Source organism: Collinsella sp. HCP28S3_E12, from assembly GCF_052065595.1.
GTDB lineage: Bacteria > Actinomycetota > Coriobacteriia > Coriobacteriales > Coriobacteriaceae > Collinsella.
The window spans coordinates 1-115,343 of the sequence record NZ_JBQHTS010000002.1; the positions used below are offsets into that span (position 1 = coordinate 1).

The following is a 115,343-nucleotide window of genomic DNA, read 5'->3' on the forward strand; positions in this document are numbered from 1 at the left end:
GAGGAAGGCGAGCAGCCGCTGCTTGGCGGTCGCCAGGCGCGCGGTCGCCCCGTCGTAGGCGCCGGCGAGGTCCCTGATGCCTTCGACCTCGGGGGAGGGGACCCATACGGGGGAGATGTCGTGGGCGAGTATCGCCTTGGCCATCCTGGCGGCGTCGTTCCTGTCGTTCTTGGAGGCCGAGTCGGCGGCCGACCTGGGGATCTTCGAGACCGCGGCGACGACGCACTCGACGCCGAGCCCGGCGAGCTCCCTTTGCGGGGCGAAGCCGAGGTAGCCGCTCTCGTAGGCCGCGAGCGACGGCCCGGGGAACCCATCCATCCACCCGGCGATCTCGCCCCAGGGGTTGCCGGGGAACCTCCTCGTCACGGCCTCGCCGGTGTCCGCGTCGAGGGCGCAGACGGTGGTCGACCTCAGGTGGACGTCCATCCCGAACGCGGTAGAATACTTTGGCATGGGAGCCTCCCAACCTCGTTGCGGCGCGGCTGCGCCTATGGCACTTCAACATCATTGTCGCAGCCCCGACCCGCGGTCACGAGCGGGGGCTCCTATCTTTTTAGTGCCCTCGGATTGGGTCATAGTGTCTGTCGAGCCCCGCCGCGCGCAGGGCCTCCTTCGCAATCTGCCGTATGCTGCGCGTGGACAGCGGCTTCCCATATGTTTTGTTGGAGAGGCTGGCGAACAGCGGCGAGTCCTCCCCGACGACCTCGCGCCCCTCGCACCTGCGCGCTGCCAGGTAGTCGTAAATGGGTCCTAGAGTCGCATCGGTCAGCACCACGAGCGCGTCCTTCTCGACCCTGCCCTTGCCCTGGACGAGCAGAATCGTCTGATCGCCCCTGTTGCGCAAATCACCCAGACGGCCTCGCGTGACCTCCACCGAGCGTAAGCCGACTCTGATGAGCAGGTTCACCAGCGCGAAGTCGCGCTTGGCCTGCAGCGTGTCGCCCTTCAGCACCTGGAGCACACGCTTGGCCTGCGCCGGCGTCAGCGCGTCCTTGCGGTGGATGTTGCCCACTAGCTTGACCGTCTTTATGTCCGCGGCCACGTTCGGGTAGGCTCTCACGGACTCGAGCCATTTGAACAGGCTCTTGACCGCGGTGAGGTAGGTGCTCGCCGTCGAGGGCCGCACCCTCGCCAGCATGTCCTGCTTGTAGGCGAGGATGTCTCCCCTGGCGAGGTCTGTGATCCCTCGCTCCTCCTTCCACGCGAAGAAGCCCCTCAGGGTCCTGCGGTAGGTCTCCTTCGTGGTCTCGGCCAGCTCGGCCTCGACTAAAAAGCGCTCGAGCAGCATCTCGACGTCTGCGCTCAGGGCCACGGGACTCGAGGGCTGCTGCGTCGCTGTTATGAGTTGGTTCTGTGTTTCGTTTCCGTTCCCGGGTATGTTCTGCACATCGTGCACCACCTTCTTAATTATCTTCAATAAAGATAACACGGGAGGGGGCTGCAGTGCCAACCGCCGCCTTCGGCCATGCTCTGGCGGGTTGCGGGAAGGGCAGGCGTTTCTGTGTGATGCTTTCCAGCATCAGGCGCCAGCTAGAGGGAGCAGTGCCACGCAGTCTCTCCGCTCTCAGCACCAATCAGCACTTGGGTGAAGCGACGAGCCAAGGGAAATCACCATGCTATAATCCTAGATATCAATCATCCAGCGGGGCCTTTGGCAAGCGCCGCTTCGAGTTAGGTCAGGTTAGATGAAGAACTAGCGATGCCCGTTTCGGGTACCCCATACGACCATTCTGTACATCCGGTCGCGCTTCAGGGTGCCGCATCGCTTCAGTGCCTTCTCGTTCCGAATCCATACATCGCGTGCCTGGCCCCTGCGCGACCTCCTCTCAAAGGAGCTCGCCATGCAACTGAATCTCACTCACATCAGCTATACCTACCCCGGTACGGCATCGCCAGCCATCGAAGACGTCAGCGCCACGTTCCCGACGGGATGGACGGGCATCATCGGCGACAACGGATGCGGGAAGAGCACGCTCGCCCGTATCGCCGCCCGCGTTATTACACCCGATTCCGGGACGGTGAGCCCGAATCTGTTCGCGTCGTATTGCGAGCAAGACTCGACCCAAGAGCCAGACAAGCTCTTTGATCTCGCATCGGATTGGGGCAAGGAGGCGCAACGGGCAAGGGCGCTGCTCCGCATCGAAGACGACTGGTTCTGGCGCTACGACACGCTCTCGGGCGGTCAGCAGAAGCGGATCCAGATCGCATGCGCCCTCTATGCACAACCGGATGTCCTCATCATGGACGAGCCGACCAACGACCTCGATGCCGCCACGCGCGACATCGTGAAGGAGGCGCTGGCTTCGTTCGGCGGCATCGGCATCCTCATCTCGCACGATAGGGATCTGCTCGACGGCCTTGTGGGCCAGAGCCTCATGTGCGAGGGCGCGCGTTGGACCATGCGCCCCGGCGGGTACTCGAAGGCAAGCGACCAGGCGGCGAGCGAACGCGCCTCTGCGATGAGGGATCGCGAGCAAGCCTCTCGTGAAGCTAAGCGCCTGAAGGCAGAAGCCCAGCGCAGGAGCGAAGAGGCGGCACGTCAGAAGGGCAAGCGAAGCAAGCGCGGCTTGAGCAAAAAAGACAGCGACGCTCGGGAGAAGATCGGACGCGCCATAGTCTCTGGAAAGGACGGCGTTGCAGGGAAGCTCTCGTCCAAAATGAGCGGGCGGCTCGCAAAGGCCGAGGCAGAGCTTTCTGAGAAAACCGTCTCGAAAAGATACGACCATCGTATCGGCGAGTTCGGCGTCGCTGCGCGCTCAAGTTGCGTGGCGCACTTGGAGGCATCGCGACTGTCTGCTGGCGAGTTCTCGATAGATGTGCCGGAGCTCTGGATCTCGCCAACGGATCACGTGGTGTTGACCGGTGCGAACGGAACGGGAAAGAGCCTGGTGGTACGAAGCGTCATCGAATCTGTTCCTGATAATGTCAAAGTTGCGTACGTTCCCCAGGACGTCGGGCCAGAGGAACGCGAGCGAGCACTGAGGCATCTCCGAGACCAGGACCAGGAGACGAAAGGTCGCATCCTCTCCATCGTGGCGCGGTTGAACTCCGACCCTGACAAACTGCTCGATGGCGACGATTTGAGTCCTGGCGAACTCCGCAAACTCATGCTTGCTGAACAGCTTGTTACGAATCCCAACCTCCTCGTACTCGACGAGCCGACGAATCATCTTGATGTGGGTTCTATTGAGGCGCTGCAGGAGATGCTGAGCGGTTTCTCTGGCGCGTTACTGTTGGTTACGCATGATAGACAGCTGTCGGAGGCAGTCACGCAGATTGGCTGGGAAACTATTCAAGGTGAGAGCCTGATGAGATTGCTGGTCGTCTAAACAATGGGTTTTATAAAAGAGCCTTGTCGGGTGGATTTGCAGCTTCAGTTTGCAATTATTGTTTAACTCCGCGTGGGTAGTCGCAAGCGGCTTGCTCGTGACGACAGCGACTATTGCCAAAGGGTGGACGCAAGCGGTTTGCTCGTGATGACAGCGACTATTGTTATCCTGTGGTTGCAAGTGGCTTAAAGGTGATGACAGAGTCGTGGAGTTCGACACCAAGATGAAAGTCCCATCAAAGTCACCGTCAAATATCTAGCACGGACAAACAAATAAGGACTCATAGAAACCCTTGGTCGGTGTGCTAACATGATTACAGTGAGTAAATAAGTCTTCAATAACACTAAGCCATTACATAATAAAACGTGGGTACCATACCGAATGGTTGATGTTCGGGCGGGTGTTTGACGCATGGCGTCGACCCCGCCCGTTTCTATTTTCGATAGGAGTATCCCCCATGATTAAGAATGAGAACGTCGAGGGCGAGCCGGCCTACAACGAGACGTACCGACGCGGCCCCGTGGTTATGCGCGGCCCTATGATTCCTAAGGACAACACCTACGCCAACCTGCTGGCGCCCGAGGACTCGACTGGCTGGTTGCACGCCGACCCGTGGCGTGTGCTGCGCATTCAGGCCGAGTTTGTCGATGGCTTCGGCGCGCTTGCCGAGCTCGGGCCCGCGGTGACCATCTTCGGCAGTGCCCGCACGCCCAAGACCGATCCGCTCTACAAGGCGGCGCGCACGGTCGGCCGCAAGATCGCGCAGCGCGGCGTGGCGGTTATCACCGGCGGTGGTCCTGGCATTATGGAGGCGGCCAACAGGGGAGCGGCGAGCGCCAACGGCAAGTCGGTCGGCTTGGGTATTGAGCTTCCGCACGAGCATGGGCTCAACAAATACGTGAACCTCGGCATGGACTTCCGTTACTTCTTTGTGCGCAAGACCATGTTTGTCAAATACAGCTCGGGCGCCATCGTGTTTCCCGGTGGTTTTGGTACGCTCGACGAGATGTTTGAGGTGCTCACGCTGGTGCAGACGCACAAGGTCAAGCGCATGCCGCTTGTTTTGGTGGGCAGCGAATACTGGCAGGGCCTGTTCGACTGGCTCAACGGCCCGGTGATGGATGCCGGCATGATCAGCCCACTCGATCCAGACCTCGTCCACATCACCGATGACCTCAACGAGGCCGTCGATATTGTCCTGAGCGGGCTGATGTAGGGTAGGTAAAATGGGACGGGGCTAAAAAGACTGGTCTGAAACGTTTGATATCAGTCTTTTTGGCCCCGTCCCAAATGAACTGCTTCCAAGTTGCGGTGGAATAGGGATTGGTTGGCGACGATGCGCTTGGCGCCACGACCCTTTTTGATCGCCTTGATCTCGCCCGATTTCCACTCCGGCGAAACGGCCAGGCGAATATTGAGCATCTGCGTGAGCTGGCCTGCACCTGGTCGAGCAGGTCTTCGCCTTCGATAATCACATGAAGCGGAATCACGTAAATGCCGAGCTCTTGGGCGCGGGCGGGGGAGATGCCCGACGTGGAGTCGGTTATGATGGCAAAAGACATAATTGCACCTTTCGTTGGGGCGTGACGGCGCCGCCTTCTGAGAGCAAAGTGCGACAAGTATAGTAGAGTCGTTCCACATTACTAGGTTCAATTGTTGAATAGTCAACAGTTTGAAGTGTCGGTGTGGAAATCGTCAACTGGGGAAGAGGGATGTCGATGGAGGCTCTGGAGATATGCAAGCGGTCGGTCGTGCTGTTTGATTTTGACGGCACGGTGGCCGATACGGGCCGGGCGGTGATGACCTCGACGCGTAAAACGCTGGCTGCGCGCGGGTTTTCTGAGGCGCAGATGGGTGACCTGCGCCGCATGATCGGGCCTCCGTTGTGGAAGAGCTTCCACGACTTTTACGGCTTCTCGCGCGAGGAGTCGCTTGTGGTGGCCGACGAGTACCGTGCCTTTTTTGATGAGCTGGGACCGGAAGAGTACCCCGTGTTCGATGGAATTCCCGAACTGCTCGATGGCTTGGCCGCCCAGGGGCATCACTTGGCCGTGGCGACGTCGCGCATGGAGGCAAAGTGCATCGACATGGTGGGCGAGCTGGGGCTTTCGCAGTTTGAGGCGGTGGTCGGTATGAATCCGCCGCAGGGGCGCGAGACCAAGGCCGATTCGGTTCGCGATGCCCTGGCGGCGCTCGGCGCGACGGCGGACGATGCCGTGATGATCGGCGACCGCTTTAACGATGTGGAGGGCGCGCACGCAATGGGCGTGCCGTGCATTGGCATCTATTCGGGCGCGGCGGTGCCGGGCGAGCACGAGGCGGCGGGCGCCGATGCAGTGGTGCACTCGGTGGCCGAGCTTGCTAAACTTTTCGCCATCTAATGACGTTATGCGAGGGGCGGGTGTGGCCGTCGCTCATTGGTAAGGAGGTCGTCCATGAATCAGGTGGAACAGAGCGTTACCGAGTATGTCGACGAGATCTGGGAAGATGTCGTTGCCGATATCGAGCAGCTGGTGAGCTATCCGTCCGTGGCCGTTGCTGCCCATGCGGAGCCCGGTGCGCCGTTTGGCCGCCCGGTCCGTGATGCGCTCGATTGTGCGCTCGGCATTGCGCAAAAGCTCGGCTACCAGACGAGCGACGACGAGGGCTATGTGGGCATCGCCGACATTCCCGGCCGCGGCGATAAGCAGCTTGCGACCATCTGCCATGTGGATGTGGTGCCCGCCGGTCCCGGTTGGAACACCGACCCGTTTGCGATGGAGCGCCGCGAGGGCTGGCTGCTCGGTCGTGGCGTGATCGACGACAAAGGCCCGGCCGTGTTGTCGCTCTACGCCGGTGCCTACCTGATCAAGCACGGCATTGTGCCGCGCTATACCTTCCGCGCGCTGCTGGGCTGCGATGAGGAAGTGGGCATGTCCGACGTTCACCATTATCTGGAGAACCACGCAGATCCCGACTTTTTGTTTACGCCCGATGCCGAGTTCCCGGTCTGCAATGCCGAGAAGGGCCAGTTTGGGGCGACGTTTGTGAGCTCCAAGATCGACGGCGGGCGCATCGTATCGTGGAGCGGTGCCGAGGCGAGCAACGCCATTCCGTCGCAGTCTATCTGCGAGCTCGCGATTGCCGCCGATGAGCTGCCGGCGCCCGTTGAGAACGCCGACCGCCTGGAGATCACGGCGCTCGATAACGGGCATGCGCAGATTTTCGCCCACGGTATTGGCGGTCACGCTTCGATGCCCGAGGGAACGATCAATGCCGTCGGCCTCATCGTGGCGTATCTGCGCGAGGCCGAGGACGCGTTTGGTGCACGCGACGAGCGTCTGCTGACGCCCGTCGAGCACGAGTTTGTCAAGTTTCTGACCTTTGTACATGCGGATGCCTATGGCCGCGGCCTGGGTATCGACGCGACGAGCCCGGCGTTTGGCCCGCTCACGTGCAACCCCGGTGTTATCCGTGTGATGGATGGCCATATTGAGCAGGTCATCGACGTACGTTTCCCCGACAGCACGAGCGCCGATACCATCTGCGAGCAGCTCGAGCCGCTCGTGGGCCGCTTTGGCGTGACGTGCCGTGTGGGTCGTGCAAAGGTGCCGTTCTCGGTGTCCGCCGACGATCCGGCCGTGAAGGCGCTTATTGATACCTATAACGAGTTTACGGGCAAGCATGCCGAGCCCTTTGCCATGGGCGGCGGCACGTACGCGCGCAACTTTGCCCGCGCCGTGTCGTTTGGCCCCGAGGAAACCGGCCTGGAGCTGCCCGCATGGGGCGGCCAGATGCACGGCCCCAACGAGTGCGCCAACGAGGAACAGCTCAAGCAGGCGCTCAAGATCTATATTGTTGCGATCCTCCGTTTGAATGAATTAGAGCTTTAAGGTTACGCGGTTTCCTAATCTAAGTTGCGATGGAATAGTTCCTAGAATGGGCCATTTGATGGCCAAGCAGGAACTATTTCACCGCAACTTTGTTTTTATTGGTGTAAAAGGCAGGCCATGCTTGGGGGCGGGTTTGTTATTCGTCTGTAAAGCCGAGTCGCGCTCGCGGTAAGGGTCTATCAAATGCCCGTAAGAATCCGCAGTTGGCGCGGGCACCGCCCGATCGAGGCCGTATCTTTCCAAACAGCAAAGCGGGCAGGGTGCCCGCGAGTCGCATGTATGAAAGGAAGATCATGCTCGATCAGGCTTATTCTCGTCGTCAGTTCCTCGGCCTCGCTGGTGGTCTTGCCAGCTTCGTGGGCCTCGGCCTCGTTGGTTGCGGCGGCGCAGGCGCTTCCAACGCCGCCGACAAGGGCAGCGCCGCTGCCGAGTCCGTCTCCGGCGAGGTGACCTACGACGGCGCCTCCTCGTTCCAAGCTCTCGTCGAGGCCGCTGCCGAGAAGTTCATGGACGCCAACCCGGACGTCTCCGTCTCTGGCTCGGGCAACGGTTCGGGCAAGGGCCTGACCGCCGTTGCCGCCGGTACCGTTACCATCGGTAACTCCGACGTCTTCGCCGAGACCAAGCTCGAGGCCGACCAGGTCAAGAACCTCGTCGACCACGAGGTCGCCGTCGTGGGCATGGGCCCCGTCGTCTCCAAGAACGTGAAGGTCGACGACTTGTCCCTCGAGCAGCTCAAGGGCATCTTCTCCGGCCAGATCACCAACTGGAAGGAGGTCGGCGGCGACGACGCCACCATCGTCGTCCTCAACCGAAAGGCCGGCTCCGGCACCCGCGCCACCTTCGAGGCCGCCGTCTTTGGTGACGAGGCCGTCGACTTTAAGGGCGACGCCGAGCTCGACAAGTCCGGCGACGTCCAGACTCAGATGGCCAGCACCGACAACGCCATCTCCTACCTCGACTTCTCGCACTTCGACGACTCCAAGTTCAACGCTATCAAGGTCGAGGGCGTGGAGCCCAAGAGCGCAAACGTCACTGACGACTCCTTTAAGATCTGGGCGACCGAGCACATGTACTGCGCAAAGGACGCCGACGATGCCACCAAGGCCTTCCTGGAGTTCATGCTTTCCGACGACGTCCAGGGCAAACTTGTCGAGGAACAGGGCTTTATCCCTGTCTCTGCCATGAAGGTCGTCAAGGACGCCAGCGGCAAGGTCTCCGCTAAATAAGTAATCGCCCCGGAAAGGTTTGCAATGGCAAAACAGCTGCCAAAGCGCGACCTTGAGAACGTGGGCCTGGGCGTCACGGGCGCGTGCGTAGCGCTCGTGACGCTTGTCGTTGCCGCGCTCATCTTTATGGTCGCCCAAAAGGGCCTCTCGGCTTTTCTCAAGGACGGCGTTTCGGTCGTCGAGTTCTTTACCGGCACCAAGTGGGACCTGGCCAACACGGCCGAAAACGGCCTGCCCTATACCGGCGCCCTGCCCCTGATCGTCACCTCGTTTGCGGTCATGGTGCTCTCCACGCTTATCGCGCTGCCCATCGCCATCGGCTCTGCTATCTTTGCGGTCGAGATTAGCCCTAAGTTTGGCTCCAAGGTGTTTCAGCCGCTTATTGAGCTTTTGACCGGCATTCCCTCGGTCGTCTTTGGCCTGGTCGGCTTTCACGTGGTCGTCGGTCTTATGAAGAGCGTTTTCCACGTGAGCACGGGCCTGGGCATCTTGCCCGGCGCCATTGTGCTGGCCGTCATGATCTTGCCGACGATGACCACCCTTTCGGTCGATGGCCTGCGTGCTGTGCCCGATAGCTACCGTCAGGGTTCGCTCGCGCTGGGCTACACCCGCTGGCAGACCATCTGGCACGTGGTACTCAAATCCGCCATGCCGTCGCTCATGACCGCGGTCATCCTTGGCATGACCCGCGCCTTTGGCGAGACGCTCGCCGTGCGCATGGTTATCGGCGGCATCGAGGCTATGCCGACGTCGCTGCTGTCGCCGGCCTCCACCATCACCACCACGCTCACCACGTCTATGGCGGTCTATGCCGAGGGCTCGGCCCAAGACGACGTCCTGTGGGCGCTCGGTCTGCTGCTGATGGGCATGAGCCTCATCTTTATCCTGATCATCCACCTTATCGGCCGCAAGGGGGCGAAGGCTCGTGGCTAGCACGCGCATTCATATCGACGAGGCGAGACTCAGGCGCGTCCAAAAGCAGGACCGCATCGCCACGGGCGTGCTGACCGCAATCGTCGCCATCGTCATGCTCATCGTCGTCTCCATGGTGGCCTATATTCTGTTCGAGGGCATCTCGACGCTGTTCCAGCCGGGATTTCTCACGCAGCCCGCGCGCGCCAACGGAACCCAGGGCGGCGTGCTCTATCAGCTGTTCGACTCGTTCTATCTGCTGCTGATCACCTTAAGTATCTCGGTGCCCATCAGCTTGGGCGGCGCGGTTTTCCTGGTTGAGTACGCGCCGGACGGCCCCATCCGCGACATCGCCTCCACCGCCATCGAGACGCTGTCCTCGCTGCCTTCCATCGTCGTCGGCATGTTCGGCTTTCTGGTGTTCTCGGTGCAGCTGGGTTGGAAGTACTCCATCATCTCCGGCGCCGTCGCGCTCACCATGTTCAACATTCCCATCCTGGTGCGCGTGATTCAGCAGGCGCTCGAGGACGTGCCGCAGGCCCAGCGCGATGCGTGCCTGGCCATGGGCCTCACCCGCTGGGAGGCCACGCTGCACATCCTGATCCCCGAGGCCATGCCCGCCATCGTGACCGGTATCGTGCTTTCGGCCGGCCGCGTGTTTGGCGAGGCTGCGGCGCTGCTCTTTACCTCGGGCATGAGTTCGCCGGTGCGTCTGAACTTCTTGAGCTTTAACCTGTCGAGTCCCACTTGCGCCTGGAACGTGTTCCGCCCCGGTGAGTCGCTCGCCGTGCACATCTATAAGATCTACGGCGAGGGCAGCCCCGAGGCACAGCAGATTGTTTGGGGCACCGCGGCACTGCTGATGATCTGCGTGCTGCTGTTTAACGTAGTCGCCCGTATCGTGGGCAAGCAACTGGCAAGGAGGATGACGGCCGAATGAGCGAGATAAATGCAACGCCCGCAACCGAGGCGGCCGCGTCCGAGACCCAGGACTTTTTGTCGAGCGTGGGGGAGAGCGAGAAGCGCGTGCGCGTAAGCGGCAAAGCCGTGAGCGACGAGGTCGTGCTTTCCACCAAGGACGTCAACGTGTACTATGGCGACCACCATGCGCTGCACGATACGTCGCTCGACTTTCACAAGGGCGAGATCACGGCGCTCATCGGGCCTTCGGGCTGCGGTAAGTCGACCTTTTTGCGCAGCCTCAACCTTATGAATCGCGAGATTCGCGGCTGCCGCGTGGAGGGCGAGATCAACTACCGCGGGCGCAACGTGAACACCAAGACCGAGAACACCTACGAGCTGCGTCGCTCCATTGGCATGGTGTTCCAGCAGCCCAACCCCTTTCGCAAGTCCATTCGCGACAACATCACGTTTGCGCCCAAACGCCACGGCATTACTGACCGCGACGAGCTCGATCGCATGGTCGAGGAAAGCCTGCGCGGCGCGGCGCTGTGGGACGAGGTCAAGGACAAGCTCGACAAGAGCGCCTACGCGCTTTCGGGCGGCCAGCAGCAACGCCTGTGCATTGCGCGCACGCTGGCGCTCAATCCCGATGTGATTCTGTTTGACGAGCCCTGCTCGGCGCTCGACCCCATCTCGACGCTGGCAATCGAGGACCTGATGTCATCGATTGTTGCCGATCGCGCCATCGTCATCGTGACGCACAACATGGAGCAGGCGTCGCGCGTGTCCAACCGCACGGCGTTTTTCTACATGGGCGATATGGTCGAGTACGACGAGACCGACGAGATTTTCCAACGGCCCAAGGATAAGCGGCTGAATGATTACCTCACCGGCATGTTCTCCTAGTCCGGGACATGCTTGAGGCCCGCGGCGGCCATGGTTGCCGCGGGACTGATTGGAGAGGCGGGTCATCTCTTGCGGGAGATGGCCCGCCTTTTTGCTCTGCGACCGAAACGACCACCACAAAGGGGACAGGCACCTTCGTGGTGGTTTGGGGTGGGGCTCGCTGCTATCATGGACAACGTTGAATTTCTACGAAGGAGCAGGGCATATGGCGATTCTTTTGGGATGCGATTCCGTCAGCCTAGAGTTTCCCACCAAGCATATTTTCGATAGCGTGACGCTCGGCGTGGACGAGGGTGACCGCATTGGCATCGTCGGTAAAAACGGCGACGGCAAGTCGACGCTGCTGAGCGTGCTCGCCGGTACGCTGGACCCCGACGACGGCCGCGTGACGCATCGCCGCGACACGACGATTGGTTTGCTCGGCCAAAAGGACAACCTGGTCGATACCGACACCGTGCATCATGCCGTCGTCGGCGACACGCCCGAGTACGAATGGGCCTCGAGCCCGCGTACGCGCCAGATTCTGGCTGGCCTTATTAGCGATGTGCCCTGGGAGGGCACGGTGGGCGAGCTTTCGGGCGGCCAGCGCCGTCGTGTGGACCTCGCGCGCCTGCTGATCGGCGACTACGACGTGCTCATGCTCGACGAGCCCACCAACCACCTGGACATGCGCACCATCAATTGGCTCGCGCGTCACTTAAAGGCCCGCTGGCAGCGCGGTCAGGGCGCGATGCTCGTGGTCACGCACGACCGTTGGTTCTTGGACGAGGTCTGTACCAGCATGTGGGAGGTCCACGACGGCCAGGTCGACCCCTTCGAGGGCGGCTACTCCGCGTATATCCTTCAGCGCGTAGAGCGCGACCGCATGGCCGCCGTTACCGAGGAGCGCCGTCGCAACATGGCGCGCAAGGAGCTCGCGTGGCTGAGCCGCGGCGCACAGGCGCGCTCCACCAAGCCCAAGTTTCGTGTGGAGGCCGCTCGCGAGCTCATCGCCGACGTGCCGCCCGTGCGCGACGAGCTGGAGCTCAAGCGCCTGGCGGTGAGTCGCCTGGGCAAGCAGGTTATCGACGTGGTCGACGTGGACGCCGGCTATGCCGATACCGACGGCGCGCCCAAGCAGGTGCTCTCCGACGTGACCTGGCTCATTGGTGCGGGCGACCGCTATGGTCTTTTGGGCGAGAACGGCGCCGGCAAGTCCACACTGCTCGATGTGATTCAGGGCAAGATCGCGCCCCTGCGCGGCCGCGTGAAGATTGGCCAGACGGTGCGCTTTGGCGTGCTGTCGCAGCAGCTCGAGGAGCTCGAGCCCTACATGGGCGACACGATCCGCGAGGTGCTCAGCAACTACAAGAAGTACTACGTTATCGATGGCAAGGAGACCTCGCCCGAGAAGCTCTGCGAGCGTCTGGGCTTTACGACGCAGCAGCTCTGGAGTCGTATCGGCGATCTTTCGGGCGGACAGCGCCGTCGCCTGTCGCTGCTGCTGACGATCCTGGACGAGCCCAATGTGCTCATCCTGGACGAGCCCGGCAACGACCTGGATACCGACATGCTGGCGATTGTCGAGGACCTGCTCGATGGTTGGCCCGGCACGTTGATTCTGGTAACGCATGACCGCTTTTTGATGGAGCGCGTGACCGACCAGCAGTGGGCGCTGCTCGACGGCCACCTGACGCACATGCCCGGCGGCGTCGACCAGTACCTGCGCCTGTGCAATGCCACCGCCGAGGGCGAGCCCGTGGGTGCGCCGAGCGCCAAGACCGGCACGTTCGACACCGGTGCCGCGGCAGCTGCGGCCGAAAAGCCCAAGGCGAGCGGTCAGCCCAATGGCCTTTCCAATGCCGAGCGCCAGAAGCTCCGCCGCGAGGTGAGCTCGCTCGAGCGCAAGATGGAGACGCAGCGCGCTCGCGTGGAGGAGGTCGAGGCCGCGATGGCTCAGGTCGACCCCACCAACTACACGGCGCTGGGCGAGCAGCAGGCAAAGATCGACGAGGCTCACGCCGCTATGGACGAGCTGGAGATGGCGTGGCTCGAGGCGAGCGAGAAGCTCGAGGGCGAGGAGTAGACGAGGATGATCAAAGCCGCATTTTTCGATATCGACGGCACGCTACTGAGCTTTAAGACGCACCGGATTCCGGCGTCGGCGCAGCAAGTGCTCGACAGCTTTCACGAGCAGGGGATCGCGTGCGTGATCGCCACAGGCCGTCCGACCTACCAGATGCCGGATTGGCTGTTCGATCTTGGTTGGGATGCGTACATTACGCTTTCGGGCCAGCACTGTTTTGATGCCGAGGGCGTCTACCGTAGCTGCCCGATTGACCCGGAGGACGTTGCGGTGATTGTGGACCAGGTGGCCGAGGGGCGCTACGACTCGCTGTGCATGCAGGGCGAGAACTCGTTTGTGAACCGCCTGTCCGAGCGCGTGGTGACGGCCGGTAACAACGCGGGAATCGTCTACCACGAGGAGCCGTTTGAGCACGCCTTCGATGCGCCGGTTTACCAGTTTTGCGCCTTTGTGGATCCTGCCGACGAGCATATCGTGACCGACGCCGTGTCGCATTCGCTCACCACGCGCTGGTGCGACCTGTTCTGCGACATTATTCCGGCCAACGGCGGCAAGGACCTGGGTGTGGCGGCGACGCTGGAGCGCCTGGGCATCGACGCGAGCGAGGCGATCGCCTTTGGCGATGGCGAGAACGACCTGTCGATGTTTGCCGCCGTGGGCACGAGCGTGGCCATGGGCAACGCGCAAGACACGGTAAAGGCTGCGGCGAGCTACGTGACGACTGCCGTGGACGACGACGGAATTTACAACGCCGCAAAGCACTTTGGGCTGCTATAGCTGCGGCTCGGCACTTGGGGACGTTCCTTTTCTGCCGGCAGTTGGGGACGCCCCTTGCGCGTTGTGTGCCGCGTCGCCCGGCCGGACAGCCACGCATGCTACAGGTTCTTGACACCCATCGCGCGCATGGCGTTCAGGATGGCGATGATCGCCACGCCCACGTCGCCAAAGACGGCGAGCCACATGTTGGCGATGCCAAGCGCCGCGAGCACCAGAATCAGCAACTTAATGCCCAGTGCAAAGATGATGTTCTGCCGAACAATCGTCATGGTCTTGCGAGCCACGCGGATTGCACGGGAAATGTTGGACGGCTTGTCGTCCATCAGCACAACGTCCGCTGCCTCGATTGCGGCGTCGGAGCCCATGGCGCCCATGGCAATGCCCACATCGGCACGGGTGAGCACGGGCGCATCGTTGATACCGTCGCCCACAAAGGCGAGCTTGCCCTTGCCCGATTCGGTCGCCAGCAATGCCTCGACGCGCTCGACCTTGTCACCTGGCAGAAGCTGCGCGTGGAACTCATCGACTCCCAGCTGATTGGCCACGGCGGCGGCCACTTCCTCGCGGTCTCCCGTGAGCATGACGGTGCGCTTGACGCCGGCGGCGTGCAGCTCGCGAATCGTTTGCTCGGCATCGGCCTTGACGGTGTCGGCAATTACGATGTGACCGGCATAGACGTCATCGACCAGCACATGGAGGATAGTGCCGACGACCTCGCAATCGGGCGCTTCGATGCCGACCGCGGCGAGCATCTTGGCGTTGCCGACGACGACGTGCTTGCCGTCGATGTTCGCCGTCACGCCATGGCCCGCGTCGTTGGTGGAGTCGCATACACGCTTGGGGTCGAGTTGGCCCTGGAAGGCGGCGCGCACCGACTGCGCGATGGGGTGGTCGGAGAACGACTCGGCGAGGGCTGCGACTTCAAGCAGCGATTGCTCGGTATAGCCGCCCTCGGGGTGCACCGCGACGACCGAGAACGTGCCGTTGGTGAGCGTGCCGGTTTTGTCGAAGACGACGGTATCCACATCGGCGAGCGCCTCGAGGTAGTTGGAGCCCTTGATGAGAACTCCCAGCTTGGACGCGCCGCCGATGCCGCCAAAGAAGCTCAGTGGCACGCTAATTACGAGTGCGCACGGACAGCTGACGACGAGGAAGGTCAGGCCGCGTAGGATCCAATCGGACCAAGCACCGGTCACCAGGCCGCCGCCGAGCGCGAGCACCGCTGCCGCGCCGGTGACGGCGGGCGTGTAGACGCGGGCGAACCGTGTGATGAAGTTTTCGGTGCGCGCTTTCTTCTCGCTGGCGTTTTCCACGAGCTCCAGGACGCGCGCGACGGTGGACTCGCCAAAGGGTTTGGTGGTGCGTACGCGGATAAGACCCGTCATGTTGATGCAGCCGCTGATGATATCGTCGCCGGTCTTGGCGGTACGGGGGACCGACTCGCCGGTGAGGGCGGCGGTGTCGAGCTGGGTTACGCCCTCGACGATAACGCCGTCGATGGGCACGCGCTCGCCGGGCTTGATGACAATGACGGTGCCGACGGCGATGTCATCGGGAAAGACCTGCTCGAGCGTGCCGTCAGCCTGCTCAACGTTGGCGTAATCGGGCGCGATGTCCATCATGGCGCTGATCGATTTGCGGCTCTTGCCCACGGCGTATGTCTGGAACAGCTCGCCGACCTGGTAGAACAGCATAACGGCGGCGCCTTCGGCCATGTGCGGGTCGGTATCGGGGAAGAGCACCGTGGCAAACGCGCCGATGGTCGCGACGGCCATGAGGAAACTCTCGTCGAACGCCTTGCCGCGGCGGATGTTGCTGAATGCCTTTTGGAGCACGTCGTAGCCGGCAATCAAAAACGGCACGAGGAACAGCACAAAGCTGGCGTAGATGTTGCCGGGCTCTCCAAATGCGATAGTGAGGGCGCCGAGCTCATCGAGGGCGTACACCACGACAAAAATACCCAGCGCTACCAGGATGCGGTTGCGTTTATGCTCGAGTGACTCTTTTTTCTTGCGCTTCTTCTTTTTCTTCTTGGGGTCGGCGGTGGCCATGACTCGTATCCTCCCATTTGAATGTATGAACACTCGCTCATGTAATTTCGCGAGCAAAGGCCGCGGCAAGCGCGGCCTTGCGTATCAGCGTATGCGCAGGCTAGAGAATGATCTCGCAGTCCGGCTCGGCGTCGGCGGTGAACTCCACGACGCGATCGAGGACCTCGTCGAACTCAGCGTCGTCGGCTTCGAGCGTCAGCTTCTGAGTCATAAAGTTGACCGAAACGGATTTGACGCCCTCGAGCTTGGCGAGTTCGTCCTGAAGCTCACGCGCGCAGTTGGCGCAGTCGATCTCGTCGAGCTTGAACTGCTTTTTCATGATGGGTTCCTTTCCCTGTATTTGCGGCTTGGGTGCAGGCCGCGCTGGTACCGTGGTTGGTCGCTATTCGCAGATGTGGCTCATGCCTTGGTTGAGCATGGTGTAGACATGATCGTCGGCGAGCGAGTAGAGGATGTTGCGCCCGTCGCGCCGGAATTTAACCAGGTGCGACTGTTTGAGCGTGCGCAGCTGGTGCGACACCGCGGACTGCGAAGTCGCAGTCGCTTCGGCGATGTCTGCCACGCAGAGCTCGCGGCCCATGAGAGCGTAGAGGATCTTGATACGCGTGGTGTCGCTGAAAACCTTGAACAAGTCGGCAAGGTCGTACAGCAGCTCCTCGTCGGGAAGGTCCTCGGGCGAGCAAGTGGTGGGGATGTCGGGCACGATGGCGGTGTCGATGTCGGTCCTTATTTCATCGGCGTGTTCGCTCATTGCAATATCCTTTCATATGAACATGTGCTCATATAACTTACTTCCGAGTATATGAGCGCATGTTCATATGTCAATATAATTTGCGAAATTTTTTGCTGTCGATTGGCCCCAGAGGCGGCTAAGGGCATTGGTTGGTGCTGATAAGGCCGCCGATGCCAACGTGGGTATCCTAGCGACGTGCAAAAACGGGAGTTTTCAGCATCGACGAGGGGTTATTTATTGCATGATACGGCGTCGTTTGCCGCCACAGGGCTTTACTGGAGTGCAAATGGCAATAGATATTCCTCAGCTGTTGCCTAACTTACATCGAAAACAGCGGCTTCGGTGCAAAATGGGGCAATTCGGCCGCCCTCGGATACTCGGCTCTGCTGAAAACTCCCGTTTTTGCACGTCGCCGGGATACCCACCTTGTCAGTCCGCCTCTGTTCTGGCCCCGTACACCCTGCCTTCGGGTGTGGAGGTGCTTGTTTGGGCGAACTCCGGGCAATCCAGCTCGATGACTTGCATGTCGTCGATGGCCGGGACATCGTTGATCGTCGGGTCGTCCAGCGAGATGCCCTCGAGCACTGCGCGCTCGAGCTCAAGTGCATTACCCTGCGCTGCGTCTTGACGGAGGAGCTCCTCAATACGCTTCTTTTCCTCGATAAATCTCCTGAGCACAAATTGTCGCAGCTCTTCTTGCTTGATTGCGAAATCTTTGGGCAGGCGCGATGGGCGAATGCCCTCCTTTCGCTGGATTGCCTCCATAATCCTGGCGAAGGCGCTGGCGTGCATAAAGGAATAGCGACTGACGGTAATGATTCCGTAGCCCATGGACGCCAGCGCGTTCTTGCGCTCTTCGTCAATGGCGCGGTCTTCTTCGGCATCGTGCTGAAATCCGTTGTATTCGATGTCGGTTCGGGACCGCTTGAGATATGCATCCATATAGAACTTTTCGCGCCGCGTGAGATTCTTTGCAGCAGCTGTGACCTTTACTTCGTAGTCGGTCTCGATCTCGCTAATGCCAAGACCGCCCTCGCGCCTGGGTAGCGTGAGCATCATGACAAACGCCGTTTCCATCGGCGATCGGCATCCGTCCCGCACGCATTGGATGGCTTTTCGGGCAAGTTCGAGGCCCTTGCAGTCGATGAGGGAGTTAAAGAAATGTTTAAGGCTCGAAGTCGAGGTGAGCGCGAAGCGCTCGGTATAGGATGTCGAGGCATCGTGACCAAGGGAATAGGCTCCACACAGTTCGAAGTAGTACTCCACAAGTTCTCGAAAGGGAAGATAGGTTGCGGCCTGAAGCGCACAGAGTTCGACGCCGACAATATAGATGTCGTCGGCAAGCTTGATAAAGCGCGAGCCCGCGAATCGCTTGGATGATACGTGGCACTTGCAGCCCGTCATGCTGCGCACGTTTGCGCGCTCGAACACCGTTGTATCGAGCGGGGCATCGTTATCCAGTGCGACGTTGTGCCTGGCGAGCCAGTCGGCGGCAGAGTCGAGCAGCTCCTTGCTGGGGCGCGCCCCGTAGATCTTGGCAGGGCTGCAGGGCTCGGTGCCAATTGCGGATACCGAGTATGCGGCTTGGTAGACCGCTTTTGCCGTGTTATGTGAAAGCACGATACTCATACAGATAGCATGGCAGACCAGGCAGCGGGGCTCGCAATGAACGCCAAGGTAAAATGTCGCGGCATAACAAAAGCTGTCCAAGCGCTTGACGCCAATGATGGAGAAAGATGCTATTTGGAGCATTGTCGCAGCTCGCTGGCTACGCAGACCTCCACAACTGATGCTGGTCAGCATCGTTTTGATGCAAAGACGGCGTCAACAAAAATGTGCAATTTGGCTTGAACATGCGCAGATGAAGTTCTTGGTTATGCGGCGGCTAGACATCGGGGGCTGGAGGGCCATGTTGTACGGCGCGAAAAACGGGCCGATATCCGCTTGGACATCGGCCCATTTTTGCGTCGCTTGAGGGGAGCGCCTCCGCGTGTCGCTTTTGCGCGGGGCGCTATGGTCCGGCAAGTGTTGCTCGCGAATGGCGCCTCTGCTTGGCAATCTACTTGGCAAACAGGTTTTTGAGGTTGAACTCGGCCTGCACCGTCCGGAGCATGAGGTCGGTGTCGTCGAGGCCCAGGTGCTGCTCGTTGGCGTCGGGCGCGAGGGTGCCGCGACGGCGTGCCCAGTTCTCGAGTGCGGCGGGCGCGGACTCGCGGGGGAGCGAGCGCACGTCGGCGTCCAGGCTGCGGCAGATCTGGCGCGAGTCGATGACGATAATCTTGCCGGCTCGGCGCGCCTCGGCATAGCCGTCCAGATGGATCTTGAACCAGCTGTCCTCAAAGGCGGCGTTGTGCGCCATGTACGGGTATTTCTTCATGAGCTTGAGCAGCTGCTTTTGCAGCTCCTTGTTCTCGCGGAAGGGCGTTTTGCCGTCGATGTCGTCCCAGGTGATGTGATGGATATTCGACAGCGGCACATCTTCGCCGCGGTAGATATCGGGCAGGCCGCAATAGTGTGCCTCGGCGTCGTGCGGGACGGCGTCGCTGGTGAGCTCCATGATCTCCCAGCCCACGTTGATGATGTAGCCGCGCTCGGGTGCACGGCCGGTGGTCTCGATGTCGATGCCGAGCACCGTGCCCTGGATGGGCTTGCGGGCGTACGCCACGCCGAGCGCGTCGCGGTCGCCGCGGATCTCGCGCATGACGGACGCGGCGGTGCGCTTTTGCATCTTGCCGATGCCGGCGCAGGTATCGGCGACGGACAGACCGCGCGAAAGCGTCACGGGCGTCACGTTGCGCAGGCGCGCCTCGCCAATCTGGTCGCATAGGTCGCGGTTGCGGTCGGCCAGGTCGCGCACGGTGGCAAAGTCGAAGCCAGGGTCGCCCTCGGCGGTAAAGTACTCGGTCTCGAGCACCTTGAGGGCCTCTTCGCCTTTTTGACGCTCGGATTCCATGGCGGCGTGATCGCCATAGATGAACATGGGGATAAACGGCTGGCGCTCGTATTCGAGTGCTTGCGAAACGTTCATATACTGCTCCTTGGACGGGCCGCGTCGTGCGGCTCGGGGTCATTGAGATGTGGCGAGATGATAGTTTACCACAGGCAACTATTGGCATCACGCCTAGGACAACTACAATACCCTAGTTGACCGCTAGGACTTTTACAATGCTGCCGAAAGACACGAAAGGTTCCATCCGTCATGGATTTGCTGATTGATATTTTGCTCGACGCCGGCAAGGACACGCTCTCGCTGGTGCCGTTCTTGTTGGTGACATATCTGGCCCTCGAGACGTTAGAGCATGTGGCGGGCGATCGCGTCAACGGCGCCATCAAGCGTGCCGGCGCCGCTGGTCCCGTGGTTGGCTCGTTGCTGGGCATGGTGCCGCAGTGTGGCTTTTCGGCGATGGCGGCAACGCTGTACGCCGGTCGCGTCGTGACGTTGGGCACCCTGGTGGCGGTGTTTCTCTCGACCTCCGACGAGATGCTGCCACTGCTGCTTGCCGAGCAGGTTCCCGTGCAGACCATGGCGATGCTTTTGGCTTCGAAGGCGCTGATCGCGCTGGTCACGGGCTTTATCGTGGATGCCGCCATTCGCGGCTTGCGTCGCAACGCCCGTGCTCATGCGGCGATCCGCCGTACCGTGTTGGGAACCGCCGCCAATCCGGCGCACGTTAACTGCGCGCATGACGATCACAGCGGCGGTGACATCATCGACGAGGTGGCCGAGGCGGGCGTGAGCGCCGACCACATCCATGAGCTGTGCGAGCGCGATCATTGCGGTTGTGATGAAGACGAGGACGAGCGTGACCACGGACATGGCCACGACCACGGACACGAGGGCGAGCACGAACACCACCACGGTCACTCCCACTCACACAAAGGCGCGCCCGTCCTGTCGATTATCCGCAGCGCGATCTCGCACACCGTGCAGGTTTCGGTATTCATTTTCCTGGTGACGCTGATTCTGGTCGCCGTGCTCGAGACCTTCGGCGAGTCCGCGATCGAGCAGTTCCTGCGCGGCAACGAGACGCTCGCCGTCCTGGGTTCGGCGCTTGTCGGCCTCATTCCCAACTGCTCGGCGAGCGTGGTCATTACGCAGCTGTATCTGGAAGGCGCGCTGCAGCTGGCACCGATGCTCGCCGGCACGCTCATTTCTGCCGGCGTGGGTTACCTGGTGCTGTTCCGCACCAACCGCAGCGCCCGCGAAAACGCGGTGTTCCTGGTCATGATGTACGTCATCGGCGCGGGCTGGGGCCTTATCCTTTCCGCCTTTGGCCTCTAAGTAGATGTTTGAGGTATTCCGTAAAAACTGGGGCATGCCTCAAACATCTACCGCCATGACCGGCGTTGGATGCGCGCCAATCGCCAAAACAAAAAGGTAGATTTTTAGGCATGTCCCAAAAATCTACCTTGGTTAGCGCAGCAGGTCGGTGAGGTTGCGCTTAAAGCGGGCGCGGTCTTCGCTGGTGAAGGCTGCCGGTCCACGGGTGCGACCGCCGGCGCGGCGCACTTTCTTTTCTTCGTGACGAATAAACAGCTGCATATCGATGGTGGCTTTGTCGTACACGCGCCCGCGCACGCCGATGGCGGCGGCATCGCGACCGAGCACCATGCTCGCCAGGCCAATGTCCTGTGTCACGACCACATCGCCTGCCTGCAGACGCTCGATAATGGCAAAGTCGGCGCTATCGGCGCCCACGCTCACGTCGAGCGTTGTGACCCAAAAGCCACGTCGCGCGTGCTCGGCATCGCGCGGGTCGTCACGGCGAATGTGCCGCTCCAGGTTTTGCGTGCTGTTGCCGGCGACCACCACGGCAACACCCGCCCGTCGCGCGCAGTCGATCGACTCACGCGTGACCGGGCAGGCGTCGGCATCAATAAACAGCGTTCGCGGCATCTAGTGCACCAGCTTGCCAAAGCGGATAGCGCGAATAACCAGCGTCACGCCAAACACCAGGAGTGCAGCGCCGGTAAAGATGACGAGCATCTTTGCCGACCACAGCGGATAGATGAACACGAACACGCCGGCGATGATGGAGAGCGCGCCGCTCAGGATGGCGAGGGCACGGTTGGAAGAAAGCTCGGACTCCAGAATCGACATGATGCCCTCGACAATCCAGCCAAAGCCGGCCACGACCACCACAAGCGTGCTGAGCGTCGCGGTCGAAAGTGCCTGGTTGCGCAGGATCACCACGCCGCCCAAGATGATGAGCAGGTTGGCGAGGATGCTCGTGACGCGCCAGCCGGCGGGCAGCAGCGGCTCAAAAATGGCGGTGAACAGCCTGACGCCAGCCGTGATCACAAAGTAGAAGCCCAGTACGGTCGTCAAAAAGACGAGGGTCTTAGCGGGTGCAAACAGCAGCGCGATGCCAGCGATGAGCGCGATGACACCCGTGGCGGCGTAGATCCAGCGCACGGCTTTAATCGCCTTGCCTGCCATGCTTTTCTCGTCAAATCCAAACAGACTCGATTGCTGGTCGTCATTCTTAAAGATGCCCATGAGGCCTCCTTTCCGTGCGGCGTAAGCCGCGATCGTTACAACCAGTATCGCCTAAAGGAGCTGGCGTATGGGCCGGGGAGGGCGAAACGCAACTCAAAGGCCCCGATTTGTTTCCGTTGTTCCCCACGTTGCGATTTTCTATTCAACAGGTGTAGAACATTGCAGCTCTGTTCGTTATTGCCTGCGTTTTAGGTTAGATTTTCCTAAGAACAATTGGCTTTTTGGGGGTCCCTATGAACGAAGCAGTTCCCGCGGTGCCGTCGAGCGCCGAGTCGATGGCAAAGCAGGGTTGCGAAAAGCTTGGCCTGGATGCGTTTGATGCGCTGGTCCGTCGCGCCCGCACATGCCGCCGTTTTGACGAGTCCATGCGCGTGCCGCGCGAGTTTTTGCTCGAGCTGGCAGAGCTGGCGCACCTGGTCCCCTGTGGCGCCAATGCTCAGCGCTTGCGTGTTCATGTGGTGAGCGGTGCCGAGGACTGCGCTCGCGTGTTTGACGAGCTTGCATGGGCCGGGGCGCTCAAGGACTGGCCGGGTCCTGTCGAGGGCGAGCGTCCGACCGGCTACATTGCAATTCTTGCCGAGCGCACCGTTCCCGGCAAGCCCGCCGCGCCTATCACCGAGGTCGACACGGGCATCGCGGCTCAGACGATGATGCTCGCCGCGCGCAGCGCAACGCCCGAGGTGGCGGCTTGCATGTTCAAGGCCTTTACGCCCCGCGCGATCGATGCGATGGGGCTCGATAACGACAAGTACGAGCTCAAGCTGATCATGGCTTTTGGCGTGCCGGCCGAGACCCAGGTTATCGACGCGATCGATTCCAACCCCGACGGTTCTATTAATTACTGGCGCGACGAGGCGCAGGTGCATCACGTGCCCAAGCGTCCGCTTGCCGACGTGCTGGTGTAGTTGCGTCGTTGCGGCGCGATTCGGCGGCAAACCACCACAAAGGTGCCTGTCCCCTTTGTGGTGGTGCGAGGGGAGGGCGTGTGTCCGATCTGTATTTGGTTCGGCATGGGCAGACCGAGCTTAACGTGCAGAACATTTTGCAGGGCTGGCAAGACTCGCCGCTCACGGAGCGCGGGCGCGAGCAGGCACTGGCGACGCGCGCGGCGTTTGAGGCGCGCGGCATCTCCTTTGACCACGCGTATACGTCTCCGTTGGGTCGGGCGCGCCACACGGCCGAGCTGATCGTTGGCGAGGATCTTCCCATAGAGCCGGTCGATGATTTGCGCGAGTGGCGCCTGGGCACGCTGGAGGGCACATCAAATCGCGATATGCCGCCGCAGCCCTGGGGCGATTATCCGGTGGCTTTTGGTGGCGAGTCGGAAGGCGAGCTTCGGGCGCGCATGGTCGCGGCGCTGTCCCGTATTATGGCCCGACCGCAGCACGATCGTGTGCTCGCGGTCTCTCATGGCTCTGCCTGCCAGGAGTTTCTTAGATGCGTGACCGGCGGGGGAGAGCAGCCCGACAACGGTGCCGTGCTTCATTTTGGCTATTGCGACGGGGCGTTTTCGCTCCTTGATTGGTAACGAACGAAAGGACCCCTATGAACAAAGATTTGTATCTGGTCCGTCATGGACAGACAATATTCAACCTTAAACGCATTATTCAGGGATGGAGCGATTCTCCGCTCACGCAGTTGGGCTGCGAGCAGGCGGCGCGTGCCGGTATGTTCTTGCGTGCGCGTGGCGTTGAGCCCGATCACGCCTACACCTCGACGCTGCACCGCACCGAGCAGACTATCGCCAGCCTGTGGCCGGGCCTTGCCTACGAGCGTCTGGATGGCCTGCGCGAGTGGTTCTTTGGCGACTTTGAGGCCGAGCGCGTGATGCTGATGCCCGAGCGTCCGTGGCGTGACTTTTATCGTCAGTTTGGCGGGGAGGGCCAGATGCAGGTACGTGAGCGCATGGTGACGACGTTGACCGATCTTATGCGACGTCCGGACCATTCGTGCGTGCTCGCGGTGAGCCATGCCTCGGCCATCAAGGAGTTTTTGGACCACTCTAGGGGAGCGGCGGCCGACGAGCGCGAGCGCGTGCCGGGCAACTGCTCGGTTCTGCATTTTGCGTTTGACGATGCAACCGATACGTTTGAACTGGTCGAAGTCTTTACGCAGGAGGATTACGCGCGTGAGCTGGGGCTAGAGCCGCTCGTGGCGGCGGCGGGCCCGCGGCGTGGATGACGCTGGCGTTGCGGCGCGGTTTGCCGGCGTAATTGTTTGATGCGAAAGGGGCGGGGATGCATGCGCATGTATCCCCGCCCCTTGCTTGTTGAGCTGACGAGTCTTTGTGCTGGGCGTTTAGGCCCCGTTAGAACCGTGAGATCTGGTGAGTGAGCAGACCCGTCGGAACCTGCGGCGCGCCGCCGCTGACCTGCGCGGCGGGGAACAGCACGGCCACGGTAAAGTTGAACGGCTCTTTGCCCGTGTAGGTGCCGGCTGCGCGGGCCTCGTCTGCCAGGAGCTGCGCCGCCCCTGCCAGCGCGGCAGCGTAGGCGGGGTCGTCGGCCAGTGCCGGCTCCGGTGCCTGATCGAGCATGGCTCGGATGGCGGCAACGGCGTCCTCGCGCTTGACTTCCCATACGCGATGCGTAATGCCTGCGGGATCGGTGACGGCGTAGAGCGATGCGCCCTCTTTTGCGGCGCCCAGGATGATATCCATGACGGGCGACGCCTCGTAGGCGAGCGACACGGGGCGCGGCTGCACCTTGAGCTCGGTGATCGCGCGCGCGGCGCCGAGTGCGTCGACGCTCTCGGCGGCGGCCTCGTCGCTACCCGTCAGCACGTTAACCGGGCAGATCGCCACGACACCCGTTACGCGTCCCGGCTCTCCGGAGCATTCGTACACGTAGTATGGCGCACCCGGATCCTTGAGCATGAGCCCATCGGCAATCGCACCGCGCAGGGCTTCGTTGTTACTCAGAATGCTGTCCATCGCAGGCAGCGCCTCGAGCGCACGGTCCTGAGCCGGGCGGATGCAGGGAAACGGAAGAGCTTTCATGGACAGTCCTAACGCGCGAGTCGGTTTGTTCGCGGCTTATTATGCCCCAACTTGGCTATTCGCGCCCCAGAGCGTGTTGTCGGCGAGCGCGATCAGCACCCGCTGGCAGCGAACGATATCGGCATGGGGCACATGCTCGTTTGGCTTATGCGCGAGCGCGAGCGAGCCTGGGCCATAGCTCATACAGTTGCGGTTACCCGTCTTGCCGGCAATGACGGCAGTGTCGGTGTAGCCGGTAAAGAAGCCGACGGTCGTGTCCGCGCCTGTCACGTCATCGGCGGCACGCTTGAGCGCGGCTAGAAGGGGAGAGACCGGATCGCGCTCGATGGCGGGGCGGTCGCCTGTCACGGTATAGCTTCCATGGCAACCGGGGACTGCGGCTTCGGCGTCGGCGATGGCCTGCTCTACCATGCGCGTCGCGGCGGCCGTATCGGTCGGCGGCGTCAGGCGCATATCGACCCAGACCTTGGCGCGGTCGGGCACGACATAGGGGCGATAGCCGCCCTCGATCTGTCCAAACGTGATGGTCGAAGCCCCCAGCTCCTCATGTGCGGGCAACGCTGCAAACGCATGGCGCAGCGCACAGACGGCCTCGGCCATGGCGGCGACGGCATCCGCTCCCTTCCAGGGCTGGCTCGCATGCGCCGTGACGCCGGTCATCTCGATCTCGAACCATGTGCGACCCTTGTGCGCCACCTGAATCTGTCCGTCGGTGGGCTCGGTGTCCAGCACCCATTCGCGCGAGCCGACCCAGCCGGCATCGATGGCCGCCTCGGAGCCGCGCATAAAGTCCTCTTCGTCAACCGAGCAAATAAGCGAGAAGCCGCGGTGGGGCAGCTCGCCCTCTGCCGCCACGCGCTCGAGTGCGTGGACAAGTGCGGTAATGGCGCAAGCCAGGCCGCCCTTCATGTCGCAGGCGCCGCGGCCATAGAGTTTGTCGTTGCGCACGGTCGCCCCGAGTGGCGGCGTGTCCGCGTTCCAGCCATCTCCTAGGGTGACGGTATCCATATGGCAGATGCAGACGAGTCGCGCCTCGTCGCTCACACCCGGCACGGTGACCATAAGGTTGCGGCGCCCGGGGAGTACTTCGAGCTCTGCAACCTGCACGGCATCGAGCGCAGGACTATCAAGCTGCGCCAGCTGCTGTTCAATGAGCCTCTTAATGAAGTGTTCGATCTCGCCTTCGTAGGCGCCCGGGTCCGAGCTATCAATCTTCACGAGCTCCTGCGTAAGCCCCCAGGCAAAGTTCTCATCAACCATACGAAACCTCACAATCAGTTTGCTTCCAAAACCGATTGTAAGCCACCTGGAAGATTCGCGACGTGTGCGTAGCAGTATTAACCGTTCACAGGCCGAGCCATCGCGTTTGGCGTCCGGGCAGGCTCACAAACGACGCAGTGGGTACGTATCCTTCATGGATGACATGCTGTGCGACATATCTGCCTTTCGGTATCACCGGATACCTCCACAGGTCTTGGCAATAATGCCGGACCTGCCCGATTCTGCGGACGATCCGCGCAGGGAGCATCTTTGTGAGCATCCGCTTGTCAAGTATTTCCTGGGCACTCCGTTACACGTGTTGGCGCAGGGCCTCTGCGGGCGTAAGGGCGGCCGCATTGTCAGGCATGTTTGGAACGGGGAGAGGCCGTTTGGCTCCGTGCGGCAGACAGAGTTTGGCCTCGATGTCGCGTCCCCGCTCTTTACCCTACTGACCCTGGCTTCCTCGGTCTCAAATGAGCGCCTGATCATGTGCATGTATGAGATGTGCGGCACCTTTGCCGTGTGCAAGATTGCGCCTCAGGTAAAGTCGGCACTTGAGCAGGCGTATGGGAGCCGGTGGGGTGACGCACGGTTGGGCTGGGAAAACGTAAAGGATGCCTCGGGGAATCCAACGGACCTGTGGAAACGACCGCCCTTGATTGAGCTCTCTGAACTAACCGAGTACGTCGATAAGATCCAGGGGCTCCGCGGTGCTAAATCGTTCACGCGTGCCGCGAAATGCATTACGGGGGTTGTGGCGTCGCCGCTCGAGGTCCAGGCTTCGATGCTGTTTGGCCTTACGAGGTTGCGCGGCGGCGAAGGGCTGCGCCTTACCAATAACGTTGAGATTCGCATGACGCGCAGCGCCCGCCTGATTTCGGGGCTTGATAGGCGCTACGCCGATATCCTGCTGTCAAATAAGGACGGCAGCAGAGAGTGCCTGGTTGAATGTCAAGGTAAAGCCATTCACGGATCCATAGAATCCAAGATCTCGGACTCCGATCGAACGACGGCCCTTCAAGCGATGGGATATCCTGTCGTTCTGATGACCTATGGTCAGCTGGTCGACTCCGATGCCTTCCGCGTGGTGATGGAACTCATCATGTCCTATCTCGATGTGCCGTTGAAAGACAAGACGCCGCGGCAGCAGGAGCTCGAACGGCGGCTTCGTGAGGAGATTTTTATCGATTGGGCGGGAATGTAGCCGTGCGGGTGGAAAACGGTCGCGCGGACTAGAGTTTTGGTCGCAAAAAGGCTTCAATTTCGCCTTTGGAGGGCCCTAAAAATGCTATCTAGAATAAGTTGTTTCGGAAAATAGACAGTCAACTTACATTCGGCACAGAGAGATCGATTTTTACCTACTAAAGTCCCTGATAAAGCTGTTTATCAGAGCAGGTGCGCTCAGTGATTTAGGCATGACTGTCGATTATCCGAAAAAACTTATTCTGGATAGCATTTTTAAAACCAGCCGGAGCAACGAAATCGGCCCCCGTTTCGCGAAAACGGGGGCCGAATGAGCTTCATTGCCTGTCTGGCAGGCTTGGCGCCGACGCTACTTGATCACGCGTACGCGATACATCGACGGAATCTGCTTGAGCGCCTCGATGGTGCTGCTGTCCAGGTGCTCGTCGGTGTCGAACATGGTGTAGGCGTTCTCGCCGGCAGACTCGTTGGTCATGCGCTGTACGTTGGCGTTGTCCTTGGCCAGGATGGCCGTGATCTGGCCGATCATGTTGGGCACGTTGGCGTGCAGACAGGCGATGCGGCTCGCGGCGCGCGCCTTGCCCATGCTGCAGGCGGGGTAGTTGACGCTGTGCGCGATGTTGCCGTTCTCCAGGTAATCCTTGAGCTCGCTGATGGCCATATCGGCGCAGTTGGCCTCGGCCTCGCCGGTGCCGGCGCCCGAGTGCGTGGTGATAAACGTATTGGGCATCTTGACGGTCTTGGGCGTGGCAAAGTCACAGCTAAACCAGCTCAGCTTGCCCTCGCGCAGGGCGGCGTCAACGGCGTCCTCGTCAATGATGGTCTCGCGCGCGTAGTTGATGAGCACGGCGCCCGGGGCCAGCAGGTCGATCTGCTCGGTACTGATCATGCCGATGGTGTCGGCCTTGCTGGGCACGTGCACGGTGAGGTAGTCGCAGCCGCGGCAGAGGTCCTCGAGCGTGCCCACGCGCTGCACCTCGCGGCTCAGCACCCACGCGTGCTCGACGGAAATGAACGGATCGTAGCCGTAGACGTCCATGCCCAGGTCGACGCAGGCGTTGGCGACCTTGGAACCCACGTTGCCTAGACCGATGACGCCGATGCGCTTGCCCTTGAGCTCGCGGCCCACAAAGGCCTTCTTGGCCTTCTCGGCATCGACCTGAATCTCGGGGTCGTCGGCGTTGTCGCGCACCCAGTTCATCGACTGCACCACGCCGCGGCTCGAAAGCACCAGCATGCCCAGGACGAGCTCCTTGACGGCGTTGCTGTTGGCACCGGGGGAGTTAAAGACGACGACGCCCTTCTTGGCGTACTCCTCGATGGGGATGTTGTTGACGCCGGCGCCGCAGCGGGCGATGGCGCGGATGCCCTCGGGCAGCTCGTAGCCGTGCAGGTCGGTGGAGCGCATCAGGATGGCGTCGGCCTCCTCGGCGGTGCCCACAAACTCGTAGCCCTCGCCAAACTCGACCTTGCCGTCTTTGGTTATGTCGTCGATGGTTTTGATCTTGCGCATGAAAAACTCCTTAGCGGGTTTGTTTATAACAAGTGGTTTGAAGTGGCTGGTCGGCCCGCGGGTTGCGGGCTAGTTAGATCGCGGACTCAAACTATGCTGCGCTTCGAAGTCCTTCATGTACGAGGCCAGTGCCTGCACGTCTTCCATGGTTACGGCGTTGTAGACGCTCGCGCGCATGCCGCCCACCAGGCGATGGCCCTTGACGTTTTGAATCTGGTGCTCGGCCGCGCCTGCGACAAAGGCCGCGTCGAGTTCGGCGTCGCCGGTGCGGAAGGTGACGTTGGCGATGGAGCGGCTGCCGGCCTGCGTGGTGCCATGGAACAGCTCGCTGTGCTCGAGCAGGTCATAGAGCAGGTTGGCCTTGGCCCAGTTGCGCTCGGCCATGGCGGCAAGTCCGCCGGTTTGCTCAACCCAACGGAACACCTTGCCGCACACGTAGATGCCAAAGGTGTTGGGCGTGTTGAGCATGGAGCCCTTGGCGGCTTGGGTTTTAAGGTCCAGGTACTGCGGCGTCTGCGCAAAGGCTGGGCCATCGGCGATGAGGTCGTCGCGCACGATGACCACGGTCACGCCCGCGGCGCCGGCGTTTTTCTGTGCGCCGGCGTAAATGAGCCCGTAGCGCTCAACGTCGAGCGGCTGCGACAGAAAGCAGCTCGAGACATCGGCGACCAGCGGCACATCGCCGCAAGCGGGCAGCTCGTGGTACATGGTGCCAAAGATGGTGTTGTTCTGGCAGATGTAGACGTAGTCGAGCCCGTCGCCCGCGGCCTCGGCGGCAATGCGCGCGTTGATATTGGCCATGGTGGGAATGCGGTCGAAATTGGTGTCCTCGGAGCTCGCGAGCAGCACGGCCTCGCCGTACTTTGCGGCCTCCTTGTACGCCTTGTTGGCGAAGTTGCCGGTCACGACGTAGCCGGCGCGGCCGCGGCGCATGAGGTTCATGGGGATGCCCGCAAACTGCAGCGTGGCGCCGCCCTGCAAAAACAGGACACGGTAGTTGTCGGGGATGCTCAGCAGGCGGCGCAGGGTTGCCTCGGCGTCGTCGATGATCTGCTGGTACATGCTAGATCGATGGCTCATCTCGAGCACGGACATGCCGCAACCGCGGTAGTCCATCATCTCGTCGGCGATCTCGGCGAGCACGCTTGTAGGCAGTGCGGCCGGGCCAGCTGAGAAGTTGTGCACACGTGCCATCTTCTAGTTCCCCTCGTAGTCGTTTGAACGTTCGGGATACTTTAGCACAGTGGAGCGCCAGGCGCGACCGCATCACGGTAAAACTCGACTGCACTGCTATGATTTACAGGATGGTTACATGGGGGGCTACTTGAGTAGTTTGAATCTACTCAAAGGGTTCTTTCGATGGTCCTCGATTGCCAGGATGCTGATGTTTCGCTGCTCAACATCCACGTGGTAGTACACACCGTAGTGCGCGCAAAAGAAGACCCTGCAGTCAATGGGCGGAAAGGCTGCCTGATAGTAGGGGTCGTACTCTTCCCCAAAATAAGGATGCTCGGCTAGAAAGTCGATGAGGTTGCCGATTCTGGCGTAGATTCGCTCCGAAGGAATCTCGGCATAGGCATAGAGTGCCTCGTCAGTCATGACAACATCAAAAGGCTTATCAAGTTCGTCGAGCTCCGAGTAGAACTCGACGTCTGCGTTATCCAATTTCATGGCGAGCCGCCCTGATGCGATCTGCATCTGCCTTGGCCTGTTTCCACGGTCGCACACGACCGTTTACTAAGTCGTCGTAGCCACGCGTGATGGCTCGCTGGATGCGTTCTTCGCGCTCCTGAATGGCGGTTAGTGCGCGCGTCTGCTCGTCATAGGCCTCGGCATCCATGACGACAAGCGATGCCGATCCGTTTTTGGTCAGGTAGACGGGCTCTTTGGTTTGGTGGCAGCTATCCGCTATGGAACCAAAGTTGCGTTGCAGATCGGAAATAGGCTTTACGACAGGCATATGAAACTCCTTACATAGAATCATATGTATAGTTTTATCTTGATTATAGCGTAAAGACAAATGAGGACATGGGCGAGCAACCTTGCTTGTCCCATCTGGTGGCAGAAAGACGTGTATGATGCGCGGCGCGTCCGCGCGACAGGTCCATTTTAATTGCCTTGCTGCCAAGGAAAATGAAAGGGCCTTCAGGCGTGCGCGATTGCCGTTCACCGATTAAAACTACCGCTCATCAGCATATGCACAGTTGATTTATTGCACAACAAAATGTTGCTAAACAAAAACGTTCGCAAGTGGCGTATGAAGTAATCATTGGCATAATTCTTCCTTTTTTCCAATACAGCTAGTGGGTTGTTTGGGGAATATCGGGGGGTCGTTTCTGTATGGACAACAATGCTGTGAGTGCAACAAACATTTCAATGGACGTAAACGCGTACTACGAGTCGCTCATTCTGGATGCGGTCGCGCAGGCCGAAGCCCCACTGCACGAAGCGCTGGTGCGCTCGAGCGTGTATCGCACCATCAATGACTCATACGAACGTGCACTAGCCCAACTAGTTATAGGACGCGAACTTTTATACGCCAACGGCGAGTACAGCATGGCGCCCGGTGCGGCCAAGGAGGTGGCGGAACCCGCAGGGGAGCCGGTGGCTGCTGATGCCATTGAGCTTGAGGCTGTTAAAAGCGAAGGTGACGAGGGCGAAAACACTGGGGACGGGGACGTTGACGGCACCGTTGTTGATGATGAAAACGTTGAGTCTGAAGAGGCTGCGCCTGAGGCCGTTGAGTGCGAGGCCGAAGAGCCCGAAGCCACAGAGCCTGAGACACTTGAGCGCGCGGCGGCGCCGTGGGCCGACGACGCCGATATTGCAGAGCTCGATGCCGTTGAATCCGTTACTCCTGAGGGCCCTGCACCTATGGCTTTTGGTCCCATTTCGTTGCGTGCAGATTCGACCCTTGCGCAGCTGAAGGTTAATGAGCGCAGCTGGCCTATTCCCGTTGCCGTGGGTGTTTCGTATGACAAGAAACCGGCCGACGGTCTGTCTCTCATGGGATACGAGTCGCCGACGGAGCCTGCAGAGGTGGCGGACGAGCAGCAGGAGCCGGCTCAAGTCGAGCAGCAGGAGCCGGTGCAGCCTGAGTGTCCCAGGCTCACGCTGTCTTCCGAGCCGCAGCAGCTGGTTATTTCCTTCTCGGATAGCCTTGAGGCCGAGGCCGCCACCGAGCTCGAGCAGCCCGCGCTTGTGCTCGAGTCTGAACCCGAATCCATTAAAGAGACCGTGACCGTCGCGGACCCCGAAGCCGAGATTGCGCCCATTTCTGAATCCGAACCAGAGCTCGAACTTGAGCCCGGCGTCATGGCTGCATCTAAGTTTGAGCCTTCCGAGGACGCCGTTAAAAAGCTCGAGCGTCCCAAGTACCTGAGCGGTTGGGACGACCCGCGCTGTGTGTTTGATACCGAGACCCAGGTTGCCTTTCTCGACAAGCATGAGATTCACGATGTGTTTTGCCTTGTGCGCAAGTTGGGCAAGGCTGAGGACGAGACCTTACGCATTGCTTTCGAAAAGCATCTTACCGCCTATGCTTTGCCGCTATCTCCGCAGTATCGCGCGCAGGCGCCAGAGCTCGGCAGACTCTCGGGCAATGCGAGGCTGACATTTGACATCTATGGTAATCTGCGCAGCATTGGGCGTGATTACCGTGCCTACGCGAACATTAAAGGACCGATTAGCGAAACACTTAGCACGGTGTATACGAGTGGCGGCGCACCGCTATCGCTGTGGAACCTTTCGATTACTCCGGCAATTCAGCGTAAATTAAAATGGACCCTTAAAATCTACGACCTGCCTACGCTGCTCACCTACAATGCTACGTCGTTACGGAAAAGCGGCCTCACATCTTCTGAGGTTGGTTCGATTATCGATGCTTTAAATGAGTGGCCATCGGGTCGTTTGCAGCTGGGAAAAACCAAAGACGAAATGGAACTTGCCCGTCTGGCTGCAATAGGGGGCTGGTATCCAGCTGCCGGCACGCCGCTCGAGCGCGTCGAGGCAGTTAACCGTCTTGTCAGGGATACCATTAACCGTCTGCAGCGCGAAGGCCTTGCCGTAAACGAGCCTTCGTTCCGTCTACTCTTTTGTACCAGGCTGGCGGGTAGGCTTGCGACGGGCACTAACGAAGAGGACGCTGTCAATTCGGCGCTCACGAGTCTCAAAAGTGAATATCCCGCCTTTAGTGCAGCGGTAAAAACGTTTGAGCGCCTGAACTTTGAGCTGCCCCAGGATCAAGAAGATATTGAGGCCAGCAATACGGAATCTACCTGCGAAAATGCAAATTCGGCAGACGACGTTATTACGTCGGTCGATGAGGTTCAACCGGGCGGCGAGGTGGGTGCTCAGACGGAAGCGCTTGAAGCGCAGTCCGCTCACGAGTCTGAGCAGCCGCCGGTGCAAGATCTTACGCTGGAACAGGCGCTTAAGCTTGCCGTGGGCCAGGACATTGTAAAGTTCAATAGATGGTTCACGGATCTCGCATACCAGGACCGCATCCTGATGGGCTATATGCTCATCGATGACAAGCCGGCTCGCTGGATGGATAACCTTGGTAAGTCTGCTTGGAAAATCCGCGAGCGTTACGATGCCCTTATGGCGGGGCGACCAACGTTTGACGTCGATACATTTGGTCCGCTCTTTCATACGTATAAGCTTTCCGCCAAGGAGTTTTACGGCCTTACGCAAACCGCGCAGCCTGCATTCCTGTATATGAAGCGCGTATACGGACAGGGCACCATTCCGTTTAAATATGCAAGGGTCGATAAGGACCTTGCGCCGTCTGTATGCGATGTGGTTCGCGCGTACCTTGCGAGCATGGAAACCGAAAACGCTGACGAACCGGCCGAGGAGAAGGCCGCGCCGGTGGAGCAGGCTGTCGCGCCGACACCCGAGCCCGAGCCTGCGACCGAGCCCGAGCCCGCGCCGACACCCGAGCCCGAGCCCGCGCCGACACCCGAGCCCGAGCCTGCGACCGAGCCCGAGCCAGACCAGATGCCTGACTCTGCCGCTCCGGAGCCAGCTCCCGCCCCGGCCCCACAACAGCCGGCAAAGCCCTTTACCAGCAAGGTCGAAGACCTCACCGGCAAAGGCCCCATGTCCATCGATGCATGGCTGGCGTTGCTGCCCGCCGACGATGCCGACCTGCTGCGCTGGGTCTTTAGCGACAAGCCCCTTATGGATTACCCTCACAAGCCGGCCGGACTCGGTCCTCTGCGTCGACGTCGTGATGACCTGATCAGCAACCGTCCGCAATTGGACGAGGATCAGTTTAGTTCGTTTTACACGTGTTACGACCTTACCGTGGAGACGTTTTGCGAGATAACACAGGCGTCTCCGATGGCCTTTGGCTATCTGAAGGCCATTAAAGTCTCGAACAGGTTTAGTCTTCGCCGAGCCGCCAATGATCCGACATTGCCGCAGGAGTGGCGTGATAGGATAGCGCAGCTGCACCGCCGTCCTGCCGCGGATACGCTTCGAGCGCCTGTAAACATCGAAAAGGATAACGCCTCTCAGCTCGAGCAGATTGCGCGTAAAAAGCTGGGCAGCTTCTCCACGCGCGGTGCCGCGCTGCGTGCCTTTGCCGAGACCGGAGCTGTTGAGGAATACCACACGCTCAAAGACATCCGCATCAAGTACCAGCGGTTTTTGGATGATAACAAGTGCGGCTTTAAACAGATGTTGATGATGCCTTCCGAAGACACCAAGTGCTTTAACGAATTACGCGGCACCGGAAGTTTTTTGGTGGCGCGTGGCAACAAGATACGCTCCTACAAGGTCGACAGCCGCTTTACGTCCGAGTTGCGTCAGATCCTGACGCTCGCCGCCGGGCGCAATATCGAGTGCGGCGCGGGTCTTATCCTGCGCGAGAACAAGGAGTTGTGCGACCTATACGACGTGCGTGATGACGAGGAGCTCTACGAGATTATCCGCACGTACGTGCGCCCGGATACGGTGCACGGTTTGCGGACGGTTGTGTCCCCCGTGATACGCTTGGGCGAGACGGATCGCAAGCGTCAGATGCTCGATGTACTGCGCGACGCGGGCACCGAGCTGTCGCGCGAGGAGTTTGCCCAGCGCTACGCGGACAAGTACTGCATAGACACGAAGACGGTTCGCAGCAACTACCTGCGCGACATGAACGCATATCTGCGCAACGATCGCTACTCGTATGTCGATGTCGACCTTTCTGCCGAGCAGCAACAATTCATCAAGGACATGGTGCCCGAAGACTACGTATCGCTGCCGTACGTCAGGGCGAGCTTTATTGCTAAGTTTGGCTCCACGTCCGGTCGTCTCATTAACGATCAGACGCTCGCGCCCCTGGGCTTGGAGGTCTCGAGAGACCTGATTGTTAAAAAAGGCGTTGACCTGCGGAAATCGTTTGAAAAACTGCTTATGTCGCGCGATAGCTTTGCCTATGGGGCGCCGGGGTTTGGTGATGAAGTCATTAACCACCATGACTTTAGGCTGGCAATAGCTCAGTTGCTACGCAACTTCACCTTTATCGAGTGTAATCACGGTTCATTTATTTCGCTCAAGCACCTAGAGGAGTCGGTGGGAATTCGACGTACAGACCTAAGCTCGTATGCATATGCCGTTTCTGGTCGTACGGAGTCGGGCGTGCCATTTACAGTGGCAAGCCTGCGCAAGCAGGGCTTTGAGCACAAGCTCGATGCTGTGGCAGAGGAGTGCGGCTTTGACGAGGCGTTTTTCGACTCGATTGTTGTGTACGGGCTGCCGCAAGAACAGATTAGGCGCACCCGCTTAGGCGGCACCTACATGTTCTGCCGAAAGGAAGGGAGTTTCTCCATTGCCGATGCGGTCGAATATGTCGCCAAGCAAAGGGGCCCCATTGGTGTAGACGACCTTATCGATGTGTTCCAGGACGATTACGGTGTGGTCTTTAACGCTTACGACATCATCAGGGCGGTCAAGGACAAAGACCTGTTCTACAACGAGGACCTTGACATGGTCATGCCCAACAAGGAAGCGAATGCAGCTTATCTGCGCGAGCTGTATATCAAAAACAACCAATAGGAGGAGTCAACATGAACCTGCTCGAGATGATCGGCGACGGCGTCAACATTAAGCCGACCGGAGCCAACCACAAGATCGTGATCGACGGCAAGCCCGAGATGTATCCCGTCTACAGCATTAAGCTCGAGTTGTTGCGCTACAACGTGCAAAACGACCGCATTGCCTCGTGGATTAGCCGCTACAAGGCCGAGCATGGCGAGGGCGCGTTTAACGAGCTGGACGTCGCGGCCTGTAACGACATCATTGAGGGTTTTATCGTCGACAGCAATAAGGACGCCATCGAAAAGACGCAGCGTAGCATTGCCCTGCGTTCGCAGGAGCGCCCCGGCGTGGTGCTGGCCGACGGCCTGATCGTCGACGGCAACCGCCGCTTTACCTGCCTGCGTCGTCTTGCCGCCGAAAACCCAAGCTTTGGTTGGTTTGAGGCTGTCATTTTGCCTGAGAGCCTGGGTAACGATTCCAAGAAGATCAAGATGCTGGAGCTTTCGATCCAGCATGGCGAGGAAGAGAAGGTCGGCTACGATCCCGTCGACCGCCTGGTGGGCATCTACAACGACATCATCAGCTCCAACTTGCTCTCTAAGGAGGAGTACGCCCAGTGCATTGGCGTTGAGCCCAAGGAGCTCGAGAAGGAGATTGTAAAAGCCCGCTATATGAACGAGTTCCTGGAGTTTGCCAACGCCAAGGACCAGTTTCACCTGGCGCGCGAGCTCAAGGTTGCCGGCGTTATCAACGACCTGCAGGGCGTGCTAAAAAAGTGCAAGAGCGACGATCAGGAAGAGGACGTTAAGAACATCGTCTTTGCCAACATGATTGCCGAGCCGCAGGGCGACATCGTGCGCTTTGTCCGCAAGATGAAGCCGATTCTGGAGGGCCCCGATGCGGATCGCTTTATCGAGCGCGAAAACGAGCTGGCCTTTGAGGTTGCCGAGCGCCTGAAGAACAAAGAGATCGTGACCTCGACCGACATCGCCGAGATTCGCGACGATGTTCAACTGGCGACAGCCTTCCGTGAGGTTATGGAGTCGGCCGAAAACACCACCAAAATGAACAAGGCTCTTAAGTCGCCCTCGCTTTCGATCATTCGCGCCATCAAGGACCTCGACCAAGTGGAGGAGTCCACCTTTGGTCTGCTGCCTGCGGACGAGATCGCCAATATCGCCGCCGAGGTCGCCAAGCTCGAGGCAAGGGTGCATATGATCAAGGACAAGATTGCGTACAAGATGGGCGAGGAAGCCTAAATGAAGCTGCGCCTCTCGTATAGCGACGGCATTTCCGTCGTGCCGCTCGACATGACGGTTGAGCAGCTGCGCCGCGAGCCGGTCTGGAAGATTCGGCTTTCGGCACTGCGCCGCTATGCGCCGAGCTATCGAGAGGCGGACGTGCTCTTTTCTCTGGGGATTGACGATCCAGGCGCCAAGCGCATCGTTGAGCTACTGCAGCAGGCGGCAAACTTTGGTGTGGACTGCGAAATTGACCCCGACTTGCTGCGAGGCCTTACGGCGCGTGAGGACTATCTGCGCGAGAAGGCGCGCGTGGGCCTGCTGATCAAGGCGCACGATGAATCGGTGGCCGATCGCTTTGATGAGTTCTGCCGCGCCGAAGACACCCTGATGCAACGCCCGCTCAAGGACCGCCAGCTGTGGGATGCGTTCTTTATGAGCGCCATGGGCCGCAGCGCCAATTTCTCCGTTCCCGGTTCGGGCAAGACGGCTTCGGTCCTGGGTACCTTTGCCTACCTGCGCGAGCGCGACCTGGTCGACCGCATCATCGTGCTTTCGCCCAAAAACGCTTTTGGCTCGTGGCGCGACGAGTGGGCCGCCTGCTTTGGCGCCGACCACCCGCTGCGTTCGCTGTGCTTTCACGACCCCGAGTTTCGCGGTCGTTCCACGCGCGACAAGTACAGCACTCTGCTGTTTGACTACAAGCGCTACGACATGATCCTGCTCAACTACGAGTCGGTCGCACTGGGGGAGGCGGCCGCACGCATTGCGGCCGATCGCGCCCTGGTGGTGTTTGACGAGGTGCACAAGGTGAAGCGTGTGGGCGGCAAGCGCGCAGCGAGTGCGGTGCAAATTGCCGCGGCGGCGCCGTACTTTATCGCGCTCACCGGTACGCCGATTCCCAACTCGTTTGAGGACCTATACAACCTGCTCCACTGCCTATGGCCGCGCGACTACAACTGGTACTTTGGCATGAGCGCCAATGCCCTTAAGTCGACGAGTGAGGACGACGTTGAGCATATCAATGAGTCCATCGCGCCGTTCTTTTGTCGTACGAACAAGCATCAGCTGGGCGTGCCCCAGGCCAACGAGGACCATCTGGTCGATGTGCCGGTGGAACGCTGGGAGCAGCAACTGTTCCAAAAGGTGCTGCGCACGCTTTCGGGCGAGCCGTTCGAGATGATCATTCGCCTGTTGCAGCTTTCGTCCGATCCGCGCATGCTGGCCGAGGATCTGAGCGCCGGGGACTATGCCGACTTGTTTGATGGCGAAGTGCAGACGGGGGCGGGCAAAGCGCTGGAAGGCCTGCAGGTGGATGACCGGCCCACAGCCAAGATGGTCGCCTGCCTGGACCTGGTCGAATCGCTGGTAGCCCAGGGCAAGTCAGTCATCGTGTGGTGCATCTTTAAGCGCAGCATCCGCAATGTGGTGCACGAGCTGCACGAGCGCGGCATTACGGCCCGCGCCATCAGTGGATCGACCGATATGCCCACGCGTGCCCGCGTCATCGACTCGTTTAAGGCGGGGGAGACGAGCGTGCTGGTCACCAACCCGCACACACTGGCCGAGTCGGTCTCGCTCCACAGCGTGTGCCACGACGCCGTCTACTTTGAGTGCAGCTACAACCTGGTGCACCTGCTGCAGTCCAAGGATCGCATCCACCGCCTAGGTCTGCCGCAAGAGCAGTACACGCAGTACCACTACCTGCGCGCCGTGTACGAACGCCGCGGCGGGCCGTGGTCGCTCGACCGCAACATCTACGAGCGCCTGCAGCACAAGGAGCAGGTCATGCTCGATTCGATCGACCGCGGCACGCTGGAGCCTGGCTATACCGACGAGCGCGATCTGGAACTGGTGTTTAAGGGCCTGTTTGATGACGAAGAGCAGCGGAACGAGGTCAACGACCAGGACGCCGCGGGCGATACGCAAGAACGCAAGGAGATGTAAACGATGCAGAAAGCCTTTCCCATCTTTGCCATGGAGCTGTTTTGCGATGGCTGGCTGTTTTTGGAGCATTCCGATGTGACGTGGGACGGGTCGTCGCACGCCGTTAAGCGCGTTCGTATCAACGCGGACAAAAGCGTATGGCTCCTGAGCCATACGCGCGATTATTTTAATGATGTTCCGAGCAACATCGATTTGTGCCAGCATGTCGGCACCACGCTCGTGGAGCTCGAGAAACATACTGAGTTGGTTGTTCCCCGCGACGATGTTTCGCCCCGCCTGCAGTTGCTCTTTGAGGGCGACTTGACGCCCATTACACTGGTGCAGCTGATGTGCGTGGGCGACTGGCTTTCGGTGCGTCAAGGCAATGAGGGCGAGATCCACGTTACCTACGACGAGCGTCTGGCTCAGCAGATTTCTGGGTTCGGCCTGTTTATGGCGAGCTTTGTCGAGTCGCTTTGCTCGCAGAGCACTATGTTGAGTGACGGATCGGTTGCCACGGTGTTCGAGGCAAGGCCGGCAACGGAGCCGGGCATATGCGCGTTTTTGGAGATGGATGAAGCGGCTTCCGCGGGGCCTAAACCCGAGGATGCGCTCGGTGTTGATCAGGAGCCCGAGCCCGCGCTCGAAGCGACGCCTGAGCCTAGCCCCGAGGTGTCGCCTGAGCAGGTGTCCGAGACGGCACCAGAGCTCGAGCCTGACATTGAGCCCGAGTCCGAGCTTGAGCCAGGGCCTGCATCGGAACCTGTCCCCGAGCCCTCTGCAAAAGAGCAGGAAAAGCTGCGCATCGCAAGGGAGGTAAAGGCAGCGCGCGACAAGATGGAGTTGCTGGACAAAGTACGAGGCAAGCTGCTCAACCGGCTGCTGGTGCTGCGCCGCGAGTATCCAGATCTTTCCAATCAGAGCGGTTCCAATCAGATTAAGGAATTGAGCGCGCAGGTGGATTGGCTCGACGACCAGCTCCGCGACGCGCGCCTTGCCTACGCCGAGACGCGCGCAGCGTCGCTGCAAGCGCTTAAGGAGCTGGGGCAGTAAGGCAGCAACAACCGTCACGACCCCGTACTTAAACGGTATCATTGGAAGGCATGTTTGCATCGCCCCGATGCAAATAAAAAGGCCCGAACCCTTGGAGTGTGTCCTGTGGATAACACCGACAAAATATCGCTGGGAGGCGTGCTTACGCGCGAGCAGTTTTTGCTGCCCGAGATGCGTATCGTCGCCGCGTTGCGCCTGGAGGGCGTGAGCGACGACGAGATCATCGCGCGCGTTAAGCACGACAACCTGTTTCAGTATCCCACCGAGCGCATGCTGGCCGACCGCGCCCGCGTGTGCCTGCGCCGCTTTGATGCCGTAGCGCTTGACGAGGTGCAGTGCGCTGCCCGCGGTATCGACAAAGACACCGCCGTTCAAGCGGTCACGCGCATCATGGACCTCATTGCCAACGGCATGCCCGACCAGGCGGCCCAAGCCAACCTGTTTGCCATGATGTGCCGCTACACCATGGTCCGCGAGCTCATCCAGGTGGAGATTGGCGAGCGCATGGCCAGCTTCGACTACAACTTTACCGACGTTGACCTTAACGCGTTTGTCACCCGTTTTCAGGTTGAGCACGCCGAGGCCGTCAAATGGTCCGATGCTACGCTAGGACGTATAAAAAGCACCCTGCGCCAGATTCTGCGCAGCGCCGGTTTTAAGGCATCGCAGCGAACCGATACGCTCCAGCCCCTGCTGTTGGACCCCGACGTGGAACAGGCCATCCGTGACCTGGGCGACATGGATGCCCTGGCCGCACTCACCGGGCAGGTGATGTAGACATGGCAATAAACCAACCGCACATTCGCCCGCGCAACCGCGCCGAGCGCATACATGAGGACTTTGACCATCGCCGCGAGGCGCTACGCGAACGCCTGCAAGACCAGGACTTCTTGGCCAACAAGGGCATCGGTAACGAGATCGGCTTCTACACGTTTTGCTACGACCCCTCGCTGGAGTTTGAGTGCCGCGCCTACGTGGACGAGCTCATGGCAGATGCCCACGCCGGCAAGCTGCCGTGTAATCTGCAGGTCTTTAACCTGTACGACGTGATGCTCGATATCTGCGAGCAGCGCCGTATTTTGCGTGCGATTCCCCGGCGTGAGGCAAAGGTCGGCTCGGAGGCCCAGATCAAAGAGCTCCAGAAGCCCTGCAGCTCCAAGAGCTTTGCCCAGTACCTCTTGGAGCATACCCAGCCGCATCAGCCCGGCGACGTGATCTTGCTCACGGGTGTGGGCGAGGTCTTTCCGCTACTGCGCGTGCACAACCTGCTCAACGACATGCTTGCCGATTTTGGCACCGTGCCCGTCGTCGTCATGTATCCCGGCAGCTTTGATGGCCGCCAGCTCAAGTTGTTCAACAAAGAGAACGCCAGCAACTACTACCGCGCGTTCGATATTTCTTAGGAGCGACAGATGATTATCCAAGACCTGTTTTCCAAGGACATCAACCGTTCCATCAACGGCGTCGTCAAGGTGCAAGACGCCAGCGACGAATCGGTGCGCCAGGAGCTCGACGAGTACGTGGTGACGCGCGAGCTGCAGGGTCATTTTGCGCACTTCTTCGAGGCGTACGATAAGGCGCTCGACGTTCCCACCGACAACATGGGCGTGTGGATCAGCGGCTTCTTTGGCTCCGGTAAATCGCACTTCCTCAAGATGCTCTCGTATCTGCTGCAAAACGATGAGATTGCCGGCAAGCGCGCCGTCGATTACTTTGATGGCAAGATTTCCGACCCCATCGTGGCCGCCAGAGTTCGTCGTTGCTGCGAGGTTCCCACCGAGGCGATCCTGTTTAACATCGACAGCAAGGGTGGCCAGTGGAAAGAGGGCGACACCTCGCGCACGGCCCTGCTGCGTGCCTTTGAGCGCGTGTTCTTTGAGCACCTGGGCTTTTTTGGCGAGGATCTAAAGCTCGCACGCCTAGAGCAGCATATCGACAGCAAGGGTAAGACGCAGGAGTTCCGCGCCGCCTACGAGCGCATTGGTGGCGGCAACTGGCTCGAGGACCGCGAGAGCTACAGCTACTTTGAGGACGACATCGTCGAGGCCCTGCAAGAGGTGCTGGGCATGAGCGAGCAGGCCGCACGTCATTGGTTCGACGGTACCGAGGACGACGCCATCGCTGCCGATACCTTTGCCAATATGGTCAAGCAGTATGCCGGCAAGCGCGCCGAGGAGTGCGGCGGCGAGTTCCGCCTGCTGTTCATGGCCGACGAGGTGGGTCAGTTTATTGGCTCCGATGCCGACATGAGCACCAGCCTTATGCTGTCGCTGCAGACGCTCGTCGAGGAGCTGGGCAGCCGTTGCGGTGGCCGCGTGTGGGTTATGGTGACCAGCCAGGAGGCCATCGACGAGGTCGCCATGATCGTGGGCGACGACTTCTCCAAGATTCAGGGTCGCTTTAACACACGCCTTTCGCTCTCCAGCTCCAGCGTGGACGAGGTTATCCAGCGCCGCGTGCTGCAAAAGAACGATGCCGCCTCGGCAAAGCTCCAGCAGAACTATGAGGCCCAGAGCACCGTGCTCAAAAACGTATTCTCCTTTGACGGTTCGCGCGGCGACCTGATTGGCTATGCCAGCCGCAACGACTTTACGGCCAGCTACCCGTTTGTGAACTACCAGTTTAAGGTGCTGCCCGACGTTATGACCGAGGTGCGCAAGCACGGCGTCAAGGCCAAGCATATGTCCACGGGCGAGCGCTCCATGCTCTCGGCCTTCCAGGAATCGGCCCAGGCCATTCAGGACCAAGAGGTAGGCGCCCTGGTGCCGTTCTGGCGCTTCTTCGATACCATCGCCAAGGACCTGGAGCACGGCGTGATCCAGGTGGTCACGCGCGCCGAGCGCGCAGCCGAGGATGGCCATGGTCTTAAGACCGAGGACGTTAAGGTCCTAAAGCTGCTGTATCTGATCCGCTATATCGACTACATCAAGTCCAACGTCGAGAACATCTCCATCCTTATGGTCGACGGCATGGACGTGGACAAGGCCGCCCTTAAGGACCGCGTTAAGGAGTCGCTCGACCGCCTGGTGCGCGAGAACTACGTGGCACGTCAGGGCGATGCGTACAACTTCCTCACCGACGAGGAGCAGGATATCTCGCGCGCCATTAGCGAGACGCCGGTAGATGCCGCCCTGATTATCGAGGGCATTAAAAAGTCGCTCTTTAGCGGCATCTATACGGCTACCAAGCTGCGCGTGGGCGCCAACGACTTTCCCTTCGACCGCTATGTAGACGACTCGGTCTATGGTGTGGCCCAGGGCGGCATGAAGCTCAACGTAGTCACGGTGGCAGATGACCTCTCGCGTGCCGACGATGCCGAGCTCGCCGTCAAGTCGGCCAATATCGCGCTGGTGGTGCTGGCAGACGACATCGACTACTTCGACGATCTGCAGAATGTGGCTAAGATCCGTAAGTATCGCAAGACCATCAATACCGAGGCCCTGGCGCCTTCGACTCAGCAGATTATCCAGGCAAAGATGAAAGAGGCTACTTTCGTTGAGCGCGAGGCAGCCAAACTGCTGGAGGAGGCCGTGCTGCATGCCCGTGTGGCTGTGAATGGTTCCATGGTTAACATTCGCGCCACCAAGCCCGCCGATGTGTTTGACCAGGCCCTGTCAAAGCTGACGGATGCCATCTTTACCAAGGCCGACTACATCGCCGACCCCGCCAAGACCGACGAGGACATTCGCGCCACGCTGCGCGGTGCCAACCAGGTGGCGCTCGACGGTCAGAGCTCCCAGAACGCCCGCGCCGAGAAGGAGGTCGCGGACTTTTTGCATGCCCAGACGCGCCTGTCGCTGAATACGACCATGGGTGACCTGCAGCGTAAGTTCCAGGGTGCCCCCTATGGTTGGCGCGAAATCGACATTGCCAACGTGGTGGCACAGCTGGTGGTTTCGCAGCGTGCGATCATTACGGCTGCCGGCGCCAATGTTGCTCCTGCCGATTCGCGTATGGTTACCTTCCTGCGCAAGGATGCTGACAAGGCCCAGGTGCGCGAGCGCGTTAAGATGAGCGATGAGCTCATCAAGAAGGTCAACAGGGTGCTGCGCGAGACCTTCGATGCCAAGCGTGATATTTCCAACGAGGACGAGCTTACCGCCACGGTGGTCGAAACGCTTACGGGCTACAAGAACGAGTGCGTGGAGCTCACGAACAACAACTTTACGGGCTTGGCCCCAGCCTGCCCGTACCCGGGCCTAAAGGTGCTGGAAGATGGCATTACGCTGACCACGCGCCTGCTGGACAACCAGAACGATGCCCAGGCGCTCTTCAATGCTTTCGTAAAGGCACAAGACGATTTGGACGATTGGAAAGAGGGCTACGACCAGGTCGTGTTCTTCTTTGAGAGCCAAAAGCCCGTCTTTGATAAGGCCGTTGCGTTTATGGGCCTTATGAAGGACGAGGGCTTCTACATGGACTCTAACGCCCAGGCGGTTGAGGCCAACAAGCGTATTGAGCAGATTCTTAAGAGTCCGCGTCCGTACCGCGAGATCTGCAAGCTCCATGACCTGATGGAGCCCGTCATGGCTGCCCATAAGCAGATGGTCGATGCCAAGCGCAAGGAGATGCTGGACGACATAACCGCACAGATGGCCCAGGTGCACGAATATGCCCAGAGCCAGGACGGCTATGCCAAGCTGGCCGAGCGCGCCATCGAGGACGCCGGCCGCATGGCCAAGTCGTTCGAGGGCCGTGCGCACAGCGCCACCAAGGCCAGTGAGCTTGCCGCGTTCAAGCAGCAGCTGATTGAGTATTGCGATCGCGCATGCGAGAACATCGATAAAGCTATCGATGAGGAGAAGGCCCGCCAGCAGCGTGAGAGCCGATTCGTAGAAGTCACGCCCAACGGTGAGACCGTTACTACGATCAAAGACCCGGGCAACGATGCTTCGGCGACCGTCGAGCCTGCACCCGCTCCTGCTCCCAAGAGGATTAAAAAGCTGCGCCTGGCCGACCTGGGCGAGCGCAAAAAGCTACAGAGCGAAAGCGATATCGATGCCTACCTTGCCCAGCTCCGTGTGCGCCTGCTTGCCGAGTTGCAGGGCAACGACGCCATCCGCCTGAGCTAACCAAGGACCACCGGGGAAGGGGAGGCCGCCATGAACGATACCGCCATCAAGAACTACTGCATCTGGGCCCGCAACGAGCTCATCGCCGGCGTCGAGGCCCGCATGAGGCTCTACGGCGTGGCCGAGGGCGCCGAGCCCGCCGGCGCGACGGCGGTGGGAGGGCGCGCCCTGTCCCCGGAGGAGACCGGGTGGCGCGACGCCCTGCTGCGAGCCGCGGCAGAGGAGGGCTTCGACCACCTTCGCGACCGCGCCGCCTACACCTGGTTCAACCGCATCGCCGCCGTGCGCTACATGGAGGTCCACGACTTCCTGCCCTCCCGCGTGCGCATGTTCACCCGCCCCGCGGCGGACGGCTCCTGGGGGCTGGGCAGCCAGGCCGCGGACGAGGCGCTCGACGTGGAGATCGAGGGGGCGGACCCGGTGCGCGTCGCCGAGCTCAAGCAGGCCGGCGAGGACGGGCCGCTGTTCCGCTACCTGTTCCTGGCCCAGTGCGCCGAGCTCTCCGGGTGCCTGCCCGGCGTGTTCCAGCCCGTGGACGCCTGCATGGCGCTGCTCCTGCCGGCCAACCTCATGGACGCCGACGGCGTCATCGGCCGCATGGTGGGCGACATCGACGAGGAGGACTGGGAAGACGTCCAGATCCTGGGCTGGATGTACCAGTACTACAACTCCGAGGTCAAGGACGCCTTCTTCGCCTCCAAGGCCAAGGAGACCCCCGACACCATAGGCCCGGCCACCCAGCTGTTCACGCCCGACTGGATCGTGCGCTACATGGTGCAGAACTCGCTGGGGCGCCTGTGGATGCTCAACAACCCCGGAAGCCCCCTGCGCGGCGAGATGGAGTACTACATCGAGCCCGACTCCGAGCACGAGGACTTCATAAAGATCGCCGGCCCCGAGGACATCTCCCTGTGCGACCCGGCCTGCGGCTCGGGCCACATCCTGGTCTACGCCTTCGAGCTGCTGGCCAAGATGTACCTGGAGCGCGGCTACCGCGAGCGCGAGATCCCCGGGCTCGTCCTGTCCAGGAACCTGCACGGCATGGAGATCGACCCCCGCGCCGCCCAGATCGCGCGCCTGGCCCTGGCCATGTGCGCCCGCGAGCTGGACCGCCGCTTCTTCGGCCGCGGCGTGCAGGCCGACATCGCCGTGCTCGCCCCGGTGGCGCTGGGGGAGGGCGACGTGCCGCAGGGCAGCGCGCTCGAGAAGAGGAAGGACCTCCTCGACGCCCTGGCGCACCTGGACGAGGTGGGCTCGCTGCTCGCCCCGGGCGAGGGCGACCTCGCCGCGATCCGGGAGGCGATAGAGCTCACCGGTTCCGACGGCCTGTTCGGCAGCAGCTCCAGGGAGAGGCTCCAGCGCGCCCTTTCCACCTGCGAGACCCTGGCCCGCCGCCACGACTGCGTGGTGGCCAACCCGCCCTACATGGGAAGCTCCAGCTTCGGCCCCTTCATGTCCAGGTGGGTCAAGAAGAACTACCCCGACGTCAAGAGCGACCTGTGCACGTGCTTCATCGAGCGCGGCTTCAACCTGGCGAAGGACCGCGGCTACGCGGCAATGATCACCATGCAGAGCTGGATGTTCCTGGGCAGCTTCGAGAAGATGCGCTCCTCGCTCATCGAGGGCAAGTCGATCCTTTCCATGCTTCACCTGGGCCCCCGCGCTTTCGACGCCATCGGCGGCGAGGTCGTCAACGTCACGGCCGACGTCGTCTACAACGGCCGCGCGGCATGCGAGGGCGCCTACGTGCGACTCGTCGACATCAACGGCAGCGAGGCCAAGCGCCAGAAGGCCCTCGAGGCGATCAAAAACCCCGGCTGCGGCTGGTTCTACCGCCGCGACGCCGAGACCTTCAAGCAGATCCCCGGCACCCCCATCGCCTACTGGGCCAGCAGCGGAATACTCAGCGCCTTTACCTCGGGCACTATTCGAGAGGCTGCTTTTGCGGGCATCGGTATGAGAACTGGCGATAATGATAGATTTTTGCGTTATTGGAATGAGGTTTCCTTCGAAAAGGTTGGACTGGGATACACCTCATCAGAGCAAGAAATTGCATCGGGGTCTAAGTGGATCCCTTATAACAAGGGAGGTTCTTTTAGGCGTTGGTACGGTAATAACGAGTATGTTGTCAATTGGTTAAATGATGGCTTTGAGATTAAAGAGAACACTCGGCGAGTTTATCCAGATCTTGGCGACAATCTTGGCTGGAAAATTAGTAACGAAAAATACTACTATCGTCCAGGGCTAACGTGGACGGGGGTGACGTCGGGAGCATTTAATTGCCGTCTGTATGGAAGCGGATTTATCTTTGACTCCGGTGCCAACGGTCTATTTTCGACAGGTTTATTATCTGTAGATTATTTTGCAGGTTTATTGAACTCTTCGGTTGCTGCCAGCGCTTTTTCGTTTCTGAATCCGACACTTAATTTCGGAGCAGGTACTGTCAATAATATCCCCGTGGTGAGCGCTGCCGATGACGATATTGTACAGGCTGAGAATTACGTTCATCGATGCGTGGACATGTCAAAAGCAGACTGGGATTCGTTTGAAACCTCCTGGGATTTCAAACGCAGCCCGCTGATTTAGCTTCGAAAGACGCGTTGCGAGAGGATTGTCATGAAAAGGGTCTTGATAGTAGGAGCTGGAGCCGAAGTTGATCTTGGCTTCAAGTCTGGTCCGAGTTTTACTCAAGATACCTTTTACCGGCAGAAAGATATCCTCTATGGGGCCCTTAATGATTTTTATCAAAACAGACTCGGTTCCTCCCGTGGTGAGCTCATTCCCACTTCTTATAAACCTGTATTTCTTTCAAATTCTCGCGGTGAAGCCTTTAAAAAACTTGTGACCAACCTCGGAAAAGACGCTCCTGAGTATCTCTTCAAAGTCCTTAATAAATCATTCGATACGGTTAGTAATGATGAGAATCTTACGACTGCCGATTATGAGACCCTCTATAAAGAGCTAATAATCGAAAGCGATGACACGGATGCTGCTCGCAGGCAAAGCGTGACGCTAAAGTCGCTACCCGACGATGCGCATTTTGGGATTCTCGAACAGTACTATTCGGCGCTAATCAATCCGAATAGGCATTCAATACGTTTTTGGAAGCTTGTCAACTTTTATTGGAGCGCATTCTTTTCCATTGCGCTGCCCATCACTGATGGCTTTTACGGAAAACTAGATTCCTATAACAAAAACCACTACGCATATGTGCTGTCGCACTTAAACGATACGGTCCATAAAATGTTTGACCCCAACCACGTCAATCAGAGGACTTCTGCTGACTGCTACTATTCAGCATTCCATGGGAAGTTCGATATGGTAGTTACCACGAATTACACGCCGTATGCGGCTTCAATCGTTGATTGCAATAACTCGCGCATCGCATGTCTGGGCGGAAAGCTGTCACAGTTCGAACACCTTCCGGAATTTGAATACGTCGATTATTCGAACGAAGACAGAAATCTCGAAGATAATGCTTGCGTTTTTCCGTATCTGCTTTGCCAATCTCCTGTTAAGCCTGTCATATCGATTGCGCAAATTGATGAGTTCGCGAAGGCTGCAAGGGCGCTCAGGGATACAGACGAGATTGTCGTCCTCGGTTATTCGTTCTGCAACGAAGACGCCCATATAAGTTCAATGGTTGGTGAAGCCTTAAGAGACGGTCATGCTAAGAAGCTCACTTATTTTTCTTATTGGCCCGACTCGAATCTTCCATTCGATCGAACTGCGGCTTCGGCAGAGCTTGCGAGAAGGCTCCGGGTTACGAATGAAAGTGCCACTGATAAGATAGAGGTGGTGCCTGTGACTAATTGTCGTTCGAATGAATTTGTGAACAGGTGCGAGGAATGGACTGCGTAAACGGTTCAACCGTTTTGCAAGGGGGCTTCTCTTTATGGGATACCCTCTATTTTTATGTCGCGACAATCGGAAATTATTGCATCGCCAGCCGGGGCATCTATTCACTTCCAACGGTCGTAGATCAATACCTACCGCTCGCCTTTGTTGCTCAACAAATGGCGAGGCTGGTGGGCTAATTTTTTAGCAGTGTTTGGTTGGAGGAGGAGAAAATGACCGAGTACTGCGATGGCAATAGTTTGACGCTCGATAGTAAAATCGACGGACTCTTGAGGAATTGTTCGCAACCTACGATATTCGCCTTCTGTGGCCTGTCTCCTCGTCTCGCGGAATCCGTTGCGCGCAATGAGTGCTCGATTCCCGGGGTTGTAGCCAGCGATGCCGCTCCGTTCTTTTCTCCGTCCGAATTTGCCCGCCAAAAGAGACTAGCCGTGGCTCAGATTCTTTCGGCAGATGGCCCAGTCTTGATGCTGTTTGAGCAGCTTCTTGAGTTGCGCGGGACGATTAAGGAACTGTTCGATGGCAAGATCGTTGTTGTGCAGAACAACCTGTTCCTTGATGGCGAGGGCGTTCCTTCTCCCGTTGATCTGGATCTGCTCGATGGCTTTGAGTCATCTTTTGACGATATGACGCCCGATACGACGGGGCTTTCTAAGTACTACGCCAAGTCGGTAAGGGTTGGAAGTGCGCACCTTGTAACGCCGATTATTCCGGATGAGTTTGCTGAGTGGGAAGTTATCGATCTGTTTGATCGTGCTTCTTTTGCGCTGGGTGATGCTTCGTCAATTTCTGAGGGCGTCGTCCCTGTTTCGTCGGCTGCGTTTTTGGAATACCGTTTGGGATTGCTAGATGGCACGGCTGGCCCTGCTTCTGTTTTGGTGAACGCTCGGGAACTTGAGGGCTATAGGTCCGCTCTGGAGGCGGTCGCTTCTGTTGCCCATGCGCTGGGTCTATCCGTTTCCTTTGTGGTACAGCAAGACCAAGAGGAAAAGGTTGAGGAATCGGGCCGCCTGCTTTCGGTGCTTCAACATTACTGGGGCAAGGAGGCCTCGTTTAGGAATCTTCGTTTTTATAAGAATCCCGACTTTGACAACGAGATGGAAACGGTGTCCCAGGGTGCTATCTCTGAGTTTGTCGTTAAGCAGGCTGAGGCTGCCCATGCGGGCTCCGTCGATTACAGGAATGTGTTTGTAACGGCGCCCACGGGTGCGGGTAAGTCCATTCTGTTCCAGATTCCGGCGCTGTATCTTGCTCGGAAATATCAGCTGGTCACGCTGGTTATTGAGCCGCTGAAGGCCCTGATGATCGACCAAGTTGCCAACTTGCGGAAACGTGGCGTTAAGAATGTTGTTGCCATTAACTCGGACATTCCCTATGGTGAGCGGCTTGAATCCCTCGACCGTGTTAAAAGCGGCGAGGCCTCCATCATCTACCTGTCGCCAGAGCTCTTGCTGGAGTCCTCGATCCAGGCGATCCTTAACGGCCGCGAGCTCGGTCTTGTCGTCATTGACGAGGTCCATACCGTTACCTCTTGGGGTAAAGATTTTCGCCCGGACTACTGGTATCTGGGGCCGTATCTGTCTAAGCTCCGCAAAAACGGTATGAGCTTTCCGATCTTTTGCCTTACCGCCACGGCTGTCTACGGCGGGCGCGATGATGTCGTTTCGCATACGATCGCCGACCTGGAGCTTGGCAACTGCAAGACGTTCCTGGGCAACCCTCGTCGTAACGACATCTCCTTCGACATCGTCTGGAGAAGCAAAAGCGAGCTGCCCGGTCCCATCGAGGAGGTAAAAACCGACCTCGCCGAGCAGTGGATTGATAAGGCCGTGCGCGACAATCGCCATGCGATTGTGTATTGCCCATATCAGAGCCATGTCAATGCGATTATCGATCAACGCAGCGTTTCTAATTCTAAGGTCTTGGGCTATCACGGCGGCAAGGATGCCGCGTATAAGAAGATCGTTCAAGACGCGTTTGCGTCGGGCAACTGCAGGGTGCTCGTGAGCACCAAGGCGTTTGGCATGGGTATCGACATCGACGACATCGATGCCGTGTACCACTATGCGCCGACGGGCAATCTGTCCGACTATATTCAGGAAATTGGTCGTGGCGGTCGCAAGCGCGGCCTGGGTGCCAAGGCCTGCATCGACTTCTTTATGCAAGACGTTCGCTATTCCGAGACGCTGTATGCGCTCTCTAAGTTTAGCCAGTGGCAGCTTAAAGAGATCATGGCCAAGCTGTACGAGGTCTATGCTTCTGCGCCGCAAAAAGACCGTAGCCAGAACTTCCTGGTATCGCCCAATACGTTCTCCTACCTGTTTACAAACGAGAAGGATGAGGACCGCAAGACCAATCGCGTTAAATCGGCCCTGATGATGATCTCGCGCGACCTTGAGGATAAGTTCAACTTCCCGGTTATCGTCGTGCGCCCCAAGGTGTCGTATACCAAGCAGTTTGTTTGCATTGAGCAGGTCGCCGAGCGTAGCTTTACCACGTCCTACGGCAAGTATTTACGAAAGATCAGCGAGGCCCATACGCGCTACGAGAATCGTGCGGGGCAGCATGCCGTCAAGATCTCGGACATGGGCGCAATCTATGAGCTCAACGTAGGCGACATGTGGGCCAACGAGTTTAGCGACCTAACCTTTGCCGATTTTAAGCGCCAGCTGTTCACGGGCAAGATTTGTTCGCCGACGGGGGAGCCCGCGCTTTCGAACCGCCTGGCGCTCGACATCAATTACTCCATGCCGTTTGATGGGGCCACGTCGACGCTGTCTGCGTTTGCCGAGGCGCTGCGCAAGACGTTTATGAGCCTTGCGCGTGAGGGCGATTTTTCGGAGAAGGAGTTTACGAAAGAGCTTACCCATCAGCTTGAGGGGACGTCTTTGGAGGTCAAGAAGCCGTCTGCGCTGCTGAATGCGTTTGTTCGTCCCGTCGATGGTGGCCGGCACTTTGGATCCGACCGGTCCTTTAAATGCATCAAACGATTCAATAAGTCTTCGAGGAATACCTATAGCCGCGCGCAGGATGTTCGCTATGGCGTAATCGGGCGCGAGCTTCAGGCAGCCATGAGCAATCTGACCCAGACGCTGGGAAGGTTGCAGCCCCCCGAAGGTAGCAAACATTGCAGGCGCTATCTGGACAACAAGGCTCTCGACGCTCGCTATGCGCTGGCCGAGATCCTAGAGATTCTCAAGCTTGCCACGTACACGGTAAAGGGCGGCGACAACCCGGAGATTTTTATTCGTCTCAACGATGCCTCGAAGGTCAAGGCGTTGGCTTCGGACAGCAGATATTCCAATGGCGTGCTGCGCGAGCTTAACGATCGCCACGAGTATTCGTCCAAGGTTATTAGGGGCTTCTTCCGCTCCACCATGAGCGATGCCGAGCGATGGGACGTAGTCGAGGAGTACTTCTTGGGCAATGACGACTACGTTGCTCAGGTTCTGGGCATCGATGAGAAGCCGGCGGACGAGTCTGCCAAGGCGGCTCCCAAGGTTAGGCATGCGGTTGCAAAGCGGCCTGTCGGCCTCTCGACATCCGTCGTGGCTGAAGGGGCTTCCTATGAGGGCAAGCCGTACTTCCGCGTGTGGAAGGACCTGCTCAATAGCTGTTCTGTGGGTCAGGAGATCACCGACGTCCAAAAGCTGAAAGAGTTGGTCAAGAGCAGCAAGCTCGAGATGCCTCGCAAAGACGCGGTGGTCTGTATTGAGAGCACCGACTTTAAGCTGCATCCCGCCCTGTTGTGGAAGAAGAGCCGCGTGATGCTCTTTAGTGCCTCGCGTGCCGATGAGTTTGCCCGCACCCAGGACATTGACTGGAAGTGCTTCATTCTAGGCCAGGGAGAGGGCATAGAGGCGATTGCCGACGCACTCGAAAACGCCCCGAAAGAAGCGAAATAGGAGTCGCGGCGACTTTACGCATAAAAAATGCCGGGGGACATCCCCCGGCTCTTGGAGGTCCCTCTATTCGAGGGTACCGATATCTTTATACCACGAGACGGGCGTCCGATCCAAGTGGGAGTGACGTGCCCGTCTCGTGCACGCTAAAGGTTGACTCCGCCAGTCTCGCAGATGGCGCCCATGAGCTGATCAGCGTAAGGAACGGCACCGTAAGCACCATGGAGGTAGCGGTTGATTAAGCTTTCGTCCTTTCGTGGGGAGAAAGAAGAGAGCGGGTAGATGCCTGAGGAACCGCTCTGCTGGTTCTTCTCGATGAACCATATCTGATCGCGACGAAGCGTATCGTTCTTTAGGAAGAGAAGCTCGTTGGTTGTAAAGATGAGCTGTGCTCCGTGTTCGTTGAGGTCTGGATCGAAGAAAAGTGACACAAGGCTTTCGAGGAGCATCGGGTGGAGGCTGCGTTCGACTTCGTCGACGAACAAGGTTCGGCCGGCATCGATGGCATCGATAAAGTCGACTGCCAGGTCGAGCATGGTCCTTGTGCCCAGGGATTCGTCGTCAAGGCCAAAGCCAACGCTTTGGCCGTCAATTTCGTGACGGAACTGCATGGCAACCTTTTTATCGGGCATCTCGACGCCATTGGGTTTTTGGCCTGTGAGCGCTTCGAATACGGCGGCGAGTTTGTCGGCGTTTTCCTTTTGGACGCTCTTCTCGTCCTCGGTCATGTCATCGACTTTAAGCTGCACCCCGGTAATGCCCAAGTCTGCGGAGCTAATGGCCTTGATGACCTTTTTGAATTTAGTCTCGCCCAACGCAGCGAGCTTGTCCATGAGCTCCGCATCGGGAATAGGGGCTTCGCGATTGGCTACAACCAGGTCGTCGGCGAACCAGCGCATCGCCTTAACGCATGGTTCGATACCGTAGTTTGCGAGCATGCCAAGGACAAACCCCGGATCCGTATAACCCTTGAGCTTGGTTACGATGCCGGGATATTTGGAGCCTTGCTTGACGGAGTACGTGCCATCGTCATTGCGGGATCTTTCGTAGACAAGACGTTTGGCCTTGGGGCTTACGCTGAGTCTCTCACTGAGGGCGCCATCGTCGTCTAGGGTGAATTCGTACTCGTAGCGAGTGCCGTCGGTGTAGAACGTATAGCTAAAGCTCGTTGGATCGCTGTTGCCGACAAAGCTTTGACGTCGGGGCAGATGGGCCGGATGCGTAATACCTAAAACGAGGTTGCGAGAGAAGTGAACCGCTCGCAACAGATTGGTTTTTCCGGAAGCATTGGGGCCGTAGATGGCCGCTGCGGTAAGCACTCCGTCCGTGCCGGTGCCGGGAATGCTGCAGGGGTGGACATTCTCCTGATGCTCCTTGTAGGAATTGACGGGCAGCATTGACAACACGGCCTCGTCCTTAACGGAGCGGAAGTTTTTAAAGCTGAACTCTAACAACATGAGGAGCACCTCCTAGTTGGTTGTAAGCAACATACTATACGCTTTTTTGTGGAATAGTCACAATATTACGGAAAATAGTGACACCTAAGCCGTTTGTGCTACCGCTCGCACTTGTTGCTCAACAAATGGTGGGGCTGGTGGAGTAAGTTAATACATACTGGCTGCGCAGCGGGGTTCTCCTGTAATGGGCGTACCCTCAAAATGGTGTCTCAGAATGCTCTGCATAGGGCGCTATAAGCTTTGCCGTCGGGTAGACTTGTCTATGTTGACTTAGCTAGTTTTATTGGGCTTTTAATCGGTCCTGATTGGATGGGATAGAGATATGGCAACGTTGCTCGCCGATAAATACGAGGCTCGCAAGGCCGAGGTCAATGCTCGCTTTGAGCAGCTTCGCGCTAACGAGGAAGAGCTCAACCGAATCTTCGCCAAGATCTACAACATGGAGGGCGAGGTGCCCATCGAGGTCGAGGACAAGTACGTATCGGTGGCGCGCATCTTCGACACCGCTGACGAGATTCCCGAGAGCTACAAGGGCAACAAGTACGTGCGCACCAAGCGCGACGAGATTACCTCGCTCATAAGCTATGCCGTGGGCTGCATGTTCGGCCGCTATTCGCTGGACGTGGACGGTCTGGTTTTGGCCGATCAGGGCGCCACGGTCAACGACTATCTGGCCAAGATGCCCGACCCCGCGCATGTGACCTTTATGCCCGATGGCGATAACGTGCTGCCCATTACCGACGACGAGTACTTTGACGACGACATCGTTCGCTACTTTATCGACTTTGTGCGCACCGTGTACGGCGAGGAGACGCTCGAGCAGAATCTGGCCTTTATTGCCGAGGCGCTCGGCGGCAAGGGCACCTCGCGCGAGGTCATCCGTACCTACTTTTTGAAGGACTTCTTTAAGGACCACTGCCAGACCTACAAGAAACGTCCCATCTACTGGCTGTTTGATTCGGGCAAAAAGAACGGCTTTATGGCCCTGGTCTACATGCACCGCTATACGCCCGATCTGCTGGCGCGCATTCGTACCGATTATGTGCACGAGCAGCAGGAGCGCTATCGCTCGCAGATTGCCGACGCCGAGGACGCGCTAGCCACGGCCGAGCGCGGCGAGAAGGTCGCGCTGACCAAGCGCATCAAAAAGCTCAAGGACCAGCTGACCGAGACCGTTGCCTACGAGGAAAAGCTGCATCACCTGGCCGACCAGATGATCAAGATTGACCTGGACGACGGCGTTAAGGTCAACTATGCCAAGTTCCAGGATGTGCTGGCAAAGATAAAATAATGCACACGTGATTACGCGTTACGCGAATTGTTTTGACCGGTATGACAGTGGGATTGTTAGATGGCAAAGTTCGATGTAATTGAAGAGCTGGCGGCGCGCTTTGAACAGCCGCTGCCCGATTGCCGTGAGCGCCGCGTGGTGGTGTGGCACGACGCGGAAGGCGAGTTTGCCGCCACGTTTGCCGAGCTTGCCGAGGGCGGCTTTGGAGAAGCGGTAGAGAAATGCTTGCCGCGTCCGGTGCGCTTTGTGGAGGCCTGCGACGGGCATATGTTTGAGGTCAAGCGCCTTATCGCCCGCGAGGACACCACGAGCGACATGCTGGTGTATCGCCAGCAGGGGCGTGGCGGCCTCGAGGGCGATTGGCTGGCCGATGTTGAACTGTACGCCGATCAGTTCTCGGCGGACTATCTGTCGCTGCTGGCCGATCAGCTGGGGGCCTCGAACGCGCGGGATATTCGCAAGGCACTGCAGGCGCACAAGTCGTTCTTTGCCGCTAAGGGTCGCGTCGCCAAGTTTTCTAAGTGCATGCCCGCGCCTGCGTGCGCGGCCGATGTTGAGCTGGGCCTGTTGGCCGCCATGTTTGGCGGCTCCGATCCCAGCGCTGCCACCATGCCGTTTATTGTGCGCGCGTGCCTGACTATGCTGCTGCGCGATGGCCCGGAGGCGCTGTCGGAGCTGGCGCAAAAGTTTGAGGCCGCCGATAGCCTTGCAGCCTTTGTGCGTCAGCGCACGGGCTTTGAGGGTACGCTGTTCGAGCGCGATTCGCTCCAGGATTTTGCCGCCCATGTACTTCTGACGGCCTCAGCCTCGCTGGTGCCGGCGGCTGCGCTGCAAAAGCTTTCCAACCATATTGCGCCTGCCTATGCGCCGTATTGCATTGCCGTTGTCCGCGAATGGGCGGGCGATGCTGCGGCGTCTGATGACCTGCGCGAGATTTGCGAGCTGGTCCAGGACGCGTGCGGCCTGCGCCATGTGTTTGGTGCTCTGCCTACCGACGATCTGCTGCGCCTGGATGTATTCCCGTGCGTTGACGAGGCCATTTTGAGCGACTTGCTCGCCTCGCTGGCGCAGGGTGCCGATCGCGTTGACGAGGCCCGTCGTGTTGCCGCGGCCCGTCGCGACCTGTGCTGGTACGACGATGTCGCCTGCTACTACCAGGTGCTTTTGGCGCTGGCCGACATGGCAGCCTTTAAGCGCGACCATGCGGGTGGATTCCATATTGCCCAGGCGGCCGAGGTATGGGAGACCTATACCACAGATTGGTGGCGCATGGATGCGGCATACCGCGCGCTGCGCCAGGCCAACGAGCGCTGCAAGCTGCGCGGTGTCGACCTGTTGGAGGAGCCCGAGCGCCGCGCGGTCGAATGGGCCGAGAACAACTACGTTAACTGGTATCTGACCGAGAGCAACGCGTGCTGGGCCAATGCCGCCCAGGCGCAGTGGCGCGATGCCGGCTATGTTGAGGGTGTCGCTCGCCAAGACCTGTTCTATTGGGAGACGCTGCCCACGTATACCGGTAGTGCCAAGGCCAAGGTGGTCCTGATTAGCGATGCGCTGCGCTACGAGGTAGCGCAGGACGTGGCTGCCGTTTTGGAGCGCGAGCGTGGCGGCGAGGTGCGCATGGGTAGCGTGCAGGCGATGTTTCCCTCTATTACCGAGATGGGCATGCCGGCGCTGTTGCCGCATCAGGCCATGACGCTCAACATGGAAACGGGCGCCGTGCTGCTCGATGATATGCCGACGGGTTCTACGGTCGAGCGTCAAGCGGTGCTGCAGAAGGCCGCGCCTACGGGTCGTGCCCTGAGTGCCGCGGCGTATCTGGACATGTCTGCCGCCGACCGCAAGGAGCTGCTCAAGTCCAGCGAGATCGTGTACCTGTATCACAACAAGATCGACGCGACGGGGGAGAAGCTCGCCACCGAAAGCGACGTGTTTGATGCATGCGCCGAGAGCGTGGACGAGCTGGTCTCGATCGCCAAGCGCGTGTGCACCGACGCGCCAGGCGCCCGCGTGACGATCACATCCGACCATGGCTTTTTGTACACGGCCAACGAACTGCCGGAATGCCTGTTCCTGGGCAAGAACGACCTGCCCGACGATCCGGTGCTGTTTGGCAAGCGCCATGCGGTGGTCGCTCAGGGCGACACCTTGGCCGATATCGCTAACGGCGCGGACGTTAGCCCGTGTTTAGCCATGAACATGGACCATGTGGTGCCGGGCGGCGGCTACGTTGGCTTGGCTCCGCGCGGGATCGTGCACTACAAGCGACCCGGCGGAACCAAGCGCTACGTGCATGGCGGCGTGAGTCTGCAGGAGCTCGTGGTGCCGGTGGTCGGGTATCGCCGCCTGAGCGCCTCCTCAAAGGAATTCGTTGATACGCAGACTGCGAAGCTGCGCGTGCTGAGTGAGAGCCGCCGCGTTACCAACTCGCTGTTTGGCATTAAGTTGCTGCAGGAGGAGGCCGCTACGGGCAAGGTGCTGCCGTGTGAGTACGAGCTGGTGTTTACCGACGAGACCGGCAACGAGGTGAGCGACGTTGCTCGCGTGCATGCGGACATGACTTCGCCCAACCCGCAGGACCGCGTGGTCGAGGCTCGCTTTACGCTTAAGACGGGTGTGTCGTTTGGGTCCGGCTCGTCCCATTTGCTGGTTTGCCGCGATGCCCAGTCGGGCAAGATCGTTTGGCGCGAGACGTATACCATCGCCGTTTCGTTTGCCCCTGTTGCTGACTTTGGTTTTTAGGAGTGTGCCCTATGATTGATAGCCATGACGACAATCTGTGGGAAGTTCCCTCGATTGATGTTGATGTGCCTGCGGCGGCTGCCACGCCTGCGGAGGAGGTCGTGCCTGCTGCGGAGGCTGAGGCTGCGGCGCCTGCCCCGGAGCCGGTGGAGGCTGTCGCGCCCGTTGAGGACGAGTCCTCGACCGATGGCTATGACCAAGCTGTGGCCGAGGCTCCCGAGGATGAGGGCTACGACATGGACGGGCTGGACGGCAAGCTGCTCGAGCACTTTGCTGGCAAGATCGTGCGCAAGGACCTGACTGCCCTTATGAAGCGCGGCGCCAACGTGCCAACCTTTGTGCTTGAGTACCTGCTGGGCATGTACTGCTCAACCGATGACGAGGAAGCCGTTGCAGAGGGCCTGGATCGCATCCGCAGGATCCTCACCGATAACTACGTGCGCCCCGACGAGTCCGAGCGCATTAAGTCCAAGATTCGCGAACTGGGCCGCTTTACCATCATCGATAAGGTGACGGCCAAGCTCGACGAGTACAAAGATATCTACGTGGCGTCGTTTGCCAACCTGACCATCGAGCCGTTTGTGATGCCGGCCGAGTACGTGCGCGACTATTCCAAGATTCTGCAGGGCGGCATTTGGTGCATTATGAGCATCGAGTATCGTCACCCCTTGGATGAGGAAGACGAGTTTGGCATGGAGGTCTTTGGCGACGATGCGCCACGCCGCTCCAAGGCCAAGCGCAAAAAGCGCGGCCCCGAGGACTCTCCGTTTAGTGTGGCGTCGCTTACGCCCATCCAGATGCCCAACCTGGACCTGGATGCCATGATCGACGAGCGCCAGTACTTTACGCGCGACGAGTGGCTCAACATGCTGCTGCGCTCAGCTGGCTACGAACCCAGTGAGCTTTCCGAGAAAGAGCGTCTGCACTTTATCGAGCGTATGGTGCCGCTCATCGAACGCAACTACAACCTGTGCGAGCTGGGTCCCCGCGGCACCGGCAAGAGCCATATCTACAAAGAGGTCTCGCCCTACGCCATCTTGCTCTCTGGCGGCCAGACCACCACGGCCAACCTGTTCGGCCGCATGAACTCCATGCGCGCCGACCGCGTGGGCTTGGTGGGCCACTGGGATTGCGTGACGTTCGACGAGGTCGCCGGCATGCGCTTTAAGGACACCAACGCCGTGCAGATCATGAAGGACTACATGGCGAGCGGCAGCTATGCGCGCGGCCGCGACCAGATTAACGCCGATGCCTCCATGGTCTTTGAGGGCAACATCAACGACACCGTGCAAAACGTCCTTAAGACCACGCACCTGTTTGATCCGTTTCCGCCGGAGTTTAACAACGATTCGGCCTTCTTCGACCGTATCCACTATTACCTGCCGGGCTGGGAGATTCCCAAGATGCGTTCGAGCTTGCTGACCGGGCATTACGGCCTGATCACCGACTGCCTGTCGGAGTTTTGCAAGGAGATGCGCCGCAAGGACTTTACGCACCATATCGACCGTTACTTCCGCTTTAACAGCGACTTTAACAAACGTGACGAGATCGCCGTGCGCAAGACCTTTAGCGGCCTGGCCAAGCTGCTGTTCCCCGACGAGGCCATGGACAAGGACGACGTGCGCTGGCTGCTGGACTACGCCATCGAGGGTCGTCGCCGCGTAAAGGAGCAGCTCAAGATTATGGCGGGCGTTGAGTTTATCGACGTTAACCTGGGCTATATGGATGCCGACAACCCGCAGGACGTGCACGTGGTGCGCGTGCCCGAGCAGAGCGAGGACACGCTGATTCCCGACGGGCCGCTGCTGTCCGGTCACGTGTTTGGCGTGGGCAGGTCGCAGGGCGGCGAGGTTGCCGTGTACAAGCTGGAGAACAAGGCCGTTGCCGGCGAGTGCAAGTTTAAGCACGAGGGCGTGGCCTTTAACAAGCCGGTGCGCGATACGCTGGAGGCCGCGTTCGACAACTTTGTGAACCTGGCGAACCGCGTGGCGCCGGGCATGCACATTGGCTCCAAGGATTACCTGCTGTTCTACAACGACCTGCAGAGCAAGGGCCTGTCCGAGGAAGTTTCGCTCGCCGAGTTCGTGGGCCTGTGCTCCGCGGCGTGCAACCGCCCGGTGATGCCTGCGCTGGCGATTCCGGGAATCTTGCGCATGTCGGGCTCTATGGACGAGATCCGTGGGCTCGAGGACATTATGCGCGTGGCCAAAAACGCCGGCGCAAAGCGCGTGATTTTGCCGCTGAGTGCCATTGCAGGTTTGCAGAGTGTTTCGTCCGAGATTATCTCGGGCCTGAGCCCGGTGTTCTACATGGATGGCGACCCGGTCGACGCCGCGAAAAAGGCTCTGGATCTGTAGGAGTGCGGGCGAGCGGGGCGTCCGGTGTTCGGGTGCCCCGCGGGCATGTGGGTGCGTAGTGCGTGAGGAGGCCTTGCTATGGCGGGCGAGCGTTCTGTTGGTGAGCTGCTCGACGAGCTGTTTGGCTTTGAGTCGGTAGCCAAGCGTCAGACGGCGCTTGAGCAGTACGATCGCGGGGAGCTGGTGCGCAAGGCGCGCTCTCGCGAGCTGCTGGGCGTCCTTAGGGGCGTCGAGGCTGCCGAGCACGCTGCGCGCGACTCTGCCGTGCGGGCTGTTGATACGTACGTGCGCCGTGTTGAGGGCACTGCGCTTGAACGCGCTCGCAAGCAGGTGGGCATTGTCGGTCCGCTGCAGATGGAGCGCCGCTATGCTGCCTTTTTGCGCATGGATGACAAGGCCGAGCTACTGGCCCGTTTGGAGCAGACGCTCGCGTTTATCGAGGTAAAGCTGCGTGCGAATACGGCGGACAAGGTCCGCGCGGCGTACGATGCCGCGGGGGCTATGGTGCTACGGGACGCGGCGCGCCTGAATGGCGTGCGCGTTGTGGATGCCGTGCCTTTGGATGCCGACCTGCTGTGTACGCAGCTGGAACAGTTGCGCTGTGCCGCCGATGCGACAGACCTTGCGGGTATGATCACAGCGACGTTTAAGTCCGAGCTGAGTGCGACAGGGTCGCAGGGCGCCAGCGGGTCTGCGAGTGATGTTGCTGGCGATGTTGCTGGTGACGTGGCGTTGGAGCGTGAACTTACCAACGTGCGCGGCGCTGCGCAGAGGGCGCGCTTGGCCGCGCAGGCGTATCGGGCCGAGCGCGCCGCCCGCATTGCAGGGAGCACGGTTGAGCCTTCGGGGCTGCCGAAGCCTGCGTGCGTTGCGTGCGAGGCGGCGTGCGATGCCGGTTTGCTTTTCGAGTTGCTCGCTCAGGTTAAGAAGTCGTTTGAGACCTACCGTCGTATTGTTGCCGACGGCGGGTTGTTCTGCGCGTTTGGCTCTGGCTCGCCGCATGGGATTTGCAGGGGCTCGAGCTATTTCGACTACGATTCTCGGCTTGACGAAGACGTGCTGGTGGGCGAGTACGACGGCGCTACCAGGCATGATGTTCGGCGTGAGGTTCCGATTCCCGAGCTGGTGGATGAGGCTTCTGCCGAGGGCGGCGACTCGCTCGAGGTTGCCGTGGCACGCATGCGGGAGTTTAACGGGCGCCGCTACGATGGTGTGCTGGACGAGGACCCCGCGCGTCATGTGAATGCGTTTTGGTATGGACTCAAAAAGCTCAGCCAGTATTGCGAGGCCGCCGTGCGTGTGGACGAACGCGCTTGGGATTGCTTTATCGATAAGGTGCAGTTCGCCTACGATGAGCCCGTGGGGCGTTTGGCTGTGCAGATGGACGACAAGCAGATTGCGGCTTTTGTTGCTGCTGTGGATAAGCTTAGCGCTGCTGAGTAGGGACCTGGCTCGGCAGGAGGTTTCACCATGAAGATAGACGTTGATGTAGACCAGCTGCGCGAGAGTCTGCTCGATCGCGCGGGGAGTGCAGCAGGCGTGGGCTTTCCGGCTGCCATGCTCGACATAGTGGATATCGAGGACGAGTCGCCCCAAGAGCTCCTAGCCCGAGCCGAACGCGAAGGCCTCGACCTCCGTGATTTTGCCGTCGACGATGACTAGGGTAGCTAATTTGAGACGGAGCGTCTGCACCCGCAGCTGCGCGAACATGCACGATAAACCGTCGTAATGGAGTTTAATGACCTCGCGACTGTTCTATTTTGATCGCACGCTGGCTAAGTGAGTAGGCTTTATTGGAAATCCTGAGCACACGACCAATTTGCTTCAACAAACCCGCAGGTCACAGACTTATGCTTTGGTGACGTGGTCGGCGATTCGGCAAAAGTCTACTCACTTAGTTTTGAGAGGCGCTAATTGTTCGCAACGAGACCCCAGCCGGGGCGATTGGTGCTCAAATGTAGTCAATTCGGGATGGCTGTCCCTTGCCGCTACGACGCCAGGGTGGCGATGACGGCTTTGTCGCCGGCGTATATATGGGTGTTGCCGTCGGGGATGATGGTTTGGCCGTCGCGTTTGATCATCACGACGATAAAGGGGTGCTTGCCTTGTGGCACATCGCGCAGGCGCAGTCCTGCCAGGCGACCGTGGGGTGTCACGGTGACCTCGCGCAGTGTAACCTCGGCACGCTCTTCAAACGTTGGCGCTGCCATAACCAGAAGGTCGCCTTCTTCAATTACGGTATCGCCGTTGGGCAGCACCGGGTGCGCACCGTCGCGCAGCACCAGGGCTACGAGCATGTCCGTGGCACTGCCGATGTCCGCGAGCGAGCGACCGGCAAACGGATGGCCCGCGCCCACCTTGAGCTTGACAAACGACATGCCGTCCTCGTCGCGGTAATCGTTAAAGGTGCGGCGCACGTCGCCGGCCGCATCGATCATGTCGAGCTTCTTCGCCACCGCCGGCAGCAGCGAGCCCTGCACCACAATGCTCGCCACGGCAATCACAAACACTAGGTCAAACAGGTCGTGACCGCCGGGAACACCGGCCACCACGGCAAAGAGGCTAAACACGACCGAAGCCGCGCCGCGCAGACCCGCCCAGCTTACAAGTGCGACCTGGCGAGGATTGGTCTTAAAGGGCGCCAGCAGCAGACCGACGGCGATGGGGCGGCTCACAAAGAGCATAAACGCCATGAGTGCCAGGCCCGGTAGCAGCATTTGCGGCAGGCGTGCGGGCGTCGCGAGCAGGCCGAACAAAAAGAAGATGGTCATCTCTGCCATCTCGGTAAGGGTGTCAAAGAAGTGCGCCATCTCGACCTTGCCGGTGATGTCGCTGGCGCCTAGCACAATGCCGGCAAGGTACACGGCTAAAAAGCCGTTGCCGCCTAGGTAGCTCGGCAGCGCGTAGGCGACGATCGCCACGGCGAACAAAAAGATGGTCTGCGCGCCCTCGGCTGTTGCGTGCGCGCGCTCGATCAGGCGGCCCGATGCCCAGCCGATGACAAGGCCCAGCCCCACGCCCAGGATGATCTGCTTGGCGAGCAGCACGGGGATGTTAATGTCGCCGCCGGCCGCAAGGGTTGCAAGCACGGCGGTGAGCATGTAAGCGACGGGGTCGTTGGAGCCCGATTCGACCTCGAGCAGCGAGTCAGTGCCGCCCTTTAGCGAAAGGCTGTGCTCGCGCAGCACGCTAAAGACGCTCGCTGCGTCGGTCGACGCCACGACCGAGCCCAGCAGCAGACCGCCGATCCAGTCGAAGCCTAGCGCGAAGTGTGCAAAGGCGCCCGTGATGCCGGCGGTGACGACGACGCCGAGCGTGCTCAGCAGCACCGCGGGCACGGCGACAGGTTTGGCGCGGTCGATATTGGTGTTAAAGCCGCCGTAGAACATGATGAACAGCAGCGCCGTGCTGCAGACGGTTTCGGTAAGCGCGTAGTCGTTAAAGTCGATGTGAGCCAGGCCGTTGACGCCAAACAGCATGCCCAGCGCGATAAAGATGAGCAGGGTGGGGAAGGGAAGCTTTTTGCCGACGGGTTTGATGGTCAGGCACAAAATGATGACGAGGCCAATAAACAGAAGGATCTGGTTCATGGATAGTGTCCGCTCCTGGGTGGTTGGCGTGGCACGGTCAGTTATCTGCGGTTATTTGTACCCAAAGATGGTGGGTTTATGGGAACGGATTGCGGGCGTGCGCATTTTCGACACGAGGCTACGGCGTGTGCGAAGCTGGTCGGGAATCAGCTGTCGGCGGTGCACCGTGAACTGCGCGCGCGGGCGTGCGGCCGCTAACGACCGTTGGCGACGCGGGGCTCTTCCCAGCTTTATTGCAACGGAGTACAATGGGTAACGTTTAAGTTCAACTTGAAGTTTTAGTTGTGGCTCCGGGCTTCGGCCGTAATGCAGGGAAAGGCGTTCCATGGCGATCTATGTGACATCCGATGCTCACGGGCACGTGCGCGCGCTGGACGAGGCCCTTTCCAAGATCTCGCTAACGTCCGACGACACGCTGTACGTGCTGGGCGACATGATCGATCGCGGTCCCGATCCGGTCGGCGTCATCAACTTGGTGCGATCGCTGCCCAACGCTCGCGTGCTTAAGGGTAACCACGAGCAGATTATGCTCGACGCGATCATTGGCCAGGACCCGCTCGATGCCGAGACCTGGGACATCAACGGCGGTTGGACCACGCGCCAGCAGCTCAACGATATGGAGTTTGAGGCATACGAGGAGCTGGTGCGCTGGGCTGCCGCCCTGCCACTCTATGCGGTGGCAGAGACTGCCGAGCGTCCGTATCTGCTGGTGCACGCCGGCATTCAGGCCGAGGCAGCGCGTGCGTTTTTGCTTGAGCATGGTGTTGATTGCGGTGACGGCAGGGGAGCGGTCGATGCCGATAGCGAGTTGCTGCAGCAAATGCTCGCCGTGCAGTCGTCCGATGACTTGCTCTGGATTCGCCATGGCTATTGGGATGCCCCGACGGGGCTGCTATCTGCCGAGGGCAAGGGTCCGGTCGTGGTGAGCGGCCACACGCCAACGGTGTCGCTCGGGCGTTATTGCGAGGTGGGCGGCCTGGCAGGGCTCGACGAGGAGTCGGGCCGCGGGCAGATGGTGCGCTTGGGCGGTGAGGATACCGCCGGTGTTCCCGACCGTATCGACATCGACTGCGCCGCCGCCACCGGCTCCGAGTTCGGCCGCGTAGGCATTCTGCGCCTGGACGATGGGGCGGAGTTCTATGCAAATATTCTCCCCGGCGAATAATCGGTGCAAAGGGTAGCTAATTTGGGACGGGGCTTTTTTGACTACTTTTGCCCTTCTGCCCATCAAATGATTTTTCTGGGACGGGGATTACATAATCATTTGGCTGCCCGCTGGCTAAGTGAGTAGGCTTTTTTGGAAATGCCGAGCACCCAACATGTTTGCTTCAACAAAACCGCAAGTCACAGGCTTGTGCTTTGTCGGTGTGGTCGGGGATTCGGTAAAAGTCTACTCACTTAGTTTTGCGTGATGCATATTGTCCGCGACGAGACCCCAGCCGGGGTGATTCCATCGCAAATTCCGGTGACCGGGGCAGCCAATTAGGCGCCGTACGGGTTGCGGGCTCGTTCTATGCGCTGGCGAATGTGGGCGTACTCGACAATCAACAGCACCAGCAGTAGGGCCATGATAGCCAGGTAGCTCACGACGGCACCCATCAGCCCCAGTAGGTTGATGAGGACCATCGGTACCACCACGCTCACGGCAAAGCAAATGAGGTAGATCTTGGTGACATCGCCGGCGTAGCGCAGCACTGTGATAATGGCGTAGATAAAGTCGATGGCTGCGGTGATGCCGCCGGCGACGACCATCAGCAGCGCCAATGTGCGGTAGCGCTCAAAGTTGAGGCCGTACATAAAGCTCATAAGGGGAATGCCGGGGCCTGCCATAAACGCGGCGCATGCGCCAGTGAAACCCAAGATCAGCGCCATAACGGCGACAATAATTAAGTCAAAGCGGCGACGCTTGCGCGGGTTAGCCCAAATGCTCGACAAACGCAAGAGCTGCGGTTTATAGATAAAACCAACGCTCAGCAAAATGGCCTGCGCCGGAAAGAATAGGGCATTAAAATACAGCTGATATTTGTAGGCCAGCGTGCCTTCCATTACAAACTTGGGCATGCTCTCGATAAGGTTGAACAAAAAGAGCGCACCAAAGAGCGGGGCGCACTGCGCAAAAAGGCGGCCGACTTCGCGTATGCTCACGCGACGCGATTTTTCGGTTTCGAGCAGGGCGAGCGGGGCGGTGACCAGCACAAGCGAGGCAATGGCGGCGACGCCCATGGCCATGGCCGCGATGGGCATGCTGCGCGTAAGGAACAGCGCCACGCTAAAGACCGCGATGACGCCGGCGGAACGCAGCGTTTGGCTCATGCCGGCCAAATAGAGCTTGTCGGCCTGCTGCAGGCGGCCCTCGTACACGTCGGCGATGCCGTCGATCACCTTATAGAGGTAGACGCCCAGGCCGATCGTCGCCATCTGCGCGTCATAGCCGCGGGCGCTGCTGTACATGAGGCCGCAGCCTAGGGCGAGAGCTCCGCAAAGCCAGCGGTTGAGCTGGTAGGAGGCAAAGGACGTCTTCTCGTCGATGTCCGAGACCTGAAAATTGCGCACGCCGTAGTTGCACGCGATCATGATGAGCGTGCCGGTGACAAAGGCGATGGAGAACTTGCCGGCTTCTTCGGCGCCCACGAGTTGCGTGGACACGATAGTGAGCAGCGGAAACGCCATGCCCCACACGGCGGTGCCCAGGGTATTCCAAAGGTAGTCGCGGCTGGTGGCGTGCTCCTCGTATTCGGCTTCCTGCATGGAGAAACCGCCGCCGTAGACGGCGCCGAGCAGGCGGTTCCACCATGCGTTGACCATACGGCGGACGGGACCGGGCTCGCGCTCGCGCTCGCGCCGACGACGCGTGGCTTGGCCGCTATTTGGCCCGCCGGCGTTGCGCTGACTCAGCTCCTGGATACGCGCGAGCTCCTCGGCGGTGTGCGATGCGGGGAACAGGCCGTTCTCGATGCGGCCGCCCTGCCCGTGTGCCCCGCCCGATACAGCGGGGTTGGCGATGCCGTTGCGGCGGGCGATGGCGCGGCGGATGCTATCGAGGGGCGAGATGCTCAAGGCGGGGTCCTTTCTATTACTGCGTTCTAGTATAGACGCGACGGTGTCACTCATGTTTTTGAACGGATTGTTCAATATTTTCGGGGGGCGGCAGTAAATTGTCGGTGAGCGTGCGGTATCCTGTTAAAGTTATGTGATACCACGATGCCGCCCGCGCGGCACCAAGGAGCTTCTACCTATGGACGTCGCCGCATTCTTGCTGGCTCTTGTGCCGATCATTTGGCTTGTCGTGATGCTGCTGTGCTTTAAATGGCCAGCTTGGAAAGCCGCCATCGGATCGTTTGTCCTTTCGTGCGTGCTTGCCTTCGCATGGTGGCACCTGCCGGCAGCGCAGATCGCGACCGCCTCGCTCGAAGGCTTTTTGATGGCCCTGTGGCCCATCGTTTTGGTAATCATCGCCGCGGTGTTCACGTATAACCTGTGCGTTCGCACGGGCGCCATGGACGTGATCGGCAGCATGATCACCTCCATCAGCAGCGATCGCCGTCTGCTGGCGCTGCTTGTGGCCTGGTGCTTTGGTGGCTTTATGGAGGGCATGGCCGGTTTTGGCACCGCCGTTGCTATTCCCGCCGGCATGCTCGCGGGCCTGGGCTTTGAGGCCGTGCCCGCCGTGCTCATCTGTCTGCTGGCCAACGGCGTGCCCACGCCCTACGGCTCCATTGGCATTCCCACGGTGTCCGTTGCCGGTCTGGTGGGCCTGGACCCGCTACATTTGGCGACCGTTCAGATGGTGCAGTTGGCGCCTTTCTTTGCGATGATGCCGCTGTTTATCGTGCTGGTTGCGGGTCGTGTCGCCGATGACCAGGGTAATGTTGCGGGCGTTGCCGAGCGCCTGAACGGCGTGGCGGGCATCGCCGTGCTCTCCGGCGTGTCCTTTGCCGGTGCGGCTCTTGTCGTTGCTATGTTTGTGGGTCCCGAGCTTGCCGTCGTCGTCGGTTCCATCGTTTCGCTCGCGCTGACAGCTGCGCTTGCCATGCGTGCCGAGAAGTCGGGGCATCTGGACGCACGCTTCCACATGAATATCGAGGCCGGCGAGCAGCTCACCGCTAAGTCGGCGCTTTCGGCTTGGTCGTGCTTCATCCTGATCTTTGTGCTGCTGTTGGGAACGTCTAACCTGGTGCCTGCCGTGCATGCTGCGCTCGCACCGTTTGCGAGCCAGGTGCAGGTGTATTGCGGCGAGAACCCCGGCACGCTCACGTTTTCGTGGATCAACACGCCGGGCGTCTGGATTTTCCTGGCGGCGTTTGTCGGCGGCGCCATTCAGGGTGCTTCGCCGCGCATGATGGGCAAGGTACTGGCCGCGACCGTCAAGCAGATGATGCCGACGGTCATTACCATGCTTTCGGTTCTGGGCTGTGCCAAGGTTATGGGCTATGCGGGCATGATCTCTTCGATCAGCGCGTTTTGCATTGCGGTCGCCGGTGGCCTGTACCCGATTCTGGCTCCGTGGATCGGCGCGGTCGGTGCGTTCGTGACCGGTTCGGGCACGTCTTCTGGCATGCTGTTTGGTCCCATCCAGAGCCAGGCTGCCACCGCGCTGGGCGTGAGCGACTACTGGATGGTCGCGCTGAACGCGCTTGGCGTCGCCGCCGGCAAGATGATCTCGCCGCAGACGCTCGCTATTGGTCTTGCCGCCGTGCACGTGCGCGGCAAGGATGCCGAGCTCCTGGGCGCCGTCCTGCCCTACGCCGCCGGCATGCTGGTCCTCATGAGCGCCATCGCCATGCTCGGCCAAGGCCTGCCGCTATAGTTGGCACTTTGGGAACGTCCCTAAGTGCCGGCATCCGGGGACACTCCTTGAATGTTGCCTGTTCAAGAGTGTCCCCAACGACTCGTCGTTTGAGAACGTCCCCAATGACTACCCAATGACTAGGCCGCTTGCCTGGGATTTTTGACCGTTGGGCGGGCTTGCCGCCCTTGCCGCAAAAAACGTTTTTGCATATCGGGTACAACGAACTTTACGTGAGTAAAGTGCGCGCCGCGCCCGCGTGACGCGCTTTTAAAGGAGGCCCCATGCCTGGTGTTACCCCTGCAGAAGTTCTGTCCAACTTTGGTATTACGCTGGTCGAAGATCCCGCCGAGAATCAGCCGCGTCTGCTGGTCGATCTACCTGCTGCGGAGCTCGTCGAGCACGCCATCCGCCGTGAAGAGGGCCGCATGGCATCCAACGGCGCGCTGGTAATCGAGACGGGGGAACGCACCGGCCGTTCTCCCAACGACCGCTTTATCGTTGACACCCCCGATGTTCACGACAAGATCGCCTGGGGCGCCGTCAACCGCCCGCTTTCGATTGAGAGCTACGAGGCCATCAAGGCCGGCATCGTCGACTATCTCAACGAGCGCGATGTGTTCGTCACCCGCGGCATGGCGGGTGCCGACCGCAACCACACGCGTCGCCTGCTCGTTGCCTGCGAGCGCGCGAGCCAGGCGCTCTTCATTAAGCAGATGCTCGCCCGTCCGCTCGCTCGCGAAATTGCGCGCACCGGCGAGCCGGACTTTTGCGTGCTCGCGGCACCCGGGTACCAGTGCGACCCTGCCATCAAGGGCCTCAACTCCAGCGCCGCCGTGGTCATCAACTTCCAGGAACGCGTGATTCTGGTTGCCGGCACCGGCTACTCCGGCGAGATTAAAAAGTCCATCTTCAGCGTCATGAATTACCTGCTGCCCGTCGAGGACGATGTGCTGCCCATGCATTGCTCGGCCAGCATGGATCCCGTCACGCACGAGACCGCCGTGTTCTTTGGCCTGTCCGGCACCGGCAAGACCACGCTTTCGGCCAATCCCACGCGCCTGCTGATCGGCGACGACGAGCACGGTTGGTCCGACATGGGCATCTTCAACATCGAGGGCGGCTGCTACGCCAAGTGCGAGGGCTTGGACGAGTTTCACGAGCCCGAGATCTTCAATGCCGTTCGCTTTGGCGCGATCTGCGAAAACGTGGTGCTTGACGAGAACCGCAAGCCCAACTACGATGACGTCTCGATCACGCACAACACGCGCGTTGCCTATCCCGTCGAGCATATCCCCAACGCGTGGACCAAGGGCATGGGCACCACCCCGAGCGTCGTGCTGTTTTTGACCTGCGATGCCTTTGGCGTGCTGCCGCCTATCTCGCGCCTGACGGCCGATGCCGCCATGTATCACTTTGTGACAGGCTTCACCGCAAAGATCCCCGGTACCGAGGTCGGCGTCACCGAGCCCACGCCTACGTTCTCCTCGCTGTTCGGAGAGCCGTTTATGCCGCTCGATCCCATGGTCTACGCCAAGATGCTCGGCGAGCGTATCGCCGACGGTCGCACCCGCGTCTATCTGCTCAACACCGGCTGGATTGGCGGCGGTTATGGCGTGGGCCATCGCATCGAGCTTGCCTACACGCGCGCCCTGGTCGCACGCGCCCTCGACGGTACCATCGAGGACAGCGAGTTCTTGCACGACGATATCTTTAATGTCGACATTCCCACCACGTGCCACGGTGTGCCGGACGGCATCCTGGTGCCGCGCCAGTACTGGCAGAGCACAGCGCGCTACGACGAGGCCGCGCACAACCTGGCGGTGATGTTCGAGGAGAACTTCGAGAAGAAGTACTCGCACCTGCCCGAGTCCGTCAAGGCCGCCGGCCCGCACGCTCAGGTGTCCGCCGAGGCCCGTCATCGCGGCCGCGGCCTGCTGGGACTCCGCCACTAGCGTCGCCTCGAGTCCATATCCACCACAAAGAGGCAGGCGCCTTTGTGGTGGTTTTGCTCGTGTGGATGACTCGGGTTACAATGCGCCTGACATATCGTCCCCTTCTCCGGATGGGGACAGCGTAAGCGCTCTTGTGACGGCACCGTAGGACTTTGAAGGTGGCCGCTGTGAGGGCGCTTTTTGTTTAGGCGCTCGCGTTGGCGCGAATTGCGAAGGGAGAGCGTATGAAGGGCTTTGTTGCCGAGGATTCATTTTGGGAGCTATTTCCACAGGCGGCGGTCGGCGTCGTGGTCGTAAAGGGCATGAAGCCCGCGGCTACGATTCCTCAAGAGGACGTGGACGCGATTGCGGCGCTGCTCGATCGCGCCAATATCGATGCGGAGCGCCACCTGACAAGCGATACCATCAGCGAGAACGCGCCGGTCAAGGCTTGGCGCGAGGCCTATCGCCTGTTCAAGACTAAAAAGGGCGCCCGCTGCTCGATCGAGAACTTGCTCAAGCGCGTGCTCAAGGGCAAACCGGTCGGTCATATCACACCGGCGGTGGATATTTACAACACGGTGTCGCTGACCTACGCGCTGCCCGTGGGAGGCGAGGATTTGCACGCGATTGAGGGAGACCTTCGCTTGAAGGTGACCAACGGTGGCGATGCGTTCTTGCCGCTTGGCGAGGAGGCGGATGACCCGACGCTGCCCGGCGAGCTCGCCTACATCGATGATGCGGGCGCCGTGTGCCGCTGCTGGAACTGGCGCGACGGCGTTCGAACGGCCCTGTCCGACGATTCTGCCGATGCGTTCCTGGCGATTGAGTGTGTTGAGCCCGAGCGAATGGGGGACTGTCAGGCCGCGATCGATCGCTTAGCCGAGCTGCTTGAGCGCTATCTGGGAGCGACGGTTGTCGTTAAGACGCTTGTGACCCGCGATAACCCGCGCGTGGAACTCTAGCTCGGGCCAAACCACCACACAAACCACCACAAAGGTGCTATCCCCTTTGTGGTGGTTTTTATGTTGATGGGTTAACAAATAGGGCGTTCGGGGCTTGCGATCGCTGGGTACGGCTAAGATGTTTACCCGTTAGCATCATGTAAGCGAAAGGCGGTCGTCTCCCATGCAGCAGAACGACGAGACACGTTTTGAGGATTTTGTCGGACTGATTAGCGGGCTCTACAAGGAGATCCAGCGCATTAAGGCATCTGAGGGCGCAAGGCTGGGCCTTAAGGGTTCCGATATCATGTGCCTGTACTATCTTGAGCGCAGCAAGGACGGCCTGACTGGTGCCGACCTCGCCCGCATGGCAGGCGTGACCCGCGCTGCCGTCTCGCGCACGCTGGCGCATCTGGAAGAGGGCGGCTACGTCGAGGTCGACGATTCGGGCGATGCCGCCGTTAAGTATCGCGCCCCGGTTCGCCTGACCACGTTGGGCGGCGAGAGCATGAATGAGGCCGATCGCATTATTCGCGAGGTGCTCGACGCCACCGGCAAGGCCATGGGCGTGGAGCAGCGCGAGCAGATGTACGCGTCGCTGCGTACGATTCTCGACACCCTGCGCGAGCTGTAGGGCCGCCTAGGCATTTGCTTCCCATTAACAACTGCATCGTCCCGTTTGAGCGCGTATACCGTGCCGGGGCATTGCTGTCAAAATTCCCTGCGCGGGACCTGTGCAAGAAAGGATTCGCTATGTCCGTCCGCATTATTACCGATTCCGCAAGCGATATGTCGCCGGCGGAGCACCCGGCACTGGCTGTTCTGCCGCTGTCCGTTACCTTTGGCACCGATGTTTACATGGATGGCGTCGACATCGATCACCAGCGCTTTTACGAGATGCTCGTGGAGCGCGATGAGCTGCCCAAGACCGGTCAGGTCAACCCGTACGCGTTTTCGCAGGCTATCGCCGAGGTTCGTGAAGCCGGCGATGAGGCCGTGATTATTACCGTGGGCGCTAAGCTTTCCGGCACCAATCAGAGTGCGCGCACCGCTCTTGCCGAGGCCCCGGGCGGCGATGTGTTCGTGGTAGACAGCAACAACGTCACCCTGGGCGAGCGCGTGCTGGTCGAGTATGCCCTGCGCTTGGTGGACGAGGGCCGTAGCGCGGCCCAGATCGCGGCGGCGGTCGAGGCCGTGCGCGACCGCGTGGTGGTTATCGGCCTGCTCGAGACGCTGGAGTACCTGGTGCGCGGTGGTCGCCTGTCTGCTGCGGCCGGCGCCGTGGGTACGCTGCTCAACGTAAAGCCCGTGGTGGCTGCCGAGGATGGTCTGATCGTGCAGCTGGGCAAGGCGCGCGGTTCCAAGAACGGTCGCAACCTGCTGAACCAAAAGGTCGAAAAGGCGGGCGGCGTCGACTTTTCCATGCCGCTGGCGCTCGGCTATACGGGCCTTTCGGATGCGGTGCTCAAGAAGTATATCGAGGACAGCGCCGCGCTGTGGGCTGGCCACACCGAGGGCGAGCTGCCCGTTCACACCATCGGCGCCACCATCGGCACCCATGTAGGCCCCGGTGCCGTAGCCGTAGCCTTCTTCCAGCCTGCCAACTAACCGACCTGCCAAAAAGGGACAGGTTTATTTTGGCAGGTTTTATCTGGGCAAACGCTACCTGCCATGCCATGTGATCCCTCGGCGATGACGGGGTTGCGGACCATCGGCCGCACGGAGGCCGCAAATGATCCGCAACCCTGCCGTCCCCGAGGGATCATTTGATTTATGCTGTTGCGGGCGGAAAGGAGCATCGATGGCGTCTGAGGGCTTTTTTGAGCGGGTGTACGAGGTAGTCGAGCAGATCCCTGAGGGGATGGTTGCCACGTACGGCCAGGTGGCGCTGCTCGCCGGCCGTCCACGAAGTGCGCGGTACGTGGGCTATGCGCTGCACAGCAATCCGCGCCCCGGCGAGATTCCCTGCCATCGTGTGGTGTTTGCCGATGGCAGCATTTGCGAGGGCTTTGCGTTTGGCGGCCCCGATGCTCAGCGCGAACTTCTGCTGGGGGAGGGCGTGACGTTTGTCGACCCCATGCACGTCGACTTGGCCGCCTGTCGTTGGCCAGCAGGGCTCTAGCGGCTCTGCCGTGGCCAAAACCACCACAAAGCTGGCTGTCCTCTTTGTGGTGGAACGCTGGCTCCATTGATGTTTCCCCAGATAAAACCTGCCAAAATAAACCTGTCCCTATTTGGCAGGTTTACCGTGTCTAACTTATGGAGAAGGTGTGGCGGCGCGGTTTGATACGGCAAAGTAAACTAGGGTGAACTATATTGTATGCAGCAACGGAGCAGGCCGTAGGCGATGAAAAAGCCTGCCCTGTTGAGTTTGATTCGCATTCCTCCCCTCTGTGCGATTCAACGGTGTACTTCGGGAACGGGCCCGCCGGCTGCCATGGTCGGCGGGCGCTTTCCTGTAAGCATGGGGCAAACCCATCAGGTCTGTTATCCCATAATGAGGTACTGACGTTTGGTTTTAGGGGGGGGCACTAACTTTGATTGTTAGTCCCGCTTACAGCAACCGATCTTGGTAAATCCCTGCGGCGCTTCTTCGCCTGCGGGGATTCTTGGGCTGTCGCTTCCCAGATATGCTTCTACATGCCGCGCGAACGCTTGCCACGACCACTCGTCTTTATCGGCCTCAAGCCGATCGGGAGAAATCGCGTTGAACAGGCACGTTGGAATCTCGTGCTCGTGCAGATTCTTAGCGATACACGGTGTGCAGCCCTTCTCGTGGTTGACAGGGTTAAATGGGCATTTCCGGTCGTTGCAGGTACAAAACGCAACTGAGCTCATGGGACTCCTTCCGGTCGGTCGGGTCTGCCGTAAAAGCTGCCGCATGTTAAACAATAGGGTGTCATTGCTTAACAGGATATAGCCTCAAGGTGCTTGCGACTTAGGGGTTCTGCCAAGCGGCTGAATATCTCGGCGACCGACCTCTGAAGAAAACAAAACCGCCGCAACGAGGATTGTGCCAATCGCGGCGGTTTAGTTTGAGTGTTGTTTATTGCTCTCGACTAGTACACCATGCCCATGGCGTCCTGAACCTCGGCCAGGGTCTGCTCGGCAATCTCGTTGGCGCGACGGTTGCCCTCGTGCAGGACGTCCTTCACATAGTCCAGGTCGTTCTCGTAGCGCTGGCGACGCTCGCGGATAGGTGCGAAGTACCCGTTGACGGCCTCGGTCACGTACTTCTTGAGCTGGCCGGAGCCACCCATGCCAATCTCCTCGGCAATCTCGACCTCGGAACGGCCGGTGCAGATGGCGGCGGTCGAAAGCAGGCCGGACACGCCGGGGCGGTTCTCGGGATCAAACGTAATCATGCGTTCGGAGTCGGTCTGGCTCTTCTTGATGCGCTTGGCCGTCTCCTCGGCGGTCATCGAGATATTGATGGCGTTGCCGTAGCTCTTGCTCATCTTGCGGCCGTCCAGGCCGGGCAGCAGCGGGGTCTCGGACAGCAGCGCGTCGACCTCGGGGAACACCTTGCCGTAGCGGTTGTTAAAGCGGCGGGCGATGGTACGGGTGAGCTCGATGTGCGGCAGCTGGTCGCGACCGACGGGCACAACGTTACCCTTGCAGAACAGGATGTCGCAGGCCTGGTGTACCGGATAGGTGAGCAGAAGGCCGGTGAGCTCGTGGCCCGAGGCCTCCATCTCGGCCTTGACGGTGGGGTTGCGCGCCAGCTCGGCCTCGGAGACCAGCGACAGGAACGGCAGCATGAGCTGGTTGGCGGCGGGCACGGCGGAGTGCGTGTAGATCATGGTCTTGTCAGGGTCGATACCGCAGGCAAGGTAGTCCATGACCATGTTATACACGTTGTCCTGGATGTGCTCGGTGGTGTCGCGGTCGGTGATGACCTGGTAGTCGGCAATGAGCACGTTGGTCTTGGCGCCCATATTCTGCAACTCCACGCGGCCCTTGAGGGTGCCAAAGTAGTGGCCTAGGTGCAGACGGCCGGTGGGGCGGTCGCCGGAAAGCATGGTGAACTTCTCGGGCGTCTTGGCCAGGCCCTCGCGAATGGCGTTGCTCTTTTGCAGCGCGACTTCGTAGCTGTTCTCGTTTGGCATGATTGCTCCTAACGTATGTTCATGGGTCAAGATGATAACGCGTTTATTGAGAGGGGCGGGCGAAAGTGGGCAAGGGGGTGGTAAGGCGAGACATGCGTGGCGGTCGAGGCGCGGTCACGAGCGGCCGACGGTAAGCAGAGCGACCTTCTGCAGCAAACCTTAATGCCTGTGGTGGCGCTCTCCCTTACGCTCCTCGGCCGCTTGCTCCTCCTGCTTAAAGGCGGGGTCGTCGGGGGTTATCAGCTCGTCTTCGTGCGTGCGCTTGTTGTAATGGTGGCGTAGCACGGGCTCAAACAGGTGCAGGTGCTTGGCGAAGGCTGCCGAGCCAATGCCAAGGACGGTAAAGATGAGCACGCGCATGGGGACTTCGACCTGGTTGATGGCGGCCGCACCGGCCGAAAGCAGGACACACCAGGCATAGATAAGCAGCACAGCCTGCTTCTGGTTATAGCCCTCTTGAATGAGGCGGTGGTGGATGTGGCCTTTGTCGGCCTGCCCAATGCTAATGTGGGCGCGCTTGCGGCGCACGATGGCGCTAAACGTGTCGATGATGGGCACACCGGCAACGATGAGCGGAATGATAAGCGAGGTGAGCGCGGCGGTGCGGCTCACATTAAGCAGCGAAATGGAGCCCAGCGCAAAGCCCAGCAGCAGCGACCCTGAGTCGCCCAGAAAGATGCTCGCGGGGTTGAAGTTGTAGCGCAAGAAGGCCAGGCAGGCGCCAAACAACGCGATGGAGAGCGCGGCGGCATCGATGCGGCCCGAGAGAACGGCCATCGAGAACATCGTGAACGATGCGATGCCGCAAATGCCTGTGGCCAGGCCATCGAGGCCGTCGATGAGGTTGATGATATTGGTGAACGCCACCAGGTAGACCACGGTGATGGGATAGGCGAGCCAGCCGAGCATGATCTCGCCGGGGGCAACCGGGTTGACGATGACGCCGATTTTTAGGCCACCCACGCAGGCGATGAGTGCGGCGAGGACCTGGCCGGCGAGCTTTTGCTTGGGCTTAAGCTGGAAGACGTCGTCGATCGCGCCGGTCGCAAAAATGACGGTAAAAGAAAGCGCCAGCATGGGGTAGCTAATGTGCAGGCGCGGATGCGGGACCAAGACGGGCGGCCAGCCCAGATGCCAGGTGCCCATAATCTGAACGATGCAGGCAACGACCAGGCCCAAAAAGACCGCCATACCTCCCAAGCGCGGGATGGGCTTGGTGTTGATACGGCGTTTTGAAGGATAGTCAACGGCGTCGAGCTTGATTGCCAGACGTTTAACCAGGGGCACCGTGAGGAAGGTCGTGATATATGCCGCGGCTGCCACGCAAAGGAACGGTATGTAGCTTGTGGATGAAGCCATGTATCAAAAACCGCCAAGCGTCGAAGGAAAAGGTCAAAGGATGCCATGCCGCAAAGGGTATAGCTGACCCATGATACTCGACCAAAGGGGGTGCGGGGAATCGCGCCAATCGATAATCACGCGCTTACCAGATATTGGGATGGTGGCGGGGGTTCTGCCGAGTGTCGTTGGGTGTCATACGGGATCTGCGATGGCAATTTTTGGCAAAATCGGCAAAAGAAAACCACCCCCCACGTTACGAAAATGAACCCACCTAAAACAGGTGGGTGCCCTCATCGACCGTTCCAGCGTCCTTAACAACGAAGGATACCTGTACTACGTACGACTGTGTGGGCTCCCTAAATAAACGCGACGGTTCACCCAGTTGCTCCGCGGGGGGCGGAATACCTATATCATAAAGCGGCACTTTATCGATTCCAGTCTTGACATTACAAAAATCGTGTCGGACGATTACGGCGCCTTGGGCTCGAGCCGTCTGCGCGGTTGGTCCTTTTGCGTTTGAGCTGCTGAATCGTTGTTTTGGAGCATGTTTTTATGCCGACGTCGTTGACCGAACTTTTTTCGCCTGCCTGCCATTTGTGTCCGCGCCGTTGCGGTGCGGCGCGCGATGAGGGTGCGCGCGGCGTATGCGGTGCTAACGACACGCTCAAGGTGGCCCGTGCGGCGCTTCATATGTGGGAGGAGCCGCCTATTTCGGGCGAGGCCGGTTCGGGCACGATCTTCTTTAGCGGCTGCTCGCTCAAATGCGTCTATTGCCAGAACCACGAGATCTCGACGGGCAATTTTGGGCTTGAGATTATGCCCGAGCGCCTGGTCGAGATTATGTTGGAGCTGCAGGACCAGGGCGCGAACAATATTAACTTGGTGACGGCGACGCACTACGCGCACCTGCTGCCGGCTGCGATTGCCGCGGCACGGGCGCGCGGGCTGGTTGTTCCAATCGTCTACAACACAAGCGGTTATGAGCGCGCGAGTGCCGTGGCGGCGCTCGGCGATCTGGTCGATGTGTGGCTAACCGACTTTAAATATGCCGATGCGGGGCTTGCGCAGTCGCTCTCTCATATTCAGGACTACCCGCGTGTGGCCGTGTCGGGTTTGGCGCAAATGGCGCGCGAGATTGAGCGCCGTGGGGGAGAGCTGGTGGACGAGGACGGGCTCATGAAGCGCGGCATGATCGTGCGCCACCTGGTGTTGCCGGGGCATGCGGACGATTCGTGTCGCGTGCTGGACCTGGTGTGGCAGACGGTGGGTGATGTGCCGATCTCGGTCATGAACCAGTACACGCCCAATGCGCTCATGCGCGAGCAGGGCGGCGACTTGGCGCGAGCCGTGACGCGCGAGGAGTACGAGCGGGTGCTCGACCATGCCGACGACCTGGGGTTTACGACGATGTTCTGGCAAGAGGGCGGCGCGGTAGACGAGAGCTTTACCCCAGCCTTCGACACCACCGGCGTCCTCACCAGCGCAAAGTAGCTCTTTTGAGCAGTCTTTTTGGGACGGGGCTATTTTAGCTGCCCCTGCCGTTAATCGTCCAAATCGTTTTCGCTATCTGCCTGGGTAGCTAAAAAAGCCCCGTCCCAAAAAGACTGCTCCCGGTGGGGGTCGAGCTACCATCCGAAAAGTAGTCAAAAAAGCCCCGTCCCAAAAAGACTGGGTATTGGGCGTTGACAGCTGGCGAGCCGTAGGTAAAATATCAACTTGTCTTGGGGACGTAGCTCAGTTGGGAGAGCGCTGCCGTCGCATGGCAGAGGCCGAGGGTTCGACTCCCTTCGTCTCCACCCTTGGATTTGATAAGCCGTCGACATTGTGTCGGCGGCTTTTTTTGAAAGAAAGGGCTGCACTATGGCCGAGCTTGATTCCCAACCATTGTCCGACGAGGAGCGCGCCGAGTTGGAAGAGCTCCGCGCTGAGAAGGCCCGCCGCGAGGCCCAGGAAGAGGCCCGTCGCGAGCGTGAGGAGCTGGCCGCCCTGCGTGCCGAGCATGCGAAGGCCGAGGAGGCCGCTGCCAAGGCCGCATCCGAGCCTGCGCCTGCTGCACCCAAGCCTCAGCCTAAGAAAGCCGCCCGCCCCAAGCCCGCCGAGCCCAAGCCGAGCCGTGACGAGATGACGTTTGCCCAGCGCATGGTCACTTCCAAGGAGCCCACGGCCGAGGGCGAGATCCCCGGTATGGCCCCGGCTCAAAAGATCATCATCGCGCTCGCCTTGGTCGCGTTTGTCGTCTTTATGGGCTACACGATCATGACCAGCATGGGCCTGCTCTAACCGATTTGCATCGGGCGTCATGTCCGCATGCTCTGCTCTCGTCCAACCCTCAACCTCTGCACAACGCATCCGAAAGGTCGCCCCATGGCTTTGACCGACATCTCGTATCCCACCGACATCGCAATGCTCACCGATCTGTACGAGCTCACTATGGCCCAGGGCCTGTGGGAGAGCGGCAAGGCCAATGAGCAGGGCTGTTTTACGGCGTTTTACCGTGACCATCCGTTTGGCAGCGCCTATGCCGTCATGTGCGGCACCGCCGAGCTGCCCGAGCTGGTCGAAAACCTTCGCTTTACGCCCGAGGATATCGACTACCTCGCATCGCTCCAGGCCCCGGCCGGCGGCGCGATGTTCAAGCCTGAATTCCTCGACTACCTGCGCGATTTTCGTGCGCATGTAAACATCGACGCCGTCCCCGAGGGCGAGCTCGTCTTTCCGCGCGAGCCCATGGTGCGCGTCACCGGCCCCGCGCTGGAGTGCCAGCTGCTCGAGACGGCGCTGCTCAACATCGTCGGCTTCCAGACGCTTGTCGCCACCAAGACGGCGCGCGTGGTGCTGGCGGCGGACGGCCGTCCCGTGGCCGAGTTTGGCCTTCGCCGCGCCCAGGGTCCCGATGGCGGTCTGGCCGTCGCGCGCGCGAGCTATGTTGCCGGCTGTTCCTCTACGTCCAATGTGCTCGCCGGTCGCCGCTACGGTATTCCCGTCTTTGGCACGCATGCGCACAGCTGGGTGATGAGCTTCGATTCCGAGCTCGAGGCCTTCCGTGCCTTTGCCAAGTCGAGCCCTAAGAACTGCACGCTGCTCATCGACACTTATGATGTGCGCGAGGGCTGCGAGCATGCCATTACGGTTGCCAAGGAGATGGAGGCGGTGGGCGAGCGTCTGTCGGCCATTCGCATCGACTCAGGCGACCTGGCCAAACTCTCCAAGTATGTCCGCGGCTGTTTTGATGCCGAGGGTTTGCCCTATGTGGGGATCTCGGTTTCCAACGATCTGGATGAATACACGATTCAGTCGCTGCTCGACCAGGGCGCGCCCATCGATAGCTTTGGCGTGGGCACCAAGCTCGCGACCTGTTACGACCAACCGGCACTGGGCGGCGTGTACAAGCTTTCCGCCCGCCGTGCGAGCGAGACGGACCCGTGGACTCCGGTGGTCAAGCTCTCCGAGCAGCCCTACAAGCGCACGATTCCAGGCGTGCAGCGCGTGCGCCGCTATTACGACGGCTTTGGCGGCCCGGTCTGCGACATGATCTATGACGAGGACCATCTGGCGGGGGAGGGCGCCGCGCGCGGCAATACCCTCGTGGCCGTGAACGATGCCGCCCTGGTGACCGACGTGTCCGAGCTTGAGTATCGCGAGCTGCTGGCGCCGATCGTGCGCGACGGCAGCGCTGTTGCCCCGCGCGAGAGCATCGAGGCCGCACGCGAGCGTTGCGCTTGGGCGCTGGACCATCTGGATCCGGTCTACAAGCGCTTCCTGTACCCGCAGACCTATGTGGTGGGCATGGAGCAGGGCCTGGCGCAGGTGCGTGACGAGCTCGTGCGCAAGAACATGGCCGCGGCTTCTGCCTTCCCCTGGGCTCGCTAATTTTGTTGGGTGTAGGGTGGAATTACGTTCTCTCGGCCGTCAGCTCGCCCGAACCCTCAACAGTTGATTGGTTTGACGTATGACGACTTCTTATAAAACGATGGTGGTAAAGATCGGTTCGTCCACGGTGGTGGGCGCCGATGGCAAGGTCAACCGCGCCTTTATCGGCGGGCTTGCCGATCAGGCTGCTGCCCTGCGCAAACTCGGCTGGCGTCTGGTCGTGGTGAGTTCGGGCGCCATTGCCTGTGGCTATCCCGTGCTGGGCTTTGACCGCAAACCGGTCGGTGACCTGCCGAGCCTGCAGGCCTGCGCCTCGGCCGGTCAGTGCATCATCTCGTCGGCCTACGACGAGGAGTTCCATGCGCGCGACCTGCTTACCTCGCTCGTGCTGCTCACGCGTCACGACACGGCCCGTCGCACGTCCTATCTGCACGCGCGCGACGCGCTGCTGCGTCTGGTGGAACTGGGCGTGGTGCCGGTCGTCAACGAGAACGACACCGTTACCGTCGACGAGATCAAGTTTGGCGACAACGACACGCTGGCGGCGCTTGTGGGCTGCCTGGTTTCTGCCGACCTGTGCGTGACGCTCTCGGACATCGACGGCCTCTATACCGCCAATCCGCACGAGGACCCCACGGCCGAGTTCGTCCCAGTCGTGCATAGGATCGATGCCAAGATCATTGCCTCGGCGGGCGATTCTTCCACATCGGTTGGCACAGGCGGCATGATTACCAAGATCCGCGCGAGCCGCATCCTGATGACGGCGGGCATTCAGAGCGTGATTTGCTCGGGCGAGGAGCCCGATGCGCTCGTGCGCCTTGCCCGCGGCGAGAGCGTGGGTACGCTGTTCGATCCGCCGGCGGAGCGCCTGGACATTGCGCCTCGCAAGCTGTGGATTGCACTGGGCGACAAGGCGCATGGCTCGGTGACGGTCGATGACGGCGCCGCGAAGGCGCTGGTCAGCCGCGGTTCTTCCCTGCTTGCAGTGGGTATTCGCGAGGTCGATGGCACGTTTGCCGAGGGCGATGTGCTTGACGTGTGCGACCCGAGCGGCATGGTCGTCGCCCGCGGTATCGCCGAGGCCGATTCGGACGTGCTGGAGCTTGCAGCCGGACGCCGCCAGGACCAGATTGCCGGCAACCGCTTGCTGGCAGACCTGGCCGAGAAGCCCGCGATCCACCGAGACAACTTGATCGTCTTTGCATAAAGAAAGACAGCGCTGCGGATCGTTTCCCGCAGCGCTGTCTTTCTCGTGCCGGCACTTGGGGACGTTCCTATTGTGCCGGCTGATGGGGGACACTCCTTTGCTAGAAGATTCGGCGCAGGTCTCCGCGGTTGAGGGCCTCGTCGAAGAGGTGCTTGAACACCACGCTGCCGTGCAGGCCGTCGTGCTCGAACTCGTTGGTCACCCAGGCGTGTGAGTTGCCCACACGACTGAGCGTGTCGAGCTGCAGGCCCGAATCCACGTACATGTCGTCGAAATACACCGCGGCTTGGAGCGGCACCTCGTTGCAGGCCAGGCGCTGCGGGTCGTAGATCTTGTCCCAGCTGGTGTCTTCCATCAGCAGGTCCATGGCGGGCTTGAAGGGCTTGAGCTCGGGCATCTGCTCAAACATCCACGGGAACATGGCCTCGCCGGTAAACATGAGTGGGCGCGCGAGGGTGTCGAACTCGGCACGATGGGCCTTTTCCTCGGCGGCTGCCCAGCCAATGGGCATCGTGTCGCCATCGGCGTAGATGAATTCCTGCAGCGTCCAGTACAGCGGATTCGTGCGCGTGTTGGTGCGCTCAAAGGCGCGCATCAAAAAGCTGTCGGATACCGAGGAGCCGCAGCTCAGCGTACCGTCGCCATTAACAAACGCGTGGTCGATAATCCAGTGCATGCGCTCAAAGCTCGGCTTCATGCCAAAGTCGCTGCCCATGAGCTGCAGGCGCTCGACCGTCATCGGCGAGCCGTCGGGCAGTACGGGCTTTTGCTCCTCGAGGGCATCTGCCAGGGCCGCCACGCGCTCGACGTCGGCGGGATAGCGGTCGTAATACTGCTGAGTCTTGGCCGCCATACGTGGGAAGGTGTGCGCGTAGACCTCGCTGGCGCTCGCCGGTACGTGCGGAATGCCGCCGCAGGTAAAGCTCGCCGCCACCCCCTCGGGGAAGAGCGACAGATAGCTCAACGTCAAAAAGCCGCCGTAGCTCTGGCCGAGTGTGACCCAGGGCTTGCCGCCAAAGCCCACCAGGCGCAGGTACTCAAAGTCGCGCACGATGGAGCTGGCGAGGTGGCGCTTGAGGAAATCCGCCTGCGAGCGGGCCGCATCGGAGCCTGCCGCCTCGGCGCGCTCACCCAGTGCGGCAATCGTGCGCCCGTCTACACAGCTGCTGCGCCCCGTCCCGCGCTGGTCGGGCAGGACGACGCGGAAGTGCTTGACGGCCTCCTCGATCCAGCCGTCGCTTGTGGGCGACAGCGGACGCGGGCTCTCGCCGCCGGGGCCGCCCTGCAAAAAGAGGAGGAGTGGCAGGTCGTCGTTGATACGGTCGGGAGCGCAAACCACGCGGTAGAAAAGCTTGATGCTCTCGGGTGCGCCGGCGATGGGCGCCGGCATGGCGCCGCGGCGCATGGTGCTGCCGAAGGCCAAAAGCATTGGCTCCAGGCCGCGCCAATCCAAGGGGACGTCGATGCTGTGGTCCTCGACATAGAGGCCGGGGACGTGGTACGAAGTGATGAGGGCCATGCGGTACTTCCGTTCGTTGCGGTGTTTCGGGTTGACCAATTCTACCGCCATGCGCGAGGGCATGCACAAATCGGCTACCATGGTTGGCAAACTACTAAGAGAAAGGGCCGTCCATGTCGGTCGATATAGCCACGTATGTCTACGATCTTGCCGTTGCCGCCAAGGCAGCGTCGGCCTCGCTTGCCACGGCGAGCGACGAGCAACGCCAGGAGGCCGTGCGCGCCATGGCCGCGGCGCTGCGCGATGGCGTCGATTCCATCGTCGCCGCCAACGAGCTCGATATGTCCGCTGCGCGCGATGCGGGGACCTCGGCGGGGCTCCTCGACCGTCTGCTGCTGACGCCCGAGCGCGTCGAGGGCATGGCCGCCGGCCTGGAGAAGCTCGCTGAGCTGCCCGATCCCGTCGGCCGCGTGCTCGACCACCGCGTACTTGCAAGTGGTGTGGACCTCACCCGCGTGAGCGTGCCGCTGGGCCTGGTCGCCATGGTCTATGAGGCGCGCCCCAACGTGACGGCCGATGCCGCGGGCATCTGCATCCGCACCGGCAACGCCTGCATTCTGCGCGGCGGTTCGCTGGCCTATCACTCGTGCGCCATGATTGCCGAACTGCTGGCCGATGCGCTCGAGGCCAAGGGTTTCCCGCGCGAGGCTATCTCGATGATCGAGTCCACCGATCGCGAGGCCACCGGCGAGCTCATGAAGCTTCGCGGCATCGTCGACGTGCTTATTCCGCGTGGCGGTGCGGGCCTGATTCAGCGCTGCGTGCGCGAGTCGCTTGTGCCGGTGATCGAGACGGGCACGGGAAACTGCCACATCTACGTGCATGAGTCTGCCGACTTTGATAAAGCGCTCAACATTATCGTCAATGCTAAGACCCAGCGCGTGGGTGTGTGCAATGCCGCCGAGTCGCTGCTTGTGGACCGCGCCGTGGCAGATTCGTTTTTGCCGGCGGTCGTGGCCGTGCTGCACGACCACGGCGTGCTGATTCACGGCGACGAGGCCATGTGTGCCGCATGCGCCGCCGCCGGTCTTGCCGAGGGCGACGACTACGTGGCCGCGACCGAGGAAGACTGGGGCCGCGAGTACCTCGCGCTCGAGATGAGCGTAAAGGTCGTGGCGAACGAGGACGAGGCCATCGCGCACATCAACCGCTATGGCACTATGCATTCCGAGGCTATCATCGCCGAGAACGCGGACGCTTGCGAGCGCTTTTTGGATGAGATCGATGCCTCGGCCGTGTATGCCAACGCCAGCACGCGCTTTACCGACGGCGGCGAGTTTGGCCTGGGCGCCGAGATCGGCATCTCGACCCAAAAGCTCCACGCCCGCGGCCCCTTTGCCGCCGAGGCCCTCACCACCTACAAATACAAGCTCCGCGGCACCGGCCAGGTCCGCCCCTAAACCTACCAAAAAGGGACAGGTTTATTTTGGCAGGTTTTATCTGCGGTTTTGCCGGGCGACGTGTTCGCCCGGCTTTTTTCTCCGTATGCCATTTCTGCCTTTCGGCTTGAGCCGCGGCGATATACGATAGTGACACCGTGTCCTAGCACCGACTCACCTGGAGGTATTGCCATGTCCCAGACGCTTTCCGCCGGAATCACCCGCGACCGCGCGTTCGAACTGCTCAACGAGCACAACAAGGACCCGTTCCACATCACCCACGGCGAAACGGTCGAGGGCACCATGCGCTACTTTGCGCGCGAGTTCGACCCCGAGAACGAGGAGTTTTGGGGCATCGTCGGCCTGCTGCACGACTTGGATTGGGAGGAGCATGAGGACGACCCCGTGAACCACACCATCTATGCGGCCGAGATCCTCAAGGGCGAGGGTGCATCGCCCGAGCTCATCCGCGCCATCCAGACGCATACCTCGGACTTCAACACCTCGCTGCCCAAGCCCGAGCTGCAGATGGAAAAGATCCTGTTTGCCTGCGACGAACTTACCGGCCTGATTGGGGCTGCCGTGATCATGCGTCCGAGCAAGAGCGTCATGGACTTTACGACCAAGTCGCTCAAGAAGAAGTTCAAGGACAAGCGCTTTGCCGCCGGCTGCTCGCGCGACGTGATTTCGCAGGGCGCCGAGATGCTGGGCTGGGAGCTCCCCGAGCTTTTCGACCGCACCATCGCGGCCATGCAGTCCTTCGCGCCCGACCGCGACACCTTCCAGGCCTAACCTGCCAAAAAGGGACAGGTTTATTTTGGTAGGTTTTATCTGGGAAGACGCTTCCGTTGGACGTTATTCAGCGGAAGCGTTTTCTGTTTAACATGGTAGCGCTTGCGAATGGCGGCGCCTCGCGGCAGGCAGCTGCGCTTCGCCGTATCCGTAACTCGGTAAACGCGACGCTAGGACGCGTTCTTGATAATCCATGTTCCGAGTCCTGTCAGTAGCTGAACCTGCTTAACGGTTAGCCCCTGTTTTCGAAGCGCGAGAATCGCCTCATTGCGAAGTGGCTTGGAGACAGATTTGAGTTCCGTCGGAGCACATTCTGCGACACACTGCACGATTGCCGTGCCAAATTCGCATAGATCTTCCTCGCGAACCTTGGCTGTTGCGCTGGGGCGATAGGGAAGCGACGGCGCACTTTCCATGAGTTGAAGGTATGAGCGAGGTGTTGGGAATAAAACGCCGACAACGCTGCCGGTGACATGCGGCCGTGACCTGGCACTCATTAGATACTCGCGATGGCTGCTCCAGGGATATTCGTCGTATGCCGCCAGTCCTGCTTTTTGTGGATTCAGATGAATGTATCGAATTGCCTCAAGTAAATATGCTTCCGACTTAATGGGCGAATCCCAAAACCGCTCCTGAAACACGTGGCCGACATGCCCCGTCCGCGCATTGTACCTGCCCGCATACGATACGGCTACCGCGTGCATCGCGTCGCTTTTGCGGTCGTCCGGGTCGTCGATGAGCAGATGAATATGGTTTCCCATAAGGCACCAAGCGATAAGCTCGATATTGTGTTTGGGGAGGATTGCATCGAGGATCTGAAGCATGGCGATTCGGTCCTCGGCATCGTCAAACAGCAATTGCCCTCCGTTTCCACGCAACGTGACGTGGAAATAACCGGTTGGTGACTTTGAACGAGGTTTTCTCGGCATGGCCCCTCCTTTAGCTTGGATGGGCTGAAGATACCTCATTCGGAGGCTTCGGTTGTCGAGATTCAGTTTACCGACTATAGCTGCTACCTGCCGAAATGTTATTGCGTTTTCAAATTGATGCTTTTTAATGGTAATTGAGCAAGACGGGCGCGCTTGCTGTGGATGCGGGCGTTGGTTGCGTCGATCTGGACGGCCCTCGCGTGATGTCATCACAAATGGGCTTCACGCATTTTCGCGGCGATAGAAAAATGGCCGGGGCTTACAAACAAAACGGAGCACCCGACCATTTACCAATTGTTTGTTGACGTTTGGCCAGATAAAACCTGCCAAAATAAACCTGTCCCTTTTTGGCAGGTTAGTTGAGGGCGGCTTGGGATAGGCGGGCTTCGGCGTCTTCCTCGGTGACGCCCAGGGCCACGGCAATCTCCTCGATGGAGCGGCGCTTGGCTTCCTTGAGTACGCGCATGTAGTAAGAGCTGGGTTTTTTATCTGCTTCCTCGGCCTGGCGAATACGGTGCATCATTGTTTTTGCCACGCGGACCGTCTCGGGCGCACCCAGCTTGAGCTGCTGCTTAAAGTGCGTCTCCTCGAGCGAGCTGTTGCGCTCGGTAAAGGTGTCGCACTCCAGCTCGTCGTAATGGCTCAGTAGGTGCTCGGCATCTTGCTGGGAGATGGCGGCATGCAGACGGTCGGCCTGCGCCACGGGGTACATGAGGATCGTCTGCGCATGTCCCTGCTTGGTCTCGAGCAACAGCATGGGCTGCGGTGTGTCTTCCCTAAAACCGACGACGGTGCAGACTCCCTGACCCGGATGAATGACGTGTTGACCGATTGAGAACATGCTACCTCCAACTTATACGAATTTACGTATGTCTAGAATACCACGCTGACGTGCGCAAACCCTTACTTTATGCAGGAAAAGCACACAAATCCGATAGGTAAGAGTATTCGATACTCTGTCCGGCTCATGCACATGTTTATGCATTTTCGGCGGGTGCACAATCAGCAGGCAGACCGCCATCTTTGAATGGCCTTGCGACAACTGTAGTCAATTTTGTGCATATGCAATATCGATTGACTTTACCCTGCGACAGTAGTTACCGCTTGTGATAGAGTGCTGCAAACTCTGGCTTTTGCCCTACGAGTGACCAAGAGCTCGGGGGCTTTAACACAAGGAGGATCTATGCCCGAGAAGATTGAAGAGCTGGTACGCGCTGCGCTTGCTGCGGCCCAGGAGGCCGGCGACCTTTCCGCATTTGAACTTGACGATTGCGCTATCGAGCGACCGGCTGACACTTCTCATGGCGAGTGGACCTCCACCATGGCCCTGAAGTCCGCCAAGCTGGCTCACTGCGCCCCGCGCAAGATCGCCGAGGCCGTCGTTGCCCATATGCCCGAGGATCCCGCGATCGAGAAGGTCGAGATCGCCGGCCCTGGCTTCATCAACTTCTACCTCTCCGTCGCCGTCAAGAACGCCATCTTCGACGAGGCTCGCGAGAAGGGCATGGACTTCGCTAAGTCCAACGTCGGCGGCGGCCTGAAGACCCAGGTCGAGTTTGTCTCCGCCAACCCCGTCGGCCCCATGCATATTGGCCATGGCCGTTGGGCCGCTCTGGGCGACTCCCTCTGCCGTGTTATGGACCATGCCGGTTACGATATCCAGCGTGAGTTCTATATCAACGACCACGGCTCTCAGATGAACACCTTCGGCAACTCCATCAGCACACGCTATATGCAGCTTGCCGACATCATCGCCAAGCAGGGCGTGGATATCGACGAGGCTCACAAGCTGCTGATTGCCGACCGCGATGCCTTTGTTGCCGACGAGAACGACGAGCATCCCGAGACCCATCCGTATCAGGACAACTTTGCCGAGACTCTGGGCAAGGATTCCTACGGCGGCGACTACATCATCGACGAGGCCGCCGAGTTCTGGCGCACCGACGGTGACAAGTGGGTCGACGCCGATCCGCAGGAGCGCATGGAGAGCTTCCGCGAGCGCGGCTACGTAAAGATGGTCGACAACATGCGCGACCTTTGCCACGCCGTCAACTGCGACTTCGATCGTTGGTTCTCCGAGCGCTCACTGTATGTGAAGGACACCGAGGGCGAGACCGCCGGCACCTCCGCCGTCGACCGCGCTTTTGAGAAGCTCGACAAGATGGGCTACCTCTACACCAAGGACGGCGCTCTGTGGTTCCGCTCCACCGACCTGGGCGACGACAAGGACCGCGTCCTGATCAAGTCCGACGGCGAGTACACCTACTTCGCCTCCGACGTCGCCTATCACTGGGATAAGTTCCAGCGCGTCGACCACGTCATCGACATCTGGGGCGCCGACCACCATGGCTACATCGACCGCGTCCGCTGTGTCTGCGACGCTCTTGGCTATCCCGGCAAGTTCGAGGTTCTGCTGGGCCAGCTCGTCAACCTGCTGCGCAACGGCAAGCCCGTCCGTATGTCCAAGCGCAAGGGCACCATGGTGACCCTGCAGGAGCTTGTCGACGAGGTCGGTTCCGACGCCGCCCGTTACACGCTCATCTCCAAGAGCTCCAACCAGATGGTCGACTTCGATATCGAGGCCGTTAAGAAGCGTGATAACTCCAACCCGGTCTACTACGTGCAGTACGCTCACGCTCGTGTGTGCTCCATTCTGCGCCGTGCCGCTGACGTTACGCCCGAGCAGGCTGACGAGATGGGCATGAAGGCCGTCGCCGCCAAGGCCATCGGCGAGAACGTCGATTACTCGCTGCTGACCGACCCCACCGAGCTTGCCCTGTCGCGTAAGCTCAACGAGCTCACCGACCTCATCGCCAGCTGCGCTCGCGACCGCGCCCCGTTCCGTCTGACGCACTTTGCCGAGGAGCTCGCCGGCGACTTCCACAGCTTCTATGCTGCCTGCCAGGTGCTTCCGAGCGAGGGCCGTCCCGTCGATCCCGAGCTTTCGCGCGCCCGTCTGGCCGCTTGCGACGCCGTCCGCGTGACGCTCGCCCTGGTGCTCACTCTGGTTGGCGTTTCTGCACCCGAGCAGATGTAATCTACGGGTCGTTTGACCGTGTAGGTTTGGCTTTGCTGAGCCCTATAAGCCCGATCTCCATGCGGAGGTCGGGCTTTTTGCGTTTGGCGGGGCTTTTTGGCGTGTTGGAAAATGCTACAAAAACGCAACTATACCGGTTTACGGGGCTGAATCGCTGCCTGGCGACCATAGCAACAGCAGCGAAAATAAAATCGCAGGTAGACGGCTTGCCGAATATTAAAAATGCAGGGTATGGTTGGCTTACGCCGTTCTTGCACCGTAATCCGCGATCGTTTTGAAAACGACCCCTTGGGGACGGAGGAAAACGGATCATTTTTGTCCGGTGGGAGAGCAGTGCGAAACCGTCCGCCACGAAACGGGCTTATCTACTACGTTTAGTCGCATACCCCGAACCATGCCGAAAAGTACGATATTAAAACCGCAGGTAGCGGGCTTGCGATTTTAGGAAGATCGAGGGGATGGTCAGGGGTCGCGGGTCAAACGTAGTAGATAGGCGCGTTTCGTGGCGCGGCTGTTCCGGATGCCACGGCTTCACTCCTCTGGTGCGACAGAGGAAGCGCTTTTGAGGGAGAGTGTCCCTTTTGACCAGTTGTATAAGAACGTCCAATGACTAAGTTGCAGGTGGTGGCGGTTGTGTTACACTAACGCTGCGTATTTGACGTAATCATCTCGATACAGATCAATGATGTCCGTTGTGTTTTGAACGGAGCTAGACTGTTTAGCCGCCCTGAAGGTTTATGCAGGGAGCATGTGATCACAGGGCTTTAAAAGAAAGTTGAGCAAACACTGTGTCTGATCAACAGCAAGAAAATGAAATAAGCACGGCACAAACCACTCCCACTGCACCGGTTGCGTTGGACCAGATCGCGAAACCCGCACCGTCGCAGGCGTCGGTCCCCGAGACACACCAGAACGCTGCCTCGGCTTCGAGTGAGAACCCTGTTCCCGTCGCACCTGCTACCGGGGAGGAGGCTGCGCCCGTGAAGCCCAAGCGCACGCGTCGTGTGGCCAAGCCCGCTGCGGATGACGATGAGGCTGCAAAGCCCAAACGCCGCACCACGCGCACGACGCGTGCCAAGCGTCCGGTTTCCGCCGAGGTTTCGGCGCCGCTTTCAGATGAGGTTGCGCAGGCCCGCGCGCTTGCGCAGATCAGCGAAGCCCAGGTTGTTCGTGCTCGCCGTCGTGCCGCCGAGCGCGATGCTGCGGCTCTGACCGAACTCGCGGCTTCGTCCGCCCCCGAGGCGCCTTCGGCTCCGGCTCCCGAGCAGGTAGCAGAAAAGCCGGCTCCGCGCACGCGCCGTCGCACGGCGGCCAAGGTCCAGCAGGCTGCCGAGCAGGCTTCGTCCGATGCCGCCGAGACCCCGGTTCGCTCTGCGGCGGAGGAGGACGCTTCCTCTGCTGAGTCTGTCGTGCCTGCCGAGGCCGGCGGTGCATTTGTCGTCGATCCTGCTTTGCGCCCGCATCGCCGCGGCCGCAAGCCCAAGGCATTTGTCGAGGCGGAGAAGGCGGCCGCTGCCGCGGCTTCTGTCCAAGATGCCCCGGCGTTCGTCGAGCCTACAGCGGCTGCCGTGGTTTCGGCCGAGGGCGCTGATGTTCCTGAGGTCGCTGTTTCTGCCGCTGCCGAGTCTGCCGACGTTCGTCCCGGGCGCAGCCGTCACACCGTAGCCAAACGCCCAGCTAAGGCAGAGGCGAAGTCCGGCGCCGAATCTTCGGTAGCTGAGTCTACCGAGGCGAGTGTCGACACGACTCCCGAGACGGAGGGCGCCGATCGGTCGGCAGGCGAGAAGCCCAAGCGCACGCGCAAGAAATCTTCCAAGACCAAGTCTGCCGAACAGCAGGGGGATGCTGAGCAACAGCCCGAGTCCGACGCTAAGTCGGACGGCGAGACCCCGGTGACCGCCGATGCGCCCACGACGCCTGCCGTCGAGAGCGCTGAGGCCGAAGAGGGTTCCCGCCCCAACCGCCGTCAGCACAAGCGTAACGATGAGCGCAGCGAGCGCAAGGATGATCGCAACAACGACCGCCGCAGCCGTCAGCGCGACCGCAAACAGCGCAACAAGGAGCGTAACGCAGCTCCGACCGAGCCCACGCTTTCGCGCGAGGAGCTCGCGGCCATGAAGGTCGCCGAGCTGCGCGAGAAGGCCAAGGAGTTCGAGATCGAGACGACCGGCAAGAAGAAGGCCGAGCTCGTCGAAGAGATCTACACCACAGCCGCGAAGGCCGAGGGCTTCCGCGATATTAAGGGCATCCTGCAGATTCGCCCGGACAGCTCCGGCATCATCCATGCCCACGGCTACATGAAGTCCAATGACGACGCCTTCGTGCCCGCCTACCTCATCCGCTCCGCGCGTCTGCGCACGGGCGACGTGATCGAGGGTTCGCTTCGCCCCTCGCGCGGCGGCGACAAGCGTGCCGGTCTCGCCAAAATTACGACCGTCAACGGTCTTGATCCTGAGCAGGCCCGTAACCGCCCCAAGTTCGGCGATCTCACGCCGGTCTACCCCAATGAGCCGCTGCGCATGGAGCATGGCAAGGATTCCATTACCGGTCGCGCCATCGATATCGTGTCGCCGATCGGCAAGGGCCAGCGTGGCCTGATCGTGTCGCCGCCCAAGGCCGGTAAGACCACGATTCTCAAGAAGATCTGCCAGTCTATCTCGATCAACAATCCCGAAGTGCACCTCATCTGCCTGCTCGTCGACGAGCGCCCCGAAGAGGTCACCGATATGCAGCGCTCCATTGAGGGTGAGGTCGTGGCCTCCACCTTCGATATGCCCGCCGACAACCATACCCGCGTGGCCGAGCTCGTCATCGAGCGCGCCAAGCGCATCGTGGAGCTGGGCGGCGACGTCGTGGTGGTGCTCGACTCCATCACGCGTCTTGCCCGTGCGTACAACCTGGCGGCGCCCGCCTCGGGCCGCATCCTTTCGGGCGGCGTCGATTCGGCGGCCCTGTATCCGCCTAAACGCTTCCTGGGTGCTGCCCGCAATATCGAAAACGGCGGCTCACTCACCATCCTTGCTTCCGCCCTTATCGATACCGGCTCCAAGATGGACGAGGTCATCTTTGAGGAGTTCAAGGGCACCGGCAACATGGAGCTCAAGCTCGATCGCGATCTGGCCGACCGCCGCATCTTCCCGGCCATCGACCCCGTTGCCTCGGGCACGCGCAACGAAGACCTGCTGGTCGACGAGCAAATGCGCCCGTTTGTCTTTGGCCTGCGTCGCATCCTCGCCGGCATGAACAACACCGAGCGCGCGGCAGCGTCGTTTATCAAGGGCCTTAAGGGCACTAATACCAACCAGGAATTTTTGGTGCGTTCGGCCAAAAAGCACAGCGATTACGAGCAGATGTTCTAGTCCGTCCGCTGCACGCGACAGCAACCATAGACATGCCAGAAGGGCCGGGGTTTAGATCCTGGCCCTTTTCGTATAGCCGCTCGCCAACGATTATTGACCTCACGACCGGCAAGCAGCGATTTTCCCGTTTCAATTCCGCTTCGTCGCTTGCAATCCCCAAGGGGGTTTCGCATAATAGCAGTTAAGCTTCGCGACGGAAAACGCAGATGAAACGAACCTTATACCGTTGCTTTGGGGCATAGCCCCGCTTCATCTTCTCTCGCGCAGCCAACTGAATGATGCGATTTGGGTGCTGGAAGATGGGGAGAGCTCATGGCTTCTTCTGATGCAACACAACGAGCAGTCCTTGCCGGACTTTCCTGCGGGATCGGCCTTGCCGCACCCGTGGTCGTGTATGCCGCTACACTGCCGTTTTCGTCAATCAACGAGACGGTCGTCGCGGGTGCTGTTCCCTTTGCCGTGGGCGCAGTGGCCGGCGTGGGTATCTATGCCGCCTCGCTGGGTATCTCTGAGTATCGTGCGGAGCACGATGGCCGCCTGTTTGAGCCCGATGCCGTGGGCGGCGCCGCTCAGTTTAGTCGGACCTACAACGAGTTCAAGACCGCCTCTATTCCCGTTCAGCAGGAGGAGGCTGCTCCCCGGGCTGCTGCTCCTGTCACTTTGGACGAGCAGGGTCAATCCTCTTCGCTTATCTCCGGTCTGACCGGCGCGTTTCAGCGCCGTCATGCCGATGATGGCGTTCCGACCATCGCCCGTGCCGCCAACGCCATGGACGAGGCCGATGCCTGGGCTATGATCGATAGCATGCTCGACGACGATTCGCCGGTTAGCTGCGATCCCGCTCGCTCGCGCGATGTCTACCAGGTCGCAATCGACGAGCTCACAAACGGTGAAAAGACTGGCTCCTATAACCGCGACGACATCGCTGCTGCCGCACGTGCCGTCTCGGGCTCTCATGCCGCCCCTGCGGGCAGCACTGCAGCTTTCGTGGCGCTTGTGGCCAACGCTGCCAACAATGCCGCCTGTAACGGTGCTTCTTCGGCTGCGTACGACTCTGCCGCGGCGGCCGCTTCGACCGGCCAGCAGGGCGCGGCTCAGCCGGCTCCTGTCGCCGGCCCCTTTGCCGATGAGCCCCTGGTTGTCGACGAGGAGACCATCGCCGCTCGTCGTGCTGCCGAAAGCTCGCTTTGGGGCGCTTCGGCCCAAATGCAGGCCGCGGAGGCGGTGCCGTACAACGCCAAGCTCGCCAGCATGCCCATCATTTCCGATGCCAAGGGTGTGGATCTCACCGATTTGGACGAGCCCGCCGCCATCACTGCCTCTATCGATGCCCAGAATCGCGTGGATACCGACAGTCTCCCCGATGCCTCCCTCGAGGAAGATATCCCCATGGCCGATTATTCGGGCCACGAGGACATGTGGGCCGCCGCCATGGCGATCATGGCCGAGGTTGCCGAGCCCGCCCCCGCGCCGATGCCCACGCCTGCAGCCTCACCTGTCTCGGTTGCTCCCGTCTATGTCGGCCGCCACAGCTCCGTGTTTCCCGAGGATACCGCGCGTATCTCGCGCGAGAGTATCGAGCGCGCCGAGGCTATCGCCGCCGGCGTTATGGAAAACCGTCGCCATGAGCGTGTCAATCAGATCCTTGAGGAAGAGATCGAGCGCCTGCAGTCCTCTACCGCCAAGCGTACGGGCCGTGCCTATTTGAGTGTTATCGAGGGCGGTACCGCCAGTTTTACGCCGCTTCGTGCCGAGGCCTAGTTCTGCATGATTAAGATCGATCGTAAGTGGGCGGTTGCGGCCTGCGTCATGGTGTTGCTGATCTGGGGCAATTCACTGGTTCCCGGCACGGGGTCCGGCTCACTGAGCTTGGCGATCATGGAGGACGTCCGCGGGTTTTTGCATAGCTTGAGCCTGCCGTATGAATGGGTAACCAACTTTGTCGTCCGCAAGTGCGCACACTTTACCGAGTATATGGTGCTCGGTGTTTTGGTGACACATGCCTTTGATATCGAGGGTCGACGCACTTTTGACAGACTGCTTCCCACGGCGGTTTTTCTGTTGCTGGTCCCCTCAATCGACGAGACGATTCAGTTATTTGTGCCGGGGCGCGCCGGTATGATCACCGACGTGATGATTGACTGCTGCGGAGCAGCTACCGGCGTCGTGCTCCGATATCTCCTCCGATCGCTTGTATGCACCAGAAAGGCCGCCTAGGACGTTTTGCTTGGTCCTAGGCGGCCTTGTGCGTTTGGGGGCCCTGCAGGGCGCGATAGCGTTGTCTGCGCGTTATACGGGCCCGGTAATACCGTGTGTCGTTGGTGCACCCTTTACTGGAGCGCCTGTGCGCCAAGGGCCAGACAGCCCATGATGCCCTGCTTACCATCGAGGCTGTTGTTGACAATGTAGGTATCGATGTTGTTGACCTCGGGCGTGACGATATAGTCGTTGAGCATCTCGGCGCACTTTTTGCGGGCGAGCGGCACGATGGGGGTGTGGTCGGCCACGCCGCCGCCGATGATGATCTTTTGCGGCGCATAGCACAGCGTGTAGGTCATGAGCGCCTGTGCCAGGTAGCCTGCGAGCAGGTCCATGGCCTCCGGGTCATCGGCCATGTCTCCGGCGCTTTTGCCATCCCAGCGCTTTTTAATGCCGGGGCCTGCGATGAGGCCCTCGAGGCAGTTGTCGTGGAAGGGGCAGCCGCTGTGCTCGCCGATGGTGTCGCGCGGATCGCGCGTGACCAGGATGTGCCCTGCCTCGGGATGCATCATGCCGTGTACGAGCTGGCCGCCCGAGAGCACGCCGGCGCCCACACCGGTGCCGATGGTCAGATACGCCACGTCGGTGAGGCCCTGGGCGCAGCCAAAGGTGACCTCGCCCAGGCAGGCGACGTTGACGTCGGTGTCGTAGCCACAGGGAATATTGAGCTCGTTTTGGATGGTGCCCAGCAGGTCAAAGTAGCGCCATGCCGTCTTGGGCGTCTCCAAGATCTTGCCGTATTGGGGCGAGGCAGGGTTGACTGCGGTGGGGCCAAAGGCGCCGATGCCCAGCGCGGCGATGCCCTTGTTTGCAAACCATGCGTTGACGGCCTCAACGGTCTCCTGCGGGGTCGTGGTTGCGATCTGCTCACGCTCCAGAACCGTACCGTCTGCATAGCCCGTGGCACAGACCATCTTGGTGCCGCCGGCCTCGAGCGCTCCGATAAGCTGCTGCTCTGCCATAGTATTCCTCCCCCCGGGATGAGTTGTTCGGTGACTAAAGTATAGCGCTTTAAACAAATTAAGAAAGCGCTATAAAAAGAAGCCCCACAACGCGCGTGCGGTGCGGGGCTTCTTTGGGTGCTTTAGTTGCCGGGCCGTCCTTACCCGCGCGGCTTGATTTTATCGCGTAGCGACTTGAGGTTCTCCAGTGCCGCGTTAAGCGTCTCGTCTCGCTTGGCAAAGTGGAGGCGAATCAGATGGTTGACGGGCTCACGGAAGAAGCTCGAGCCGGGCACGGCGCCCACGCCCACCTTAGACGCGAGGTCCTCGCAGAAGTCGAGGTCGCTGTCATAGCCAAACTCAGAGATGTCCATCATGACGTAGTAGGCGCCCTGCGGCACGTTATGCTCAAGACCAATGCTATCGAGCCCCTGACAGAACAGATCGCGCTTGGCGGTATAGAGGTCGAGAACCTCCTGGTAATAGCTGTCGTCGAAGTTGAGCGCGGTGACGACGGCCTCCTGCAGGGGAGCGGCGGCACCCACGGTGAGGAAGTCGTGGACCTTCTTGATACGCTCGGTAATCTGGGCCGGGGCGATGGTGTAACCCAGACGCCAGCCGGTGATGGAGTACGTCTTGGACAGCGAGCTGCAGCTGATAGTGCGCTCGAACATGCCAGGCAACGTGGCCATATAGACGTGCTCGTGGGGCGCATAGACGATGTGCTCGTAGACTTCGTCGGTGATGCAGTACGCGTCGTACTTTTTGCACAGGTCGGCGATAAAGGTGAGCTCCTCGCGCGTAAAGACCTTGCCGCAGGGGTTGGAAGGGTTGCACAGGACGATGGCCTTGGGGTCGTTGTCGCGGAAGGCAGCCTCGAGTACCTCACGGTCAAAGTCGAAAGCGGGCGGGTTGAGCGGCACGTAGATGGGCTCGGCACCCGAGAGGATGGTGTCGGCGCCGTAGTTCTCGTAGAACGGCGAGAAGATGACGACTTTGTCGCCGGGGTTGGTGACCGTCATCATGGCGGCCATCATTGCCTCGGTGGAGCCGCAGGTGATCACGATGTTCTCATTGGGGTTGATCGGCATGCCCATAAAGTGCTCCTGCTTGGCGGCAAGCGCCTCGCGCATGGCCTGGGAGCCCCAGGTGATGGAGTACTGATGGTAGAGCGGCTTGGGGTCGCTGGCGATGGTGCTCAGGCTCTTGAGCAGCTGCGCCGGGGGATCAAAGTCGGGGAAGCCCTGCGAGAGGTTGACGGCGTCGTACTTATTGGAGATGCGCGTCATGCGGCGGATGACCGAATCGGTAAACGTTGCCGTGCGATTGGAGAGTTCTTTCATACTTGTCCTTTCGAACATCGGGGTGGGGCAAGTTTACTCCTATGGAACCGGTGGGATTTGCTCGAAATGGATCCGAAAAACTCTTTTCAAAATTCTTGAAAATTGGGGCTTGCGTCGCGTGGCGTTCCTTGCAATAATAGTCGAGCGCGAAGCGCACAGGACACGGTGGGTGTAGCTCAGTTGGCTAGAGCGACGGGTTGTGGTCCCGTAGGTCGAGGGTTCGAGTCCCTTTACCCACCCCAGTTCTTGCTTCGTGTTGATATCGGGTCGTTAGCTCAGTTGGTAGAGCAGGGGACTCTTAATCCCAAGGTCCAGGGTTCGACCCCCTGACGGCCCACCACACGATATCTCCTCTAAAGTCCGCTACTACGGACTTTAGCTTTGGGTCGTTAGCTCAGTTGGTAGAGCAGGGGACTCTTAATCCCAAGGTCCAGGGTTCGACCCCCTGACGGCCCACCAAAGCATGTTAAGACGGTCAGCGAAAGTTGGCCGTCTTTTTTGTTGACCTCGCATGGGGTCGAACCCGAAAGGGCGCGGAGCTGAGGAAACGCGTAAGCGTTTGCCAGCGCAGCGCGCAAGGCGCGAAGCGCCGCAGCGGCCGCCTGCGCAGCAGGCTGACCCCCTGACGGCCCACCAAAGCATGTTAAGACGGTCAGCGAAAGTTGGCCGTCTTTTTTGTTGACCTTGCATGGGGTCGAACCCGAAAGGGCGCAGACGCTTTACAAGTCGAGCCTGCCCTGGGGGTCGGTGAATCCGTCTGTGCCCTCCTTGAGTTTTTCTCGTCTGCTTTCACGCGACGTTCGAGCTTCTTTGTATCCTCGGCAGGCGGTAGATTCTCGGGGACAATTCCACGGTCGATGAGGCTACCACGCACGCTTGTGTTGTTCTCGACGTGCTCTTCCTTGATCTGGTCCAGACCGTACAGGTCGTGTTCCTCGGCGTTGAAGGCCGTCATCGAGTTCGTAAGGTCCTTTGCTTTGATGAGGACATCGGCTAATCTGTCCGCCAATGCCGCGCTCTTGGGTACGCCGAGCTGCTGCTTCATTTCCGCCGTGCTTCTGCCGCCGAATAACGCTTCATCGCCCTTCGACTTGATGATCGCGAATCCTTTGGAGTCCACGCCGCGTTTGAACGCAATACCCGAGAGCTGTTTCTCTGAATCGGATAGCGAGTGGCGCGCCTGCAAGCGCTGAATCTCTGCGAAGCGCTGTTCTATGAGCTCTTGGCGGCGCGTCTGCACGGCAAAGTATGCCTGGGCGAGCGCGATCTCTGGCTTGTTTGAATCTCCGTTCTGTGCGATTAAATAGCATGCATAGCGAGTAAGTTTGTAGTCTTTAACCGCGCGAGCGGCGACACCGGCTGTTACCATTTTCGTGGTATCACGAAAATGGGAATCAACTGGAGTTTTGTTTGTTTCGCACGAGACTTTTGCCCTCTTAACAACTTCGGCGAAGTTCTCCCATCGAGTGTACCCCATGGGTTCCATTAAATCGCGTGCGAGCCAATACTCAACGCCGTCTTCCACATTGACGTAGCTATCAAGTTTGACACGCCACTTCTCGATATCACGACTGTCCATATCTCCTCCCCGCTGGTCTATTGTCTGTGCGGGCTTTGCCTGCTCTGTATTCAGAATAAGGATACGCTGCCGTGCGGACACGAATGGACCCCGTGCCACCTCGAGCTCACGGGGCCCATAGATATCGATTAGTTGTGTTCTGCTTTAGATGGGTGTCCAGTTTAGTCCGCTCGATAGTGCGATCCGAGGCTTTCGGTCCGTTTGCGCATGGCTTTGGCCATTTCCTGTGCTAGTTGAATCTGCGATTGCAGGCGGGCGAGGGCAGCGATTTCGCTGTCCTGGGCTTTCTGTGTGCTCAAGGTCGTTGCCTCCGTCTTCAAGCCCTCAAGCTCGTGTAGTGCCTTGGATAGGCCCCCTTCGGTGCGGTTGATCATGCAATAGGTACTCATCGTGTGCTTAAGGCCGCGGGTCAGGCGCTCGGCGTCTGTTGTGGCAATGCCATGCTGGGGGAGCGCGACATCCGCCTTTGGGGCCACCTCAGGTGCATTCTGTGCTGCTTGGGCTGCCGAGGCGCCCGCGATGCGCCCAAACACGATGCCGTTGGCGCTTGACAGGCCACCAATGCGATCGGCCCCGTGCATGCCGCCTGTCGCCTCGCCGCAGGCATAGAGGCCCTCAACGCCCGTGTATGCGGTCTTGTCGATTTTGATGCCGCCATTGGCGGCGTGGGCATACATCGCCACACGCATCTCGTCGGTCGGCGCGATGCCGTGCTCGTCTTGTAGCCAGGTGGCAAAGGTCTGCACAAACTCCGGGACGTCCTCGCGGGGGAAATCGTAGTGGAGCGCCAGACCTTCGGTACCCGCTTGATCGATGGCAAGATCGATGGCGCGGGAGGCCAAGCGCGAGGTGAAGGGACCATATCCGGAGCGTTGCTCAAGTAGATCGTCCAGCTTGTCGTCGGCGATATCGACCGGCTGGTCTACATGTACGTAGCGCCAGGTCTTCTCGTTAAAGACAAGGTTGCGCTTGGGCTCGATGAAGCCCGGCATCATCTGCATGAACTCTATATTAGTGAGCGTTGCGCCGTGTGCCAGCGCGATGGACTGCGAGGAGCTGAGCACGTCGGCGGAAGTGAGGCTTCGCTCGAACAGGCCACCCGTGCCACCGGCTGCGATGACGGTGGCCTTGGCTGCCATAGGCACGAGATGCCCGTTTGTGCGGTCGTAGAGTACGGCGCCGATAATCTTTCCGGTCGTGTCCTCAACAAGGTCGATTAGCTCGTGGCGGGGGAGCAGGTGAATGCCGAGAGACTTGATCTGGGCCGTACACGCGTCCTCAAGGGGCTTGCGGGTGAGGCCGCGCCATATGCGTGTCTTATGGTCAAAGCAGGGGATAAATTGCTTTTGCTGGGCGCTCTCGGCGCTTTGCGGACGCTGGAGCTCAACACCTAGATCCTGCTCGAGCCATTGGATGGCCTGGGGAATACCGTGGACGAACGTCTGGACGAGCGTAGGGTCGGCGACACCGCCGCCGACGGCTTGGATGGTGTCGATGAGATCCTGTTCGTCGTCTTCGTTAACGGGACCGATGAGACCTAGGCCCCAGGTGCCCGGGAAAAAGCTCGATCCGCTCATGGTCTTGCCGGCGCTTGCGACGGCAACAGTCGCTCCCGCGCGCGCCGCTTCTATGGCAGCACAAAGGCCCGCAATGCCAGATCCTATTACCAGTACATCAGTCGATTCCATCGGATTCCTTTCTCGTCCGGCGCATTTTCGCATGGGTGATCGGCAATGATGCCGAAAAGACTCGGTAAATCGGTAAAGGGCAAATATGGCAGATGGGCGTTATGGACGCTCTGACGCTCCATCTCATCACATCTCGTATTTCGTCCCAACTGATATATCGGCATTAGCAACCCTGCGGCAGTGCAAACAAAAAGAGCCGCTACCCGGGTGGATAGCGGCTCCAAAGCTCAACTATATGAGCATCGCGCGGGCGCGATTAGGCCTTGAGGGCCTCCTCGACGGCGACAGCACAGGCGACGGTGGCACCGACCATGGGGTTGTTGCCCATGCCGATGAGACCCATCATGTCGACGTGCGCAGGCACGGAGGAGGAACCAGCGAACTGGGCGTCGGAGTGCATACGGCCCATGGTGTCGGTCATGCCGTAAGAGGCAGGGCCGGCGCCCATGTTGTCCGGGTGCAGGGTACGGCCAGTGCCGCCACCAGAGGCGACGGAGAAGTACTTCTTGCCAGCCTCGATGCGCTCCTTCTTGTAGGTGCCAGCGACGGGGTGCTGGAAGCGCGTGGGGTTGGTGGAGTTGCCGGTGATCGAGATGTCGACGTTCTCGTGCCACATGATGGCAACGCCCTCACGGACGTCGTCGGAGCCGTAGCAGTTAACGGCAGCACGGGGACCATCGGAGTAGGGGATGGTCTCGACGACCTTGAGCTCGCCCGTGTAGTAGTCGAACTGGGTCTTCACGTAGGTGAAGCCGTTGATGCGGGCGATGATCTGGGCGGCGTCCTTGCCCAGACCGTTGAGGATAACGCGCAGCGGCTTCTTACGAGCCTTGTTGGCGTTCAGAGCCAGGCCGATAGCGCCCTCAGCGGCAGCGAAGGACTCGTGGCCGGCCAGGAAGGCGAAGCACTCGGTGTCGTCGGAGAGCAGCATAGCGCCCAGGTTGCCGTGGCCCAGACCGACCTTGCGGTCCTCGGCGACGGAGCCGGGAACGGTGAAGGCCTGGATGCCCTCGCCGATGATGGCGGCAGCCTCAGAAGCGTTCTTGGCGCCACGCTTGACAGCGAGAGCGCAGCCGAGGGTGTAGGCCCACTCGGCGTTCTGGAAGGCGATGGACTGGGTGTTGTTGACGATCTCACGCGGGTTGAAGCCCTTGTCGGTGCAGATCTGCAGAGCTTCCTCGAGGGAGGCGATGCCGTTGTCGGCGAGGCACTTGTTGATCTTGTCAGCGCGGCGCTCGTAACCTTCGAACGTAACAGTCATAGTTATTTCCCTCCCTTTCTACTCGTGAACCGGGAACACGCTGGCGACGGAGTGAGTCTCCTCGTCGGTGCGCGGGTCGATGTACTTGGCAGCGTTCTCCCACTGACCATAGTGGCCCATGGCGCCAGCGATGGCCTCCTCGGGGGTCTTGCCGGCCTTGACGGCGTCGGTGAACTTGCCGAGGTTCAGGAACTCGAACGCGATGATCTCGTTCTTGTCGTTGAGAGCCATGCGGGTGACGTAGCCCTGAGCGAGCTCGAGGTAACGAGCGCCCTTGGCCTTGGTGCCGAACATGGTGCCGACCTGAGAGCGAAGGCCCTTGCCGAGGTCGTCGAGGGAGGCGCCCACGGGCAGGCCGCCCTCGGAGAACGCGGTCTGGCTGCGGCCGTAAACGATCTGCAGGAAGATCTCGCGCATAGCAACGTTGATGGCGTCGCAGACGAGGTCGGTGTTGAGGGCCTCGAGGATGGTCTTGCCGGGAAGGATCTCGGAAGCCATGGCAGCAGAGTGGGTCATGCCCGAGCAGCCGATGGTCTCAACGAGGGCCTCCTCGATGATGCCGTCCTTGACGTTCAGCGTGAGCTTGCAGGCGCCCTGCTGAGGTGCGCACCAACCCACACCGTGCGTAAGACCGGAGATGTCGGAAATCTCCTTAGCCTGGACCCACTTGCCCTCCTCGGGGATGGGTGCGGGGCCGTGGTATGCACCCTTGGCAACGGGGCACATGTTCTCCACTTCCTGTGAGTACTGCATGCCTCTCCTCTCTATCGTATTGGCGTCCCGTCTGGAGGTCGTGGCTGGTGATTGCCGGGCGACCCTTCGAAAGGGACATGACATGCAGCCCCTATAATACCGCGAAATGCACGGAATATTCGGCGAACGGCGCAGTTTTCGTAACGAGAAGCGCGGAACTTTCAATTGAAACGATTTAACAAGCTTGGTTGCGGTTATGCGATACGTTATAGGGGGTCAGTTCTGGTCAAGTATTTAGTTAGTTCTTGCCCCTGTTGCGGTGTCTAGCCTGTGGTTATGATGCCATTCGCCGTCGGTTTGCCGCCTTTTACCGTCGACGGGTGCCATTTTGCGTGAATGTTTTGATGGCACGTTTCAATCGTGATGTATTGGATGGTAAGCAGGTCCCGGCGAAGGGAGCACTATGCAGCGCGTTTGGAAAACGATCACCGGTTTTTACCATGTCTGTGCCCGCGGTATGGGCAGTCAGCTGATCTTTGAGAGCGACGAGGACCGGTGGGAGTTTTTGGAGCTGATGCGCGACTGCTGCCGCGATGCCCAGGTAACGATTGTGGCGTGGTGCCTCATGGGCGACCATGTTGATCTGGTACTTTTGGATTATGAGGACAACATGAGTGCAGCCATGCAACGCCTGCTGTTGACGTATGCTCGTCGGTTCAATAAGCGTACCGGGCGTTCGGGCTGCCTGTTCCGGGAACGTTTTGAGCGCTGTTCGCTCGATACCGACCGGGAGGTGATGGAGGCTGTTCGCTCCGTTCACGCCGATCCGCAGGATGCGGGCATCAACCTAATTGAGCGTTATCCCTGGAGCAGCTTTGCGGAGCATCTGCGCGTTTACGACGGTGACGAGGCAGATGCTACGAGGGTATTTTCCGATCCTTCTTGCGTGCTTGAGCTTTTTGGTTCTGCCAAAGCCTTTATTGCCTATTCGCTTTCGACGGCCGACGGCGGCGATCCGGTGATGCGCGATTTGGTAGAGATGGAGTTGGAGCGGCGCACCTTTGCCGACGAGTTGGCGAAGGGATGCGGGGTTGCGCTCCAGAGGGTTAAAGCGGCGCCGCCGGCGCAGCGCAACATCGTTATTCTTGGATTGCACGATGCTGGTTTTACGGTGCGCCAAATTGAGCGGTATACGGGGATAAGCAAAAGTACCGCTTCTCGTATTGTGCGTGCCCGTGCTCGAACGACGGTGCGGACTGATGACAGCCTGGGATAGGGCTGTCTGCCCACTGGGACCATCATTCTAAATGCTTGGACGTTAACTGCACCTCTAAATATGCATAGAATGATTTCCGTCTTGCATAAAACAATAGCTCAGTCCGGTTTTGCCCGTGCCTACCCCCGTCCACGCCGTGCAAAAAGCGGAGTTTTCAGCATCGTAGTGCTGTCGGAACTGCTATAACCTTGCAACTTGCGGGCCCCGAGACAATTATTTGTCTGCCAATACGCCCCGAAGCACGCGTTTGCGTCCCCGTAGACCGTAATGCCTGTTCTAAAACGCAATATATACGCGCCCGAAGGCGCTAATTTATGCTCGTGATTTGTATGCACATAGCTTGGCGTGCTGAAAACTCGCAAAAATGCACGCCGCACCCTAGGGGACCCGTCTGCGGCAGGCAGGAGGCGAGCCGGAGCCTAGTAGGACGGTGCCTGGCGCTTTGCTCGGCGTGCCCCGTGGCCCTGTGGCAAGCCTTTGGTACTGTGAAAAACGCTTGTGCTTGCGGTTGGCCGTGCGATAAATGACAGATTGGGTGCCGGAAGCGTGGCTGCGCGTGCGCTCGTTATGAAAAAGCCGAGCCGCCCGTATCGGGCGGCTCGGCAATCAAAAACCTTGGATTCGGGGCATCCGTTACTGGTTAGCCTGACCCTCGAGCATGCCGTCGAGAGTTCGCCAGGCGAGCTCGGCGCATTTGACGCGGGCGGGCATGTGTGAGATGTCCTGGAGCTGAGCGGCCTCGTCTAAGTCTTCCAAGTCTTCCTCGGAGAGCTCCTCGCCACGGATCATGGCGAGGAAAAGCCCTGCCAGACGACGAGCCTCCTCGACCGTTTCGCCCGTGATGAGGTCGGCCATGATGTCGGCGCTGGCCTGGCTGATGGCGCAGCCGTGCCCGGTAAAGGAAGCCTCCTCGATTACATCGTTCTCGACACGCAGCTGCAGGGTGAGCTCATCGCCGCAGCTGGGGTTGATGCCGTCGTGCTCGTGCGTGGGGGCATCCATCTCGTACTTGTAGTCGGGGTGGGAGTTGTGCTCCATAAACGTGGTGGAGGTGTACAGATTACCCATTGAACGTACTCCAAACGTGATGCAGGCCGGCGATGAACTTATCGATATCGGCCTTGTCGTTGTAGAAGGCCACGCTGGCGCGGCAGCAGGCAAGGTTCTCGACGCCCAGCCAGGTGAGCAGCGGCTGCGCGCAGTGGTGGCCGGCACGGATGCAGACGCCGTCCATGTCCATGATGCTCGCGACGTCGTGAGGGTGGATGCCCTTGACGTTAAAGCTCACGACCCCGTGGTGGTTGTCCCAATAGATGGAGCCGATGATCTGGACAAAGTCGAGCTGCATGAGCTCGCCCATCAGGTAGTGGACGAGTGCCTGCTCTCGTGCCTGGATGTTTTCGTAGCCCACCGTATTAACCAGGTAATCAAGCGCCGCGCCCGTGGCGAAGATGCCGGCGGCGTCCTGCGTGCCGGCCTCGAACTTCTCGGGGACGGGCGCCCAGGCGGCGTCCTGCTCGGTGACCGAATCGATCATCTCGCCACCGGTAAGCATGGGCGGCATGGCGTTGAGCAGATCCATCTTGCCCCACAGCACGCCGATGCCCATGGGGCCCATGGCCTTGTGCGCGCTAAAGGCAAAGAAGTCGGCTCCCAGATCGGCCACATCGACCGGCATGTGCGGCAGCGACTGCGCGCCGTCGACGACCAGATAGCCGCCGTACTTGTGCACGAGCTTGCCGAGATTCTTGACCGGGTTCTCGACGCCCAGCACGTTAGAGACCTGACCCACGGCCAAGATCTTGGTCTTGGGGCCAACCTTGGCAAGCACTTCCTCGGTCGTGAGCTGACCGGTCTTGGTGGGGTAGAGGTAGACGAGCTTGGCGCCGGTCTCGCGGCAGACCTGCTGCCACGGAATCAGGTTGGAGTGGTGCTCCATGATGGTGATGACGACCTCGTCACCGGGCTCGAGCACCGTGGGCGCAAAGCTCTTGGCGACCAGGTTGAGCGACTCGCTCGTGTTGCGGGTGAAGACGATCTCATTAGCCTGGGAGGCGCCGATGAGGTCAGCGATCTGCTGGCGCACCTTCGCGATGGCATCGGTGGCCTCGACGGACAGCGAGTACAGGCCGCGCAGGGGGTTGGCGTTCATACGCTGGTAGAAGTCGCGCTCGGCGTCGAGCACGCAGGCGGGGCGCTGCGCGGTGGCGGCGCTATCGAGGAAGGCAATCTCGGGGTGCTGTTGGAACAGCGGGAACTGCGCCTTGTAGGGGTTGGTCTCGATGTCGACGGTCGGCCAGCCACGCGAGGCCTCATCGCTGGCGTCGAACTCCATGGGCTCGGGGGCAGTACAGGTATCGCATTTAACGTGCTCGGTGTCGATCATGCGAGCTCCTCCTCAAAGTTATCGATCAGGTTGTTGCCCAGGCGGACGACGGCGGCGCGGGTGCGCTCGTCGGTCGCGGAAAGTGCGGCGTCCTCCAGCTTGGCACGGATGAACAGGTCCTCGGCGGCATTTTGGTCAAGACCGCGGCAGGCGAGGTAGAACAGCTGCTCGTCGCGGACGTGGCCGATGGTGGCGCCGTGGTTGCCGGCGACGTCGTCCTCGTCGCAGAGGATGACGGGAACGGTCTTGTTGTCGACGCCCTTGTTGGCCAACAGCACCGTCTCGCGCTCGGTGCCGACAGCACCCTTGCAGCCGTGCACGAGGTCGATGGTGCCGCGGTAGACCTTCTTGGACGTGCCGGTCAGCACGCCGTTGGCATCGATCTCGCACTCGGTCTTGCGGCCGCGGTGGCGCAGCTCGTAGTTAAAGTCGCGCACTTGTTCGCGAGCACCCAGGTAATCGGTATCGATCGTCACCTTGGCGGTGTCGCCCAGCAGGTCGCCGGCAAGGCCGGTGGCGCTGGCGCCAGCACCCAGTACGGTGTGCTGCACGTTGACGCGCGCGCCCTCGTCCAGGAACAGGCCGGTGTCGTCGAGTGCGATCCAGCTGTCGTCGAGCGTCTGCGTGCAGGTCACGTTGACGGTGGCGTACTCGTGGGCGCACACCCGCAGCACGGAGCCCACGACGCCTTCGCCGGTAACGGGGGAGTCCAGGGCGATCTGCAGGTCGAGCGTTGCCTGCGGGCGGGCGACGACATCGATGGCGGCAATCGCAGCCGCGGCGTCGACGCCACTCACGCGTACGGTGACCGTGGCACGGCCGTAGGCGGGCACATCGATGACGATGTGCTTGGTGGCATGGTCGGCCAGATAGGCGTAGGCGGCCTCGCCCATGCCGGTCTCGAAGGCTTCAGCGGGGGAGAGCTCCTCCTCGAGCTTGATGGCGCCGGCCTGGTAGACGGAAGTGGCAGGCACGTCGAGCTCGGTCTCGGGCGTGATGCGGGCGCGGTCGGCGGCGTCGCCGGGGGCAGAGGCGCGGCGCTCGGGGAAGCGCTCGGCCATGGCGTCCATGGCGGCGTCGAAGGCGTCGGCCGCACCATGGATCTGCTCGTCCAGGCCCTCGACCTCAACGGTCTCGGCAGGAGCGGCAGCAAGTTCGTCCGAAAGCTCGAGCTTGGTCTGGTTCATCTTGAGCCAGCCCCAAGTGGCAGCCGGCATCGCGTTGACGCCCCCGATCTCCTGCAGCACGCCGTCTCGGGGCTCCGACCCTCCTCGCGTACCTTTAGTACGCGTCGTCGGGCTCGTCGCTCCCGATACGTCGCACTGCAGAAGCTCGGATGACGTAAATGCGTTCGGCGTGTTCGTGGTCTGTTTCATTATCCGATCGCTCCTTCCATCTCGAGCTTGATCAGGTTGTTCATCTCGACGGCGTACTCAAGCGGCAGCTCCTTGGAGACCGGGTTGGCAAAGCCGTTGACGATCATGGTGCGGGCCTCTTCCTCCGAGATGCCGCGGCTCATCAGGTAGAACACCTTGTCGTCGCCGATGCGGCCGATGGTGGCCTCGTGGCCGATGTCGACGTTCTTGGCGCGGATGTCCATGGCGGGGATGGTGTCGGAGCGGCTCTGGTCGTCGAGCATCAGCGACTGGCAGCTCACGGTTGCCTTGGAGCCCTCGGCCTTAGGCGTGGCCACGATGGAGCTGCGGAAGGTCTGGATGCCGCCGCTCTTGGAGATGCCCTTGGTCTCGACGGTCGCCGAGGTCTCGGGCGCGTTGAGTACGACTTTGCAGCCGGTATCGAGGTTCTGGCCGGCGCCGGCAAAGGTGATGCCGGTAAAGCTCGAGCGGGCGCGGCGGCCGTTGAGCACGCTCATGGGGTAGAGGTAGCCCACATGGCTGCCGAAGGAGCCGCTGATCCACTCGATGTCGCCGTCCTCGTCCACGCGCGCACGCTTGGTGTTGAGGTTGTACATGTTCTTGGACCAGTTCTCGATGGTCGAATAGCGCAGGTGCGCACGCTTGCCCACAAAGAGCTCCACAGCGCCGGCGTGGAGGTTGGCCACGTTGTACTTGGGCGCGGAGCAGCCCTCGATAAAGTGCAGGTCGGCATCGTCCTCGACGATGATGAGCGTGTGCTCAAACTGGCCGGCGCCCTTGGCGTTGAGGCGGAAGTAGCTCTGCAGCGGAAAATCGAGCTTGGTGCCCTGGGGCACGTAGACAAACGAGCCGCCCGACCATACTGCGCCGTGCAGGGCCGCAAACTTGTGGTCGGTGGGCGGGATGAGCGTCATAAACTTCTCGTGGATGAGTGGCTCCCACTGCGGGTCGTGCAGGGCCTCCTCGATGCCGGAGTAGACGATGCCCATCTTGGACGCGGTGTCCTGCATGTTGTGGTAGACGAGCTCGGAGTCGTACTGCGCGCCGACGCCCGCCAGGTAGCTGCGCTCGGCCTCGGGGATGCCCAGGCGCTCAAAGGTGTTCTTGATGTCGTCGGGCACCGACTCCCAGTCGTGCTTTTGGTCGGTGTTGGGCTTGACGTAGGTGACGATGTTGTCCATGTCCAGGCCCTCGATGGAGGGGCCCCACGTCGGGTCGGGAAAACGGTTGAAAATCTCGAGGGACTTGAGGCGCAGGTCGAGCATCCACTGTGGCTCGTCCTTTTTGGCGCTGATCTCGCGCACGATGTCGGGCGTGATGCCGGCGTCGAGGCGCTCGAATCCCTCCTCGCCATAGGTGAAGTCGTAGAGGCTGCGGTCGATGTCCGCGACCTCGGTGCGGTTCTTGGTCATTGCGTCGCCCCTTTACGCCTGCTGCTCGGCAGCGGCGGCCTCGGCCTGGGCGCGCTGCTCGGCGGCCTCGCGCTCGAAGGCCTCAAAGCCGTTCTTGTCGATCCAAGGGATCAGCGAGGCGTCGTCCTCGCGCACGATGTGGCCCTTGACCATAACGTGGACGCGGTCGACATCCAGGTGCTCCAGGATGCGCGTGTTGTGCGTGATGATGAGCATGGAACCGTTGCAGCTCTTGCGGTAGGCGTCCATGCCGTGGCTGACGGTGGACAGGGCGTCGACGTCCAGGCCGGAGTCGGTCTCGTCCAGGATGGCGAGTTTGGGCTGCAGCAGCAGAAGCTGGAGCATTTCGACCTTCTTTTTCTCGCCGCCCGAGAAGCCTACGCCCAGCTCGCGGTTGAGGTAGGCGGTGTCCATGTTGAGCTCGGCCGCGAGCTCCTTGACGCGACGGCGGAATTCCTTGCCCTTCATCTCCAGGCCGGGGCGGCCGGCGATGCTGGCGCGCAAAAAGCTCGACAGCGGCACGCCCGGGATCTCGACCGGAGCCTGGAAGCTCAGGAACAGGCCGGCGCGCGAACGCTTGTCGGTGGTGAGCTCGGTGATGTCCTGGCCGTCAAAGACGATGCGCCCGTTCTGCACGGTGTAGACGGGGTCGCCCATGACCAGGTGGCCGAGGGTGGACTTGCCGGCGCCGTTGGGCCCCATCAGCACATGGGTCTCGCCGGCGGCGACGTTGAGGTTGACGTTGTGGAGGATGGTCTTCTCGTCCACGGAGGCGGTCAGACCTTCGATGGAAAGCAGCGGATTTGCGCTCATGCTGTCCCTCTCTGTATATGGTGTACTCATAGGTGTACTAAACCCTAGGAATCTTCTCGGAATAAAGTTACTATGGGTTCGGCGTTAGTCAAGGGAAAACCCGACTAATCCACTCGACTTTTCAGATGTGGGACATAATAATCGGGATTGTCTGTCCCACACGCTTGGCATCGGGGGCAAACTCTGCTGATGATTTTTTCTCAAGCGCACCGGGAGGGTAGGTATGCTCATTTCTTCTAAGGGCCGCTATGCCCTCCGTTTGATGATTTATATCGCGGCGCTCGGTGACGCCGAGGGCAAAATCGCCCTGCGCGAGATTGCCGACCGTGAGCATATTTCGCAAAAGTATTTGGAGCAGCTGGTCCGTCCGCTTATGAAGGCGGGCCTGCTCAAGAGTGTGCGCGGCAAGGGCGGCGGCTACATGATGGCCGTGGACCCGGCCGAGGTGCGAGCCGGCGATATACTGCGCGCTGTCGAGGGCAGCACGGCGCCCGTCGCATGCGATGGCATCGATAACAACTGCACTCGCAGCGATCTGTGCTCTACTGTGAAGTTCTGGCGCGGTCTGGACGACGTGATTGAAAAGTACGTCGACGGCGTGACGTTGGCCGACTTGGCGGCCGTGCCCGAGATTAACTTCGATATCAAGCTGTAACTCGAGCGCAATTCCTCAAGATTTCGCGGAGGGCGTTACCGTTTGTCGAGTTGTTGTTGTACGACATCGGTCTTGCTGCGATACTTAAATCTATCTTTGCAAACTGCACTTTAACTACACCAATGCAAGGAGGATCTTATGCAGCCCAAGCATTCTGCGATTGTTGCCGGATTGACGCTGGCTCTTTCGTTTGGCGCCGTTGCCGCGCCCGCGCCCGCTGCTGCGGATGAGCCCACGCCGGGCGTTGCCTCGGATGCCACCGATATCGATAAGGGCCTTTATACCCAGCAGTCTTTCTCGGGCGTGCTGAGGTCGGTCCAAGGTGTCTCGTTTGTCAATGTGACCAGCGAGATGAAGTACTTTACCAAGTATGAGAGCCACGGCAACTATAACCAGGGCTTTTCGTATGGCGACGGCTATAACGCGCTGGGCTATTACCAGTTCGACCGACGCTGGTCGCTCGTCCCGTTTATGAAGCAGGTCTATAACTACAATCCTGCCAAGTACGGCATGCTTAAGTCTGCAATTGAACGCGGGGGCGATATCTCCAACGCAAGCAACCCCATGTATTCCAATGGCCAGCTGACGGAGCTGGGCCGTATTGCACAGGAGGCCTTCCAGGGCGCCTATAATGCCGATCCGGCTGAGTTCTCGGCGCTGCAAGATTCATATGCATACAACTCCTATTACGCGGTGACCGAGGCCTGGCTCAAGAGCGCGCTTGGTATTGATATCTCTGGCCGCGTCGATTGCGTCAAGGGTATGGTGTGGAGCATCACCAACATGTGCGGCACCTATGGCTGCCAGGACTTTTTCCGCTGGGCAAATCTTACAAACGATATGACCGACCGTGAATTTGTGACGGCGCTTTCCAGCAGCGTGGTCAATAACGTTGCCCGTAAGTACTCGAGCCAGCCGCAATATCACGAGGGCTGGAAGAACCGTTACAAGAACGAGCTTAAGGATTGCCTGGTCTATATTACCGAGGACGAGGCCGCGGCGACGCCGCCGGTCGAGCCTGAGCCCGAGCCTGAGCCCAAGCCCGTGACTCCAGCGCCTAGCCAGGCGCCCGCCGCTCCCGTTGCTCCCTCTGGGCCTAGTGCCGATACCAATGGTGCCGACGAGGATACCGTCGATGCTCCTTCATACGATGCCGGAGCAAGCGACGGAAATGGCGATGTCGCATCGGGCGGCAGCGCGGGGTCTGCCTCGCCTTCGAATTCCGCAGATGCTGCGGCAGGGTCTGGTTCTTCCGCCGGTGGATCGACTGCCGGTTCGAGCGACTCGTCGACGAATGGCAAACCCTCTGCGAGCGAACAACTTGGCTCCATGTTTGGCTCCTCGCTGATGGTTGACATCAACAGCAGCTCGTCTTCCAAGAAGGATGGCTCCGACCAGGGCGCTACGGAAAAGACCGAGGATGCTAAGGGCGATTCGAAGGACGAGGGTTCTAAGGGGTCTGATTCCGACAAGGGCACGGAATCAGACGGTGCGGAATCGAAGGATCCCCGCCTTGATAAGGATGGCAAGCACACGGACGACAATGGGTCCAAGGGCCTGGTTGATGATGCCGCCGACCAGAACCAGGGTAAGACCAAGGTTGTGACTGCTTCAGCCACGACGACTGAGTCCTCTAAGGGCAGCATGCCCAAGACGGGTGACTTGATTTTGATGGCGAGCCTTGCCAGCGCGAGCTTGGCCACATTGGGCGCTACGTCTATTGTGAGCGGTAAGCATAAACTTGACCAGCAAAACAAAGACGCTGCGGAGAAAGACGCCCAAAAGTAGGCTCTCAGCGAGTGTTTTGCCTTAGGGATTGAAATAGGGGCCCGATGCGATAGCACCGGACCCCTATTTGTTGCGAATCGTTTTGTTATGCCCCCCTTATGGAGTCATTTCTACCGTTACCCGAATCATTTGTTGAACAATAAAATTGTTATCAAGATAGTCGCTAAAATGGCATCGTTATTATAAAAGGGGAGATAAAACGGTGTCTGAACAGGCAATGTATGATATTGATAACACCTTTGACGTAAAGTTGCTCAATCCCGGCGGAAATGCTGTTCTGCCGATTGATATTCATGATTTTGCCGATGCCGCCGATCATTGTGTTTTAGTTGATAAGACCATGTTTATTGCCGATATCTTAGATTGCGAATCGACTGTGGCGCTTTGTTGTCGGCCTCATGGGTTTGGCAAGAGTATGAACCTCTCCATGCTCAAATGTTATCTGGAGCGTCCTGTGCCCGGCTCGTCGAGCGTGAATCTGTTCATCGGTAGCCAAATATGGGACGCAGAAGATGGCATCTATCGTGATGAGTATGCACGCTATCCGGTCATTGTTTTGGATTTTTCTGCTTCCTCCTATCGAGGCGGCGATGCCGAGGCCGCCATGCGCGATGCCGTCGCTCGTGAGTGCGCTCGTCTGTTGCCGCTGCTGGAAGTTCCCGATTTAGCGCGCGGCGACGTGCGCCATATCGAGCGCGTAGCACGTGGTGTTGCCGCTCCTGATGAAATCGATTCGGCTCTTGGCGTGTTAATCGAGCTCCTCCGTATGGCATGTGATGAACAGGTTGTGCTGCTGGTTGATGGGTATGACGCGGCGTTTTCGAATCATATGCAGGTGCAGGCCGCCTATGGCTCGTGCTTTATCGAGTTGCTTGACCGCCTGCTCTTTGAGGGCATTGTCTCCTCGTTCGATTCTTTGCGGCTGGTTTGCTTGATGGGGGAGCGACCCGGCCCCGCGCAGGCGGCATTTGCGCATCGCAACTGCCCGTATTGTTTGGCTTCGCCCTTGTCGAGCTGGTGCGATCGCCGCTTTGGTTTTTCGGATGCCGAAAACAGGGCGCTGCTAGATTACACTGGTCAGAGCGACAGACTGGATTGCGCGCGTGAATGGTTCGAAGGCTACCGGTTTGGCGGGTTCTATTGTTCGAACCCGACGCGTGTGGTTGAGTTCTTGGCTCGGGGCTGCCTGCCGCCAACGCGCTTTGATGTATGTTGCTATGCCGATTGTCTGAACGAGACTGTGGGCGCCTGGGATTTAAGATGGCTTGCGGCAATGTTTGATTTGCTTAATCCGTATGGCTGTGTTAAGGGGCCACTGTGCTTGGACGCCGTGAAGCCTGATGCCGGGACAGCGGAAGGTATTTGGACCGATTTGTATTTGAGTGGACTCCTGACGACAGATGCGACTGATCGCCAGGCGGACGGCAGTCTGCCCCGCGCCCTGCGCCTTCCCAATAACGAGCTCCGGCATGCGCTGCGTCTTGTGATTATCGAATGGTTCGAGTGCGCTGCCGAGAGTGCCGAGACTATCGATGATTTCCAAGAGGGTCTTTGCCGCGGAGACGAGCGTGCAGTTAGGCGAGCTTTGGACGCAATTATTAATGACTTGGGCGTCGATGGAGACGTGTCGGATTTGCTACTGGCTTTTCGTTTGGCACTGCAGGGTCTTTGTTTTGGGTTGCCTGGGTATGCCGACCCCGTTACAAAACGAGCGCACGGTTCGGAGTTTGGGGGTTTCCAGGTGTTTCCGGCCGCCAATACCTTTGATGCGGCGGATACACTTGGCATATTGGATAGCCGCCCGCTGATCTCGGTCAGCATGCTGTACGACCCCGATGTCGATGCGTTGGGCCTAGAGCTTCTGTCGGTACAGGCATTGCTCGATATCGAGCGGAGCG

88 protein-coding genes and 4 tRNA genes (1 of these 92 running past the window's edge) are annotated in these 115,343 nt (G+C 60.0%); 56 read left to right on the plus strand and 36 right to left on the minus strand.

Translation table 11 applies throughout. From position 1 onward, the window contains the following. Both ACTNBY_RS00905 and ACTNBY_RS00910 read right to left on the minus strand, forming a co-directional pair. Positions 1–453 (minus strand): IS110 family transposase (locus tag ACTNBY_RS00905; RefSeq protein ID WP_441063023.1); only part of this gene is annotated, 453 nt, incomplete at its 3' end. Positions 454–553: 100 nt separating this feature from the next. Continuing rightward, positions 554–1,429, minus strand: coding sequence for a tyrosine-type recombinase/integrase (locus ACTNBY_RS00910; protein WP_441039016.1), 876 nt, complete (start codon positions 1,427–1,429; stop codon positions 554–556). Between the two features lie 412 nt (positions 1,430–1,841). Between ACTNBY_RS00910 and ACTNBY_RS00915 the strand changes: the two genes are divergently transcribed. Continuing rightward, a complete protein-coding gene (locus ACTNBY_RS00915) occupies positions 1,842–3,329 on the plus strand; it encodes an ATP-binding cassette domain-containing protein (RefSeq protein ID WP_441063024.1) in 1,488 nt (495 codons plus the stop codon). A gap of 457 nt (positions 3,330–3,786) precedes the next feature. Then, positions 3,787–4,545, plus strand: coding sequence for a TIGR00730 family Rossman fold protein (locus ACTNBY_RS00920; protein WP_441063025.1), 759 nt, complete (start codon positions 3,787–3,789; stop codon positions 4,543–4,545). Here the strand turns inward: ACTNBY_RS00920 and ACTNBY_RS00925 are convergent. Further along, a complete protein-coding gene (locus ACTNBY_RS00925) occupies positions 4,505–4,891 on the minus strand; it encodes a DegV family protein (RefSeq protein WP_441063026.1) in 387 nt (128 codons plus the stop codon). The genes ACTNBY_RS00920 and ACTNBY_RS00925 overlap by 41 nt on opposite strands. 156 nt (positions 4,892–5,047) lie before the next feature. Between ACTNBY_RS00925 and ACTNBY_RS00930 the strand changes: the two genes are divergently transcribed. The 8 genes from ACTNBY_RS00930 (at position 5,048) to ACTNBY_RS00965 (ending at position 13,993) form a co-directional block, all read left to right on the plus strand. Continuing rightward, complete coding sequence (locus ACTNBY_RS00930; RefSeq protein ID WP_441063027.1) at positions 5,048–5,710, plus strand: HAD hydrolase-like protein; 663 nt, start codon at positions 5,048–5,050, stop codon at positions 5,708–5,710. A gap of 54 nt (positions 5,711–5,764) precedes the next feature. Further along, the gene (locus ACTNBY_RS00935; RefSeq protein WP_441063028.1) at positions 5,765–7,201 is read left to right on the plus strand and encodes a M20 family metallopeptidase; all 1,437 of its coding nucleotides are present in this window, start codon (positions 5,765–5,767) and stop codon (positions 7,199–7,201) included. 293 nt (positions 7,202–7,494) lie between these two features. After that, positions 7,495–8,430 carry a phosphate ABC transporter substrate-binding protein gene (locus ACTNBY_RS00940; RefSeq protein ID WP_154515770.1) on the plus strand — a complete coding sequence of 312 codons (936 nt, stop codon included), beginning with the start codon at positions 7,495–7,497 and terminating at the stop codon, positions 8,428–8,430. A gap of 24 nt (positions 8,431–8,454) precedes the next feature. After that, on the plus strand, positions 8,455–9,363 hold the full coding sequence (gene pstC, locus ACTNBY_RS00945; RefSeq protein WP_427719566.1) for a phosphate ABC transporter permease subunit PstC: 909 nt from the start codon (positions 8,455–8,457) through the stop codon (positions 9,361–9,363). Beyond that, positions 9,356–10,282 carry a phosphate ABC transporter permease PstA gene (pstA, locus tag ACTNBY_RS00950; RefSeq protein WP_441048250.1) on the plus strand — a complete coding sequence of 309 codons (927 nt, stop codon included), beginning with the start codon at positions 9,356–9,358 and terminating at the stop codon, positions 10,280–10,282. Before pstC ends, pstA begins: the two co-directional genes overlap by 8 nt. Then, positions 10,279–11,151: a phosphate ABC transporter ATP-binding protein PstB gene (gene pstB, locus ACTNBY_RS00955; protein ID WP_427719562.1), complete on the plus strand. Its 873-nt coding sequence runs from the start codon at positions 10,279–10,281 to the stop codon at positions 11,149–11,151. The genes pstA and pstB overlap by 4 nt, the downstream gene beginning before the upstream one ends. 205 nt (positions 11,152–11,356) lie before the next feature. Next, a complete protein-coding gene (locus ACTNBY_RS00960; RefSeq protein ID WP_441063029.1) occupies positions 11,357–13,216 on the plus strand; it encodes an ABC-F family ATP-binding cassette domain-containing protein in 1,860 nt (619 codons plus the stop codon). Between the two features lie 6 nt (positions 13,217–13,222). Next, positions 13,223–13,993 (plus strand): Cof-type HAD-IIB family hydrolase, encoded by a 771-nt coding sequence (locus ACTNBY_RS00965; protein WP_441063030.1) that lies wholly within the window; start codon positions 13,223–13,225, stop codon positions 13,991–13,993. Between the two features lie 98 nt (positions 13,994–14,091). Here the strand turns inward: ACTNBY_RS00965 and ACTNBY_RS00970 are convergent, their stop codons facing one another. From ACTNBY_RS00970 to ACTNBY_RS00990, 5 genes are all read right to left on the minus strand, one after another. Then, positions 14,092–16,044, minus strand: coding sequence for a heavy metal translocating P-type ATPase (locus tag ACTNBY_RS00970; RefSeq protein WP_441063031.1), 1,953 nt, complete (start codon positions 16,042–16,044; stop codon positions 14,092–14,094). Between the two features lie 100 nt (positions 16,045–16,144). After that, entirely contained in the window at positions 16,145–16,363 is a 219-nt protein-coding gene (locus ACTNBY_RS00975) for a cation transporter (RefSeq protein WP_117583778.1), read from the minus strand. Positions 16,364–16,426: 63 nt separating this feature from the next. Continuing rightward, positions 16,427–16,795 (minus strand): ArsR/SmtB family transcription factor, encoded by a 369-nt coding sequence (locus ACTNBY_RS00980; RefSeq protein WP_427747430.1) that lies wholly within the window; start codon positions 16,793–16,795, stop codon positions 16,427–16,429. Between the two features lie 411 nt (positions 16,796–17,206). Further along, complete coding sequence (locus ACTNBY_RS00985) at positions 17,207–18,397, minus strand: hypothetical protein (protein WP_441063032.1); 1,191 nt, start codon at positions 18,395–18,397, stop codon at positions 17,207–17,209. 439 nt (positions 18,398–18,836) lie between these two features. Then, a complete protein-coding gene (locus ACTNBY_RS00990) occupies positions 18,837–19,805 on the minus strand; it encodes a 3'-5' exonuclease (RefSeq protein ID WP_441063033.1) in 969 nt (322 codons plus the stop codon). Between the two features lie 171 nt (positions 19,806–19,976). On the opposite strand from ACTNBY_RS00990, the gene ACTNBY_RS00995 reads away from it, so the two are divergent. After that, complete coding sequence (locus ACTNBY_RS00995) at positions 19,977–21,059, plus strand: putative manganese transporter (protein ID WP_427719556.1); 1,083 nt, start codon at positions 19,977–19,979, stop codon at positions 21,057–21,059. Positions 21,060–21,191: 132 nt separating this feature from the next. On the opposite strand, the gene ACTNBY_RS01000 is transcribed toward ACTNBY_RS00995, so the two are convergent. Together ACTNBY_RS01000 and ACTNBY_RS01005 are read right to left on the minus strand one after the other, a co-directional pair. Continuing rightward, positions 21,192–21,674, minus strand: coding sequence for a YaiI/YqxD family protein (locus ACTNBY_RS01000; RefSeq protein WP_154515742.1), 483 nt, complete (start codon positions 21,672–21,674; stop codon positions 21,192–21,194). Then, the gene (locus tag ACTNBY_RS01005) at positions 21,675–22,277 is read right to left on the minus strand and encodes an HdeD family acid-resistance protein (RefSeq protein ID WP_118099399.1); all 603 of its coding nucleotides are present in this window, start codon (positions 22,275–22,277) and stop codon (positions 21,675–21,677) included. Between the two features lie 233 nt (positions 22,278–22,510). Here ACTNBY_RS01005 and ACTNBY_RS01010 point away from each other — a divergent pair, with 233 nt between their 5' ends. The 3 genes from ACTNBY_RS01010 (at position 22,511) to ACTNBY_RS01020 (ending at position 24,458) form a co-directional block, all read left to right on the plus strand. Next, positions 22,511–23,182 (plus strand): nitroreductase family protein, encoded by a 672-nt coding sequence (locus ACTNBY_RS01010; RefSeq protein WP_441063034.1) that lies wholly within the window; start codon positions 22,511–22,513, stop codon positions 23,180–23,182. An 80-nt stretch (positions 23,183–23,262) separates the two neighbouring features. Then, positions 23,263–23,805, plus strand: a complete 543-nt coding sequence (locus tag ACTNBY_RS01015; protein ID WP_370450578.1) for a histidine phosphatase family protein — start codon at positions 23,263–23,265, stop codon at positions 23,803–23,805. Between the two features lie 17 nt (positions 23,806–23,822). After that, positions 23,823–24,458 (plus strand): histidine phosphatase family protein, encoded by a 636-nt coding sequence (locus tag ACTNBY_RS01020; RefSeq protein WP_441048236.1) that lies wholly within the window; start codon positions 23,823–23,825, stop codon positions 24,456–24,458. A 127-nt stretch (positions 24,459–24,585) separates the two neighbouring features. On the opposite strand, the gene ACTNBY_RS01025 is transcribed toward ACTNBY_RS01020, so the two are convergent. Continuing rightward, positions 24,586–25,275 (minus strand): DUF1015 family protein, encoded by a 690-nt coding sequence (locus ACTNBY_RS01025; RefSeq protein ID WP_441063035.1) that lies wholly within the window; start codon positions 25,273–25,275, stop codon positions 24,586–24,588. 39 nt (positions 25,276–25,314) lie between these two features. Next, positions 25,315–26,535: a M20 family metallopeptidase gene (locus tag ACTNBY_RS01030; protein WP_441063036.1), complete on the minus strand. Its 1,221-nt coding sequence runs from the start codon at positions 26,533–26,535 to the stop codon at positions 25,315–25,317. Positions 26,536–26,932: 397 nt separating this feature from the next. Here ACTNBY_RS01030 and ACTNBY_RS01035 point away from each other — a divergent pair, with 397 nt between their 5' ends. Next, entirely contained in the window at positions 26,933–27,739 is an 807-nt protein-coding gene (locus tag ACTNBY_RS01035) for a hypothetical protein (protein WP_441014830.1), read from the plus strand. Positions 27,740–28,087: 348 nt separating this feature from the next. Here ACTNBY_RS01035 and ACTNBY_RS01040 read toward each other — a convergent pair whose 3' ends face one another. From ACTNBY_RS01040 to ACTNBY_RS01055, 4 genes are all read right to left on the minus strand, one after another. Then, the gene (locus ACTNBY_RS01040; RefSeq protein ID WP_427796062.1) at positions 28,088–29,251 is read right to left on the minus strand and encodes a phosphoglycerate dehydrogenase; all 1,164 of its coding nucleotides are present in this window, start codon (positions 29,249–29,251) and stop codon (positions 28,088–28,090) included. Positions 29,252–29,320: 69 nt separating this feature from the next. Next, positions 29,321–30,445 carry a 3-phosphoserine/phosphohydroxythreonine transaminase gene (gene serC, locus ACTNBY_RS01045; protein ID WP_441063037.1) on the minus strand — a complete coding sequence of 375 codons (1,125 nt, stop codon included), beginning with the start codon at positions 30,443–30,445 and terminating at the stop codon, positions 29,321–29,323. A 126-nt stretch (positions 30,446–30,571) separates the two neighbouring features. Then, complete coding sequence (locus ACTNBY_RS01050) at positions 30,572–30,922, minus strand: type II toxin-antitoxin system RelE/ParE family toxin (protein WP_441041988.1); 351 nt, start codon at positions 30,920–30,922, stop codon at positions 30,572–30,574. Then, positions 30,909–31,211, minus strand: a complete 303-nt coding sequence (locus tag ACTNBY_RS01055) for a type II toxin-antitoxin system Phd/YefM family antitoxin (RefSeq protein ID WP_196032773.1) — start codon at positions 31,209–31,211, stop codon at positions 30,909–30,911. Before ACTNBY_RS01055 ends, ACTNBY_RS01050 begins: the two co-directional genes overlap by 14 nt. 380 nt (positions 31,212–31,591) lie before the next feature. Between ACTNBY_RS01055 and ACTNBY_RS01060 the strand changes: the two genes are divergently transcribed. The 11 genes from ACTNBY_RS01060 (at position 31,592) to ACTNBY_RS01110 (ending at position 53,335) form a co-directional block, all read left to right on the plus strand. Beyond that, positions 31,592–36,298: a hypothetical protein gene (locus tag ACTNBY_RS01060; RefSeq protein ID WP_441063038.1), complete on the plus strand. Its 4,707-nt coding sequence runs from the start codon at positions 31,592–31,594 to the stop codon at positions 36,296–36,298. A gap of 11 nt (positions 36,299–36,309) precedes the next feature. After that, positions 36,310–37,539, plus strand: coding sequence for a hypothetical protein (locus tag ACTNBY_RS01065; RefSeq protein ID WP_441063039.1), 1,230 nt, complete (start codon positions 36,310–36,312; stop codon positions 37,537–37,539). Next, positions 37,540–39,468: a DEAD/DEAH box helicase gene (locus tag ACTNBY_RS01070; protein ID WP_441063040.1), complete on the plus strand. Its 1,929-nt coding sequence runs from the start codon at positions 37,540–37,542 to the stop codon at positions 39,466–39,468. Positions 39,469–39,471: 3 nt separating this feature from the next. Then, on the plus strand, positions 39,472–40,500 hold the full coding sequence (locus tag ACTNBY_RS01075) for a hypothetical protein (RefSeq protein ID WP_441063041.1): 1,029 nt from the start codon (positions 39,472–39,474) through the stop codon (positions 40,498–40,500). A 105-nt stretch (positions 40,501–40,605) separates the two neighbouring features. Further along, positions 40,606–41,277 (plus strand): DUF1819 family protein, encoded by a 672-nt coding sequence (locus ACTNBY_RS01080; protein WP_441063042.1) that lies wholly within the window; start codon positions 40,606–40,608, stop codon positions 41,275–41,277. 2 nt (positions 41,278–41,279) lie between these two features. Next, positions 41,280–41,903 (plus strand): DUF1788 domain-containing protein, encoded by a 624-nt coding sequence (locus ACTNBY_RS01085; RefSeq protein ID WP_441063043.1) that lies wholly within the window; start codon positions 41,280–41,282, stop codon positions 41,901–41,903. 9 nt (positions 41,904–41,912) lie between these two features. Then, a complete protein-coding gene (brxC, locus tag ACTNBY_RS01090; protein WP_441063044.1) occupies positions 41,913–45,572 on the plus strand; it encodes a BREX system P-loop protein BrxC in 3,660 nt (1,219 codons plus the stop codon). A gap of 30 nt (positions 45,573–45,602) precedes the next feature. Beyond that, positions 45,603–48,158, plus strand: a complete 2,556-nt coding sequence (gene pglX, locus ACTNBY_RS01095) for a BREX-1 system adenine-specific DNA-methyltransferase PglX (protein ID WP_441063045.1) — start codon at positions 45,603–45,605, stop codon at positions 48,156–48,158. Between the two features lie 30 nt (positions 48,159–48,188). After that, positions 48,189–49,433, plus strand: coding sequence for a hypothetical protein (locus ACTNBY_RS01100; protein ID WP_441063046.1), 1,245 nt, complete (start codon positions 48,189–48,191; stop codon positions 49,431–49,433). After that, the gene (locus ACTNBY_RS01105) at positions 49,421–49,609 is read left to right on the plus strand and encodes a hypothetical protein (RefSeq protein WP_441063047.1); all 189 of its coding nucleotides are present in this window, start codon (positions 49,421–49,423) and stop codon (positions 49,607–49,609) included. The genes ACTNBY_RS01100 and ACTNBY_RS01105 overlap by 13 nt, the downstream gene beginning before the upstream one ends. A gap of 252 nt (positions 49,610–49,861) precedes the next feature. Then, a complete protein-coding gene (locus ACTNBY_RS01110) occupies positions 49,862–53,335 on the plus strand; it encodes a helicase-related protein (RefSeq protein ID WP_441063048.1) in 3,474 nt (1,157 codons plus the stop codon). A 143-nt stretch (positions 53,336–53,478) separates the two neighbouring features. Here the strand turns inward: ACTNBY_RS01110 and ACTNBY_RS01115 are convergent, their stop codons facing one another. Next, positions 53,479–54,789: an AAA family ATPase gene (locus ACTNBY_RS01115; protein WP_441063049.1), complete on the minus strand. Its 1,311-nt coding sequence runs from the start codon at positions 54,787–54,789 to the stop codon at positions 53,479–53,481. 322 nt (positions 54,790–55,111) lie between these two features. On the opposite strand from ACTNBY_RS01115, the gene ACTNBY_RS01120 reads away from it, so the two are divergent. The 5 genes from ACTNBY_RS01120 to ACTNBY_RS01140 all read left to right on the plus strand — a co-directional run bounded on the left by ACTNBY_RS01120 (position 55,112) and on the right by ACTNBY_RS01140 (position 62,841). Then, positions 55,112–56,080, plus strand: a complete 969-nt coding sequence (locus ACTNBY_RS01120) for a hypothetical protein (protein WP_441063050.1) — start codon at positions 55,112–55,114, stop codon at positions 56,078–56,080. 60 nt (positions 56,081–56,140) lie between these two features. Further along, positions 56,141–58,822, plus strand: a complete 2,682-nt coding sequence (gene pglZ / locus ACTNBY_RS01125; RefSeq protein ID WP_441063051.1) for a BREX-1 system phosphatase PglZ type A — start codon at positions 56,141–56,143, stop codon at positions 58,820–58,822. Positions 58,823–58,833: 11 nt separating this feature from the next. Then, positions 58,834–61,179: a protease Lon-related BREX system protein BrxL gene (gene brxL / locus ACTNBY_RS01130; protein WP_441063052.1), complete on the plus strand. Its 2,346-nt coding sequence runs from the start codon at positions 58,834–58,836 to the stop codon at positions 61,177–61,179. Positions 61,180–61,257: 78 nt separating this feature from the next. Further along, positions 61,258–62,622 carry a hypothetical protein gene (locus ACTNBY_RS01135; RefSeq protein WP_441063053.1) on the plus strand — a complete coding sequence of 455 codons (1,365 nt, stop codon included), beginning with the start codon at positions 61,258–61,260 and terminating at the stop codon, positions 62,620–62,622. 27 nt (positions 62,623–62,649) lie between these two features. Next, on the plus strand, positions 62,650–62,841 hold the full coding sequence (locus ACTNBY_RS01140) for a hypothetical protein (RefSeq protein ID WP_441063054.1): 192 nt from the start codon (positions 62,650–62,652) through the stop codon (positions 62,839–62,841). Positions 62,842–63,167: 326 nt separating this feature from the next. Here the strand turns inward: ACTNBY_RS01140 and ACTNBY_RS01145 are convergent, their stop codons facing one another. Next, positions 63,168–64,769: a potassium/proton antiporter gene (locus ACTNBY_RS01145; RefSeq protein ID WP_441063055.1), complete on the minus strand. Its 1,602-nt coding sequence runs from the start codon at positions 64,767–64,769 to the stop codon at positions 63,168–63,170. A 325-nt stretch (positions 64,770–65,094) separates the two neighbouring features. On the opposite strand from ACTNBY_RS01145, the gene ACTNBY_RS01150 reads away from it, so the two are divergent. Then, entirely contained in the window at positions 65,095–65,934 is an 840-nt protein-coding gene (locus tag ACTNBY_RS01150; protein ID WP_441063056.1) for a metallophosphoesterase, read from the plus strand. 317 nt (positions 65,935–66,251) lie between these two features. On the opposite strand, the gene ACTNBY_RS01155 is transcribed toward ACTNBY_RS01150, so the two are convergent. After that, positions 66,252–67,826 carry a lipopolysaccharide biosynthesis protein gene (locus ACTNBY_RS01155; protein WP_441063057.1) on the minus strand — a complete coding sequence of 525 codons (1,575 nt, stop codon included), beginning with the start codon at positions 67,824–67,826 and terminating at the stop codon, positions 66,252–66,254. Between the two features lie 178 nt (positions 67,827–68,004). Between ACTNBY_RS01155 and ACTNBY_RS01160 the strand changes: the two genes are divergently transcribed. The 6 genes from ACTNBY_RS01160 (at position 68,005) to ACTNBY_RS01185 (ending at position 74,555) form a co-directional block, all read left to right on the plus strand. Then, the gene (locus ACTNBY_RS01160; RefSeq protein WP_154515661.1) at positions 68,005–69,576 is read left to right on the plus strand and encodes an L-lactate permease; all 1,572 of its coding nucleotides are present in this window, start codon (positions 68,005–68,007) and stop codon (positions 69,574–69,576) included. 263 nt (positions 69,577–69,839) lie between these two features. Further along, positions 69,840–71,510 (plus strand): phosphoenolpyruvate carboxykinase (ATP), encoded by a 1,671-nt coding sequence (gene pckA / locus ACTNBY_RS01165; protein WP_427719537.1) that lies wholly within the window; start codon positions 69,840–69,842, stop codon positions 71,508–71,510. Between the two features lie 224 nt (positions 71,511–71,734). After that, a complete protein-coding gene (locus tag ACTNBY_RS01170) occupies positions 71,735–72,454 on the plus strand; it encodes a B3/B4 domain-containing protein (protein ID WP_441063058.1) in 720 nt (239 codons plus the stop codon). A 163-nt stretch (positions 72,455–72,617) separates the two neighbouring features. Next, complete coding sequence (locus tag ACTNBY_RS01175) at positions 72,618–73,067, plus strand: MarR family winged helix-turn-helix transcriptional regulator (RefSeq protein WP_154515655.1); 450 nt, start codon at positions 72,618–72,620, stop codon at positions 73,065–73,067. Between the two features lie 119 nt (positions 73,068–73,186). Continuing rightward, positions 73,187–74,041: a DegV family protein gene (locus ACTNBY_RS01180; RefSeq protein ID WP_441063059.1), complete on the plus strand. Its 855-nt coding sequence runs from the start codon at positions 73,187–73,189 to the stop codon at positions 74,039–74,041. 193 nt (positions 74,042–74,234) lie between these two features. After that, positions 74,235–74,555, plus strand: a complete 321-nt coding sequence (locus tag ACTNBY_RS01185; RefSeq protein WP_441014804.1) for an MGMT family protein — start codon at positions 74,235–74,237, stop codon at positions 74,553–74,555. Positions 74,556–74,977: 422 nt separating this feature from the next. Here the strand turns inward: ACTNBY_RS01185 and ACTNBY_RS01190 are convergent, their stop codons facing one another. The 3 genes from ACTNBY_RS01190 to ACTNBY_RS01200 all read right to left on the minus strand — a co-directional run bounded on the left by ACTNBY_RS01190 (position 74,978) and on the right by ACTNBY_RS01200 (position 77,901). Further along, the gene (locus tag ACTNBY_RS01190) at positions 74,978–75,271 is read right to left on the minus strand and encodes a DUF6485 family protein (RefSeq protein WP_195838532.1); all 294 of its coding nucleotides are present in this window, start codon (positions 75,269–75,271) and stop codon (positions 74,978–74,980) included. Between the two features lie 221 nt (positions 75,272–75,492). Next, complete coding sequence (gene trpS, locus ACTNBY_RS01195; protein WP_441056267.1) at positions 75,493–76,542, minus strand: tryptophan--tRNA ligase; 1,050 nt, start codon at positions 76,540–76,542, stop codon at positions 75,493–75,495. A 159-nt stretch (positions 76,543–76,701) separates the two neighbouring features. Next, a complete protein-coding gene (locus tag ACTNBY_RS01200) occupies positions 76,702–77,901 on the minus strand; it encodes an MraY family glycosyltransferase (RefSeq protein ID WP_441063060.1) in 1,200 nt (399 codons plus the stop codon). 534 nt (positions 77,902–78,435) lie between these two features. Between ACTNBY_RS01200 and ACTNBY_RS01205 the strand changes: the two genes are divergently transcribed. The 5 genes from ACTNBY_RS01205 to proB all read left to right on the plus strand — a co-directional run bounded on the left by ACTNBY_RS01205 (position 78,436) and on the right by proB (position 82,960). Continuing rightward, positions 78,436–79,374: a radical SAM protein gene (locus ACTNBY_RS01205; protein WP_441063061.1), complete on the plus strand. Its 939-nt coding sequence runs from the start codon at positions 78,436–78,438 to the stop codon at positions 79,372–79,374. 232 nt (positions 79,375–79,606) lie between these two features. Then, positions 79,607–79,679, plus strand: a tRNA-Ala gene (locus ACTNBY_RS01210). 64 nt (positions 79,680–79,743) lie between these two features. Then, positions 79,744–80,163: a hypothetical protein gene (locus ACTNBY_RS01215; protein ID WP_427747465.1), complete on the plus strand. Its 420-nt coding sequence runs from the start codon at positions 79,744–79,746 to the stop codon at positions 80,161–80,163. Positions 80,164–80,247: 84 nt separating this feature from the next. Then, positions 80,248–81,753: a nicotinate phosphoribosyltransferase gene (locus ACTNBY_RS01220; RefSeq protein ID WP_441063062.1), complete on the plus strand. Its 1,506-nt coding sequence runs from the start codon at positions 80,248–80,250 to the stop codon at positions 81,751–81,753. 79 nt (positions 81,754–81,832) lie between these two features. After that, a complete protein-coding gene (gene proB, locus ACTNBY_RS01225; protein ID WP_441014792.1) occupies positions 81,833–82,960 on the plus strand; it encodes a glutamate 5-kinase in 1,128 nt (375 codons plus the stop codon). Between the two features lie 100 nt (positions 82,961–83,060). Here proB and ACTNBY_RS01230 read toward each other — a convergent pair whose 3' ends face one another. Then, positions 83,061–84,479 (minus strand): alpha/beta fold hydrolase, encoded by a 1,419-nt coding sequence (locus tag ACTNBY_RS01230; protein ID WP_441063063.1) that lies wholly within the window; start codon positions 84,477–84,479, stop codon positions 83,061–83,063. A gap of 113 nt (positions 84,480–84,592) precedes the next feature. On the opposite strand from ACTNBY_RS01230, the gene ACTNBY_RS01235 reads away from it, so the two are divergent. Then, positions 84,593–85,879, plus strand: a complete 1,287-nt coding sequence (locus ACTNBY_RS01235; protein ID WP_441063064.1) for a glutamate-5-semialdehyde dehydrogenase — start codon at positions 84,593–84,595, stop codon at positions 85,877–85,879. A gap of 171 nt (positions 85,880–86,050) precedes the next feature. Next, on the plus strand, positions 86,051–86,650 hold the full coding sequence (locus ACTNBY_RS01240) for an HD domain-containing protein (protein WP_441063065.1): 600 nt from the start codon (positions 86,051–86,053) through the stop codon (positions 86,648–86,650). Positions 86,651–86,820: 170 nt separating this feature from the next. Here the strand turns inward: ACTNBY_RS01240 and ACTNBY_RS01245 are convergent, their stop codons facing one another. Together ACTNBY_RS01245 and ACTNBY_RS01250 are read right to left on the minus strand one after the other, a co-directional pair. Further along, complete coding sequence (locus tag ACTNBY_RS01245) at positions 86,821–87,579, minus strand: transposase (RefSeq protein WP_441063066.1); 759 nt, start codon at positions 87,577–87,579, stop codon at positions 86,821–86,823. A 355-nt stretch (positions 87,580–87,934) separates the two neighbouring features. Further along, positions 87,935–88,420, minus strand: a complete 486-nt coding sequence (locus ACTNBY_RS01250; RefSeq protein ID WP_427727935.1) for a CarD family transcriptional regulator — start codon at positions 88,418–88,420, stop codon at positions 87,935–87,937. A gap of 342 nt (positions 88,421–88,762) precedes the next feature. On the opposite strand from ACTNBY_RS01250, the gene argS reads away from it, so the two are divergent. The 4 genes from argS (at position 88,763) to ACTNBY_RS01270 (ending at position 96,192) form a co-directional block, all read left to right on the plus strand. Continuing rightward, positions 88,763–90,616 (plus strand): arginine--tRNA ligase, encoded by a 1,854-nt coding sequence (argS, locus tag ACTNBY_RS01255; protein WP_441063067.1) that lies wholly within the window; start codon positions 88,763–88,765, stop codon positions 90,614–90,616. Between the two features lie 980 nt (positions 90,617–91,596). Beyond that, the gene (gene rho / locus ACTNBY_RS01260) at positions 91,597–93,975 is read left to right on the plus strand and encodes a transcription termination factor Rho (protein WP_441063068.1); all 2,379 of its coding nucleotides are present in this window, start codon (positions 91,597–91,599) and stop codon (positions 93,973–93,975) included. A 312-nt stretch (positions 93,976–94,287) separates the two neighbouring features. Further along, the gene (locus ACTNBY_RS01265; RefSeq protein ID WP_441063069.1) at positions 94,288–95,736 is read left to right on the plus strand and encodes a hypothetical protein; all 1,449 of its coding nucleotides are present in this window, start codon (positions 94,288–94,290) and stop codon (positions 95,734–95,736) included. 6 nt (positions 95,737–95,742) lie between these two features. Then, entirely contained in the window at positions 95,743–96,192 is a 450-nt protein-coding gene (locus tag ACTNBY_RS01270) for a VanZ family protein (protein WP_441063070.1), read from the plus strand. A gap of 113 nt (positions 96,193–96,305) precedes the next feature. On the opposite strand, the gene ACTNBY_RS01275 is transcribed toward ACTNBY_RS01270, so the two are convergent. Next, the gene (locus ACTNBY_RS01275) at positions 96,306–97,196 is read right to left on the minus strand and encodes an ROK family protein (RefSeq protein ID WP_441063071.1); all 891 of its coding nucleotides are present in this window, start codon (positions 97,194–97,196) and stop codon (positions 96,306–96,308) included. A gap of 140 nt (positions 97,197–97,336) precedes the next feature. Further along, positions 97,337–98,518 (minus strand): pyridoxal phosphate-dependent aminotransferase, encoded by a 1,182-nt coding sequence (locus ACTNBY_RS01280; RefSeq protein ID WP_441063072.1) that lies wholly within the window; start codon positions 98,516–98,518, stop codon positions 97,337–97,339. Positions 98,519–98,683: 165 nt separating this feature from the next. Between ACTNBY_RS01280 and ACTNBY_RS01285 the strand changes: the two genes are divergently transcribed. From ACTNBY_RS01285 to ACTNBY_RS01295, 3 genes are all read left to right on the plus strand, one after another. Further along, positions 98,684–98,760 (plus strand) — tRNA-His (locus ACTNBY_RS01285). 22 nt (positions 98,761–98,782) lie between these two features. Continuing rightward, positions 98,783–98,858 (plus strand) — tRNA-Lys (locus ACTNBY_RS01290). 43 nt (positions 98,859–98,901) lie between these two features. Beyond that, positions 98,902–98,977, plus strand: a tRNA-Lys gene (locus ACTNBY_RS01295). Between the two features lie 193 nt (positions 98,978–99,170). Here ACTNBY_RS01295 and dinD read toward each other — a convergent pair. The 4 genes from dinD to ACTNBY_RS01315 all read right to left on the minus strand — a co-directional run bounded on the left by dinD (position 99,171) and on the right by ACTNBY_RS01315 (position 103,799). Further along, positions 99,171–100,097 (minus strand): DNA damage-inducible protein D, encoded by a 927-nt coding sequence (gene dinD / locus ACTNBY_RS01300; protein WP_441063073.1) that lies wholly within the window; start codon positions 100,095–100,097, stop codon positions 99,171–99,173. A 161-nt stretch (positions 100,098–100,258) separates the two neighbouring features. Next, entirely contained in the window at positions 100,259–101,785 is a 1,527-nt protein-coding gene (locus tag ACTNBY_RS01305; protein WP_441063074.1) for an FAD-dependent oxidoreductase, read from the minus strand. A gap of 256 nt (positions 101,786–102,041) precedes the next feature. Then, positions 102,042–103,046 carry a GGGtGRT protein gene (locus ACTNBY_RS01310; RefSeq protein ID WP_154518278.1) on the minus strand — a complete coding sequence of 335 codons (1,005 nt, stop codon included), beginning with the start codon at positions 103,044–103,046 and terminating at the stop codon, positions 102,042–102,044. Between the two features lie 18 nt (positions 103,047–103,064). Beyond that, positions 103,065–103,799, minus strand: coding sequence for an iron-sulfur cluster assembly scaffold protein (locus ACTNBY_RS01315; RefSeq protein WP_006235554.1), 735 nt, complete (start codon positions 103,797–103,799; stop codon positions 103,065–103,067). 403 nt (positions 103,800–104,202) lie between these two features. On the opposite strand from ACTNBY_RS01315, the gene ACTNBY_RS01320 reads away from it, so the two are divergent. After that, positions 104,203–105,015, plus strand: a complete 813-nt coding sequence (locus tag ACTNBY_RS01320) for a transposase (RefSeq protein WP_441063075.1) — start codon at positions 104,203–104,205, stop codon at positions 105,013–105,015. 633 nt (positions 105,016–105,648) lie between these two features. On the opposite strand, the gene sufU is transcribed toward ACTNBY_RS01320, so the two are convergent. Genes sufU through sufC form a run of 5 tightly spaced genes read right to left on the minus strand, consistent with a single transcriptional unit; the run spans position 105,649 to position 111,002 of the window. Then, positions 105,649–106,083 (minus strand): Fe-S cluster assembly sulfur transfer protein SufU, encoded by a 435-nt coding sequence (sufU, locus tag ACTNBY_RS01325; protein ID WP_427718807.1) that lies wholly within the window; start codon positions 106,081–106,083, stop codon positions 105,649–105,651. Beyond that, complete coding sequence (locus ACTNBY_RS01330) at positions 106,076–107,401, minus strand: aminotransferase class V-fold PLP-dependent enzyme (protein ID WP_441063076.1); 1,326 nt, start codon at positions 107,399–107,401, stop codon at positions 106,076–106,078. Before ACTNBY_RS01330 ends, sufU begins: the two co-directional genes overlap by 8 nt. Next, positions 107,398–108,777, minus strand: coding sequence for a SufB/SufD family protein (locus ACTNBY_RS01335; protein ID WP_441063077.1), 1,380 nt, complete (start codon positions 108,775–108,777; stop codon positions 107,398–107,400). The genes ACTNBY_RS01330 and ACTNBY_RS01335 overlap by 4 nt, the downstream gene beginning before the upstream one ends. After that, entirely contained in the window at positions 108,777–110,189 is a 1,413-nt protein-coding gene (gene sufB / locus ACTNBY_RS01340) for a Fe-S cluster assembly protein SufB (RefSeq protein WP_441063078.1), read from the minus strand. Before sufB ends, ACTNBY_RS01335 begins: the two co-directional genes overlap by 1 nt. 12 nt (positions 110,190–110,201) lie before the next feature. After that, complete coding sequence (gene sufC, locus ACTNBY_RS01345) at positions 110,202–111,002, minus strand: Fe-S cluster assembly ATPase SufC (protein ID WP_427718800.1); 801 nt, start codon at positions 111,000–111,002, stop codon at positions 110,202–110,204. A gap of 223 nt (positions 111,003–111,225) precedes the next feature. Here sufC and ACTNBY_RS01350 point away from each other — a divergent pair, with 223 nt between their 5' ends. From ACTNBY_RS01350 to ACTNBY_RS01360, 3 genes are all read left to right on the plus strand, one after another. Then, positions 111,226–111,657 (plus strand): RrF2 family transcriptional regulator, encoded by a 432-nt coding sequence (locus tag ACTNBY_RS01350; RefSeq protein ID WP_154518293.1) that lies wholly within the window; start codon positions 111,226–111,228, stop codon positions 111,655–111,657. Positions 111,658–111,795: 138 nt separating this feature from the next. Further along, positions 111,796–113,445, plus strand: coding sequence for a hypothetical protein (locus ACTNBY_RS01355; RefSeq protein WP_441063079.1), 1,650 nt, complete (start codon positions 111,796–111,798; stop codon positions 113,443–113,445). Between the two features lie 202 nt (positions 113,446–113,647). Next, on the plus strand, positions 113,648–115,343 hold the 5' portion of the coding sequence (locus tag ACTNBY_RS01360; protein WP_441063080.1) for an AAA family ATPase. It continues 101 nt past the right edge of the window; only the first 1,696 of its 1,797 coding nucleotides appear in the window; the start codon lies at positions 113,648–113,650; the stop codon falls past the right edge of the window.

What these genes read in the sequence shown, in the direction of transcription:
- brxL (WP_441063052.1), top strand. Translation starts at nt 58,834, where the DNA reads ATGATTGATAGCCATGACGACAATCTGTGGGAAGTTCCCTCGATTGAT.
- ACTNBY_RS01075 (WP_441063041.1), top strand. Translation starts at nt 39,472, where the DNA reads ATGCAGAAAGCCTTTCCCATCTTTGCCATGGAGCTGTTTTGCGATGGC.
- pstC (WP_427719566.1), top strand. Translation starts at nt 8,455, where the DNA reads ATGGCAAAACAGCTGCCAAAGCGCGACCTTGAGAACGTGGGCCTGGGC.
- ACTNBY_RS00915 (WP_441063024.1), top strand. Translation starts at nt 1,842, where the DNA reads ATGCAACTGAATCTCACTCACATCAGCTATACCTACCCCGGTACGGCA.
- trpS (WP_441056267.1), bottom strand. Translation starts at nt 76,542, where the DNA reads ATGCCAAACGAGAACAGCTACGAAGTCGCGCTGCAAAAGAGCAACGCC.
- pglX (WP_441063045.1), top strand. Translation starts at nt 45,603, where the DNA reads ATGAACGATACCGCCATCAAGAACTACTGCATCTGGGCCCGCAACGAG.
- ACTNBY_RS01245 (WP_441063066.1), bottom strand. Translation starts at nt 87,579, where the DNA reads ATGCCGAGAAAACCTCGTTCAAAGTCACCAACCGGTTATTTCCACGTC.
- ACTNBY_RS00935 (WP_441063028.1), top strand. Translation starts at nt 5,765, where the DNA reads ATGAATCAGGTGGAACAGAGCGTTACCGAGTATGTCGACGAGATCTGG.
- ACTNBY_RS01025 (WP_441063035.1), bottom strand. Translation starts at nt 25,275, where the DNA reads ATGAAAGCTCTTCCGTTTCCCTGCATCCGCCCGGCTCAGGACCGTGCG.
- ACTNBY_RS01010 (WP_441063034.1), top strand. Translation starts at nt 22,511, where the DNA reads ATGAACGAAGCAGTTCCCGCGGTGCCGTCGAGCGCCGAGTCGATGGCA.
- ACTNBY_RS01150 (WP_441063056.1), top strand. Translation starts at nt 65,095, where the DNA reads ATGGCGATCTATGTGACATCCGATGCTCACGGGCACGTGCGCGCGCTG.
- ACTNBY_RS01120 (WP_441063050.1), top strand. Translation starts at nt 55,112, where the DNA reads ATGGCAACGTTGCTCGCCGATAAATACGAGGCTCGCAAGGCCGAGGTC.
- brxC (WP_441063044.1), top strand. Translation starts at nt 41,913, where the DNA reads ATGATTATCCAAGACCTGTTTTCCAAGGACATCAACCGTTCCATCAAC.
- ACTNBY_RS01270 (WP_441063070.1), top strand. Translation starts at nt 95,743, where the DNA reads ATGATTAAGATCGATCGTAAGTGGGCGGTTGCGGCCTGCGTCATGGTG.
- ACTNBY_RS01220 (WP_441063062.1), top strand. Translation starts at nt 80,248, where the DNA reads ATGGCTTTGACCGACATCTCGTATCCCACCGACATCGCAATGCTCACC.
- proB (WP_441014792.1), top strand. Translation starts at nt 81,833, where the DNA reads ATGACGACTTCTTATAAAACGATGGTGGTAAAGATCGGTTCGTCCACG.
- ACTNBY_RS01040 (WP_427796062.1), bottom strand. Translation starts at nt 29,251, where the DNA reads ATGCGCAAGATCAAAACCATCGACGACATAACCAAAGACGGCAAGGTC.
- pglZ (WP_441063051.1), top strand. Translation starts at nt 56,141, where the DNA reads ATGGCAAAGTTCGATGTAATTGAAGAGCTGGCGGCGCGCTTTGAACAG.
- ACTNBY_RS01355 (WP_441063079.1), top strand. Translation starts at nt 111,796, where the DNA reads ATGCAGCCCAAGCATTCTGCGATTGTTGCCGGATTGACGCTGGCTCTT.
- ACTNBY_RS00930 (WP_441063027.1), top strand. Translation starts at nt 5,048, where the DNA reads ATGGAGGCTCTGGAGATATGCAAGCGGTCGGTCGTGCTGTTTGATTTT.
- ACTNBY_RS01310 (WP_154518278.1), bottom strand. Translation starts at nt 103,046, where the DNA reads ATGACTGTTACGTTCGAAGGTTACGAGCGCCGCGCTGACAAGATCAAC.
- ACTNBY_RS01215 (WP_427747465.1), top strand. Translation starts at nt 79,744, where the DNA reads ATGGCCGAGCTTGATTCCCAACCATTGTCCGACGAGGAGCGCGCCGAG.
- ACTNBY_RS01205 (WP_441063061.1), top strand. Translation starts at nt 78,436, where the DNA reads ATGCCGACGTCGTTGACCGAACTTTTTTCGCCTGCCTGCCATTTGTGT.
- ACTNBY_RS01020 (WP_441048236.1), top strand. Translation starts at nt 23,823, where the DNA reads ATGAACAAAGATTTGTATCTGGTCCGTCATGGACAGACAATATTCAAC.
- ACTNBY_RS01320 (WP_441063075.1), top strand. Translation starts at nt 104,203, where the DNA reads ATGCAGCGCGTTTGGAAAACGATCACCGGTTTTTACCATGTCTGTGCC.
- sufC (WP_427718800.1), bottom strand. Translation starts at nt 111,002, where the DNA reads ATGAGCGCAAATCCGCTGCTTTCCATCGAAGGTCTGACCGCCTCCGTG.
- ACTNBY_RS01135 (WP_441063053.1), top strand. Translation starts at nt 61,258, where the DNA reads ATGGCGGGCGAGCGTTCTGTTGGTGAGCTGCTCGACGAGCTGTTTGGC.
- ACTNBY_RS00970 (WP_441063031.1), bottom strand. Translation starts at nt 16,044, where the DNA reads ATGGCCACCGCCGACCCCAAGAAGAAAAAGAAGAAGCGCAAGAAAAAA.
- ACTNBY_RS01000 (WP_154515742.1), bottom strand. Translation starts at nt 21,674, where the DNA reads ATGCCGCGAACGCTGTTTATTGATGCCGACGCCTGCCCGGTCACGCGT.
- ACTNBY_RS00995 (WP_427719556.1), top strand. Translation starts at nt 19,977, where the DNA reads ATGGATTTGCTGATTGATATTTTGCTCGACGCCGGCAAGGACACGCTC.
- ACTNBY_RS01115 (WP_441063049.1), bottom strand. Translation starts at nt 54,789, where the DNA reads ATGTTGTTAGAGTTCAGCTTTAAAAACTTCCGCTCCGTTAAGGACGAG.
- sufU (WP_427718807.1), bottom strand. Translation starts at nt 106,083, where the DNA reads ATGGGTAATCTGTACACCTCCACCACGTTTATGGAGCACAACTCCCAC.
- ACTNBY_RS01050 (WP_441041988.1), bottom strand. Translation starts at nt 30,922, where the DNA reads ATGAAATTGGATAACGCAGACGTCGAGTTCTACTCGGAGCTCGACGAA.
- ACTNBY_RS01060 (WP_441063038.1), top strand. Translation starts at nt 31,592, where the DNA reads ATGGACAACAATGCTGTGAGTGCAACAAACATTTCAATGGACGTAAAC.
- ACTNBY_RS01280 (WP_441063072.1), bottom strand. Translation starts at nt 98,518, where the DNA reads ATGAAAGAACTCTCCAATCGCACGGCAACGTTTACCGATTCGGTCATC.
- ACTNBY_RS01335 (WP_441063077.1), bottom strand. Translation starts at nt 108,777, where the DNA reads ATGAAACAGACCACGAACACGCCGAACGCATTTACGTCATCCGAGCTT.
- ACTNBY_RS01145 (WP_441063055.1), bottom strand. Translation starts at nt 64,769, where the DNA reads ATGAACCAGATCCTTCTGTTTATTGGCCTCGTCATCATTTTGTGCCTG.
- ACTNBY_RS00940 (WP_154515770.1), top strand. Translation starts at nt 7,495, where the DNA reads ATGCTCGATCAGGCTTATTCTCGTCGTCAGTTCCTCGGCCTCGCTGGT.
- sufB (WP_441063078.1), bottom strand. Translation starts at nt 110,189, where the DNA reads ATGACCAAGAACCGCACCGAGGTCGCGGACATCGACCGCAGCCTCTAC.
- ACTNBY_RS01305 (WP_441063074.1), bottom strand. Translation starts at nt 101,785, where the DNA reads ATGGAATCGACTGATGTACTGGTAATAGGATCTGGCATTGCGGGCCTT.
- ACTNBY_RS00980 (WP_427747430.1), bottom strand. Translation starts at nt 16,795, where the DNA reads ATGAGCGAACACGCCGATGAAATAAGGACCGACATCGACACCGCCATC.
- ACTNBY_RS01140 (WP_441063054.1), top strand. Translation starts at nt 62,650, where the DNA reads ATGAAGATAGACGTTGATGTAGACCAGCTGCGCGAGAGTCTGCTCGAT.
- serC (WP_441063037.1), bottom strand. Translation starts at nt 30,445, where the DNA reads ATGGCACGTGTGCACAACTTCTCAGCTGGCCCGGCCGCACTGCCTACA.
- ACTNBY_RS01175 (WP_154515655.1), top strand. Translation starts at nt 72,618, where the DNA reads ATGCAGCAGAACGACGAGACACGTTTTGAGGATTTTGTCGGACTGATT.
- ACTNBY_RS01030 (WP_441063036.1), bottom strand. Translation starts at nt 26,535, where the DNA reads ATGGTTGATGAGAACTTTGCCTGGGGGCTTACGCAGGAGCTCGTGAAG.
- ACTNBY_RS00990 (WP_441063033.1), bottom strand. Translation starts at nt 19,805, where the DNA reads ATGAACGTTTCGCAAGCACTCGAATACGAGCGCCAGCCGTTTATCCCC.
- argS (WP_441063067.1), top strand. Translation starts at nt 88,763, where the DNA reads ATGCCCGAGAAGATTGAAGAGCTGGTACGCGCTGCGCTTGCTGCGGCC.
- pstB (WP_427719562.1), top strand. Translation starts at nt 10,279, where the DNA reads ATGAGCGAGATAAATGCAACGCCCGCAACCGAGGCGGCCGCGTCCGAG.
- ACTNBY_RS00975 (WP_117583778.1), bottom strand. Translation starts at nt 16,363, where the DNA reads ATGAAAAAGCAGTTCAAGCTCGACGAGATCGACTGCGCCAACTGCGCG.
- ACTNBY_RS01240 (WP_441063065.1), top strand. Translation starts at nt 86,051, where the DNA reads ATGTCCCAGACGCTTTCCGCCGGAATCACCCGCGACCGCGCGTTCGAA.
- ACTNBY_RS01190 (WP_195838532.1), bottom strand. Translation starts at nt 75,271, where the DNA reads ATGAGCTCAGTTGCGTTTTGTACCTGCAACGACCGGAAATGCCCATTT.
- ACTNBY_RS01005 (WP_118099399.1), bottom strand. Translation starts at nt 22,277, where the DNA reads ATGGGCATCTTTAAGAATGACGACCAGCAATCGAGTCTGTTTGGATTT.
- ACTNBY_RS01105 (WP_441063047.1), top strand. Translation starts at nt 49,421, where the DNA reads ATGGACTGCGTAAACGGTTCAACCGTTTTGCAAGGGGGCTTCTCTTTA.
- dinD (WP_441063073.1), bottom strand. Translation starts at nt 100,097, where the DNA reads ATGGACAGTCGTGATATCGAGAAGTGGCGTGTCAAACTTGATAGCTAC.
- ACTNBY_RS01350 (WP_154518293.1), top strand. Translation starts at nt 111,226, where the DNA reads ATGCTCATTTCTTCTAAGGGCCGCTATGCCCTCCGTTTGATGATTTAT.
- ACTNBY_RS01070 (WP_441063040.1), top strand. Translation starts at nt 37,540, where the DNA reads ATGAAGCTGCGCCTCTCGTATAGCGACGGCATTTCCGTCGTGCCGCTC.
- ACTNBY_RS01230 (WP_441063063.1), bottom strand. Translation starts at nt 84,479, where the DNA reads ATGGCCCTCATCACTTCGTACCACGTCCCCGGCCTCTATGTCGAGGAC.
- ACTNBY_RS01055 (WP_196032773.1), bottom strand. Translation starts at nt 31,211, where the DNA reads ATGCCTGTCGTAAAGCCTATTTCCGATCTGCAACGCAACTTTGGTTCC.
- ACTNBY_RS01160 (WP_154515661.1), top strand. Translation starts at nt 68,005, where the DNA reads ATGGACGTCGCCGCATTCTTGCTGGCTCTTGTGCCGATCATTTGGCTT.
- ACTNBY_RS00965 (WP_441063030.1), top strand. Translation starts at nt 13,223, where the DNA reads ATGATCAAAGCCGCATTTTTCGATATCGACGGCACGCTACTGAGCTTT.
- ACTNBY_RS00920 (WP_441063025.1), top strand. Translation starts at nt 3,787, where the DNA reads ATGATTAAGAATGAGAACGTCGAGGGCGAGCCGGCCTACAACGAGACG.
- ACTNBY_RS01170 (WP_441063058.1), top strand. Translation starts at nt 71,735, where the DNA reads ATGAAGGGCTTTGTTGCCGAGGATTCATTTTGGGAGCTATTTCCACAG.
- ACTNBY_RS01185 (WP_441014804.1), top strand. Translation starts at nt 74,235, where the DNA reads ATGGCGTCTGAGGGCTTTTTTGAGCGGGTGTACGAGGTAGTCGAGCAG.
- ACTNBY_RS00925 (WP_441063026.1), bottom strand. Translation starts at nt 4,891, where the DNA reads ATGTCTTTTGCCATCATAACCGACTCCACGTCGGGCATCTCCCCCGCC.
- ACTNBY_RS01275 (WP_441063071.1), bottom strand. Translation starts at nt 97,196, where the DNA reads ATGGCAGAGCAGCAGCTTATCGGAGCGCTCGAGGCCGGCGGCACCAAG.
- ACTNBY_RS01265 (WP_441063069.1), top strand. Translation starts at nt 94,288, where the DNA reads ATGGCTTCTTCTGATGCAACACAACGAGCAGTCCTTGCCGGACTTTCC.
- ACTNBY_RS01330 (WP_441063076.1), bottom strand. Translation starts at nt 107,401, where the DNA reads ATGATCGACACCGAGCACGTTAAATGCGATACCTGTACTGCCCCCGAG.
- ACTNBY_RS00960 (WP_441063029.1), top strand. Translation starts at nt 11,357, where the DNA reads ATGGCGATTCTTTTGGGATGCGATTCCGTCAGCCTAGAGTTTCCCACC.
- ACTNBY_RS01200 (WP_441063060.1), bottom strand. Translation starts at nt 77,901, where the DNA reads ATGGCTTCATCCACAAGCTACATACCGTTCCTTTGCGTGGCAGCCGCG.
- ACTNBY_RS01085 (WP_441063043.1), top strand. Translation starts at nt 41,280, where the DNA reads ATGGCAATAAACCAACCGCACATTCGCCCGCGCAACCGCGCCGAGCGC.
- ACTNBY_RS01065 (WP_441063039.1), top strand. Translation starts at nt 36,310, where the DNA reads ATGAACCTGCTCGAGATGATCGGCGACGGCGTCAACATTAAGCCGACC.
- ACTNBY_RS01315 (WP_006235554.1), bottom strand. Translation starts at nt 103,799, where the DNA reads ATGCAGTACTCACAGGAAGTGGAGAACATGTGCCCCGTTGCCAAGGGT.
- pckA (WP_427719537.1), top strand. Translation starts at nt 69,840, where the DNA reads ATGCCTGGTGTTACCCCTGCAGAAGTTCTGTCCAACTTTGGTATTACG.
- ACTNBY_RS01250 (WP_427727935.1), bottom strand. Translation starts at nt 88,420, where the DNA reads ATGTTCTCAATCGGTCAACACGTCATTCATCCGGGTCAGGGAGTCTGC.
- ACTNBY_RS01100 (WP_441063046.1), top strand. Translation starts at nt 48,189, where the DNA reads ATGAAAAGGGTCTTGATAGTAGGAGCTGGAGCCGAAGTTGATCTTGGC.
- ACTNBY_RS01180 (WP_441063059.1), top strand. Translation starts at nt 73,187, where the DNA reads ATGTCCGTCCGCATTATTACCGATTCCGCAAGCGATATGTCGCCGGCG.
- ACTNBY_RS01235 (WP_441063064.1), top strand. Translation starts at nt 84,593, where the DNA reads ATGTCGGTCGATATAGCCACGTATGTCTACGATCTTGCCGTTGCCGCC.